The 115,343-nt window shown below is 63.0% G+C and carries 93 protein-coding genes and 1 riboswitch (2 of these 94 running past the window's edge); of the genes, 31 read left to right on the top strand and 62 right to left on the bottom strand.

What is annotated here, in order from left to right; translation table 11 throughout:
• Both P0D80_RS00735 and P0D80_RS00730 read right to left on the bottom strand, forming a co-directional pair.
• Nucleotides 1–477, bottom strand: partial view of an APC family permease gene (locus P0D80_RS00735; protein WP_408280243.1) — the 5' portion only. It extends 882 nt beyond the left edge of the window; only the first 477 of its 1,359 coding nucleotides appear in the window; the start codon lies at nt 475–477; its stop codon lies off the left edge, out of view.
• A gap of 191 nt (nt 478–668) precedes the next feature.
• On the bottom strand, nt 669–1,505 hold the full coding sequence (locus P0D80_RS00730; protein WP_408179321.1) for a carbon-nitrogen hydrolase family protein: 837 nt from the start codon (nt 1,503–1,505) through the stop codon (nt 669–671).
• 186 nt (nt 1,506–1,691) lie between these two features.
• On the opposite strand from P0D80_RS00730, the gene P0D80_RS00725 reads away from it, so the two are divergent.
• Nucleotides 1,692–2,537 (top strand): helix-turn-helix transcriptional regulator, encoded by an 846-nt coding sequence (locus P0D80_RS00725; RefSeq protein ID WP_408179322.1) that lies wholly within the window; start codon nt 1,692–1,694, stop codon nt 2,535–2,537.
• Between the two features lie 44 nt (nt 2,538–2,581).
• On the opposite strand, the gene P0D80_RS00720 is transcribed toward P0D80_RS00725, so the two are convergent.
• The 4 genes from P0D80_RS00720 to P0D80_RS00705 all read right to left on the bottom strand — a co-directional run bounded on the left by P0D80_RS00720 (nt 2,582) and on the right by P0D80_RS00705 (nt 5,785).
• Nucleotides 2,582–3,316, bottom strand: coding sequence for a DUF899 domain-containing protein (locus P0D80_RS00720; RefSeq protein ID WP_408280239.1), 735 nt, complete (start codon nt 3,314–3,316; stop codon nt 2,582–2,584).
• Between the two features lie 47 nt (nt 3,317–3,363).
• Nucleotides 3,364–3,702 (bottom strand): SRPBCC family protein, encoded by a 339-nt coding sequence (locus P0D80_RS00715; RefSeq protein WP_243658172.1) that lies wholly within the window; start codon nt 3,700–3,702, stop codon nt 3,364–3,366.
• Nucleotides 3,699–4,124 (bottom strand): ArsR/SmtB family transcription factor, encoded by a 426-nt coding sequence (locus P0D80_RS00710; RefSeq protein ID WP_132376937.1) that lies wholly within the window; start codon nt 4,122–4,124, stop codon nt 3,699–3,701. The genes P0D80_RS00715 and P0D80_RS00710 overlap by 4 nt, the downstream gene beginning before the upstream one ends.
• A 278-nt stretch (nt 4,125–4,402) precedes the next feature.
• Nucleotides 4,403–5,785 (bottom strand): NCS2 family permease, encoded by a 1,383-nt coding sequence (locus P0D80_RS00705; protein WP_408280233.1) that lies wholly within the window; start codon nt 5,783–5,785, stop codon nt 4,403–4,405.
• Nucleotides 5,786–6,241: 456 nt separating this feature from the next.
• Between P0D80_RS00705 and P0D80_RS00700 the strand changes: the two genes are divergently transcribed.
• Both P0D80_RS00700 and P0D80_RS00695 read left to right on the top strand, forming a co-directional pair.
• Nucleotides 6,242–7,228, top strand: coding sequence for a PRC-barrel domain-containing protein (locus P0D80_RS00700; protein ID WP_408179325.1), 987 nt, complete (start codon nt 6,242–6,244; stop codon nt 7,226–7,228).
• Nucleotides 7,225–8,478: an MFS transporter gene (locus P0D80_RS00695; protein WP_408280230.1), complete on the top strand. Its 1,254-nt coding sequence runs from the start codon at nt 7,225–7,227 to the stop codon at nt 8,476–8,478. The genes P0D80_RS00700 and P0D80_RS00695 overlap by 4 nt, the downstream gene beginning before the upstream one ends.
• 1,001 nt (nt 8,479–9,479) lie before the next feature.
• Here the strand turns inward: P0D80_RS00695 and P0D80_RS00690 are convergent.
• The gene (locus P0D80_RS00690) at nt 9,480–10,841 is read right to left on the bottom strand and encodes an MFS transporter (protein WP_408181490.1); all 1,362 of its coding nucleotides are present in this window, start codon (nt 10,839–10,841) and stop codon (nt 9,480–9,482) included.
• A 68-nt stretch (nt 10,842–10,909) separates the two neighbouring features.
• On the bottom strand, nt 10,910–12,082 hold the full coding sequence (locus tag P0D80_RS00685) for a M20 aminoacylase family protein (RefSeq protein ID WP_408280228.1): 1,173 nt from the start codon (nt 12,080–12,082) through the stop codon (nt 10,910–10,912).
• 118 nt (nt 12,083–12,200) lie between these two features.
• Between P0D80_RS00685 and P0D80_RS00680 the strand changes: the two genes are divergently transcribed.
• A complete protein-coding gene (locus P0D80_RS00680; RefSeq protein ID WP_408280227.1) occupies nt 12,201–13,151 on the top strand; it encodes a LysR family transcriptional regulator in 951 nt (316 codons plus the stop codon).
• 30 nt (nt 13,152–13,181) lie between these two features.
• On the opposite strand, the gene P0D80_RS00675 is transcribed toward P0D80_RS00680, so the two are convergent.
• Entirely contained in the window at nt 13,182–14,618 is a 1,437-nt protein-coding gene (locus P0D80_RS00675) for an aldehyde dehydrogenase family protein (protein ID WP_408280224.1), read from the bottom strand.
• Between the two features lie 214 nt (nt 14,619–14,832).
• Between P0D80_RS00675 and P0D80_RS00670 the strand changes: the two genes are divergently transcribed.
• Nucleotides 14,833–15,204: a cupin domain-containing protein gene (locus P0D80_RS00670; RefSeq protein WP_132375088.1), complete on the top strand. Its 372-nt coding sequence runs from the start codon at nt 14,833–14,835 to the stop codon at nt 15,202–15,204.
• Between the two features lie 127 nt (nt 15,205–15,331).
• Here P0D80_RS00670 and P0D80_RS00665 read toward each other — a convergent pair whose 3' ends face one another.
• From P0D80_RS00665 to P0D80_RS00655, 3 genes are all read right to left on the bottom strand, one after another.
• Entirely contained in the window at nt 15,332–16,723 is a 1,392-nt protein-coding gene (locus tag P0D80_RS00665) for an NAD(P)/FAD-dependent oxidoreductase (protein ID WP_408280223.1), read from the bottom strand.
• Between the two features lie 68 nt (nt 16,724–16,791).
• Nucleotides 16,792–18,396: a purine-cytosine permease family protein gene (locus P0D80_RS00660; protein ID WP_408280220.1), complete on the bottom strand. Its 1,605-nt coding sequence runs from the start codon at nt 18,394–18,396 to the stop codon at nt 16,792–16,794.
• Nucleotides 18,397–18,665: 269 nt separating this feature from the next.
• Complete coding sequence (locus P0D80_RS00655) at nt 18,666–19,646, bottom strand: LysR family transcriptional regulator (protein WP_408280218.1); 981 nt, start codon at nt 19,644–19,646, stop codon at nt 18,666–18,668.
• Nucleotides 19,647–19,872: 226 nt separating this feature from the next.
• Between P0D80_RS00655 and P0D80_RS00650 the strand changes: the two genes are divergently transcribed.
• On the top strand, nt 19,873–21,201 hold the full coding sequence (locus P0D80_RS00650) for an NAD(P)/FAD-dependent oxidoreductase (RefSeq protein WP_408181492.1): 1,329 nt from the start codon (nt 19,873–19,875) through the stop codon (nt 21,199–21,201).
• A 73-nt stretch (nt 21,202–21,274) separates the two neighbouring features.
• Here the strand turns inward: P0D80_RS00650 and P0D80_RS00645 are convergent, their stop codons facing one another.
• Complete coding sequence (locus tag P0D80_RS00645; RefSeq protein WP_408181478.1) at nt 21,275–21,622, bottom strand: DUF4148 domain-containing protein; 348 nt, start codon at nt 21,620–21,622, stop codon at nt 21,275–21,277.
• 244 nt (nt 21,623–21,866) lie between these two features.
• On the opposite strand from P0D80_RS00645, the gene P0D80_RS00640 reads away from it, so the two are divergent.
• From P0D80_RS00640 to P0D80_RS00615, 6 genes are all read left to right on the top strand, one after another.
• Entirely contained in the window at nt 21,867–22,223 is a 357-nt protein-coding gene (locus tag P0D80_RS00640) for a hypothetical protein (RefSeq protein ID WP_408280215.1), read from the top strand.
• Between the two features lie 22 nt (nt 22,224–22,245).
• Nucleotides 22,246–22,929 (top strand): heavy metal response regulator transcription factor IrlR, encoded by a 684-nt coding sequence (irlR, locus tag P0D80_RS00635; RefSeq protein ID WP_132375094.1) that lies wholly within the window; start codon nt 22,246–22,248, stop codon nt 22,927–22,929.
• A gap of 68 nt (nt 22,930–22,997) precedes the next feature.
• Nucleotides 22,998–24,383 (top strand): heavy metal sensor histidine kinase, encoded by a 1,386-nt coding sequence (locus P0D80_RS00630; protein WP_408280650.1) that lies wholly within the window; start codon nt 22,998–23,000, stop codon nt 24,381–24,383.
• Between the two features lie 129 nt (nt 24,384–24,512).
• Nucleotides 24,513–24,800 (top strand): DUF4148 domain-containing protein, encoded by a 288-nt coding sequence (locus P0D80_RS00625; protein ID WP_408280212.1) that lies wholly within the window; start codon nt 24,513–24,515, stop codon nt 24,798–24,800.
• A gap of 66 nt (nt 24,801–24,866) precedes the next feature.
• Complete coding sequence (locus P0D80_RS00620) at nt 24,867–25,451, top strand: carbonic anhydrase (RefSeq protein WP_408280210.1); 585 nt, start codon at nt 24,867–24,869, stop codon at nt 25,449–25,451.
• A gap of 183 nt (nt 25,452–25,634) precedes the next feature.
• Entirely contained in the window at nt 25,635–27,128 is a 1,494-nt protein-coding gene (locus tag P0D80_RS00615) for a SulP family inorganic anion transporter (RefSeq protein ID WP_408280207.1), read from the top strand.
• A 17-nt stretch (nt 27,129–27,145) separates the two neighbouring features.
• Here P0D80_RS00615 and P0D80_RS00610 read toward each other — a convergent pair whose 3' ends face one another.
• The gene (locus P0D80_RS00610) at nt 27,146–28,039 is read right to left on the bottom strand and encodes a LysR family transcriptional regulator ArgP (RefSeq protein WP_408280204.1); all 894 of its coding nucleotides are present in this window, start codon (nt 28,037–28,039) and stop codon (nt 27,146–27,148) included.
• A gap of 97 nt (nt 28,040–28,136) precedes the next feature.
• Here P0D80_RS00610 and P0D80_RS00605 point away from each other — a divergent pair, with 97 nt between their 5' ends.
• Nucleotides 28,137–28,754: a LysE/ArgO family amino acid transporter gene (locus P0D80_RS00605; protein ID WP_132375099.1), complete on the top strand. Its 618-nt coding sequence runs from the start codon at nt 28,137–28,139 to the stop codon at nt 28,752–28,754.
• Nucleotides 28,755–28,856: 102 nt separating this feature from the next.
• Here P0D80_RS00605 and P0D80_RS00600 read toward each other — a convergent pair whose 3' ends face one another.
• Nucleotides 28,857–30,332 (bottom strand): HD domain-containing phosphohydrolase, encoded by a 1,476-nt coding sequence (locus tag P0D80_RS00600; RefSeq protein ID WP_408280200.1) that lies wholly within the window; start codon nt 30,330–30,332, stop codon nt 28,857–28,859.
• 149 nt (nt 30,333–30,481) lie between these two features.
• Here P0D80_RS00600 and P0D80_RS00595 point away from each other — a divergent pair, with 149 nt between their 5' ends.
• Nucleotides 30,482–31,273 (top strand): alpha/beta fold hydrolase, encoded by a 792-nt coding sequence (locus P0D80_RS00595; RefSeq protein ID WP_408280197.1) that lies wholly within the window; start codon nt 30,482–30,484, stop codon nt 31,271–31,273.
• A 230-nt stretch (nt 31,274–31,503) separates the two neighbouring features.
• Here P0D80_RS00595 and P0D80_RS00590 read toward each other — a convergent pair whose 3' ends face one another.
• The 13 genes from P0D80_RS00590 to P0D80_RS00530 form a co-directional block, all read right to left on the bottom strand.
• Nucleotides 31,504–31,722 (bottom strand): DUF6566 family protein, encoded by a 219-nt coding sequence (locus P0D80_RS00590; protein WP_132375102.1) that lies wholly within the window; start codon nt 31,720–31,722, stop codon nt 31,504–31,506.
• Nucleotides 31,722–32,072 carry a hypothetical protein gene (locus P0D80_RS00585; RefSeq protein WP_408280194.1) on the bottom strand — a complete coding sequence of 117 codons (351 nt, stop codon included), beginning with the start codon at nt 32,070–32,072 and terminating at the stop codon, nt 31,722–31,724. The genes P0D80_RS00590 and P0D80_RS00585 overlap by 1 nt, the downstream gene beginning before the upstream one ends.
• Nucleotides 32,073–32,356: 284 nt before the next feature.
• A complete protein-coding gene (gene glmS / locus P0D80_RS00580) occupies nt 32,357–34,174 on the bottom strand; it encodes a glutamine--fructose-6-phosphate transaminase (isomerizing) (protein WP_408181457.1) in 1,818 nt (605 codons plus the stop codon).
• A gap of 63 nt (nt 34,175–34,237) precedes the next feature.
• Nucleotides 34,238–35,260 (bottom strand): UDP-glucose 4-epimerase GalE, encoded by a 1,023-nt coding sequence (galE, locus tag P0D80_RS00575; protein WP_408181455.1) that lies wholly within the window; start codon nt 35,258–35,260, stop codon nt 34,238–34,240.
• A gap of 35 nt (nt 35,261–35,295) precedes the next feature.
• Complete coding sequence (locus tag P0D80_RS00570; protein WP_408280190.1) at nt 35,296–36,231, bottom strand: endo alpha-1,4 polygalactosaminidase; 936 nt, start codon at nt 36,229–36,231, stop codon at nt 35,296–35,298.
• Nucleotides 36,232–36,269: 38 nt separating this feature from the next.
• Complete coding sequence (locus P0D80_RS00565) at nt 36,270–37,463, bottom strand: glycoside hydrolase family 191 protein (protein ID WP_408280188.1); 1,194 nt, start codon at nt 37,461–37,463, stop codon at nt 36,270–36,272.
• 139 nt (nt 37,464–37,602) lie between these two features.
• Entirely contained in the window at nt 37,603–38,976 is a 1,374-nt protein-coding gene (gene pelG, locus P0D80_RS00560) for an exopolysaccharide Pel transporter PelG (protein ID WP_132375106.1), read from the bottom strand.
• Nucleotides 38,976–40,628 carry a GT4 family glycosyltransferase PelF gene (pelF, locus tag P0D80_RS00555; RefSeq protein ID WP_408280185.1) on the bottom strand — a complete coding sequence of 551 codons (1,653 nt, stop codon included), beginning with the start codon at nt 40,626–40,628 and terminating at the stop codon, nt 38,976–38,978. Before pelF ends, pelG begins: the two co-directional genes overlap by 1 nt.
• Entirely contained in the window at nt 40,625–41,635 is a 1,011-nt protein-coding gene (locus tag P0D80_RS00550) for a tetratricopeptide repeat protein (RefSeq protein WP_408181447.1), read from the bottom strand. Before P0D80_RS00550 ends, pelF begins: the two co-directional genes overlap by 4 nt.
• Complete coding sequence (locus P0D80_RS00545) at nt 41,628–43,040, bottom strand: PelD GGDEF domain-containing protein (protein ID WP_408181445.1); 1,413 nt, start codon at nt 43,038–43,040, stop codon at nt 41,628–41,630. Before P0D80_RS00545 ends, P0D80_RS00550 begins: the two co-directional genes overlap by 8 nt.
• Nucleotides 43,041–43,129: 89 nt before the next feature.
• Complete coding sequence (locus P0D80_RS00540) at nt 43,130–43,681, bottom strand: LpoB-related protein (protein ID WP_408181443.1); 552 nt, start codon at nt 43,679–43,681, stop codon at nt 43,130–43,132.
• A gap of 37 nt (nt 43,682–43,718) precedes the next feature.
• Nucleotides 43,719–47,720 (bottom strand): tetratricopeptide repeat protein, encoded by a 4,002-nt coding sequence (locus P0D80_RS00535; RefSeq protein ID WP_408280180.1) that lies wholly within the window; start codon nt 47,718–47,720, stop codon nt 43,719–43,721.
• Nucleotides 47,710–50,415: a polysaccharide deacetylase family protein gene (locus P0D80_RS00530; RefSeq protein ID WP_408280647.1), complete on the bottom strand. Its 2,706-nt coding sequence runs from the start codon at nt 50,413–50,415 to the stop codon at nt 47,710–47,712. The genes P0D80_RS00535 and P0D80_RS00530 overlap by 11 nt, the downstream gene beginning before the upstream one ends.
• A gap of 743 nt (nt 50,416–51,158) precedes the next feature.
• Nucleotides 51,159–51,238: riboswitch (cyclic di-GMP riboswitch) on the top strand.
• A 56-nt stretch (nt 51,239–51,294) separates the two neighbouring features.
• Between P0D80_RS00530 and P0D80_RS00525 the strand changes: the two genes are divergently transcribed.
• Both P0D80_RS00525 and P0D80_RS00520 read left to right on the top strand, forming a co-directional pair.
• Nucleotides 51,295–52,167 (top strand): spherulation-specific family 4 protein, encoded by an 873-nt coding sequence (locus P0D80_RS00525; protein WP_408280177.1) that lies wholly within the window; start codon nt 51,295–51,297, stop codon nt 52,165–52,167.
• Nucleotides 52,168–52,510: 343 nt separating this feature from the next.
• Nucleotides 52,511–52,672, top strand: coding sequence for a DUF1328 domain-containing protein (locus P0D80_RS00520; protein ID WP_007182451.1), 162 nt, complete (start codon nt 52,511–52,513; stop codon nt 52,670–52,672).
• 201 nt (nt 52,673–52,873) lie between these two features.
• Here the strand turns inward: P0D80_RS00520 and P0D80_RS00515 are convergent, their stop codons facing one another.
• Entirely contained in the window at nt 52,874–53,503 is a 630-nt protein-coding gene (locus P0D80_RS00515) for a GNAT family N-acetyltransferase (RefSeq protein ID WP_408181435.1), read from the bottom strand.
• 104 nt (nt 53,504–53,607) lie between these two features.
• Nucleotides 53,608–54,513, bottom strand: a complete 906-nt coding sequence (locus P0D80_RS00510; protein ID WP_408280174.1) for a LysR substrate-binding domain-containing protein — start codon at nt 54,511–54,513, stop codon at nt 53,608–53,610.
• Nucleotides 54,514–54,620: 107 nt separating this feature from the next.
• Between P0D80_RS00510 and P0D80_RS00505 the strand changes: the two genes are divergently transcribed.
• Nucleotides 54,621–55,511 (top strand): EamA family transporter, encoded by an 891-nt coding sequence (locus P0D80_RS00505; RefSeq protein ID WP_408181431.1) that lies wholly within the window; start codon nt 54,621–54,623, stop codon nt 55,509–55,511.
• 51 nt (nt 55,512–55,562) lie between these two features.
• Here the strand turns inward: P0D80_RS00505 and rfbC are convergent, their stop codons facing one another.
• Nucleotides 55,563–56,114: a dTDP-4-dehydrorhamnose 3,5-epimerase gene (gene rfbC / locus P0D80_RS00500; RefSeq protein ID WP_408181430.1), complete on the bottom strand. Its 552-nt coding sequence runs from the start codon at nt 56,112–56,114 to the stop codon at nt 55,563–55,565.
• A 108-nt stretch (nt 56,115–56,222) separates the two neighbouring features.
• Nucleotides 56,223–57,218, bottom strand: coding sequence for a GlxA family transcriptional regulator (locus tag P0D80_RS00495; RefSeq protein ID WP_408280170.1), 996 nt, complete (start codon nt 57,216–57,218; stop codon nt 56,223–56,225).
• Nucleotides 57,219–57,976: 758 nt separating this feature from the next.
• Between P0D80_RS00495 and P0D80_RS00490 the strand changes: the two genes are divergently transcribed.
• The 6 genes from P0D80_RS00490 (at nt 57,977) to P0D80_RS00465 (ending at nt 66,477) form a co-directional block, all read left to right on the top strand.
• Entirely contained in the window at nt 57,977–58,351 is a 375-nt protein-coding gene (locus P0D80_RS00490) for a hypothetical protein (RefSeq protein WP_408181427.1), read from the top strand.
• A gap of 325 nt (nt 58,352–58,676) precedes the next feature.
• Complete coding sequence (locus P0D80_RS00485; RefSeq protein ID WP_408280167.1) at nt 58,677–59,600, top strand: LysR family transcriptional regulator; 924 nt, start codon at nt 58,677–58,679, stop codon at nt 59,598–59,600.
• Between the two features lie 16 nt (nt 59,601–59,616).
• A complete protein-coding gene (locus P0D80_RS00480) occupies nt 59,617–60,291 on the top strand; it encodes a response regulator transcription factor (protein ID WP_132375120.1) in 675 nt (224 codons plus the stop codon).
• 247 nt (nt 60,292–60,538) lie between these two features.
• Complete coding sequence (locus P0D80_RS00475; protein ID WP_408280163.1) at nt 60,539–63,784, top strand: efflux RND transporter permease subunit; 3,246 nt, start codon at nt 60,539–60,541, stop codon at nt 63,782–63,784.
• Nucleotides 63,774–64,988 (top strand): efflux RND transporter periplasmic adaptor subunit, encoded by a 1,215-nt coding sequence (locus tag P0D80_RS00470; protein ID WP_408181423.1) that lies wholly within the window; start codon nt 63,774–63,776, stop codon nt 64,986–64,988. The genes P0D80_RS00475 and P0D80_RS00470 overlap by 11 nt, the downstream gene beginning before the upstream one ends.
• Nucleotides 64,981–66,477, top strand: a complete 1,497-nt coding sequence (locus P0D80_RS00465; protein ID WP_408280161.1) for an efflux transporter outer membrane subunit — start codon at nt 64,981–64,983, stop codon at nt 66,475–66,477. Before P0D80_RS00470 ends, P0D80_RS00465 begins: the two co-directional genes overlap by 8 nt.
• Before the next feature lie 100 nt (nt 66,478–66,577).
• Here P0D80_RS00465 and P0D80_RS00460 read toward each other — a convergent pair whose 3' ends face one another.
• Nucleotides 66,578–67,756, bottom strand: a complete 1,179-nt coding sequence (locus P0D80_RS00460) for a porin (protein ID WP_408181420.1) — start codon at nt 67,754–67,756, stop codon at nt 66,578–66,580.
• Between the two features lie 325 nt (nt 67,757–68,081).
• On the opposite strand from P0D80_RS00460, the gene P0D80_RS00455 reads away from it, so the two are divergent.
• Entirely contained in the window at nt 68,082–68,357 is a 276-nt protein-coding gene (locus P0D80_RS00455) for a DUF4148 domain-containing protein (protein ID WP_408181418.1), read from the top strand.
• Between the two features lie 10 nt (nt 68,358–68,367).
• The gene (locus P0D80_RS00450; protein WP_408280157.1) at nt 68,368–68,622 is read left to right on the top strand and encodes a DUF4148 domain-containing protein; all 255 of its coding nucleotides are present in this window, start codon (nt 68,368–68,370) and stop codon (nt 68,620–68,622) included.
• Nucleotides 68,623–68,866: 244 nt separating this feature from the next.
• Here the strand turns inward: P0D80_RS00450 and P0D80_RS00445 are convergent, their stop codons facing one another.
• The 4 genes from P0D80_RS00445 to P0D80_RS00430 form a co-directional block, all read right to left on the bottom strand.
• Entirely contained in the window at nt 68,867–69,982 is a 1,116-nt protein-coding gene (locus tag P0D80_RS00445; RefSeq protein ID WP_408280154.1) for a porin, read from the bottom strand.
• 505 nt (nt 69,983–70,487) lie between these two features.
• Nucleotides 70,488–71,192: a response regulator transcription factor gene (locus P0D80_RS00440; RefSeq protein WP_408280151.1), complete on the bottom strand. Its 705-nt coding sequence runs from the start codon at nt 71,190–71,192 to the stop codon at nt 70,488–70,490.
• 35 nt (nt 71,193–71,227) lie between these two features.
• Nucleotides 71,228–72,625, bottom strand: coding sequence for a HAMP domain-containing sensor histidine kinase (locus tag P0D80_RS00435; protein ID WP_408280146.1), 1,398 nt, complete (start codon nt 72,623–72,625; stop codon nt 71,228–71,230).
• 13 nt (nt 72,626–72,638) lie between these two features.
• Nucleotides 72,639–73,316: a response regulator transcription factor gene (locus tag P0D80_RS00430; RefSeq protein WP_310812328.1), complete on the bottom strand. Its 678-nt coding sequence runs from the start codon at nt 73,314–73,316 to the stop codon at nt 72,639–72,641.
• A gap of 365 nt (nt 73,317–73,681) precedes the next feature.
• Between P0D80_RS00430 and P0D80_RS00425 the strand changes: the two genes are divergently transcribed.
• Nucleotides 73,682–74,035 (top strand): DUF4148 domain-containing protein, encoded by a 354-nt coding sequence (locus P0D80_RS00425; protein ID WP_408280142.1) that lies wholly within the window; start codon nt 73,682–73,684, stop codon nt 74,033–74,035.
• A 22-nt stretch (nt 74,036–74,057) separates the two neighbouring features.
• Here P0D80_RS00425 and P0D80_RS00420 read toward each other — a convergent pair whose 3' ends face one another.
• The 21 genes from P0D80_RS00420 to P0D80_RS00320 all read right to left on the bottom strand — a co-directional run bounded on the left by P0D80_RS00420 (nt 74,058) and on the right by P0D80_RS00320 (nt 108,142).
• Nucleotides 74,058–77,264, bottom strand: a complete 3,207-nt coding sequence (locus P0D80_RS00420; RefSeq protein ID WP_408280139.1) for a multidrug efflux RND transporter permease subunit — start codon at nt 77,262–77,264, stop codon at nt 74,058–74,060.
• Between the two features lie 13 nt (nt 77,265–77,277).
• A complete protein-coding gene (locus tag P0D80_RS00415; protein WP_408280137.1) occupies nt 77,278–77,826 on the bottom strand; it encodes a GNAT family N-acetyltransferase in 549 nt (182 codons plus the stop codon).
• Nucleotides 77,827–77,830: 4 nt separating this feature from the next.
• Nucleotides 77,831–78,412, bottom strand: coding sequence for a GNAT family N-acetyltransferase (locus P0D80_RS00410; protein ID WP_408280135.1), 582 nt, complete (start codon nt 78,410–78,412; stop codon nt 77,831–77,833).
• A gap of 4 nt (nt 78,413–78,416) precedes the next feature.
• Complete coding sequence (locus P0D80_RS00405; protein ID WP_408280132.1) at nt 78,417–79,778, bottom strand: TldD/PmbA family protein; 1,362 nt, start codon at nt 79,776–79,778, stop codon at nt 78,417–78,419.
• Entirely contained in the window at nt 79,778–81,214 is a 1,437-nt protein-coding gene (locus P0D80_RS00400) for a TldD/PmbA family protein (RefSeq protein WP_408280130.1), read from the bottom strand. The genes P0D80_RS00405 and P0D80_RS00400 overlap by 1 nt, the downstream gene beginning before the upstream one ends.
• On the bottom strand, nt 81,207–82,874 hold the full coding sequence (locus P0D80_RS00395; protein WP_408280127.1) for an ABC transporter ATP-binding protein: 1,668 nt from the start codon (nt 82,872–82,874) through the stop codon (nt 81,207–81,209). Before P0D80_RS00395 ends, P0D80_RS00400 begins: the two co-directional genes overlap by 8 nt.
• Nucleotides 82,871–83,986, bottom strand: coding sequence for an ABC transporter permease (locus P0D80_RS00390; RefSeq protein ID WP_408183155.1), 1,116 nt, complete (start codon nt 83,984–83,986; stop codon nt 82,871–82,873). The genes P0D80_RS00395 and P0D80_RS00390 overlap by 4 nt, the downstream gene beginning before the upstream one ends.
• Nucleotides 83,940–84,992 (bottom strand): microcin C ABC transporter permease YejB, encoded by a 1,053-nt coding sequence (locus tag P0D80_RS00385; RefSeq protein WP_091795321.1) that lies wholly within the window; start codon nt 84,990–84,992, stop codon nt 83,940–83,942. Before P0D80_RS00385 ends, P0D80_RS00390 begins: the two co-directional genes overlap by 47 nt.
• A gap of 8 nt (nt 84,993–85,000) precedes the next feature.
• Complete coding sequence (locus P0D80_RS00380; RefSeq protein ID WP_408280125.1) at nt 85,001–86,890, bottom strand: extracellular solute-binding protein; 1,890 nt, start codon at nt 86,888–86,890, stop codon at nt 85,001–85,003.
• Nucleotides 86,891–87,172: 282 nt separating this feature from the next.
• Nucleotides 87,173–89,914 (bottom strand): TonB-dependent receptor plug domain-containing protein, encoded by a 2,742-nt coding sequence (locus P0D80_RS00375; protein ID WP_408280122.1) that lies wholly within the window; start codon nt 89,912–89,914, stop codon nt 87,173–87,175.
• A 302-nt stretch (nt 89,915–90,216) separates the two neighbouring features.
• On the bottom strand, nt 90,217–90,792 hold the full coding sequence (locus P0D80_RS00370) for a helix-turn-helix domain-containing protein (protein ID WP_132375140.1): 576 nt from the start codon (nt 90,790–90,792) through the stop codon (nt 90,217–90,219).
• Between the two features lie 301 nt (nt 90,793–91,093).
• Nucleotides 91,094–92,278, bottom strand: a complete 1,185-nt coding sequence (locus tag P0D80_RS00365; RefSeq protein ID WP_408280119.1) for a tetratricopeptide repeat protein — start codon at nt 92,276–92,278, stop codon at nt 91,094–91,096.
• Between the two features lie 9 nt (nt 92,279–92,287).
• Nucleotides 92,288–92,716, bottom strand: coding sequence for an ExbD/TolR family protein (locus P0D80_RS00360; protein ID WP_011487696.1), 429 nt, complete (start codon nt 92,714–92,716; stop codon nt 92,288–92,290).
• A 57-nt stretch (nt 92,717–92,773) separates the two neighbouring features.
• Nucleotides 92,774–93,196 (bottom strand): ExbD/TolR family protein, encoded by a 423-nt coding sequence (locus P0D80_RS00355; protein WP_012432473.1) that lies wholly within the window; start codon nt 93,194–93,196, stop codon nt 92,774–92,776.
• A 12-nt stretch (nt 93,197–93,208) separates the two neighbouring features.
• Entirely contained in the window at nt 93,209–94,117 is a 909-nt protein-coding gene (locus tag P0D80_RS00350; RefSeq protein WP_408280116.1) for a MotA/TolQ/ExbB proton channel family protein, read from the bottom strand.
• A 76-nt stretch (nt 94,118–94,193) separates the two neighbouring features.
• Nucleotides 94,194–94,859, bottom strand: a complete 666-nt coding sequence (locus P0D80_RS00345; RefSeq protein ID WP_207915680.1) for an energy transducer TonB — start codon at nt 94,857–94,859, stop codon at nt 94,194–94,196.
• 1,037 nt (nt 94,860–95,896) lie between these two features.
• Nucleotides 95,897–101,782: an excinuclease ABC subunit UvrA gene (gene uvrA / locus P0D80_RS00340; protein ID WP_408280114.1), complete on the bottom strand. Its 5,886-nt coding sequence runs from the start codon at nt 101,780–101,782 to the stop codon at nt 95,897–95,899.
• Nucleotides 101,783–102,072: 290 nt separating this feature from the next.
• Nucleotides 102,073–103,635: a cysteate racemase gene (gene cuyB, locus P0D80_RS00335; protein ID WP_408280112.1), complete on the bottom strand. Its 1,563-nt coding sequence runs from the start codon at nt 103,633–103,635 to the stop codon at nt 102,073–102,075.
• Between the two features lie 155 nt (nt 103,636–103,790).
• A complete protein-coding gene (locus tag P0D80_RS00330) occupies nt 103,791–105,104 on the bottom strand; it encodes an MFS transporter (RefSeq protein WP_408255973.1) in 1,314 nt (437 codons plus the stop codon).
• A gap of 69 nt (nt 105,105–105,173) precedes the next feature.
• The gene (locus P0D80_RS00325; RefSeq protein WP_408280109.1) at nt 105,174–106,379 is read right to left on the bottom strand and encodes a CaiB/BaiF CoA transferase family protein; all 1,206 of its coding nucleotides are present in this window, start codon (nt 106,377–106,379) and stop codon (nt 105,174–105,176) included.
• On the bottom strand, nt 106,379–108,142 hold the full coding sequence (locus P0D80_RS00320) for an acyl-CoA dehydrogenase family protein (RefSeq protein ID WP_408280107.1): 1,764 nt from the start codon (nt 108,140–108,142) through the stop codon (nt 106,379–106,381). The genes P0D80_RS00325 and P0D80_RS00320 overlap by 1 nt, the downstream gene beginning before the upstream one ends.
• Before the next feature lie 132 nt (nt 108,143–108,274).
• On the opposite strand from P0D80_RS00320, the gene P0D80_RS00315 reads away from it, so the two are divergent.
• Nucleotides 108,275–109,201, top strand: coding sequence for a LysR family transcriptional regulator (locus P0D80_RS00315; RefSeq protein ID WP_408280104.1), 927 nt, complete (start codon nt 108,275–108,277; stop codon nt 109,199–109,201).
• Here P0D80_RS00315 and P0D80_RS00310 read toward each other — a convergent pair.
• Together P0D80_RS00310 and P0D80_RS00305 are read right to left on the bottom strand one after the other, a co-directional pair.
• Entirely contained in the window at nt 109,171–109,488 is a 318-nt protein-coding gene (locus tag P0D80_RS00310) for a single-stranded DNA-binding protein (RefSeq protein WP_132375150.1), read from the bottom strand. The genes P0D80_RS00315 and P0D80_RS00310 overlap by 31 nt on opposite strands.
• Nucleotides 109,489–109,615: 127 nt before the next feature.
• Nucleotides 109,616–110,539: a LysR family transcriptional regulator gene (locus tag P0D80_RS00305; protein WP_408280102.1), complete on the bottom strand. Its 924-nt coding sequence runs from the start codon at nt 110,537–110,539 to the stop codon at nt 109,616–109,618.
• 226 nt (nt 110,540–110,765) lie between these two features.
• Here P0D80_RS00305 and P0D80_RS00300 point away from each other — a divergent pair, with 226 nt between their 5' ends.
• Nucleotides 110,766–111,797 carry a glutathione S-transferase family protein gene (locus P0D80_RS00300; RefSeq protein WP_408280099.1) on the top strand — a complete coding sequence of 344 codons (1,032 nt, stop codon included), beginning with the start codon at nt 110,766–110,768 and terminating at the stop codon, nt 111,795–111,797.
• Nucleotides 111,798–111,854: 57 nt separating this feature from the next.
• Here P0D80_RS00300 and P0D80_RS00295 read toward each other — a convergent pair whose 3' ends face one another.
• The gene (locus P0D80_RS00295; protein WP_408182647.1) at nt 111,855–112,766 is read right to left on the bottom strand and encodes a LysR family transcriptional regulator; all 912 of its coding nucleotides are present in this window, start codon (nt 112,764–112,766) and stop codon (nt 111,855–111,857) included.
• A 171-nt stretch (nt 112,767–112,937) separates the two neighbouring features.
• Between P0D80_RS00295 and P0D80_RS00290 the strand changes: the two genes are divergently transcribed.
• The 3 genes from P0D80_RS00290 to P0D80_RS00280 all read left to right on the top strand — a co-directional run bounded on the left by P0D80_RS00290 (nt 112,938) and on the right by P0D80_RS00280 (nt 115,227).
• Nucleotides 112,938–113,681 (top strand): SDR family oxidoreductase, encoded by a 744-nt coding sequence (locus P0D80_RS00290; RefSeq protein ID WP_408280096.1) that lies wholly within the window; start codon nt 112,938–112,940, stop codon nt 113,679–113,681.
• Between the two features lie 71 nt (nt 113,682–113,752).
• Nucleotides 113,753–114,649, top strand: coding sequence for an SDR family oxidoreductase (locus tag P0D80_RS00285; protein WP_408280092.1), 897 nt, complete (start codon nt 113,753–113,755; stop codon nt 114,647–114,649).
• 134 nt (nt 114,650–114,783) lie between these two features.
• Entirely contained in the window at nt 114,784–115,227 is a 444-nt protein-coding gene (locus tag P0D80_RS00280) for a cyclic nucleotide-binding domain-containing protein (RefSeq protein ID WP_408280088.1), read from the top strand.
• Between the two features lie 50 nt (nt 115,228–115,277).
• On the opposite strand, the gene P0D80_RS00275 is transcribed toward P0D80_RS00280, so the two are convergent.
• Nucleotides 115,278–115,343 carry the 3' portion of an aldo/keto reductase gene (locus P0D80_RS00275; protein WP_132375157.1) on the bottom strand. It continues 960 nt past the right edge of the window, so the window shows 66 of its 1,026 coding nt (coding positions 961–1,026); its start codon lies off the right edge, out of view; the stop codon is at nt 115,278–115,280.

The following is a 115,343-nucleotide window of genomic DNA, read 5'->3' as shown; positions in this document are numbered from 1 at the left end:
GAAACGGTTCGCGAGTTCGATGCCGAGAATGTTCAGCGCACTGGTCAGCACGATGAACGCGACGATCCAGATCCAGCTCGGCACATGCGGAAAAGCAGCGCTCAGATACGCCGCGCCGATCAGCCAGATCACCATCGGCAGGAAAAAATAATCGAGCAAGGTGGCCCAGCCGATCATGAAGCCGAGATGCGGGTTGAAGCTCTTGCGCGTGTACGTATAGGCCGAACCTGCCACCGGGAAAAGCCGCGCGAGCTTGCCGTAACTGAGCGCGGTGAACACGATCGCCACCAGCGCAATCAGATAGGCGAGCGCCGCCGTATCGTGGCTGGCGCTCGCCAGCACGCCATACGTCCCGTAGACAATCAGCGGCGCCATGTAGGCGAGGCCGAACAGCAGGACGGAAGGCAGGCCGAGCGTGCGCTTCAGATGCGCGCTGCACGGGGCCGTGGGTTCAGCGGCGGATGATGATGAAGTCATACGGTGTCTCCTCTTGCGAATGGACAGGCGTCGCCCCGGGCGCGGCATGGCACGCGCCCCAGTCGAGCCGGATCGATCGGACTTGCTGGCAGCGCGGGATTCGCGCCGATGTCTTTACTGATTTGCCGGGCTTGTGCATGCCGCCGCCAAAGCGGCACGCGCCCGGTCGTTTATCTGTCTGAGCGTTTGCTTCAGCGCGAGCGAATCACGCGCGCGCGTTGTCCCTGCGCGCCGTCTTCGGTGGCGAGATCGAGTGCGATGCGCGCGTCGTGCAGGTAACGGTAGTGTTCGCGTGCGCCTTCGAGACGCGCGCGATCCAGCGTCGCGCGCAGCACGGTTTCCTGCTGGCCGGCGTCGCACACCACGTCGCCGAACGGATCGATCAGCGCCGATTCGCCGGGAAACGTGAGGTTGTCGTCGCCCGGACCGATACGATTGACGAGCGCCGCAAACATCTGGTTTTCCATGGCGCGCGCCACGATGGCCCGGCGATGCACCGGCCCGAACGGGTCCATGTTGCCATTGGTCACGATCAGCAGATCGGCGTCCAGCGAGGCGACCGCTCGCGCTGTTTCGGGGAATTCGATGTCATAACAGATCAAGAGACCGACGGTCATGCCCTTGAAGCTGCATACTTCATAGCGGTCGCCCGGTTCGAACACGCCGACGTCGGAGGCCCACAAGTGCGTCTTGCGATAGCGCAGCGCGATCTCGCCGCGTTCGTCGACCAGCACCGTGGTGTTGAAAAAGCGGCTGCCGTCGCGCTCGGCGAGGCCTACCGCCACCGCCACGCGTGCTTCACGCGCCGCATGGCGCACGGCGGTGAGCGAAGGACCGTCGATGGTTTCCGCCACTTCGCCGACGTTATGCCGCGTCGGGAAGCCCGACAGCGTCGTCTCAGGAAACACGATCAGATCGGTTCCGGCCGAACGCTGGCCGATGATTTGCAGCACGCGTTGCACGTTCGCGCCGCTGACGCCCACGGCGCCATCCACGACGGGAATCTGTGCCAGTTCGAGTTGAAGCATTGTGTCTCCTGTCGACCCGAGTCAGCGCTGACTCGGGTCCCATGCAATTTAGTTGCCGTCCATGCCGGTTCGCTTCGCGTTGAATAGCGGCCGTTTTAGGCCGCCCCGCGATCAGGTTGGGCCTATTATTACCAGACATATTTTTGTTCGTAATTACCCTGCTGGGTTACCCTCATCGGAGCACGCATGGAACTCGAATGGCGCGATCTGGCCTTTCATCGCGAGATCGGCGCGGTTATCGAAGCCCTCGATAGCGCGCACTTCTGGACCCGCCTCACGCGCGCGCTCGAACGCTATGTGGCCTTCGACAGTTGGGTCGCGTTGCGCTTCACATCCGGCGAAGCGCCGCTCGTGTGCGCCGAATCGCCGACGCCGGACGGCACCGTGGATGCGATGTTTCAGGACTATCTGGCCGCGCTCTATCAACTCGACCCGTTCTATATCGCCGCTACCGAGACGCCCGCGTCGGGCTTCGTCACGCTGGCCGATGTCGCGCCCGACAACTTCTCGATGACCGATTACTACCAGCGGTACTTCAGGAAGAATATCGTCGGCGACGAGGTGCACTTCAACTACATGATCGACACGCGGCACACGCTCGCCTTTTCGCTGGGCGCGACGCATCGCTATGGCGAGCGTGATCTGGCCGTGCTGGCGCTGTGCGCGCCGTGGGTGATTGCGCTGTTGCGACAGCGCTTGCCATACGAGGGATTCGATGCGACGCGGTCGACCCTGACCGAGGCCAGCGCCGAAACGGCAACTGAAACACTAGCACCCACGGACACCCCCGCGTACGCCGCGCGCTTCGAACAGGTCGCATCGTCGGGTGGCCGCGCATCGCTCACGGCACGCGAGGTGGAAGTGGCGATGCTGACCTTGAGCGGATTTTCGACGCGCGCCATCGCGGAGAAACTGACGATCTCGTTCGAGACCGTGCGCGCGCACAAGAAGCACATCTATACGAAGCTGAACGTCAATTCACAGTCGGAACTGTTCGCGCTGTTTTACGAAGCGGGACGCCAAGGTGCATGACGTCCCCGCTTTTCAACGCGAGCCTGAGCGAGCGCCGCGGTCCGTCAACCGCACGCGGCGCAGCCACCTTGCGTCTTCACTTCATAGCGGTCGTGATGTCTGACCCAGTCGGTCAGGCTGCGGTCTTCATTGCGGCCCTTCGGCGTGACGTCCAGATGCGCGTAGGTGTTGATGAAGCGTTCATCGCCGCGCCCATAGCAGGAATACGTGTGATATACGTCGCCCTTCTCGTCCTTGTAGAACACGCTGTGGCCGTGTTGCTCATCGATGCCGACGTCCTGCTCGGTGAAGTTGTAAAACGCTTTCTTGCTCGCCAACTGTTCGGGCGTGAACGACACGTGATAGTCGAAATTGAAGTCGCTGCCGGCCGACGACACCCACGGGAAAGTCCAGCCCATGCGCTTCTTGAAACCCTCGATCTTCGCGAGCGGCGCATGCGACACCGTCACGTACGACACATCGTGATGTTCGAGATGCGTGACGATCCCGGTCATGTGATCCGACAGGAACGAGCAGCCGACGCAGCCCTCTTCCCAATCGGCGCCCAGCATGAAGTGATAAACGATCAACTGGCTGCGTCCGTCGAACAGATCGGCCAGGGTCTTGCGGCCCTGCGGCGTATCGAAGGTATACGTCTTGTCGACCTTCACCCACGGCAGCGCGCGGCGTTTGCGCGCGAGTTCGTCGCCAGCGCGCATGTGCGCCTTTTCTTCGGCTAACAATGCCCTGCTGGCGGCCAGCCATTCCTCTCTCGACCCAGTACGGTGTTGCGGTTCCATATGCGTCTCCTTCTCTGCGTCGTGCAGACTAACGAATACAAACGACATCACGCCACGTAGCGTTCCAGCGAATCGATCCCGTCGGTCCAGCCGCGGCGATGATCCTCGCACTGCGCATCGTCGGCGAGACGTTCGTGCGTGAGCGTGAGCCATGTGGCGTCGCCGTCCGGTTCCAGCAGCAGCGTGACCTGCGACTCATGCTCCGGGCTATAGCGCCACACCCATGTGAAAACAAGCTTGCGGTCGGGCACCACCTCCAGATACCGGCCGCCGACCTCGACCTCGTTGCCGTCCGGCTTGCGATAGACGATCACGTAACGCCCGTCGACCCGCACATCCAGCTCCGCGCGCACCACGTCCGAGCCGCCCGGATGCATCCATGTCATGAATTGCGCCGGTTCCGTCCAGGCGCGGAAGACTTTGGCGGGCGCGGCGTTGAGACGCCGCTGGAGGGTGAGGCTGGGCTGGGTGGACATGGGGCTTGTTCCTCTTCGACGAAAGCGGCAAGACGATCGAGTGATTCGGACCAGAAGCGCTGATAGCGGCCAAGCCACGCCATGGCTTCTTCCATCGGCCCGGCGGACAGGCGGCACGCCACCGTGCGGCCGGTTTTGTTGCGTGTGATGAGACCCGCCTCGCTCAGCACGTCGAGGTGTTTCATCACAGCAGGCAAGGACATCGCAAACGGCTCGGCGAGTTCGCTGACCGACAGATCTTTCGACGATAGGCGCGCGAGCAACGCACGCCGTGTCGGGTCGGACAGCGCGGCAAAGGTGCGATCCAGTAGCGCTTCGTTAAACTTAACCATGAGGTTAAGTATAGAAACGCAGCGAATGATGTCAAGGACAGGTACGCGCTTTCGTAGAGCGCGTGGAAAGTAAAGGGGGAGCGCGGCAAAAAAGATACGCGGCGTGCCGCAGATAGCCTCTGCAACGCGCCGCGTCAAAGGTGGAGAACAACCGACTACAGGCCCGAGCGAAGGGGCCAGAATCGCACCACTCCGCTCTCGCTTTCCAGCACAGATTCAACAGATCGATACTGCAACCCGGCGAGGCCCAGGCAACGCCCGAGCCTATGACGTGACGATCAGATCGCCCAGCCGCCGAGATAGAAACCAACCAGCACGACGGCGATCACAACCGTGCCCACGTTCAGCTTGCGATACTCGCCGCTGACCACGCGGCCGATCACCAGCGTCGCGAAGCCGAGCATGATGCCCGTCACGATGTTGGCGGTCAGCACGATGAACACCGCGCACATCAGACCCGACATCGCGTCGACCATGTCGTCCATATGCAGCTTGCTGACGTTCGAGAGCATCAGCAGACCCACGTACATCAGCGCGGGCGCCGTCGCGTACGAAGGCACGAGGGCCGCGAGCGGCGAGAAGAACATCACCACGAGGAACAGCAATCCGACCACCGCCGCGGCCATGCCGGTCTTCGCGCCTGCCGCCACGCCGACCGTCGATTCGATATACGCCGCTGCCGGTGCGCCACCAAGCAGGCCCGAGAAAATCGAGCTCAGCGAGTCGGCCGTCAGGGCGCGGCCACCGTTGATGATGCGGCCGTTTTCATCGAGTTGGCCCGCTTGTCCGGCGACGGCGCGGATCGTACCGGTGGCGTCGAACACCGCGGTCATCACGAGAGCCAGCACGCTAGGCAGAACCGCCATCGACAAGGCGCCCTTGATGTCCATCGCGCCGATCAGCGACGCGTGACCCGGTGCGCTAAGCGACGGCACCGCAAACACGCCGTGAAACGACATGGTCGGATCGATCACGAAGGCGATCGCCGAAATCGCCACGATCACGATCAGGATCGAGCCCGGCACGCGGCGGCGCACCAGACCGAAGATGGCCGCCAGACCCGCCACCGACATGATGGCCGGCAAGGCTGTGATATTGCCCAGCGCGACCGGCAGACCAGCGCCCGGATTCTTCACGACGAGGCCCACGTCGTTGGCGGCGATCAGCAGCAGGAACAGGCCGATGCCGATGCCCGTGCCGTGCGCGATGCCCGTCGGCAGATTGCGCAGAATCCACGAACGCACGCCCGTCACCGAGATCGCGGTGAACACGACACCCATCAGAAACACCGCGCCGAGGGCGACATTCGGATGCAGGCCTTTGCCGAGCACGAGGCCGAACGCGGTGAACGCCGTCAGCGAAATCGCGCAGCCGATCGCGATCGGCAGGCGCGCCCACACGCCCATCAGCAGCGAGCCGAAAGCCGTGGTCAGACACACGGCGACGAACACCGCGCTGGTGTCGAAGCCCGCTTTGCCGAACATGCCCGGCACGACGAACACGGAATAGACCATCGCGAGGAAGGTCGTGATGCCCGCGACGATCTCCTGACGCTGCGAACTGCCGCGTGAGGAGATTTCAAAGTAGCGGTCGAGAAAGCCCTTTCCGTCGAATGATTCGACGCCGACTTCAGAAATCGGTTGGGTGTGGGGTTCCATCATGATGAGTGCCTCCTTTATCAGCGTGCTGAAACGGCCGTCGATTCGGTCGTCATCAGGTTCGTCTCGTTGCGTTGGTTTAGTGTGGGTTGGGGTCTTATTTGCTGTCTCGAAATGTAGGGCAACACAAATATATCTCCCATCGCATGGATGGCATGCCTGACATGTCGCGATGCTTATATCCTTTAAGGGACGGCAAACCAGCTTCACGGTCCGCGTGTTTACACCTACGGTTTGTCATGAAGATCTGAAAGGGTTTTGAGGGTTTTCACGCGTGAAAATGGACTTCGATGAGCCAGTGAATCGGCGGAGCGCGGCATGAACCGTGCTTGGGCCAACCTGTCAGATCGCCTGCAAAACCGGGGCCGCCCGACGTCGCGGGTTACACTCTGGCCCGTACCTGTTTTAACTGCGGCGGCTCACTGCGCCCGTCCGCACCGGCCCATGGAGTCCTTCTTGATGAGCGGCGGTTTTTCGCGTCCTGCCTGGCGTCTCTTGATTCTTGCTGTGTTCGCGCTGTTCGCGCTGTCCGGTTGCAGCCTGCTGTGGGGCCCGCAGCAGGCGCCGATCGTCGACGCCACGGTGATGCCCGTCGAGCCGGCCAGCGCGCCGGTGGCCGCGTCCGCGCCCGAACCGGTCGAGACCGAAGCGGCCGAACCCGAGCAATCGAGAAAGCCGAAGAAGCCGGTCGTCAAGCCGCACAAGGTTGAGCCCCCGCCGCCTGTTGTCACGGCGCCTCCGCCGCCCCCTCCGCCGCCCCCGCCGCTGATCGTGCTGCGCACCATCGAGCGCAACGAGGCGCGCGCGCTGCTCGATAGCGAAGTGCAGAAGCCCGACGGCAAAGTGGTCGGACGCGCGGTCGATCTGATCGCCGACGCCGGCGGCAAGCCGCGTGAGATGGTCGTGAACCTGCAAGGCTTCCTGGGTGTCGGCGACCGCAAGGTGAACTTCCCGTGGAGCGCGTTCCGCTTCACGCCAACGGCGAAGGCCGCCCCCATCACACTGAATGCTGCCGCGGTCCCGGCGAACGCGGCCAAAGCCGCCTCGGTTGCCGTGCAATTGCCGCTGATCGACGCAACCGTCGAGCGCTCGAACGGCGCCAAGGTCGGCCGCGTGATCGATGTATTGATCGACGCCAACGCGCAGCCGCAGGCGGTCGTGCTCGACGTCAACGGCATGGTCAGCACCGAACGGCGCACAATTGCCGCCAACTGGTCGGCGCTGCGCTTCGTGACGAAGGACAAGGAGCTGCATCCGCTGATGGATTTGAGCGATGCGCAGATCAACGCGACACCGCCATACGCCAGCGACAAACCGATACGCGCGGTGTCGCCGGCGCCACCGCCCGCGCCTGCGCCCGCTCCTGCTTCCGCACCCGCCGCTGTTGCGGCGCCGGCTGCCGCGGCCACGTCCACGGCGGTTTCCAACGCACGGGCGGCCCGATGATAGGCCGCACTCTGGTAACGGCGCGCAGCTTGCGCGCGCTCGATTGGCTGAATTTTTTCGTCGCCAATGTGCAGACGGGTTTTGGACCGTTCATCGCGTCCTATCTCGCCTCGCATAAATGGACGCAGGGCGAGATCGGCATGGCGCTCTCCGTGGGCACCATCAGCGCGATGGTGAGCCAGGTGCCCGGCGGCGCCGCCGTCGATGCCTTGCGCAACAAGAAAGGCGCGGCGGCCTGGGCAATCATCGCGATCATCCTGAGCGCGGTGCTGCTGGCCGTCAGCCCGACGGTGCTGCCGGTGATCGCCGCCGAAGTCTTCCACGGCTTCGCGAGCTGCATGCTGACGCCGGCGCTCGCCGCGATCTCGTTCGCGCTGGTGGGGCGAGCGAATCTCGGCGATCGGTTGGGGCGCAATGCGCGCTGGGCGTCGATCGGCAGCGCGGTCGCGGCCGGTCTGATGGGCGTGTTCGGCGAATACTATTCGCCGCGGGCGGTGTTCTGGCTGACCGCTGCGCTCGCCGTGCCCGCGCTCTTCGCGCTGACAATGATCCAGCGCACCGACACCGTCCAACTACCGAAGTCCGCGCCGACGCCGCAGCAGATCGAGCGGCGCGAGAGTCTGCGCGAATTGCTGCGCGACAAGCGGATGCTGTTGTTCGCGGCGTGTATCGTGCTGTTCCATTTGTCGAACGCGGCGATGCTCAATCTCGCCGCCGGCGAAGTGACGGCCGGCATGGGTGACAACGTGCAGCTCGTGATTGCCGCGTGCATCATCGTGCCGCAGGCGATCGTGGCGATGATGTCGCCGTGGGTCGGACGCTCGGCCGAGCGATGGGGACGTCGGCCGATTCTGCTGCTCGGGTTTTCGGCGTTGCCGATACGGGCGTTGTTGTTTGCCGGGATCAGCAGCCCTTATTTGCTCGTGCCGGTGCAGATGCTCGATGGGTTGAGTGCTGCGGTGTTTGGCGTGATGCTGCCGTTGATTGCCGCCGATGTGGCCGGCGGTAAGGGGCGTTATAACCTTTGTATTGGATTGTTTGGGTTGGCGGCTGGGATTGGGGCTACGTTGAGTACTACCGCTGCTGGATTTGTCGCCGATCATTTTGGCAATGCCGTGAGCTTTTTTGGATTGGCCGCGGCTGGGGCGTTGGCTGTATTGCTGGTGTGGGCGGCGATGCCGGAGACTCGCGATGCGGCGGCTGAGGATGAAGGGCCGGTGGCGGATGGGGGGAAGTCGGCGGTGCGGTGAACGGGCAGGGGTTTGGGCCTGTGCGGTGGTTTTTTTGGCTGTGCTTTTTGGGGTGTTGGCCTTTCCTTGTGTTGTTAGTGGTCTATTAGCGTTGCCCCTGTGCGGGGCGGCACCTACTTCTCTTTGCCGCCGCAAAGAGAAGTAGGCAAGAGAAAGCGGCTCAAACCACCAGCTTCTAAGCGGGTCCCCCCGCACAGCCGCGGTAGTGGTGCATCTGGAATCAGTGCCCTCGCGCATTTCGCGTCAGTGACAAGGCTGTCATTCTTCCGGCAGCGCTGCGCGCGCCGAAGCGGTTGTTCAATGACGCTGGCTGCATCTTTGCGGATGCGGTTCTCGGGGTCTTGAGTATTAGCGCCATCCCGTCGCCGATGCGCCTGTCTTCGCTTAAGCGGCGCGGTTCTTCGCTCACTCATGCTTAGGATAACGTTCTAGCTTATGCCGACGGCCAAGAACTGTTCGTGACAATCCCCATGTGTCATCAGGGCCGAATCGTCATGGGGGTCGCCAATCGCACCACTTCGCGGCTCGCCGATGCCGCATTGAAAGAGCAAATGACGATCGCCATCAACTCCGGAGACGACAGCTGGCGACGAATAGGAATTCTGGTCTCAGAACGAAATAACCGCTTCGCACGCGGCATGAATGCCGCGCGATTCGTTGGCAGAAATCGAGCAGGCGCGCACATACCGCCATATAGAATGAAACCAATAGCCCAGCAACGTGCGACTTGAAGTACCGTGACGGCGCGCGCAGCGCCGCCGGAAGAATGACGGCCTTGTCACTAACGAGGAATGCGCGAGGACACAGATTCCAGATGCACCACTATCGCGACTGCGCGAGGGACCCGCTTATGAGCTAGCGGTTTGAGCCGCTTTCTCTTGCCTACTTCTCTTTGCGGCGGCAAAGAGAAGTAGGTGCCGCCCCGCACAGGGGCAACGCTAATAGACCACTAACAACACAAGGAAAGGCCAACACCCCAAAAAGCACAGCCAAAAAAACCACTACCCAATATCCCGCCCAGCAGTCTCCCGCATAAACGGCAACGGCAACAACGAAACCACCCCACACCCAATCAGATACCAAGCCGGCGCGAGATTACTCCCCGAAATCTGAATCAACCAAGTAGCAAAAAACTGCGCAAACCCACCAAAGATAGAAACCCCGAGACAATAAACAATCGACATGCCGGTAGCACGAATCTCACGAGGAAACATCTCCGGCAGCATGACGATATTAGGCACAGCGGTAAACGCAACGAGCACAGCCAATCCGGCGACCACGGACAACAAAACCGGCACCGTCGGCGAAGCATTGATAATCATGAACGCCGGATACACCGCCACAATCAGCAACACCCGCGAGATCCACAACACGCGCTTACGCCCAACACGATCGGACAACGCCCCGGCAAATGGCGAACAGATCACCGTCACCACCGCGGCGGTCCACGCAGCCCAGAGCGCCGACGACATCGGCAAATGCAAAATCCTGATCGCGTAGGTCGACAGATAAAACAGCACGATGTAGTTCGCCGCCGTGCCACCGATCGTCGTCAACACGCCCGTCGTAATCACGCGCGAATGCTCGCGAAACAGCTTGCGCACCGGCTGCGAGGCAGGCTGCAAACCCGGCTGCGAAACCGCCGCGCCATCTTCCACACCAGGCAACGTCTCATTCAGATGCCGCCGAATATAAATACCAATCGGCCCCATCGCCATGCCGATCACAAACGGCACGCGCCACCCCCAACTCTCCAGCGCCGCAGTCGAAAGCGCCGCCGCCAAAGCGACACCCAGCAACGATCCGCACACGGTGTTCAGCCCTTGACTCACGAACTGCCAACTACCGTAAAACCCGCGCGTCTTGTTGCTCCCATACTCCAGCAACAGCGACGTCGACGCCCCCACCTCACCACCCAGCGCAAAGCCCTGAATCAACCGCGCGAGAATGATCAGCAGCGGCGCGGCAACACCAATCGCCGCATAAGTCGGCGCGAACGCGATGATCGCGGAGCCGAGCGTCATCAGCCACAGCGTGAGGCTCATCGCGGCTTTGCGGCCCGCGCGATCGGCATACGCGCCGAGCACGATGCCGCCCACCGGACGCATGATGAACCCGACGCCGAAGGTGCCGACCGCCAGCATCAGTTGCGCGAGCTGCCCTTCCACCGGGAAATACAGCTTGCCGATGATCGTCGCAAAGAAGCTATAGATCGTGAAGTCGAAAAACTCGAGGCCGTTGCCCAGCGTGATCGCGGCAATCGCCTTGGCGTGGCTCGTGCGTTCGACAGGCTGCGCGGCCGGCGTGCTCTGCATGCTCAACGCGTCGGTGCCTGCGGGTTGCGGTGTGGCGGAATAGTCCATCTGTGTCTCCGTGATGTTCTTCCTGCTAATGCGCGGCGGCTTTGCCCGCTTATGCAAACGCTGTGGCCTCAGGCCAGAAACGTCTGCGCGAGTCTCACCCAGTAGGCGGCACCGGTGGCGAGGCAATCGTCGTTGAAGTCGTAGCCCGGGTTGTGAACCATGCAGCCGCCCTCGCCGTCGCCATTGCCGATGATCAGATAGCTGCCGGGGCAACGCTCGAGCAGGAACGCGAAATCTTCGCTGCCAGTGAGCGGTTGCATGTCGGCGATCAGGCCGCCTTCGCCCAGCCAGTCGAGCGCGACTTGCCGCGCCAGCCCGGTCATCTCCGCATCGTTGACGAGAACCGGATAGCGACGCTGATAGTCCACGTGCGCCTGCGCGCCGAACACGGCCGCCTGGCCGCACGCCACTGCCGTGATGCGCTCCTGCAGATAATCGCGAACCTCGGGCTTCAATGCTCGCACCGAGAGACGCATTTCGGCCGTCTCGGGAATCACATTCGGTGCTTCGCCCGCGTGAATCGCGCCGACGGTGATGATCGCCATATCGAGCGGCGCGATGTTGCGCGATACGATGGACTGCAACGCCAGCACGATCTGCGCGCACACCACTACCGGATCGACCGCCTTATGCGGCACCGCGCCGTGGCCACCGCGGCCGGTTACCTTGATGATCACCGTATCCGACGAGGCCATGAACGAGCCCGGCAGGAAGCCGAACTTGCCCGTCGGATGGCCGGGCATGTTGTGCATCGCGAACACGGCGTCGCATGGAAACTTGTCGAACAGGCCGTCCTCGAGCATTTTTTTCGCGCCGGCCAAGCCCTCTTCGGCGGGCTGGAAAATCAGATTCAACGTACCGTCGAAGCACTTTTCCTGCGCCAGATGTTTGGCGGCGGCGAGCAGCATGGCCGTGTGGCCGTCGTGGCCGCATGCGTGCATCTTGCCGGGCAGCTTGCTCGCATATGGCAGGCCGGTGGTTTCATGAATCGGCAATGCGTCCATGTCGGCGCGCAGCCCGAGCTTGCGCGTACCGTCGCCGACTTTCAATTTCCCGACAACGCCCGTCTCACCGAGCCCGCGATGCACCGTATAGCCCCACTCCTGCAAGCGTTCGGCGACCAGGTCGCCGGTGGCGAACTCTTCGTAAGCCAGCTCGGGATGCGCGTGGATCTGGCGGCGCAGCGCGATCATTTCGTCTTCGAGTTCGGCGATGCCCGCCGGAATGGCCATGGTGTTCACGTCGTGTCTCCGTCATTGAAAGCGTGAACCCAGCATAACGACGCCGATATTCCAGCGGCAGGCGTAAAATCGTTACGGCAGCAACTCGTGGTTGCCACCCTCACGCCTACTCTGTCAGATGAAACTGCATCAACTCAGTACCTTAGCGGCCATCGCCGATACTGGAAGTATCCGGGCCGCCGCGCGTTCGCTCGGCCTCTCGCCCGCCGCCGTGACCAAGGCGATGCGCGAACTGGAAAGCGATCTGCAAGCGCCGCTGGTGGTGCGCAGCGCGAGCGGCGTCGCGTTTACCGAGTTCGGCCGCGCGCTGGTCGTGCATGCGCGCGTGGTGCTGGGGCAACTGCAACGGGCGCAAGCCGAGATCGAAGCATTACGCGGCGCGGCGGCCGGCAAACTGTCGATCGGCGTCACGCCGTGGGTCGCGTTGACGTTTCTGCCGCCCACGGTGCAGCGCTTCCGGCAGCGCATGCCTGAAGTGCAACTGGAGTTTTTCGAAGGATTGCTCGCGGTCGTGCAGCCGCGTTTGCGCGACGGCAGCCTCGATTTTTCGATCGGACGGCCGCCACCCGCGTCGCCGCAATCGGAGTTTCACAACGTGCCGCTGTTTTCCACGCACTCGGCCGTGGTCGCGCGGCGCGATCATCCGAAGGCCGGCTGCCGCACGCTGCTCGAACTGGAAGACGCGGAATGGATATTGAACTGGGACCCGGCGAGTCGCGAGTCGATCTCGGACAATGTGTTTCGCAAGCGTGGCATGCAGGTGCCGCACACCATTCTGCTTGCGCACTCGCTGGCGGTCGTGCTAGGTCTGCTTGCCCACACGGACATGCTCAGCATCTTTCCGTGGCCGCTCGTGGAAGTGACGCTCGCGAAGGAACAGTTGTGGGCATTGCCACTGCGTGAGACGGTCGATGAAACCATCGTCAGCATCACCTCACGCCGCGGCGCACCGACGAGTCCGGCGGCCGCGTGCTTTCTCGAATGCCTGCGTGAAGTGATCGACGAAGGGGCGCGCTCACAAGATCCCGAGCAGCGCCGGCTGTTTCATTCGATCGAGTTGCTGCTTTAGTGTTTTGCTACCTCACGGCGCTGTGCGAATTCAATCCGCGTAACCCACCACGCCCTTGATCTCCAGAAAGTCCTCCAGACCGAATTCGCCGTACTCGCGCCCATTACCCGACTGCTTGAAGCCGCCGAACGGCGCCTCGGGGTTGTAGTCCGCGTAGTTCAGATAGATCGTGCCGGTGCGCAGGCGCTTCGCCACCGCACGCGCGTGCTCGATCGAGCCGGATTGAATGTAGCCCGCGAGACCGTAGGGGCTGTCGTTGGCCATCGCGATCGCTTCGTCTTCGGAGTCGTAGGCGAGGATCGACAGCAACGGCCCGAAGATTTCCTCGCGCGCGATTGTCATGTCCGGCGTGACCTTGCCGAATACCGTCGGACGCACGAAGTAGCCGCCCTTCAATCCTTCGGGGCGGCCCGGGCCGCCGGCCACCAGCGTAGCGCCCTCTTCCATGCCCACGCCGATCAGCCGCTGGATCTTGTCGAACTGCTGTTCGCTGATCACGGGGCCGAGGTCCGTGCCCTTCGCGTCCGCGGGACCGACGTTCAACGCTTCCGCGGCTTCTTTCGCATACGCCAGCGCTTCGGCTTCGCGCCCACGCGGCACGAACATGCGCGTAGGCGCATCGCACGATTGGCCGCTGTTGTCGAAACACGCACGCGCGCCGCGCGTCACGGCTTCCTTCAGATCGGCGTCTTCGAGAATCAGGTTGGCCGATTTACCGCCCAGTTCCTGATGCACGCGCTTGACCGTATCCGCCGCGGCCTTCGCGACCTGCACGCCCGCGCGGGTCGAACCGGTAAACGACATCATGTCGATGTCCGGATGCGACGACATGGCTTCACCCACGGTGCGGCCTTCGCCGTTCACGAGATTGAACACGCCGGCCGGCACGCCCGCTTCGTCGAGGATCTCGGCGAAGATGATGGCGGACAGCGGCGCCAGTTCCGAAGGCTTGAGCACCATCGTGCAGCCGGCCGCGAGCGCGGGCGCGACCTTGGTGGTGATCTGCAAGGCCGGCCAATTCCACGGCGTGATCAGCCCGCACACGCCGACCGCTTCCTTGCGGATCAGAATGCCGCTCTTCACGTACTCGAACTCGAAGGTATCGAGCGTGCGGATCATGGTTTCCAGATGTGCGACGCCGGTCCATGCCTGCGCGTCGTTCGCGTACTGCAGCGGTGCGCCCATCTCGCGGCTGATCGCATGCACCATGTCGTCATAGCGTTTGCGATAGACGTCGAGGATCGCTTGCAGCAGATCGATGCGCTGCGCGATCGTCGTGTCGCTGTAGGCGGGAAATGCGCGCTTCGCGGCCGCGACGGCGCGATCGACATCCGCCGCGCTGCCCAGCGAGATTTGCGCGAACGCGGCGGCGGTGGACGGATCGATCACGTCGAGTGTGGCGGCGTTGGTCTGGTCGACGGGGTCGACCCACTGACCGTCGATATAAAACTGCTTGTCGTGTTGCATGGGGCTTGTCCTCTACATGAAAGTTTCAGGTCAGATGCGGGGCAAATCGCACCCGCGGCGGCATCGCCTGCTTTACATCGACGCCACTCAATCTGAATGTCTTCAAATCGAAATTCATCGCTACGCGGCTTTGGCTCAGACTCCGGCTTCGAATCCATTTTTCGCATCGATTCACACCGATAGCGACCTCGATCCAATCAACCAGGAGAGACACATGAGCAACATCACTTTCACCCGCATCGACGCTAAAGGCCCTGGCGCGTCCGGCCTGAACCCGGCCCTGCACGATCCGGCCGACGTCATTCTCGAAGGCGCCAAGGCACCGCACGCCCTCAATGCTTTCTCCGACGCCACCAACATGTTGTCCGCGGGCGTGTGGCAATGCGATGCGGGCACGCTGAAGCTGGCCGACCTGCCGATTCACGAAGTGTGCGTGCTGATCGAAGGCGAAGTCGTGATTACCAGCGACGACGGCCGCAGCGAACGCTATGCCGCCGGCGACGCCTTCATCCTGCACAAAGGCTTCTCGGGCACGTGGCACATGCCGGTGGCGACCAAGAAGTACAGCATCGTGTACTGCGGTTGATTCTGACTGCATCGCACCGTTGCTTCACCGGAAACCGCACCCACTGAGGTGCGGTTTTTTTATTCTGGCGAAGAAACCAAAAAACGCAAAAAAAAAGCGCCCGCCACGATTGCGCGGACGCCATCAACTACATCGGAAAACCCAGCGCCTTGATCGAATTGATCCACAGACGCCGCCAGCCGCCGCGATCGTCGGCGCCGTCGAACGCGTTGAAGGTGATCTTCGCGGCGATCCAGCGCACGGGTTCCGGCGGAATATACGACGGCCCTTTGCGCGAAATATCGAGCGACGTGATCACCGTCTCGCGATGCCACAGCATGTCGAGGCCCATCTTCGCGCCAAAGCGGCTGCCCGCCACGCCAAAGCCCGTATAACCCGCGACGAACACGCTCTTGCCGCCGTGATAGCGGCGCGCGAACACGGCGCCGCGCGAACAGTAGTCGATCGGGCCGCCCCAGGCATGCGTGAAGCGTACGTCGTCGAGTTGCGGGAAGGTGCGGTAGAACGCTTCCGCTAGCTTGTAATAGGTGCTTTCGTCGCGATCGGCGGCGGGGTTCGGATTGCCGCCGAAGTGATAGCTCACACGGCCGCCGAAGATAATGCGGTTGTCTTTCGTGAGCCGGAAATAATTGAGCTGCGTGCGCGTGTCGTAAATGCCCTGGCGATTCTTCCAGCCGATGCGCGTCATCTGTTCTTCGCTCAACGGCGCCGTCGCGATGATGTGATCGCGCACCTGCATCACACGGCGTTTGATGTCCGTCACACCCACGTCCGCGGTACCGGTGCCGAGCAGCACGCGCGGCGCTTCGATGCGGCCCGATTGCGTGTGCACGACCATCTTCGCGCCGCAATCTTCGAGGCGCGTGATCGGCGAATGTTCATGCAGACGCACGCCGAGTTTCAGCGCGGCGGCCTTCAAACCCCACGCGAGCTTCGCCGGATGAATCGTGCCGCTGCGATTGCGCGACCACATCGCCCCTGCGAAAAGCGGTGAATCGAGTTGCTCGCGCGCGCCCTTGCTGTCGAGCAGCACCACGTCGTGCCCATGTGAGACATGCAACTCGTAATCGCCCTTCAGATGACCGAGGTGGCCCGGATCGACCGCAACAGTCATCTCGCCGTTCCATTCGACGTCCGCCTCGATGCCATAGCGCGTCAACGACTCCTTGAAGCCGTCGAGATTCTCCTGGCCCAGCTTTTCGAGCACGTCGAGGTCTTGCGGAAAGACGCGCGTCGCATTCGGCAGGCCGTGCATTACCGAAGTCGAGATGATGCCGCCCGGACGGCCCGAGGCGCCATAAGCCACCTTGCCCGCCTCGACCAGCACGACGTCGAGCGACGGGTCGGCTTCTTTCGCCTGAATCGCGGCCCATAGACCGGTGAAGCCACCTCCCACCACGACCAGATCCGCAGTGGTCGGACCGATCAATTCCCGTTCGACAGCCGGCGCGCGCGGATTGTCCAGCCAGAACGGAAACAGTTTTACCCCTTCAAACGCGCGCTTTACTGACTCGCTCATCCTGTTTGCCTACTCAATTTAAATACCATTGCTTGTACTGCACGAAGCCGCGCACATCGGCGTGCGCTTCAACCTGCGTCCTGCGTGTCCAGCTCCGCCTCGCGCTCGCGTTCCGCACCCACGGCGCGTTGCGGTTTCGTCCGCCGCTGCGTGGCTGCTTTAAGCTTAGTCGCCGGCACCACGGGATGCACGGTTACATTGCGCTGCGAACCGCCGCGCAGCCAACGGCGGCCTTGCGGTCCATACACGCCATCCGGCTCCGGAAAGCTCTGCAGCAACGCTATATACAGCGCGGCTGCCAGCGTCAGCGAAACCGGCATGCTGATGTCGAGACCACCGGCGAGCTGGCCGAGCGGACCGACGAACTGATCCGGCAGATTCACGAAGCACAGGCTGATCGCCGCGCTCGGAATCCATGCGCCCATCGCGCGCCAGTTCCAGCCGTGCGTGAACCAGTAGTGACCGCCACGGCCGCCGCGATTGAACACCTGCAAGTCGTCGGACAGATAGAAACCGCGCCGCGTGACGAAGCCGATGATCATGATCACCATCCACGGGCAACTGCAGACGTTGATCAGCACCGAGAACGTCGACACGCTTTCGACCAGATTGAAGGCGAAGCGGCCGAGAAAAATGAAGCCGATGGCGAGGCTGCCGATCAGCAACGTGGCGCGCACGCGGTTCAGGAACTTCGGAAACATGCTCGACATGTCGAGGCCGGTGCCATACAGCGCGGTCGTGCCCGTCGACATGCCGCCGATGATCGCAATCAGACACACCGGCAGGAAGAACCAGTTCGGCGAGATCGCCAGCAGACCGCCCACATAGTTATTCGACGCGATGAAATCCGGCGCCTTGCTGGCGATGATCGTCGCCGTGGCGAGGCCGAAGAAGAACGGCACGAACGTGGCCAGTTGCGCAAGCATTACCGCGAGGATCGTGCGCTTTCTCGGCGTGTTCTCCGGAATATAGCGGGCCCAATCGCCGAGCGTGCAGGCGAACGATACGGGATTGCTCATCGCAACCAGCACGGCGCTTACGAAGGCGGGCCAGAAACCCACCGAGCCGAGCGCGACCTTGCCGGCGTAGGCGCCATCGAACGACTTGGTGAACGCGAACAGGCCGACGACGAACAGAATGCTCGCCGCCCACACCGCGATCTTGTTGACCCACAGCATGAAGCGGAAACCATACACGCACACGGTCAGCACCAGCACCGCGAACAGACCATATGCGAAGCTCAGCGTCATCCAGTTGACCGGCAAACCGAGCAGATGATTCGCGCCGCCCACGAGCGCATCGCCCGAACTCCACACCGCCAGCGAGAAAAACGCGACCGCGGTCAGCACCGCCAGAAACGAGCCGACGATCCGCCCATGAATGCCGAAATGCGCGCCCGACGAGACCGGGTCGCTGGTGCCGTTACGCGGACCGAACAGGCTCATCGGCGCAAGAATGCACGAGCCGATCAGCACGCCGAGCACGATCGACCAGACACCCGCCTTGAACGACAAACCGAGCAGCACCGGAAAACTGCCGAGCACGGAGGTCGAAAAGGTATTGCAACCGCCGAACAGCAAGCGGAACAGATCGATCGGCCGCGCATAACGCGAGCGATCCGGAATGCGTTCGAAACCGAATGTTTCGACTTGAGTGATGCTGTTGCTGCTCATTGTCTCCGACTCCTGTAACGGCCAGGTCAATCACAATGGCTCGCCACGGGGATGCGGCGTCCACTTTTCTCAGATGTCTGGACGCCACTGTAAAGACAATCGGCGCGGGCAAAAATATCGTCCGCCCAACCTTTACTTCGATCGCTGGCGATGTAACCCGCAAGCACCGCCCGGCAAGGCTCTGCGGGCATCCAGAAAGGCCGCTTAGGGACTTCCCGCAGGCTTCGCGCAGCGCAAACGTCGAAGCGAATAGCGAGAATCCGCACGCGTTATGTCGCGTCCGCGCCGCCCGCCTGGCGCGTCTGGCGGCGTTTTTTTGCGGCAGCGACAGTCGGCACCGGCACCGGCACCGCGCCCGACATGCCGTGCTCGATCAAAAAATCGCGGAACAGCCCGGCCACATGCGGCAGACGTTTATCCGACACATGCATCACATACCAGTCGCGCTCGATCGGGTTGGCGGGCATCGGCAACAGCGCGAGCAAACCCGCCTGAAACTCCAGCGAACAGGCGTGCAGCGACAGGAACGCGATGCCCAATCCCGCCTCGACCAACTGCTTGATCGCCTCGTTGCTCGACAACTCGGAGCCGATATGAAGCTTGAGGCCCGCGAGCCGAAACAGATTCTCGACCGTCGAACGCGTGCCCGAACCGCGTTCCCGCACGAACAGATTCGCGCTTTGCAGATCGTCGAGCGACAAACGCTTTTTCTTCATCAGCGCATGCGCGGGCGAGGCGACGAACGCCATCGGATGCTTGGCGAACGCGGTCGCCGCCGTGCGCAATTCGCGCGGCGCGCTGCCCATCACCGCGAGATCGATCTCGTGCGTCGCCAGCATGCGGATGATGTCCGCGCGATTGCCGACCTTGAACTGCACCTTCACTTGCGGACGCAATTCGGTGAAACGCACCAGAAACGGCGGGATCAGATACTCGGCCGTGGTGATCGCGCCGATGCGCAGCGTGCCGCCCTGCTCGCCGTGCAACGCGGCCAGATCGTCCGCCGCGCCGTTCCACAGGTCGAGGATTTCCAGCGCATAACGGGCGAGGATCTCACCGGCCGCGGTCAACTGCACACCACGGCCCACGCGCTGCAGGAGCGGCGCACCCGCGGCCTCTTCGAGCAGCCGCACCTGTAGCGACACGGCCGGCTGCGTGAGCCGCAATTCCTCGGCCGCACGCGACACGCTGCCGAGCTTCGCAATCGTATGCAAGGCCTTTAACTGACGAAACGTCGCAGCTTTTAACATAAGTGAAAACCTATATGTTCCGTATAAACATTAAATTGTGCTGCGGTTTTCGCCGATTCTATACTGGCCTGACAGATGAGCCGGGGAATGTCTGGAATCGCGCTCCGCGCGGCGCCAGCACCGGCCCGGCACGAATAACGTCAGGAGGACAGAGATCATGGCCGCAATCGATCAACAGGCAAGCGCAACAACGCAGCGGGCGCACCACGCGCAATCCGCGCAACGCATGGACAATTCGGCGGCGCATCGGGTCGTGATCGTCGGCGGCGGTGTGGGTGGACTCGGGCTCGCCACGCGCCTGTCCGAATCGCTCGGGCGTGCCGGCCTCGCGCAGATAGTGCTGGTCGACCGCTGGCCCACGCACTTCTGGAAGCCCCTGCTGCACGAAGCCGCTTCAGGTCAACTCGATCCCGCGACCCATCAACTGCAATATGCGGTGCAGGCGCAACGGCACGGCTTCGAATTCGAACAGGGTGAACTCACTGCGCTCGATCGCGCCGAGCGGCATATCACGCTGAGCGCGTTACACGATGCAGACGGCCGCGAAATTCTGCCGGCACGGCAAATCGCTTTCGATACGCTGGTGCTGGCCATGGGCAGCGTCACACAGTATTTCGGCGTGCCCGGCGCCGCGGAGCATGCGTTGCCGCTCGAATCGGTCGCACATGCGGAAGCATTCCGCCGCAAGTTGCTCGATGCCTGTCTGCGCGCGAACCATGCGCGCCGGGCGCAGACCGCGCATGCGGATACGCCGGTGTCGATCAACATCATCGGTGCCGGCGCGACGGGTGTCGAACTCGCCGCCGCATTGCGCGACACGGTGCGTTTGCTGAATCGCTACAGTCCGTTTTCACTCGATCCGGTGCGCGACTTCCGCATCCGTTTGATCGAAAGTAGCGGACGTGTGCTGCCTGCTTTGTCCGAAACGATTTCAGCGCGCGCACAGCGGATGCTCGCCAGTCTCGGCGTGGAAGTGTTAAGTGCCACGCGTGTCACCGAAGTGCGCGCCGATGCCGTGCTGACCGACGGCGGCGCCCCGCTCGCCAGCGACATCGCGATCTGGACAGCGGGCATCTCGGGGCCACCGGTATTGCGCACGCTGGACGGCATCGCGGTGAATCGCAACGCGCAGATCCAGGTGAATCGCACGTTGCAATGCACGAACGATCCGAATATCTTCGGCCTTGGCGACTGCGCGGCCTGCCCCGCCGACGACGCCGGCGCGTTCCTCGCCCCGCGCGCGCAGGTCGCGCATCAACAGGCGCTGTTTCTCGCGCGCGCATTGAAGTGCCAGATTGCAGGTGAAGCGTTACCCGAGTTCGTGTACCGCGACGCCGGCACGTTGGTCGGCTTCGGGCGTGAAGGCACCATAGGCAGCCTCAGCAACAGCTTGCTGACGCAGCCGGTATTTGTCGATGGCTGGCTCGCCACTGCGGTCTACAAGCTCATCTATCGGCGGCACGTCATGACGCTGACCGGTTTCGCGCGCATGGCGCTCGATACGGCGAGCCACTGGTTGCGCAGACGCGTGCATCCGGTGATCCGTTTGCACTAGAGAAAAATTTGCTGCTCACGCGCCGATAGATGCGATCGGTTCGGCAAGTGAGCGGCTTGCCACCTACTTCAACCTAGCGCATCTGGAACGCGTCCGCCACGGAACGCGCGCCGTCCGGCAACGGACACGGCTGCGGATACTGGCTGTCCGACACGTCCATGCAACCCGACGCGCGCGCGACGGCCAGTTCACGCTTCACCTCCTCGCGGGTCTTTCCTTGCGGCGCCTGCCGCGCCTTCCGCACCGCACGCTCTTCTCCACCCTGCACCTGTTGCGGCTTTCGCTGCACCTGCTCCTGAGCCTCGTAAGCCACACGCGGCCCCGTGGCTGGGTCAAGCGACGAAACACCGTCGCTCGCCACCGACACACTCATCCACGCAAAGCCCAGCACGACTCCCGCAAACCACTTCGCATTCCGCACGATCTATTCTCCGATTCCGTTTGATTGAGCCCCCATGCTAGATCGAAGCGGCTCCCTGAACATGAGCGTGCCATGACGATCCTGTCATGCGTGCGACGCACCGCAATAAAACATGCACGCAAAATATATGACGGAATTGTCATGTTGCGTTCATGTTCGCATCGATCAGGTATCCGTACGATGGACCCGTTCTATCTTCAAATTGAACCGTATGCGGCACTTTCAACGAATGCGAAGCCTGACGATGCGCATCACCCATTTCAGTGCAAGCGTCCCGGCACGCTGGGAACGGCTCCGCATCGATCATCCGGTCTCTCTGGGAGCCGCGCTGCTCGTCATTGCACTCAGTTCGCTGGCGTTCTGGTGGATTCAGCCTGACGGGCTGTTCGACGGCGGCGAACCAGCCTGCCCCTCCGTATATGCAAAGTCAACTGGCCAGGACGAGGCGTTATTCACGCGAGGCCTGCTCTCGCTCGAGGTGTATTCCGCGATGACTCGCACCATGCCGCGGACTTCCAGTTCGCTGCCTGCAGTCGATCACGGGCTCGATGCAGCCAATGCCTCCACGTCATGCGCGCCCAATGCACGCATCGGCCGCTGACTCGCGGCACTGAGAGAAAATCATGCGTATCCTGATCGTCGAGGACGAAATCAAAACCGGCACGTATCTTCGCAAAGGTTTGACCGAAGCGGGCTTTATCGTCGACTGGGTGGAAGACGGCGTGACCGGCCAGCACCGCGCGTTGACGGAGGACTACGACCTGATCGTCCTCGACGTCATGCTGCCCGGCCAGGACGGCTGGACGGTGCTGAAAAACCTGCGCCGCACCCATTCGACTTCGGTCCTGCTGCTCACCGCGCGCGACGAGGTGGACGACAAAGTGCGCGGCCTCAACATGGGTGGCGACGACTATCTCGTCAAGCCGTTCGACTTCGCCGAACTGCTGGCCCGTGTGCGCTCGATTCTGCGACGTGGGCAAACGCGCGACGCCGCTTCCCTGCAGGTAGCGAATCTGGTGCTCGACCTGACGCGCCGCAAGGCCACGCGCCACGGCGACATGATCCTGCTCACGGCCAAGGAATTCGCGTTGTTATGGCTGCTGATGCGTCGTCAGGGTGAAATTCTGCCGCGTTCGACGATTGCGTCCCAGGTGTGGGACATGAACTTCGACAGCGACACGAACGTGGTCGACGCCGCGATCCGCCGCCTGCGCGCGAAGGTCGACGACAATTACGAGCCCAAGCTGATTCACACCGTGCGCGGCATGGGCTACGTATTGGAAGAGCGCGGCCCATCGCAGTCATGATCCGACGTCTACTCGCGGCGCTGCGCCTGCGCGCGTCAACGCTGCGCTTCAGGCCGCCCGCGCTGCTCATGCCGCGCACCTTGCGTGCGAGGCTGTCGATACTCTTCGCCCTTTCGACTTCGCTGCTACTCATATTCAATGGCGTATTGCTGTATCACGGACTGAAAACGCGCATCGAAGCCGCGTCGGCGCGCGAGATGACCACCACGCTCGCCGCGCTGCAATTGCGCCTGCACACCATGCCCGGCATCCAGGCGGTCAGCGCGGGTCGTGAGACGTGGCACAACCAGCTATACGGACATCAGAACCTGGATATCGCGCTGTTCGATTCGCGCAGCGCACCGCTCATTCGCACCAACGGCTACTGGCCGAATGCGGAGACCATGACCGTGCCCGCTGGCCTCGCACCCGTGCGCGTGTCGATCGAGAAACTGCCGCTGCGCTTTCTGGTGGCAATGGCGCTGCTCGGCGACCCATCCGGCACACAAGTGCGCGTGGTCGTGCAATACGACGCGAGCGGCGAACGTGCGTTACTGCGCGCCTACGCACTCAACGTGCTGGTCGTCATCGTGACGGGGACGCTGGTGAATGCGCTGCTTGCGTGGTCGATCGCCCGTTTCGGACTGCGGCCGCTGGCTCGTTTGACGGCGCGCGCCGAGCAGATCTCCAGCAGCCATCTTGCGGAACCATTGCCCGAGCGCGACATGCCTGGCGAACTGAAGGAGCTGAGCCGTGCCTTCAACCGCATGCTGGCGCGCCTGCATGAATCGTTCACGCGTCTCACGCAATTTTCATCCGACCTTGCGCATGACATGCGGACTCCCCTCACGAATCTGCTGGCTGAAGCGCAAGTGGCACTCTCGCAACCGCGTTCCGCCGACGAGTACCGCGGCGTGATCGAATCGAGCGTGGACGAATTCCAGCGCCTCGCGCGTCTTATCGACAGCATGCTGTTTCTCGCGCGCGCGGACAGCATTCGCCACCGCTTGACGCTGCAATGTGTAGACGGGCGCAGCGAGGCGCTGCGCATTGCCGGCTACTACGAAATCATGGCGGCGGATGCCGGCGTCGAAATCGTCGTATTGGGCAATGCGCGTTTCGAAGGCGATGTGCTGATGGTGCAGCGGGCGCTCAGCAACCTGATTTCGAACGCGTTGACCCACGCGCCGCGCGGCAGCACCGTCGACGTGCAGTGCGCGGAACGCAGGCGCTATGCGCACGTCTCGGTGTCGGACACCGGCGCCGGCATCGCGCGACCGCATCTGGAGCGCATCTTCGACCGTTTTTACCGGGTCGATCCATCGACGCACAACTCGGCAAGCGGCACGGGCCTCGGACTTGCCATCGTCAAGTCGATCATGGACGAACATCACGGCGAATGCAGCGTGGAAAGCGTGCCGCACGTGCGCACCACGTTCAGCTTGCGCTTCCCGAAGCATCCGCCGATCAGTTGAGCGAAGCACACGCCCGCACGATGACAAAACTATCATGCGGCGATCACCACGGTCTCATCCCCTGCTATGCACAATGTCCCTGTCTGATCAACATTGATCAGACATCCCAATCAACTTGCAGAGGACTCGATGAAACACTACGCAACTGCCCTGATTCTGAGCACACTCGCCACCACCGCCGTAGCGAACGACAACAACAGCATTCCCACCTTCACCTCGCAACCGCAAGGCGCCCTCGCGGGCCAGCCGCAACAGATGGGGAAATCCCGCGAACAGGTGCGTCAGGAGTTAATCGAGGCTCAGCGGCAAGGTCTCATTCCCAACACCGAGGCCGACTATCCACCGAGTCAACGGAGCATCGACGCGAATAAAACCCGCCATGCAGCCATGCAACGCTACTGGGCCGAGAACGACTGACACTCGTTCGGCAACAGATACAGATGCAATTCACAACGCGATCGTCGCATCAACGGAAGCTCGTTCATGACATACCCGAAACGCATGCTCGTCGAAAACCTCGCCTGGTCCGACGAAATTAACAACCGTGATCCTGCGTATTTCCGGCGCCTCGCCAGCAATCGGCAACCGAACGTACTGTGGATCGGTTGCTCCGACAGCCGCGTGCCGGAAGCGATTACGCGGGCGATGCCCGGCGAGATCTTCGTGCATCGCAATATCGCGAATCTCGTCGCCGACAACGACGACAACCTCTCGAGCGTGCTCGAATACGCGGTCACCGCACTGCAGGTGGAGCATGTGATCGTCTGCGGCCATCACTGCTGCGGCGGCGTGCAGGCGGCGCTGCGGCCACCCGTGCCCGAACTGCCGAACGTCAATCGGCGCATTGGGGGAATTCGCCGGCTGTGCGCGCTGCACACCACCGAATTGCGCGAGCTACCGAGCTTCGAGGCACGCGTGGATCGGCTCGCCGAACTCAATGTGCTGGCACAGGTTCAGGCGCTGCACGCCATGCCGCTGATTCAGCGCGCGCGGCGTCCCGTGCAGATTCACGGCTGGATTTTCTCGATGCTCGAAGGGCGTCTGAAAACATTGACCGACACGCCCTAGACCGCGAACAGCAACGCTGCCACCGAAGCCGCGATGGGCTGACTGCCGCTGCACCAACCAGTCGCAATACGTGCGAGGAGACCGACTCGTCCCAATCGCCCGCGCTGCTGCAACCGCGCACGCAAACGCCGCCGATAAGCGCGGCTTTTTTTTCGACTCCCCAGCTTCGAGGCAAGGTTTACGATGATTCCATCCACCTCTGAACAACCTGAAGTCAACAGCAGCCCCGCGTCTCGCGCGTATGCATGGCGCAGCGACCTGCTCGCGGGCATCACCGTTTTCCTGATCGCGTTGCCGCTATGCCTGGGCATCGCGCAGGCTTCCGGCGTCGCGCCATTCGCCGGCATTCTGGCCGGCGTGATCGGCGGCCTTGTGGTCGCGTTGCTGAGCGGCTCACGGCTGAGCGTGAGCGGACCCGCTGCCGGGCTCGTCGTGATTGTCGTCAATGCGCTGGCTACGCTCGGCAGCTTCTCCGCGTTTTTGAGCGCACTCGTGATCGCGGGCGCCTTGCAGATCATGCTGGGCTTTCTGCGCGCCGGACGGTTGGCGAGCTATGTGCCGGTGCCGGTGATCAACGGCATGCTCGCCTCGATCGGCATTCTGCTGATTGCCAACCAGTTGCCGCTGGCCGCGGGCATCAGTGGCGACGGCATCTCCGTGGTCACGCCGCTCCTCGCGATCGCGTCGATCGCCATACTCGTGGCGTGGGACACGCCAACGTTGCAGCGCTGGCGCCTCGTACGCGCGGCTCCCGCGCCGCTTGTGGTGGTGTTGATCGGCATCGCGGTCGCGGGATTCGCCGACTCTCTCGCACCGGGCAACGCGATCGCGTCCGTGCAACGTGTGGCGATGCCCGCGCTCGGATCATGGGATGCGTTTCGCGACGCGCTCACGTTTCCCGGCTTCGCGCACTGGCTCGCCCCCGCTGTGTGGCGCGTGGCCGTGGTGATCGCGATCGTCGCGAGTCTGGAAACCTTGCTGAGTCTCGAAGCGCTCGAACAGATCGATCCCGCGCATCACAGAGCGCCGCCCGACCGTGAACTGAAGGCGCAAGGCGTAGGCAACCTGCTCGCCGGTCTGATCGGCGCGCTGCCGCTCACCGCCGTGGTCGTGCGCAGCGCGGCCAACGTGCATGCGGGTGCCCGCAGCCGTGTTTCGTGCATGACACACGGCCTCGTGCTGCTGATCGCCACACTTACGCTGACCGGCGTGATCAATATGATTCCGCTCGCCAGCCTCGCGGCGATTCTGATCCATACCGGCTACAAACTCGCGAAGCCGCAGCTGTTCGTCGCAATGGGCCGCGCCGGACGCAGTCAGTTCGTGCCGTTCATCGGCACCATCGCCGGGGTGCTGTTGACGGATCTGCTGAGCGGTATTGCAATCGGCTTCGCGCTGAGCGTGGTACTTGTTGTCGAACGCAACCTGCATCGCGCGATGAGCTTCACGCGCGACGGCGATCACTACGTGCTGACCTTGCGCAAGAACGCGAGCTTCTTCTGCACGCCGCAACTGAAACGTTATCTCGGGCAGATTCCGCCGGGCGCGACCTTGATTCTCGACGCGACCCAGGCTGATCATATTGACTACGACGTGCGGCGCGTGATCGCCAGTTTCATGGCGGATGCGCGGACCAGCAGTGTGCGGATCGAGTACCGGCACTGGCCAGCTGCCTGATTACGCATTGCGGATGTTCAGTCCAAAAACTCGGTTGCCCGCTTACGTAACACCGCGCCGAAGTCGTCGAGCCAGTCGATCGATAAACGCCAGCTCTGCCAGTAGAGATCGACATCGATATGCTTGCCGGGCGCGATCTCCATCAGTTCGCCGCTGGCCAGATGCGGGGCGATCATGCGTTCCGGACACATGCCCCAGCCAAGGCCCGTGACGCAGGCGCGCAAAAAACCGGCGACGTGCGGAATCCAATGCAACGGCGGATCAATGTCCGCGCGCGTGATGCGGCGCATGAAGCGCTTTTGCAACTGGTCCTTGGGATTGAAGTCGACGCACGGCGTACGCCGCAAACTCTCGCGCGTGACGCCGTCGGCAAAGTGACGTGCGAGAAAGTCCGGTGAACAGACCGCCAGATAACGCATCCGCCCAAGACGCGTGGAGCGGCAACCCTGCACGGGCTCGGCTTGCGTGGTGACCGCGCCTTGCACGCTACCGTCGCGAATCCGCTGCGCAGTGTGGTCCTGATCGTCGATCACCAGATCGAGCAGCATCTCCCGCTCGACGCAAAATTGCGCGACCGCGTCGATAAACCAGGTGCCGACGCTGTCGTCGTTGACGGCCACGCGCAGCGCCGGCCACGGTTCGACCAGCGCGCCGGGCAGCGCCGGCAGGCGGCCGGTCAGCTCCGCTTCGAGCAATTGCACGCGTTCGGTGTGGCGGCACAGCAGCGCGCCCGAGGTGGTCGCGACACAGGGCTGGCCGCGCTTCACCAGCACGCTGCCCACGCGCTCTTCCAGCAGTTTGACCCGTTGCGATACCGCGGACGGTGTCACATTCAGTTCGCTGGCGGCACGGTCGAACGAACCGTGGCGCACCACGGCGGCCAGCGCATCGAGCAACGCATAGTCGAGCATTAGCGTTCCTTAATCGGCATTAAGTGAATTAGCTTCTCTTATGAGCAGCAAACCCGCAGACTAGCCTCGTTCGCTTCTCCCGTCTACTGGATCGATTATGAATTGGCTGTCTTTTTCTCACGGCGCCGCCTTGTGCGCCTCCCTGATCGTGACGATCGGCGCGCAAAACGCCTTCGTGCTGCGTCAGGGCATCATGCGCTCGCATGTCGGCAAGATCGTCGCGCTGTGCGCGTTGTCGGACTGCCTTCTGATCGGCGCGGGCGTCGGCGGCGCATCGGTATTGGTCGAGCGCTATCCTGTGTTCGTTCACGCCATGCTGTATGTCGGGCTTGCCTATCTTGCGTGGTTCGGGATCAGCGCGTTGCGCCGCGCGGTGCGGCCTGGGCATGCGGTACTGGAAGGCGGGGACGTCAGCGCGGCGCCCGTGCAGCGCGCCGTGCCGATCATTCTGATGACGCTCGCCTTCACGTGGCTCAATCCGCACGTCTATCTCGACACGTTCCTATTGATCGGCACGGCCGGCGCACGCGAACCCGAAGGCGCGCGGATCGCTTTTGCGCTGGGCGCGATGGCGGTCAGCGGGATCTGGTTTATCGGATTGGGCTACGGCGCACGGGCGCTCGCGCCGCTCTTCAAGCGGGCGACAGCATGGCGCGTGCTGGATGGGGCGATCGGCAGCATGGTGCTGCTGCTCGCGGTGACGCAGTTTCGGTGAGCGCCGCCAGCGCGGTTGCCGTCAGGTGGTGTTGCCGGAAAACAAAAACTTTAGAAAGTACGGGTGTCCGCGCCACTGCAAACCCGTACGCAGCTCACCCACCTAGATGCACCCGAGCGTGGAGGCCTTCAACGTGGCCGCGGCACGGGTAGAACATTCGAGCTTGCGAAAGACGCTTTCCACATGCGTGCGCACGGTACTGGGGCTCAGTTCAAGAATGCGGGCGACTTCCTTGTTGCTCGCCCCCAGGCTGATGTGTTTTAGCACTTCCGCTTCTCGCGGCGACAGCAACCCTGCTTTCGGATTGCGCGCACGTTCGCCGAATGCGGGACCATCGCCGAGTTCCGAGGAAACGGTTGCCTCGACCGCCTCTGTATCGAAACGCCCCGCCCGCGCCTGCTCGTTGAGCAGCGCCGCGGACTGCTCCGGCGAAAATGCCGGCCTCCAGGGGCGCGCTGAGCGCAGCGCCACCCAGGCGGCAGCAACCGCAAGCACCCGCGCTTCGCGTCCAATTGCATCGCCGGCGCTGCTGCGGAAATAGCCCGAACCATCGAGACGCTCGTACGCGAAAGAAGCGATCTCCGACTCGCGAGCCAGGCCCTCGATCTGTTTGCCCGCACGCGCGGTCCAGTAGGGCACGAGGCGAACCTTTTCCCATGCTGCCGGAGAAAGCTCGCCCGCCGTATTCCAGATGGCGTTGGGGACCGCCATGCGTCCCATGCCATGGAGCAGCCCCGCCGTGTACGTGTAGCGCCGCGCATCGTCGCTCAGGCCTAAATACGCACAGCAGGCGCCCGCCGTCTCCGCTACTCGCCGCGAATAGCCGGTCATCCACGGCAGCTTCAGGTCGATCACGTCGGCGACGACCTCCGGCGCGCTGACCAGTTGCAGCGCTTGCGTGCAGCCCGACTCGTCACGCCGCTGCGCGATCGAATCCCCGAGTTCCTCGAGCCACGCGGCCGCCCGAGCCGAGGCGAGTTGTGCCAATTCCGACGGGTATTGCCGGCCGGCCTTCTGCGCGATCAGCATCTGCGCGCGCTCGATACCGTAGACCCGGCTCAGAATCTCGAGATCCCCCGCCACGGCGACGATGAACACCGCTGCAGGTACATCGCGCCCCGGCCGATGGTCAGGGAAACCTCCGCCGTCCCAACTTTCGAAAATACGTCGAAGCGCCTCCTGAGTCGCATGAGTGAGCCCGAGCATACGAGCCACCTCGCCCGAGACCTCGCAGTGTATCTGGGCGAGCGGCGTGATCGCGGCGCCCACTTGCGCCGGCGACTCGCCGGTCCCGGTCCAGTCCGGCCGCATGGCAAGCATGGCCGCGCGGCCGCCGATGTCGTCGCCGAGCCAGTCAGAAAAACCGGCTGCGTTTGCCGTGCAGCCGGACCACCTCAGAAGGGACACTTCCTTGACGACGTCGCATTGCGCGCCGTCCAGACCGGCCTCGGCGGCGAGTCGCGCCGCCAGCCAGGCGGTGCGCGGCGAATGGTCGGTGGGCTGCCCCATGCTGAGGTCGCCAATGAACGCGAGGGCCTTGACTGCGTCCAGCACCCGGATTGCAGAAACGTCATGCATAGCTTTCGACCTTGTTGTCAGTACTCGCGCGTCCAGCCGGACTGTGTCGGCTCGGTCATTCGACCGATACAGGAAATCGGCCGATCGGCGCATCCTCCAATCCGCAAATTGTTTCTTACCCAACGAAATTGACGAAGAGGATGAACATTATGAATACCTTGCTGAAAAAGTGCCTGGCTGCCACGTTGATGCTGGGAGGCTTGCTGTCGCTGGCCGCTGTCACGCCGGCAAGCGCCGCCGCGCCGAACGGCGATCTGAAAGGCAAAAACGTCGTCCTGGTGCACGGAGCGTTCGCCGACGGCTCGAGCTGGAACAAGGTGATTCCGCTGCTGGAAGCAAAAGGTCTGCACGTGGTGGCGGTGCAAAACTCCCTCAAATCACTCGACGACGATGCAGCGGCGACGCAACGCGTCATTGAACAACAGAACGGGCCCGTCATTCTGGTGGGCCACTCGTGGGCCGGTGCGGTGATCTCTCAGGCAGGCAACGACGACAAGGTCAAGGCCCTCGTCTATGTCGCGGCGTTTGCCCCGGATAGCGGTCAGTCGATCAACGACATCCTCAAAGGCAAGCCCGCGCCTTCATGGGCGACGGAGTTGCAGAAGGATTCCGCCGGCTATCTGACGCTGTCGACAAACGGGATCATCAAAGACTTCGCGCAGGACCTCCCGCCGGCGCAGGCCCGGATCGTGGCGGCCACACAAGGCCCCTGGTTTGCCGGTTGCTCGGACGACAAGGTGGCGAGCGCAGCGTGGCACAGCAAGCCGTCGTGGTACGTGCTGACGGAGAAGGACCGCATGATCCCCGCGCCCTTGCAGGCCGCGATGGCGCAACAGATCGGCGCCACGCTGGTCAAGGTCAATGCGAGCCACGTTGCGATGCTGTCGCAGCCGACTGAAGTTGCCGCGGCTATTATCACGGCCGCTCGTGCGGCGAAGTGAAGACTCCGGCTCACGAGCGGTTCGGGGATCTCAACGCTCATGCAGCCGCTCCACGCCTGCTTAAGCGTCTCTTAATCGAAGCAGTCGCAGCATCTTGACTTGAGGGTGCGTCGTGCGTTTGGGACGTTGTCTCAGTGACCGTCAGACGCAGCCCTCACCTTCTCTCAGGTTCTGGAAGCCTCGGAAAACCAGGACCATTCAAGCCGGCTATCGCCGGCTTTTTTTGCCGGTCACCCGTGGCTATCGATCCAGGCACGCGCCCACTCGAGGCCTGCGCGTTGCGCTTCTTCCTCAGTATCGAAGTGGGCGAGAATGCCCGACGCTTCAATCAGCTTGCCGGCGAGCGTAATAGTCCCGCTAGCGGCGTAGCGCTCGGGCTGCAAGATGTCCTCCTGCTGCAAGATGGCGTGACCCCAGACGGTGTAGCCGTGATAGGTCTGGGACTCCATCAGCGCGTCACCTCAGCCGTCATGCCGCGCGAATCCACCCGCAACACATTGCCCTCGGGCGTGATCTGCCGCGGAATCTCCGACATGTCCGGCGCATGAACAGGCACGTTTTCCCGCCGGTCCGTTTTCGCGACGAGCCTGGCAACTGGCGCCGATGCAGGCCGCGCGCGGGCTTTCACGGCATGAGGAACGATGTGCCGACCACCGGCAGGTCGATGGGCAACGACCGCGCGATGCGGCATGCTTGCTCGTGCTTCCGGCGGGTTCCAGACTTCGACGTAGTGTGCGCCGGCCATGGCCGTCGAAGCCACCGCGAACAGCAGAGCGCCCAAGCCCAAAAATCGAAACATGTCCTCTCCCTATGCGCCATCGATCACGCCGCCACAATCACGCCGGCGCAACGAAATCCCATGCCGGATACTGTACATCCATACAGGTCTTTGCGCAATCCAATGATCGTCGCACCGAACAGCTTGCGCTCGGGTCATGACGCCAAGGAGTAAGGAAGAGGAGAATGCGGTCGCCCTGCGGTTCGTGAACGATGATCAAAGCTCTGAGCAAGCTTTGGCAGGCAACCATTCAACAGCAAAGCCGACGGGGAGCCGCCGCCGCCGACCGCCCCGCCGCTAACCCTTCACTCCACCGTAACCGACTTCGCCAGGTTCCTCGGTTTATCGACATCCGTCCCACGCGCGCACGCCGTGTGGTAAGCGAGCAATTGCAACGGCACCACATGCAAAAGCGGCGACAACGGCCCATAGTGCTCCGGCATTCTGATCACGTGAATCCCCGGCTCACTGCCAATCCGCGTGTCCGCATCCGCAAACACATAAAGCTCGCCGCCGCGCGCCTTCACTTCCTGGAGATTCGACTTCAGCTTCTCGAGCAGCGCATCGTTCGGCGCGATCGTCACGACCGGCATCGCATCGGTGACGAGCGCCAGCGGGCCGTGTTTCAACTCACCGGCGGGATAAGCCTCCGCGTGAATATAGGAAATCTCCTTGAGCTTGAGCGCGCCTTCGAGTGCGATCGGATAGTGCGAACCGCGTCCGAGGAACAGCGCGCTTTCCTTGCCCGAGAACTTCTCCGACCACGCGATGATCTGCGGCTCCAGCGCCAACACGGCGTTCAGCGCGGCCGGCAGATGGCGCAACTGGCGCACATAGTCGGCTTCCTGTTCCGGGCTCACCGTGCCGCGGATTTTGCCCAGCGTCGCGGCAAGCACGAACAGTCCGACCAGTTGCGTGGTGAACGCCTTGGTCGACGCCACGCCGATTTCGCGGCCCGCATGCGTATGAAACGACAGCGACGTCAGCCGCACCATCGCGCTCGTCGCCACGTTGCAGACCGACAGCGTGTGCTGATGCCCGAGCGACTGCGCATGCTTCAACGCAGCAAGCGTGTCGGCCGTTTCGCCGGACTGGGAAATCACGACCACCAGCGCCTTCGGATTCGGCACCGAATCGCGATAGCGGTATTCGCTGGCAATTTCGACCTGAGTGGGAATCTTCGCGATCGATTCGAGCCAGTATTTGGCCGTCAATCCCGAGTAATAGCTGGTGCCGCACGCGAGAATCAACAGACTGTCGATATCCGCAAACACGGCGGCAGCCGCTTCACCGAACAGCGACGCGTCGAGCGACTCGCCTTGCGGCACCGTGTCGGCGATCGCACGCGGCTGCTCGAAGATTTCCTTCTGCATGAAATGCCGGTACGGGCCGAGTTCCACGCCGCCGCCATACGCGGCCACCGTGCGCACGTCGCGCTCTACGTCGGCGCCGTCGCGGCTCACGACCCGCACGCGCTCGAGCGTCAGCTCGCACACATCGCCCTCTTCCAGGAAGATGAAGCGTTCGGTCTCGCCGGCCAACGCCAGCGCATCCGACGCGAGGAAATTCTCGCCCTCGCCGATGCCGACGACGAGCGGCGAACCTTGCCGCGCGCCCACCACCAGATGCGGATGCGCCTTGTGCTCGACCGCGATCGCGTACGCGCCGTCCAGTTGCTTCACGGCTTCGCGAACCGCCTCGAACAGATCGCCGCGGTACAGGCTATGCACGAGATGCGCGACCACTTCGGTGTCGGTTTGCGAAACGAACACGTAGCCCTTTGCGCGCAGCATCTCGCGCAACGGCTCGTAGTTTTCGATGATGCCGTTATGCACCAACGCCAACTCGTCCTTCGAGAAAATCGGATGCGCGTTGTCCGTGACCGGCGCGCCGTGCGTCGCCCAACGCGTGTGCGCGACGCCCGTGCCGCCTTCGAGATGCGTCTCGCGTGCCTGCGCGTCGAGGTCCGCGACGCGCGCCGTGCTGCGCGCGCGGCGCGGGCCGGCTTCGGCCAGCACGGCGACACCGCACGAGTCGTAACCGCGATATTCCAGACGCCGCAGTCCTTCGATCAGAACCGGGACGATGTTACGTTGCGCTACCGCGCCGACAATGCCACACATAAATTTGCTTTCCCACGTGATGTTGTATCGGATGAGGCGAGCCGCCCCGAATCGAGTCGAGCTTCAGGCGTAACCGGCGGGATTGGTCGATTGCCAGCGCCAATGGTCGGCGCACATGCGTTCGATGCCGTATTGCGCGCGCCAGCCGAGCAGCTTGTCCGCCGCGGCCGGATCGGCGAAACAGGACGCGACGTCGCCCGGACGGCGCGCGACGATTTCATAAGGCACCGGCTTGCCCGACGCCTTTTCGAACGAGCGCACCACGTCCAGCACGCTATAGCCCTGCCCCGTGCCGAGATTCACGACGAAGCTCGCATCGCGCTCGACCAGCGCGTCGAGCGCGGCAAGGTGTCCGCGCGCGAGATCCACCACGTGGATGTAGTCACGCACGCCGGTGCCATCCGGCGTGTCGTAGTCGCCACCGAACACGCGCAGCTTCTCCAGCTTGCCGACGGCGACTTGCGCGACATACGGCATCAGGTTGTTCGGCACGCCGCCCGGGTCTTCGCCAATCAGACCGCTCTCGTGCGCGCCGACCGGATTGAAATAACGCAGCGTGGCGATGCGCCAGGACGGATCGGATACTTCCAGATCGCGCAGGATCTGTTCGGCGATCAGCTTCGTTTGTCCATACGGATTGGTGGCGGACAGCGGAAACGATTCGTCGATCGGCGAGGTCTTCGGCACACCGTACACCGTGGCCGACGAACTGAACACCAACTGCTTCACATCGCGCGCGCGCATGACCGAGAGCAGCGTGAGCAGACTGCCGAGATTGTTGTCGTAGTACTCGATCGGCTTCGAGACCGATTCGCCGACCGCTTTGAGCGCCGCGAAGTGAATCGCGCCAGTCACCGCGTGCGTGTCGAAAATGCGTTGCAACGCCGCTTCATCGCGCGAATCCGTTTCGTAGAACGCCACGCGCTTGCCCGTGATCTGCTCGACGCGTTTGAGCGACTCACGGTTGCTGTTCACCAGGTTGTCGACCACGACCACGTCGTAGCCGCCATTCAGCAATTCGACACAGGTATGCGAGCCGATAAAGCCCGCGCCACCGGTTACCAGAATCGTGCCTTTCAAGTCCATGCGAAATTCCCTTTTATAGTTATTCAATTCGAGTGTCACGGCCGCTCATTGCCGGTCCCGGCCGCGCCCACGCCGACGGTCGCGAGTCCGCCGTCGGTGACGTAGGGCACGAAGCCGGCTTGCGTAATCCGTGCCGCGGTGGCGGTTGCGCACGTGTCGTCGGCGGGCGGGCAATAGTCGATGGACAGCACCGGCAGCTTGTATCGATCGCGGATGGTCGCCGCCTGCATCAGCAGCCAGTCGCGATCGGCCTGCGGCACTTCCGTATAACGCTGCTTGCCGGCATCCCAACCGCGGTACAGCGATTCGAACGCCACCATGTAGGCGAGATCATGGATCTGCGGCAATACCTCGAACCCGCGGTTGAAGATCAGCTTCGCCTTCGGATAACGCTTCTTGATCGCGCGGATGACGCGCACCAGTCCAGCTTCCTGCGCGGCTCGCGCGGCATCGGTTTTGGCGATCAGATGGTAGGAGTCGAGCGTGTCGAGGAAAAAGCCCCGATAGCCTTTTTTCCATAACGGCGAGATCACCTTGTCGACGAAAAACGCCGGCCATTCGGCGGCCGTCTGATCGATCACGTGCGAGGCCCACGCTTCGTTGACGCCCGGCAGCCACGCGGACGGCATGGCGCTGTAATACGCGCGATGCGGGTTCACCTCGCCGACGCTCACATACGCGAACCACGCCGGATGCGCCTTCGCGTGAGCGCGCGGATCAAAGTGCGCGTCGGGGTCGACCACCACGACATCGAATGCGGCCAGTTCTTCGACGGGAGGATTCGCGCCGTAATACAGCGCCACCGACGGTCCCGCCGGCGCGTCCGCTGCGCTCTGCGCGTGCGCCACCGAAGCCAGCGCGCCGAGCGCGGCCATGCGCGCGAACCGGCTGACACGACGCAGCAGCGCGCGCAAGGTGAAACGTCGGTCGTGATCGTGCTCGTGCTCGGACAAAGCCGGTTCCTCTTTCATGTTGTTCGGGCAACGTCGCCCGTTTCTGGCTGTCGCTTCTAACTACCCACAGGCAGGAACGACCACCAGCAGATACTATCAAGCGACACAGTCGAGATCGAAGGACTGAAGCCCGTTTGCTGCGCCGCCGTCCACGCGGTTTGCGCGGTCGAAGTCGCCGTGCATGACGACGTATAGTCGAGCGATCCCACGAAGAAAGCGCTGCGACCGAGATTCTGCTCGGTGCTTTGCCATGACTTCAACAACTGCACGACTGACGTGCTCGTCGACGGCAAGAACACCTGTTCCGCGATTACGCCGTCGATCAGCCACGGAAACGATACACCGCCCGTCGTCCCGCCGATGGCCTGCACGGGCGCCGCATTCGGCACCATCGCCAGATCCGGATAGCGGTCGCGCAGTCGCTTGACGAGATCGAGGCCACCTTGCGCGCAGGCTGCATCGCATGGGGCCGTAGACGCATTGGCGCCGTGGCCGACAATTTCGAAGTTATCCAGCATGAATCCGTCGACACCGGTAGCCGCGAGACGCGGCGCGACGTAGTTGACGATCAGGTTCTGATAGTCGGCGTTGACGGGATTCATCCAGTATTCCTGGAAACCCGAATATCTGCTGATTTGCGCCGAGGCATTCGCGCCGCACGACACGAAGCCGGACGGGACCGTGTTCCAGTAAGTGCGCGATTTCTCGCAAGCACCGAAATTCAGGTAGCTGAGCACCTTCGCGCCATTCGCCTTCAACGCGGCGATCTGCGCGGCCGAGAAGGCGGGCGTGCCGTTGCCGGGATCCGCGTCGATCACGATCAGCTTGAACGTGGCCGCCGCGTGGGCGATGTTGATCGCGCTGCCCTGGCCGTAATAGACGGCCCAGACCGGCGACGCCGGCAAGGCGCGCGCCGTCGAGATCGTCGGCGTGGTGCTCGAGCCGGAATTGGTATTCGTCGATGAATTGCCCGAACCGGACGAGTTCGTCGAACCGGTCGAGTTGCCGGAATTACCGGCGTTACTGGAGTTCGTGGCGCTGCCGGTGGCCGAACTCGTCGACGACACCGTTGTGCCATTCGTGCCGCCCGTACCGCTGCCGCCGCCTCCGCAGGCTGCCAGCAGACTGCAGGACGCGACGATCGCGGCCGCACCGATCCAGCGTTGCGCGATGCGGCTGCCGTAATGGACGTCGGCGGCAAGGCGCGCGCGCGCGGGCCGCCGAAGCGGGCCAGGATCATACTGATGCATGGTGGAATCCGAAGTCGAACGGTGTGAGGCCAAGGGTGCCGGCGCGCCGATTCACGCTCGTCAAACGCGCCGGGATGTCGCCACTTTTAGAACGGCAGCACGAACACGATCTTGAGTCGCAAACAGCGACGCTTTGGGTTCAACCCCGCAACATATACGTTTCGTATTCCAAAGACATGAATTTGCGGTCGAGCACCTTTACGGATGCCACCACAACGACCAGCAGCGCCAGCGCAAAACCATAGCCGTAGAAATCCGGCCCGAGCCTGAGCGTGATGCCGGTGAAAAGTCCGTTCAGCACGACGAATGCACCGGTGAGCCGCAGCACCACGCGCCGCCCGTCGAGATAGAAGAACACGTTGAGCAGACCCAGCAGCAACACCTGCAGACTCGCCGACACCACGTCGACGACGAGCAGCGGCATGTACAACGGCGAAATGCCGAGCGAGCCCAGCACGCGCTCGCCGAAGGCGATGATCAGCAGCAGCACGACCGTCTGCACCTTGATGATTTCGTACAGACCGGCACGCACGCTGCCTACCATCATGTCGCGCATTTCGTTGATATGGCGCAGCGTCGCGCCGCTGCGCACCGCGTCGTAGAAGGCGTCGTAGTACTCGACGAAATCCGCTTCGATGCGCACGAGAAACGTTGCCATGCCGGGCATCACGCACACGTAGGCAATAAAAATCGGAATGTCGTAAATCACCGACGCATTCAGCGGTCCGATCACGTGCGTGCCCGTGCCCGGCGCATACCAGAACATGAACTTGTCGAGCCACACGCCGATGTTGAACAAGAGGCCGACCAGCGCGAGGCTCGGGTAGGCAAAGCGCCGCTCGAACACCTCGAACGAAACGAAACGCTCGCTGCGGTAGTTACGGTAGATCAAGCCCGACAGACCGGCGAGCAGCACGATATGCCCCGCCACGAAGCCGCCAAGCAAGCCGACCAGTCCATAGCCGTTCAACGCGAGTGCCAGGCACACCACGCACGCATAGCCCACGGCGAACACAACGAGGATCTGCCGATACTGCTTCACGCTCGACAAAAAAATCACGGCGATCCAGATGTTGCTGACCACGACGAAGCCCGTAATCATCAGCAAGCGGTAGATCAGCGGCTCCTCGCGGAACCCCACCAGCATCGCGATCACCGCGACCACGCTGGCCAGCACCGACGACACCAGCACTACGCCGTTATAGTTCGACAGCACGAGGTCGTCGCGCTTTTCGAATAGCCGGTCTGAGATGAAGCGCGTGAACGACAGCTGTAGCGGCCCGGTCAGAATCAGGCTGAGCGCGATCAGATACGTGACCGACACCTGAAACTGCACGATCGCGAAGGTCGGAATCACCGAGGTGAGACTGATCAGCCCGATGATCAGGATCCCGAAGATCGACAGGATCAGCGGACCGGAACTGATCAGGCCCGCGTAGGCATAGGCGCGCGCCACGCCGGTCAGCGTGTCGCGGCGCATGATCTTGCGTAATTCGAAGCCGATACCCGCCATCAGCGTGTCTCCTGCGATTGAACGGGCTGCGCCGGCTGCACGCGCGGCTCTGCCTTGGATTGGGTGCCGTGGTGCATCGGACAGCGCGCCGCATCGGCGGCCGTGCCGTTACGGTCACGGTCCGGCATGGCGGCGAGGCGCTCATACAGCGCGCGATAGCGGTCGATCATCTGCTTCTTGGTGTAGTAGCGGCGCACGCGCGCGAGTCCGGCCTGCTGCGCGGCCTGCCAGCGCGTTTCGTCAGCGAGCAGCGACAGCACCGCCTGGGCGAATGCCGCCGGGTCCGCGAGCTGCACCACCATGCCCGCCGAGCCGAGCGCGCGATCTTCCTCATCCACGCCTTCGATCAATTGACGGCACGAACCCACGTCCGTCGTGATAGCCGGCACGCCGGCCGCGAAACCTTCCAGCACCACCAGCGGCAGCGCCTCGCTGATCGAGGTCAGCGCGATCACGTCGATTTTCGGCATCATGTCCTCGATACGCTGGAAGCCGAGGAATTTCACGTTGCGGCTCAGCCCGAGACTCTCCACCAGCGCGCGGCATTCGAGCGCGTAAGCGGGATCTTCCTCTTCCGGTCCGATGATCCAGCCTTCGAGATCCGGCATGGTGCGCGACGCAATGAAGATCGCGCGAATGAAGGTCTTGATGTCCTTGATCGGCACCACGCGCCCGATCAGCGCCACCACTTTGTGCGAGCGCGGCTTGCGCTCGGCGACCAGCGGCGCGAGCGCGTCGACGTCGATGCCGTTCGGAATGCATTGCGTGCGCTCAGCGCGCGCGCCGTCCGTGACCTGACGCTGGCGGTTCGCCTCGTACAACGCGACGATCTCGTCCGCCGCGTCGTACGCGAGCTTGCCGATCGCTTCGAAGAAACGCACCCACAGTTCGCGGAAATAGCTGACGCGCGAGATATCGCGCTCGAACACCCCGCGGTTGTCGCGAATCCACTGGCTCTGCAGCAGGTCGATCTTGCGCTCTTTCGTATAGATGCCGTGCTCGGAGATCAGCAGCGGGCGCCCCGTGCGGTAATGCACCAGTGCGCCGAGAAAGCCGCCATATCCCGTCGATACCGTGTGGTAAACCTTCGCCGGCAACAGCTTTTCAGCGACGCGCGCGAGCTGCCACAGCGGCTTGTGCATGATGCGCACGGTCCAGAAGTAATCGGTGAACGAAGGATCGGTACAGTACTTCTGATACTGATCGACGATCGTGTCCCAAGCCGCGCGGCTCGACAGGAATTGTTCCTCGCTCAGCGCGCCGTTGGTCCCGAGCATCGGAATCACGTCGGCCATCAGCGCACTCACGTCCTGGCCGTTGCGCGGATCGCGCAGAGCGTCATGCAATTTCTGCGAGCGGGCAAAGGCCGCGGCGTCGCCATCGACGGCGCGCGGCTGGAAGTCCGCAACGGCCTGCTCGTACAGGTAGTGCGTTTCGATATGCACGACGTTGTCCGGCAGCGCATAAGCAGCACCGTTGTAGTCCTGTTCCCGGCTGCCAATGAAGACAATCGCGAAACGGGTTGCCGGGTACGAGCGGATCATTTCATTGACCCAGCTCGACACGCCGCCTCGCACGAACGGGAACGTGCCTTCGAGCAGCAGGCAGACATCGGCATCGGCGGCACGGCGGATCGGGAGTTCTTTCATCATGACCAGTACTTCACAACCGGTTTGAGTGTGGGCAACGCGGCAGCATTGCCCAGCGATGCGAGAAGCTGCTCGACACGAGCGTAGTCGCCGCGCAGGAAGTCGGCTTCAGCCAGCCACGGCACCAGCCGTTCGCGCGGGAAACCGAGTGCGAGCGCTCGCCCGATGTATTCGTGCGCGGCATTCGGCAAGCCACTCGCCAGCGAGAGACGGCCGCGAATCAGCCACAGCGCGGCGTCGCCCGGATCGGTTTCGAGCGCTGCCTGCGCGTAGCGGTCGGCCTGTTGCAGCGTATGGCGATAGACCGCGCCCTGCACCAGATTCTGGTACACGAGTTCGAAATAGAGCTCGGCGAGCATGCGGTTGAGCGCATGGCGTTCGACGTCGCTGTCGGTCGCTTCCAGCGCTTTGCTGGTCCGGAAGATCTTCTGCATGATTTCGTTTTCGGCGTGATCCAGCGTGCCGTAAGCGATCAGGCGAATGTCTTCGAGCGGGTCGGCAAGCAACTCGCGCAGCAACGTGCCCGTCGTGCGAGTGGGCATGCTCTGGATCGCCACCAGCGCGGACAGCCGGTCGGTGGGCGACACCTGGGTGTTGGCAAGACGCGCCTGCAGCCGAGCGCCGCCGCCGTGCGACACACGCGACACCAGGTACGTGACGAATTCCGGCCGCGGCACATCGGCGAGTTGATCGCTGTCCTTGTCGCCCGGAAAGAGCGCTGCCCAGAGGCAGCTAATCAGCACCACGAGGCCGCCGAACAGCGGCACGAAGGTGCAGGCGAGCCACAGGAACACGAACGACACCACGCGGGGCTCGCGATAATTCGCCGGCAACCACGCGCGGAACGCGACCGCTTCGGCGAGTCCCGCCACCGCTTGCAGCGCGAGAAAGCGCAGCAAAGGATCGATCGTGCCGGCCGGTTGCAGCAGGCTCGCGATCGCCAGATACTGCACGATCACGGCCACCACGGCCGCGAGCGCGCTGACGATGAGTGAAAGGGTCTTAGACATCGAGGCCGCTTCGTTTGAGAAGACGCATCAGCGCCGCGCCCGGCTCGTCGCCCTCGAGGTGAAGCGTGTGAACGCCGACGCGCGCGTGTTCGAGGTCGGTGTTGAACTGGGCCGTCAGGCTGGCTTCGATCCGCGCCAGATAACCGTCGATACCGGTCGTGTCGGTGGCCGGCATCAGATTCACCAGCACCGACTGCTTCGCGGTCTGCACCGGCCACATCACGTCCAGCGAACGACGGCGGCGCATGACGTGCTCGAACAGCGAGTCGCCCTCTTCATCGCGCGGAAACGCCAGTGCGACGAGCGACGACGCCACGCCCGCCTTCTGCTGGAGACGCGTGAGGCGGCTCAGGTCGAGCGCGAATTCGTACGGGCAATTCGGCACGCGGTCGAGAATGCGTTGCACGAACGCGGAATGCTCGACGCCGTCCGCGTAATAGCCGAGCAACACCAGCAACAATTGCAGATTGTCGAAATTGAGCGACAGGAACGGCATGCGCTTGACGACGAGCAGCGCGCGCAATTCACCGTCCGCGGACACCAGCGGCGCGCAGACCAGGTACTGGCTGACCGGCACCACCGTGTTTTCGTTCTTCAGATGCGCGACGCTCAGCGTGTTGAGCGCATGCGTGACGAGTTCGTCGTGCATGGCGAGTTCGAACGCGTCGCCGATCTGCGCGATGGCCTGAGTGCCGAGCTTGCCGTGATGCACCGGATACAGCGCCGCGACTTCGATCTGGCAGGCCTGCGCGACGAATTCGAGCAGACCGCTCGCGCCGCCCAGCGGGTCGCTTTCCTTGCCCGCCGCCGGCACGGCGAGCGCCGTATCGGTGGCGACCGAGAGACGGCGCAATTCGGTAATCGAATCGCGCAACGTGGTCGGGCGGGACAGCAGGTCCTTTTCGAGCCGCTCGTGCGAGAGCCGCATCAGATAGTGACTGTTGGTCAACGCCACGAGACGGTCGTTCAGGTAGTCATTCAACGAGGATGCGCGCCCGGCGCGGCTGCCCCACGTATCGCCGAAATGCCCGGCGAGAATCGTCTGGATCAAACCGCCCGCGAAATATAGCGTGGGGAACGGATCGCCATGCTGATAAAAGAGCGTCCATGCACCGAGCATGAAAGCACCGCTCAGCAGACCGAGCAGGCTGCCATATCTCAACGCCACCAGCAACGGCACCAGCCACAGCCACGGAAAACCGGCGTGCAGCAGCAACGGGTCTTCAGGATGAAGCCAGCGGGCCACGGCCAGCACGACCAGCACGAGCACGACAGTTTCAACGATCGCGAACGGCCGCGCCACCGCGGGCGCCAGCAAGCGGCGCACGCGTCCGAGATTGCCGAACGGATGCGCATGGCGCGGCTTCGAGGCGCCCGGGTTGTTTTCCACGGCTGCGGTATTCACGGCCATTTCCTTTTCACATGTCGGGTTTCAGCTTGCGGCCCGCACTTCGGGCGCAAGCCGCAACCTTGGGGATATGCTTACCGGCGTCCTTATTGGCGCGCTTGCAACGGCGACAGAACCTTGCCGATCAACGAAGTCGCCACGCTCGACAGACCCGAGCGGCTCCAGCCCGTACGCGTACCCGTCGCGCTCCACACCACGGCGCCGTTCGACACGTCGATCAATTCGAAGGTCACGCCGACCACCGGCTCGCCGTCCACGCCCGTCTTGTAGCGCCATTCTTCGACGGCGCCCGACAGCACATAGCGGGCGTTCTGCGAACGCGCCCATTCCAGCGCCTTGTCGCCATCGGCGCGCTGCGTGGTGTCGAACATCGCATTGCGGCTCGAATCGGCCGGCGCGATGCGCACATCGGCGATACCGCCCGCGCGCAGCGTGTTGGCCGCGATCGACTCGGCGCTATGGCCTGCGTCCGGCGTTTCAGTGTAGTTGGCGATCGACACCACCGCCACTTTGTCGCCGCGCGAGAGCGCCGGGCCCGAGGTCTGACGCACCGTGCCGCATGCGCTCACCACCAGAGCCAGCGCGGTTGCCGCGGCACACCAGGCGCTCGTACGAACCAATCGTTTAATGCCGACCATGAAGAATGCTCCTTTGGATATGTATTCGAAATCCGGTTCAATAAAACCAGCTATACCGTGCGCCGATCTGGGTCACGGGCGTGCCGAGATGCGACACGCGCTGATGCGAGAAGTAGATTGCCGCGTGATCGCCGCCGAAGATCGTGCCCGCGAGCCCCAGGCTGATCGCCGGCCCCCAGCCTTGATTCGAGTCGTGCTGTAGGCCCACGTCGAGGAACGGCCGCCACGCGCGCGTGTACTGGTCGATCAGATCGTTGCCGAAACCGAAGAAAAAGCCGTATTGCGAGTATGTCTGCGGGATGAAAGTCGACGCGGTGACCGGCCCGGCGGCTGCCGGGACCAGCCTTGAAATCAGGGCGTCGGCGTTGCCGCTCGCGCCGTAGTCGCCATGCGCGCCGACCAGGCGGAACGTGTAGTCCGGATAGTTCGTGCGGATCCGATAGCCGATCTCGCCCGTCGACAGCACGCCGCTGCCGAGGTAATTGCGTGCCTGGCTATAGAAACGATCCGCTTCGACGCTGCCCGTGGCGTACAGATTCTGCGTCATGCGATACGTGACCGTACCGATTACGTTGTCCTTCATGCCGCCGACCAGCAGTGCCTGCGATTCACGCGCCGTCTGATTGCGGCCTGCCTTGACGGCCACCGACAACGGCGAGTTCCTGCCCCACTCCGCTGCCACCGCCACGCTATAGAAACTGTCGAGCGCTTCGCGGCGGCCGGCTGTCACCATGAAAGCCGTGTCGTACGTTTGACGCCGCGCGAAAAATTCCACGGACCGATCCACCGACGGCACGTTGGTCAGTTGCGACTCGTCCGTCGAGTGCTGGAAGCGCTGCACACCGTTCACGCCGACCATGTAGAAATCAGCAATCTTGATGCTGCCCGCTAACGTCTGCTCGACGTAATCGAGCGGATGTTCGACGAAGCTGTTCACCGTCGCGTCGAGCGATTGCGGCCACGTCAACGCGGTCTGCTCCAGCCGGCTATGCAGTTCCGAATCGTAGGGCGCGCCTTCCAGGCCTTGAAACGCGAGGTTTTCAGCCGCGCCCGGACGATCCACCGCGATCGATGCGTCGATACGGTTGTAGAGCGGCAAACGCGCGCCTTGCTGGTCGAGCAGACGCTCCATCGCGGGCTTGTCGTTTTCAGCAAGCGCGATCGCGATCAACTGCTCCGAAGGCTGCACCAGCACATTGGCGTACTGGCGAGCCAGCCAGCGCTTTGCCAACGGATTCGCTTCATGCGACATCGCCCAGGCGAGCGCCACGTCGCGCGCTACCGACGAAGTCAACTGCGCCTGATCCGGCGACTTCGCAGCCACGTGCGCCTTCACGGGTTGCGCGGGCGGCAGGCCAGCCGCATCGCCGAGCAGCGTGCGGCGTGCTTCGGCGTTGTCGTTGCGGCCTGCGTCGCTGGCGAGCAGATCGATCAGGAAAGCCTTCGACACGTCCGCGTTTTCGAAGATCGACGCGAGCGTGACCTGGCGGCCGAGCATCTGCTCGCGCACTTCGCTGCCCTGTAAAGCGCGCGTGCGCAGCACGATCTGCCCTTGCGCGCTGTTGGCGCGAACTTCGGCCTCTTCCTGCTGCATCTGACGCCAGACGTTGCGACGGATTGACCACGCGAGATCGCTGCGCCCCGCCATTTCCTGCGCTTCGGCGTAGGTGAGTTGCCACAACGGATCGCGCGACATCGACGCCGACTGCAGTCGCAGATATTTCAACGCGGCTTCCGGCCGGTTCAGACGCATCAGCGCGGCGGCCAGCGGCCCCCACAAAGCGGGCGCCTGCGCGGGCGCATCGCGCCATTCGGCGACCGCCTGACGCAATTGCGCTTCGCTGCCGTAGTCCACCAGCGTCCAGAGCAGCGCGGCGCGCAAGTCGAGCGTCGCGCCGGGCAGCGACACCGCGTGCTGCAGATCGTGCAGTGCGTCGAGCGGACGATCGGTCTGGCGATAGTATTCGGCCCGCACGCGCAGGAACGCGGGGTCGGCTTCGCCAGCCGTCAGTTGTTCGGGCGTCAGGCTCTTGAGCAACGCGTCGACGCGGTCGTATTGCTCCGCATCCGTGTAATAGTGAATCGCGCTCTGCAGCGCGCGCTGCGAGTGGTCGCGGCGGAACTGCAACTCGGACGTGCGAGCCGCGTCGACCGGATACGCGTCGTAGAAGTACGTCATCGCGCTCAGATCTTCGGGTGTGGCCTGGCCGCTCGCCAATAGATGCTTGTAGGCGTCGTTCGCTATGTCGTCACGCTGCAACAGACGCGCGAGTTGCGCGGCATTGCGCCAGAACAGCACGTCGTCGTCCTTGGCACCCCGGCGCGCGGCGAGCAGAGTGTCGAGCGCGCCCTTGTAGTCGCCGTGGCGATACAAAAGGCTCGCCGTGCGCAGCGCGTATTGCGTGTTCGAGGGATAGAGCTGATTCAGCTTGCGATAGTAAGTCAGCGCTTCGTCGTCCTGACCGGAGCGCTCGGCGAGCTGACCCAGGCGCGAATCGATTGCTTCAGCCGGCGAATTGCGTTGGCGGCCGCGCAGGAAAGCCAGCGCGTCGTCCGGACGGCCGAGACGCTCGTAAGCCGCAACCACCGAGTCGACCAGCTTGAGATCGCCGGGCGCCGCATTCGATGCCTGGATCAACGCCGCCAGATAGGCATTGTCGTCGTTGAGCATCGGCGCGAGGCGCATGACGTTTTTCCAGCCTTCCGGATCGTGCGTGGTCTGTGCGTAAGCGAGCCACATCTGCAAGGCGAGCGGCGACGCATGGTTCCATTCGGCGACCTGAGCAAGGCGCTTGGTCCAGAGCGGCGAGCCTGGGTTCTTGCTGACCTGCTCGGTAGCGACACGCTGTGCGTTCGGCAAATCGCTCGATTCGAGGAAGGACTGATAGAGGAGGCTCGGGACGTCGCTCGATGCGGCTGCGGAGTTCGATGCGGCAGACGGCGCCGCAGGCGCAGCTGCTGCGGGACTCGACGCCGCGGCGGCAGGCGCAGCGGCCGCCGACGCAGACGCAGCGCTGGACACCGCGACGCGCACGAGATGCACATCGCGCGAGCCGTGCGTGCGAGTGTGCATGGCTACACCGGCCCCGCCTTGCGGACCATCCATATACGCGTACTGCCCGTGCGAGCCGTCTTCACGCGAGCGTTCGCGGATGAAGGCGACGAGACGCAGCGCGCCGTCCTGATCAGGCTGAGCCCGCGCATAGCCGGCCAGCGCCTTCGCGTAACGGTCGACGAGATCCGGACGATGCGCCGCGCGCGCCAGATTCAGCAACACGACGAGCGTTTCGTGATCGTGCGCGAACGCGGCGCCGTGTTCGTTGGCGGCCGCGAGCGCCTCATCTAGCAGATTGCCCGATTGCAAGGCCCGAATACCTTCTAGAAAGCACTGACGCTTTGCATCGAAGGTCGCAGCGCTCGCTTGCAGTCGGAACCAGCCGTTCGCCGCGCCGCGATAGTCGCCCCCATACATGGCGAAGCGCACCACTTCGCGGTTCCAGCGCGTTTGCTGCGCGGGGTCCTGTTCAGCGAGGCGCACATAGAGTTGGCCGGCGAGCTGTTGCGCGTTCACCGAGGCGGCTGCTTCCGCCAGCATCTGCAGATCGGCATTCGACCACGTCAGCGCCGCCGCATTCGTGAGCTGCGTACGCAAACGGGCGAGCGCGGCATCACGGCCCGGATCGTTGGCGGGCAGCGCAAACGTCTCGCGCGTATCGACGGTCAGACGCAGCAACTGCGCCGCGCGGCGCATGTGATCGCTCGGAATCGCTTCCATGCGGGCGGCGATACGGCGCGCGTCCTCGTTGCGGCCCAGACGCACGTACTGCGTGCCGAGCACCGAGAGGATTTCCGTGTTGTCGGGCTGCACGCGCAGCCATGCTTCGAGGTAGGCGATGCTGAGATCGCTCGGCGCGTCGGTCGACGTCATCCGGCTACGCAGGCCGCCGCGCGGATGCACGAGATACAGCGTGATCAGCACGACGCCCGCGAGCAGCAGGACGAGCCACGTGGGCGCGATGCGAGGGCGATTAGCGGCCACAGGCGACCTCGACTGACTGGTAGTTCAGTTTCTGTCCGACGTCAGCCGCTGTATCGAAACGCAGGAACTCGCCGTCGCGACGCGTGGCGACAGCCTGCTTGTTGACGCTGACCTTGCACTGCTGCGCGTTGGCCAGTTTCACGAATGGCTGGTAGTGACCGGCGAATTCGAAACGCACGCCCTGCGCCGTGCGCCGGAAGTTGCGCACGAAACCGTTGGCTTCGCCGATATACGGCGCCGTCTGTGTGGCCGCCGCGCTGCCGATCGCAAAGCGGGCGTTGCCGCCGTCGATATGGATATACGTGCCGTCCGGACCCGCTGCAAAGCCGGTCACGCCCGACGCGTTATCCAGCGACGGTTTGGCCGCTTGCGGCCAGTGCAACTCACGCACCTCGCCGTTGCCGCGCACGATCCAGTCGCTCGCCTGCGGGCCCACCTCTTTCGCCACGGCGAACGTGTGCCAGTCGAGCACCTTGCGGATGTACTCGCTCACGTAGACCGGCATCACCGGCTGCTTGAGCACGGTTGAAAAGATCTGGTCGAGCGCGCGCAACGAGGCGACCTTGGTGCCGCTATACATGTGGTAGTAAATGTCGATCGGCTTGAAGCGCAGTGGCCGGTCGGTCATCGAGAAGGTTTCGAGCACGCGCGTAAAGCCATAGAACGGACCTTGCCAGTCGTTCGTGTAGACGTTCTCGTCCTGATTCGGCGCATACACCTGATACGCGCCCGGTCCCTTGTCCACGCCGATCGGCGCGATATTGGTCCAGCTATTTGCTGACCTGGTGATTACCGTGTCGCCGCCGTTGAAGTTGTAGACGCCGGCCTCGTACACCTTGCGCACGACGAAACCCGGCGGCCGGCAATCGCCGGACCATTGCAGCAGCACGGTCTTCTTTCCGGGCGGCGCGAGTCGCGTGTTAATGTAGTCGATCGAACCGGTGATCTCACGGTCGATATTGAAGTGATAACCTGGAATGTTCAGCGAGAACGCCGCGTCGCCGCCTCCGCGGTCCACCTGCGCGCCGGTCTTGCTGTCCACCTGCTCCCATTGGAACGGATGCGAATACGTGTGCGTGCCGATCTCGACATGCGGCAGCGCGAACATCTTGCGCGCGATCTCTTCGAGACGCGGCGAGATATCCGGATGCAGGCCCTTGGGGCCGACTTCGCCTTCGATCACCGAGAGCGTCATCGGTACCTGATAGCGGGTGAAGATCTGCTGATACAACGCTTCGCCGGAATAATCAGGACCGGGGAATTCGGCGCGCGAGGCGAAACCGTCGCCGTCCACGTGCGACATGAGCAGACGCCGGCCGTTTTCGGTGGTGACGCTCGGTGACGGCATGTCCTGCAGATGCAGCGCCGCTTTCATGAACGCCATCGGCTGAATCGCCCAACGCTCCTGCTCGATGCTGTCGAGCGACGCCACGGTGTACGGGCTGAGCGCATAGCCGCCCCACGGCGTCAGCGCGACCTGATCGAGCAGCACGCCGTTGGCCGAGACGCGCAGCAACGGCTGGCTGCGCGAACCCACGCGCACGCCTTGCAGATCGCGCGGCTCGGGCTTCGGGCTGATTTCGAAGCCGACCATCGGATCGCTCTTGACCACTGTGACCGGCGCGGCCAGGGTTCCCCCCACGGCTTGCAGGTCGAGCGCCGCGCCGGCCGAGCCGGCCGCGTCGAAGCCGAACTGGCCGAGGAACGCGACGGGAACGTGATCCGCCATGCGCGCCGCGACCCAGCGTTGCCACGCTTCGGGATCGGGCACCGCGCCGCGCTGGATCCACGCGACGACGCCCGCGTAGCGATCCGGCGTGATGGCGTCCGGCAGACGCGACGAGAAGTCGGCGTACTCGACGTCGTAGCCCATGTAGTTGAGCGGCGTGGCCAGATCGCGCACACCCGCGCTCAGGTCGAGCGGATCCTGGGTGTCGCGGTCCTGCACGACGAGAATCTTGCGCGGCAGCACTTCGATCTTGCCGATGCCGACCACGTCGCGGGCCTTGCTCGTCACATAAGGCAGCATGCCGGCCGACACGACGCGCGCCGCCGTGTCGCGGGCGCATTGCCGGTCGTTGCGCGCGCAATATTCCACGGACACCACCGGCACGCCGCTTTGCTGCGTGAATGCGCGCGCATCCGCAATGCGTTGCGCGCGCAACGATTCGGGGACGTCGAGAAGCTGGCCGCTGTCGCCGAGTCCACGCACCAGCGAATCGCCGACTACCGCGTAGAGCGACTTCGCAACCGGCAGCGCGTTGCGCATGACGTCGGCGCCGCCCGCCACGAGGCGCGCGTCCGGATGCGCTTCATGAATGCGGCCGGCGGCGGCCACGGCCGCGGGCGTGTCGAGCAGGAAGCCACGATAGCCGCGCTGCCACAGCGGTTCGATCTGGCTGGAGAGGAATGCGTCGGCCGATCCGGCGGACTCGGCACCGGTGGTGCGAGCGATCCAGGTGGTATGCGCCAGCGAATGAGCGGCCGGGTCGAAACCCGTGGCGGGGTCGACGACGACGGCATCGAATGCTTGCAATTCGCCGACAGGCGGATTGGCGGCATAGAAGAAAGCGAGGTTGGGGGCAGACGCGGCAGAGTTGGAGCGGGTCGCCGCGGCAGCGGACTGCAGCGGTGCAGCCTCCGTCTGTGTCACTGCATGAGTCGCAAGCGGTGCAATACCGGCCGCGCCAAGCATTAGCGCTATCAAGGTGCGCGTAAGAAATCGTTCGCCCGCACGTTCGACCATCCCGCAAGAGTCCCCGCCGGCGCATGCCCGGGTCCGCTTCTTCATCGCCAAAATCTTTACCCCGTTCAGTCTGAACGCGAGCGGCGTTCTCCTTGTGGGGAGAATGTTTCCGCTAGCGGATTTTCGAGCCGGCCCGTCGGCATTATTTACATCGCGCAAAACTGACTTTGCGCCGGATGCGATACCGACTTTTTGTCTGATTACTGGTAAGGCGGTGGAAGATAGCACATGACATGTGGCGTCTCAAGCTCGCTTATGTCGTCGGCGGAATCCGGATTGTTAAATAGTGGTAAATGCATCCGCTTGAATTCAAAGGCAAACGATTGCGCACCTGAGCACAACCGATATCAAGTGTTGCGGCTGCTTAAAATCGATTCGTCAAGGAGATCCGCAATGTGTTGGAAAACCGCTGCAGCAGGCAGATCAATCTTGCTGGCTCTTAATCTTCCGATCAATAAATCGCGCGAGAGAGAGGCGTTGCCCTACTCTTTCTCCACTCTTTCAAATATTTTTAAGCCCCGTCAAACAGGCGTATTCGACCAGCGTTCAAGCTCGGCTCACCGCGGCATGCTGCAATAAATACCGAAACGCAAAACAGAAATCGATTTTTTCTTGGTTACTCTCGATCGGATTCGAATCAAACGACAAAAAAATAAATCGGCCCCCTAAAGAAAACTCAAGGGATGCCGTTAGCGCAGTTTGGGCAAACCCGGAGCGATCCGGCGACGCAAAACTACAGGGACTCCCTTGCGGGAGTTTGCCAGTTGCCCGCCGTGTCCACGGCGGGCCAATCGACAGCGGTTTCGAAAGACCGCGTCAGGAGGCTACATGCAAGAAAATCGGGGAATGGGTGCGGTTGCGGGTGTGTGTGTGGTCTTCGCGTTGGAATCGGCGGAAAGAACCCGCCTTGCGGGGCGCACCGGCAGGTGTCTGAAACGCGTCGGACTCATCGCAGGTCTGTTGCTGGGATGCCTCAATGGCACCGCCTTCGCGGCGGGCAGCACGGCCACCAGTCTCGTCGTACCGTCCTACTTCAACGCCACCGGCAGCGTTGCGAACTGGAACAGTCTCGTGACCTCGGCGCGCAAAGTGCCGACCACCGCCATCCTGAATCCAAACAGCGGCCCCGGCGTCAAGGAAGATCCGAACTATGCCGCCGCCGTCGCCAAGCTTCGCGCCGCGGGCGGCAAGGTGCTGGGCTATGTGTCCACCTCGTACGGAAAGCGCTCGCTCTCCGCGGTCGTGGCCGACATCAATACCTACGTGGCGCTGTATAAGGTGGACGGTTTTTTCATCGACGAGATGACGTCCGATAGCCAGATGTCGCACATCCAGTTCTACCAGTCGATCTACAACTACATCAAAGGACTGAACGCCACCTACTCGGTGACGGCCAATCCGGGCACCAATATTCCAGAACTCTACGCAAGCCTGCCGACGGCCGACCAGTTCGTCGTGTTCGAAAGCACTGCGAAGAGTTACGCAAAATATCAGCCGATGGGCTGGCAAACCGCCTATCCGAAGAACCGCTTCGTGCACATGGTGTATGGCGCGACTGCCGCGCAATTGCCGGGCATCGTGCAATACGCGAAGACGCATGGCGCGGGCGGCGTGTATGTCACGTCGCTTGCCGGGGGCAATCCGTATAAGGCATTGCCGCCCTACTGGAACGATGAAGTGACGGACGCCGCCGCGCATTGATGAGCTGACTTATATTGACATGCTGCTTGCTGCGGCCGGTGACACCGGCCGCACACCTCTTATAGCCCACATTCATTCGTGAACGCTCGGGTCTGGAACGCCGGCCGCCGCCGTGTCGAAATCCGCGTTGGCGTGGATACGACAGCCGCCTTCTCGCCGCCGGCTTCAAACGAAATTTCCTTCACGCCGACGCGCCGATCAGACGCACGCCCTCGCACGCCCAGGTCTGGGCACACGTATTGCTCTATTCCGCTCGCCGGCAAATAACCCGTCAAAGCACGCAGTGCCCACAACGAGTCGCCGTTTTCCATTTCAATCCAGCAATCCATCGGTGGGAGGCCCCATGCTTCGATACGCTGCAATCTTCTTCATCATCGCAATCATCGCCGCGGTATTCGGCTTTGGCGGCATCGCCGCAGGCGCGACGGAAATCGCCAAGGTCCTGTTCTTCATCTTCGTGGTGATCTTCCTCGTCACCTTGCTGATGGGCGTGATGCGACGCTGATGAACGCTTCGACCGTTTAGGCGGAAACACACCTGCCCCGGCGCGAGAATCAGCAACCCGTTGCAATACTTGCCGTACCGTATTGCAATTGTTGCTGCCCGCGCCGGGGTTTTCACTTCCGGGCTCGACCTGCATCCATGCGTTCTACACAGCCCATTGCACCGCAGCACTTCTCCGCTCTTCGTTGTCGCTTCCTCGTCTTCACGCCGCGCGCGCAATCGGCGCACGCACGCTCAATCGATGCGACCAGTTAGCGAGCGTACGCGTCGCCACCGGCGGCTTGCTCAAGATCGCGCTGTCGTAACGCTTGCCGTCGAAGCGCACGAAATCGACGATACGAAACCCCTGTCCACGATAAAACGCGATCAGATGCGCTGCCGGTTGCGGCGTGTCGAGCGCAAGCTCGGCATAACCTCGCGTCGCGGCCCAATGATCGGCGAATGCGATCAGCAACGTACCGATACCGCGCGACTGCCACACCGGCTCGACCGCGAACTGGCGCATGCTGGCGATATCGTCGCGACGGTATAGATCGCACGCCGATTCGCGGTCCGTCGCATAGAGCGTCATCGTGCCGACGATGCGCCCGTCGCACACCGCCACGTAACAATCGCCGCGCGTTGCGCGCAAGCGTGTGGTCTCGACAGTCTGATCCACGCACGTGCAATTGAGGCCCATCGCGCCGAGCGGCGTGAAGGCCCGATGCAACAACGCCGTCAACGCGACGAACGAATCGCGTGCCGGATCGAAGCGGCGCAATTCGACACGGCCCATGCCGTGACACACGTAGTCGATACGAACGGATTGTTGCTTCGTTGCACGTCGCTTCACGTTGAGCACCTCGTGGTATCAAGATGCTCGAAGTGTAGATTTCGCGTGGGTGCGTCTCAAGAAAAAATGTCGTAAAAACTCACATGGGACTAGGCGCCGACGCATTAACCCAAAGCCGGCACGAGCTGCGGCCCGCCTTCGCGCAGACCGAGATGCAATTCCTCGCAGAGGAACGTTTGCAAGGTTTGCACGGCGGCCGCCTGCGCGCCGGAAACCTCGCGCATGAAGAGCCCGAAGTCCGCGGTGGGCGCGTCGGGCAAAGCGTCGCTTTGACCGAGCACGCGCATCGATTCCGAACGGATGTTGCCGTCGAGCAGCACCGACACGCCGAGCCCCGCTTCAACCGCGGATTGCACGGCCGGCAGACTAGTGCTGGTGCACACGATGCGCCACGCGATCCCCGCGCGCCGCAGCGCCGTCAACACCTGCTGCTGCCACAGACACGCGCCGCCGAATGCCACCACCGGCAACGCGGCCTGCGCGTCGCGGCTGAAACCGCGCGCGCCGACCCAGAAGAGCGGTTGCGTCCACGTGAGAAGCGGCGTTGCGTCGACCAGCGCGGGATCGCCGACCACCACGTCGAGGCTGCCATCCGCGAGCCGGTTCGACAGCGCCGCACTGCTGTCAACGACGATCTCCAGCGCCACTTGCGGATAAGCGATCGAAAAGCGCCGCAACGCCCGCGGCAAACGACCGACCGCAATGTCCTCCAGCATGCCGAGCCGCACGGTGCCGGACACCTGACCTGCGCTCAACGCGCGGCGCGCATCGGCGCCCGCGCCGAGTATCGTGTGGGCATACGGCAGCAACAAGTGACCTGCTTCGGTAAGCTGCACGCCGCGCGGCGAACGGTCGAGCAGACGCTGGCCGAGTTCTTCCTCGAGCCGGCGCAATTGCATGCTCACCGCGGCCTGGGTCCGCGCGAGGCGCGTCGCCGCCACGCCCACTGCGCCCGTCTCGGCCACGGTGACGAAGGCGCGCAGCAGGCTGCTGTCGAGATCTCGGGTCATAAAGGTTCTTGAAGTCAGCATAAGAAATATCAACTTATCTTAATACCGCCGGCACCGATAAGATAGCGATGACGAACTCCGATCGAGCGCCAAATCACCAGACGACCATGCAGGACACCACCCTCCAAGCCGCGCTGAATCCCGCGCAAACCAGCGTCAAACCCGCCCGCAGCGCGGCCGGGGCGGCGTTGCTGTGCGTACTGTCGATGTCGTGCGTGCAATTCGGCGCCGCGCTTTCCGCGCCGACGATGGCCACCTACGGTTCACTCAGCACCACATGGTTGCGCCTGTGCTGGGCGGCATTGGTGCTCGCCTTGCTGGTGCGTCCGCGCTTGCTGAGTTACTCGCGCGCTCATTGGACTGCCGCCGGCGTGCTCGGCGCGGCGATGGCGGGCATGACGCTGTGCTTTTTCGCGGCGCTCCAGCGCATTCCTTTAGGACTCGCCGTCGCGATCGACTTTCTCGGGCCACTCGCCGTCGCGACCTTCGCGGTCCGTCGCGCGCGAGCCTTGCTGTGGCCCGCGCTGGCGATTGCCGGCGTCATACTGCTTTCGCGCGATCGCGCCGGCTGGATCGGCGAACCGCTCGGCGTGCTGCTCGCCTGCGGCGCGGCGCTCGGGTGGGGCACCTACATCGTGTTGATGAAGAAGACCGGCACCTTGTTCGCTGGACTCGAGGGACTGTCGGTATCGCTAATCGCTGCTGCACTCGTGGCCACGCCATTCGGATTGGCGCAAAGCGGTCTGCATGTCGCGACGGGCCAGATCGCGGCGACGGCGGGCCTCGCGGTACTGGTCCCGCTGTTGCCGTACGCGCTGGAAATGGTGGCGCTGCGGCACATGCCGGCCGCCTCATTCGGAATCCTGATGAGCGTCGAACCGGCGATCGGCGCGTTGGCCGGCTTTGTCGTACTGCATCAGCCGATGGGGGTTTTACAGGTCGCGGGCACGTTGCTAGTGGTGACCGCAAGCGTCGGCGCCGTAGTGGCGACGCGCTGACAGGCGCGGCACGAGACGTGCGCTTCGGCGCGGCAAGACCGCACACTTAAGTCAGGCGATGTTTTCCGCTTCGTAAAGACGCCGGCCTGCGGCATCCTTCGCGCCAAGGGTCGGTTCGAAATCGATTGGCCACTCGATGCCGATGTCGGGATCGCGCCACAGAATGCAGCGCTCCAGTTCGGGAAACCAGTATTCCGTGGTCTTCCACAAACACTCGGCAAAGTTGGACAGCACGACGAAACCGAGCGCGAAGCCCGGTGGCGCCCAGATCTGCCGATAATTGGCCGCGCTCAGATACGCCCCGCACCACTTGCCGAAATTCGGCGAATTGAGCCGAACGTCGACGGCAACCGCAAAGACTTCGCCCACCACGACCCGCATGAGGCGACCCTGAGGACGTTGCACCTGATAGTGCAACCCGCGCAACACGCCATGCACCGCACGCGAATGCCGGTCCTGCACGAACTGGAAAGCTTGCGAGAGGTCGTCGATAAACTCGTCCGCGCTGAAGCTCTCGAAGCAGAAGCCGAATTCGTCGCAAAACACCTCGGGCTCGATGAGTTTCACCTCCGGCAATGCCGTCGCGATCACCTTGTTGCCCATTGCTGCTGTGCTCGTAAGAAGCCTGACCGGCGAAAACGCGGCCGCCACGACGGACGCGCCCAACTGTCGTAAGGCGCCCCACCGCCGGCACGGGCACCTACATGAATATTACGCCTCGCTCGCCACGCGGCTGCGTGCGCGATATTCGGTTGGAGATAGCGCCATGCGCTTGCGGAAAATCTTCGCCAGACGATCGCCGTTGCCCGTGCCGCTGCGCCGCGCAATCTTGTCGACCGGTAGTTCGGTCTCGGTCAGGAAGTTGCAGGCAATGCGCAGTCGGACCTGCAGCAGATAGTCCGACGGCGTGACCTGCATTTCATGCTTGAAGCGCCGCAGGAAATTGCGCTCGCTCATCGCCGCGACCTGCGCGGCGTCGGCGACTGAAACCGGACGATCGCAATTGGCCTCCATCCAGCGCGCCGCGGCACGGATCTTCTCGGCCACGCTGAGCGTGCCGCCTTCCGCCGGCAACGGCACCCAGGTTGCAGCCATGCCAGGCATCACGCGGTCGGCAACGCTGCGAGCAAGCTCAGCACCGAGATCGCGTTTGATGAACATGAGCGCGCTGCGGGCACAATCGTTACGATCGTTGGACGCGTTGAGCGCGGACTCGCCGGTGACATTGTTGAGATAGCGGTTCACCTGCAGTCCGTCGCTATCCGTCGGGCCGGCAGCTTCCAGCACGAGCCGCCCTTCACCGATTGTTTCGATCGCACGCGTGCGCGATTGCACCGAACGCAGCCAGCCCAGCACGCGCTCGTCGCGCGCGGCCACATGCGCGCCGTAGCCGCCCGCGATGAACAGCACGTCGAAACCGCTGGCAAAGCGCGCGTCGATACGGTCAGTCCAGATGCGCGCGGAAGAAGAACTGGCGACGCTGCCGCCGTCCATGGAAAGGAATTGCACTTCGTAAGGTTGTTCTTCACCGGCGCGCGAACCCGAGAGTTCGTTCGCGGTCTGGAACATCTCCACCACGGTGCCTGGGCCGAGCAGCCAGAAGCCGTCGAACAGCAACACGCCGATTCGCCGCGTTGCACTACGCACGTTCAATGTCGGCGTATGTAACCAGGTGATCCTCGCAGTATCAAGGTGCATGTGCGGCATGATATTTCCCCAAACTGTCGTACATTGTGGACCCCGATCGCCGTTAGCAGCCACTATGAGCGAAATGATTTATTGCCGGCAGAATCACGGCAAGGCCACTTAACGGATTAAGCGTGATGTTAGCGGAATGGATCGCTATAGTAAATTTGAAAAACAAATTACTATCGAGAAACAGAATGTATGAAGAAAACCGTAATCTTGCGTTTGATATGAGAACGGCAGGTTGCGCAGCCTCGACAGCAAACCATGCTGGCGCGATTTTCGTCATCTGGCCGGGAAGCCAAGTACAGCCTTGATCTTCAGGCATCGGCGCGCGTGAACCGAGCCTGTCGGCAGGGATTCGATTTGTGACCCGCGTATGGCGGAGCGCCATCCAAAAGTGTTTCAAACTTGAACTCCAAACCTCCCAGATAATGACCGTTCAATAGCGGCTTTATTCGCAAATTGGGAATTTATCGACCACCCGATGCAATCGAACCCGTATTTAACGAATCGATCGCGATTTAGATTTGGAATCGCGATTCTCGAACGCCTAAAAATGTTTCTATATTGAAACATTGGCGGTTTTATACGTATGAACAATGCGAGGTTGCGGCGCACAATTCCGGCAAACATCAGAGGATTGAACGCTGGCCGTGGCGAGTGCGGCAGGCGCGTTCCTTAAACAAAGTTTCATCCGTGGATCGTGCTCTTTAAGGATTCGCCAGACGCGGCAGCGACATAATTTGTGCATCGTGATAGCCGCAAGGAGCCAGCACATGCCGCGCCCCATGAGCATCGAGAGAGTCAACGAATATGGTCAGCACGCGGTTCGCATCGCCATCGCAGACAGCGCCGTGCTGCTCGACGTGGCCGATCTGGACGCCGTGATCGAGCACCTCAGCGTCCTGCGGGCCGGCATGCGCCCGGAAGTGCCCAAGGAGCCGCTGCGCACCCACCAGTACGTGATCGAGATCGACCCGTGCTGGCATGCGGAGAAGCATCCGCTGCACGATGGCGCCGTGCTGTTCCTGCGGCATTCCGGTCTCGGCTGGGCCGGTTTCGCACTGCCCACCGAAAGCCTCGCCAAACTGCACCACGCGCTCACGCAGCAACTGGAAGCGTCGCTGGAAGTACACGGCATGCTCAACTGAAACACCCGCAGGCAGGCTTGTTGCGTTTCACGCAGGACTGCGTTTCAGATCACGCGCGCAACGCGTTACGCAGTCCACCTATACTTCAGTGGCCGCGTAGCTGCGGTTACTTTCATTCAAGTCTCTTTCGCAAGCGCGGCTTTGTCCGCGCTCTTTTTTTGTCCATTGCTTAGTTTTGCTGACAGTTCTCCTGGAACCGGCAAGCCGTTCGCGCGTACAGTTCATGAACATTGCACAAAATTAAAAAAGACTTAATGCACCTAGCAGCGCGGATTTATCCGCCATCGTCGATGATGCACCCATCGCCCTTCTCTACTGTTCCAACATGAACCAGCTACAAGCGATGCGTGTCTTCACACGAGTAGTCGATCTCGCCAGCTTCAATCTCGCGGCGAGACAGTTAGGCATGTCCGCGGCCGCGGTCACGCGCAGCGTCGGCACGCTGGAAGCGCATCTGAACATGCGCCTATTGAACCGCACCACACGCAGTCTTTCGCTGACGGACGTGGGCCGCGAATATCTCGATGGTTGCCGCGCGATCATCGAGAAACTCGACGAGATGGAATCGAATCTGCTGGAGACCACGCGCGACCCACAGGGCACGTTACGGATCGCCACGCCCATGACCTTCGCCACCGCGGGCTTGGGCGCGCTGCTTGCCGCCTACCGCACGCTGCATCCGCGCGTGGACTTCGACGTGACGACGTTCGACACGCAGATCGATCTCGTGGAAGGCGGCTTCGACGTGTGCTTCTCCGACGACCGGCGCCTCGCCAATTCCACGCTGGTGAGCCGCACACTCACCAGCGTCGACGAACTGACGGTTGCGTCGCCCACTTATCTTGCGCGCAACGGCACGCCACGCGACCCCGCTGCTTTGAACCGGCATGGTCTGCTGACAGTGTCCGACGGTTCGCCGCGAGCCTGGGAATTCGCGGACGCCGACGGCATCTACCGCGTCAACACCGGCAGCGCGCTCACCGCGACCAGCAGTGCAATGGTGCGCGTGGCCGCGCTCAACCATATGGGCATCGCCTTGCTGCCCATGCCGATCATCGCCGACGATCTCACGCGCAGTACGCTGGTCCCCGTGCTCGAACAGTTCGAGATCAACGGCGGCCCGCGCCAGGTGTCGATTCTCTACTCCGGCCGCAATTACCTGTCGATGCGAGTACGCAGCTTCATCGACTTCGCGGTCAGCCAGTATCGCGCGCCGGACCGCCCGGTTGCACTGCGCGCGGTCGCCTGAAGCGGGCGCGCGCATCATGCCCAGGATATTGACGATTGAAGATGATGAGTTGATCGCTCACGACATCGTTCGCACACTCAGCGCGAGCGGCTTTTCCGTCGATGTGGCTCACACCGGCCGCGAAGGCATGGCGAAAGTGATGGCGGGCGATTACGACGTCGTCACGCTCGACCGCATGCTGCCCGATCTCGACGGTCTGACGATCGTCGCGACCATGCGCGGTGTCGGCATGGAAACGCCCGTGCTGGTGATGAGCGCGATGTCCGATGTCGATCAGCGCATTCAGGGCCTGCGTGCCGGCGGCGACGACTATCTGACCAAGCCTTTCTCGCCCGATGAAATGTTCGCACGCGTCGAGGTGCTATTGCGGCGGCGTCCACGTCACGCGAAAGCTGAAACGATGCTGCGCAACGGCGCGCTCGAACTCGATCTGGTGCGCCGCAAAGTCACCCACCGTCAGCGCGAACTCGATCTGCAACCCACCGAATTCCGCGTGCTCGAATTCATGATGCGCCACACCGGCCAGGTGCTCACACGCACGATGATTTTCGAAGCCGTGTGGGGTTGTCGCTTCGACCCGGGTACGAATCTGATCGACGTGCACGTGGGGCGTTTGCGCAAGAAAGTCGAGATGCCCGGCGAACGTCCCTTGATTCGCACGATTCGCGGCTCGGGCTATCTGTTCGGCTGACCCAGGCGCATTCGCATTTCTGACGAGCAAGCTTTGGCGCTGCATGCAGCGCCAAAGCCGTTTCAGCACGCCTATCGACGCAAACGCACATCACACGCCGCTTCCTAAAACTAGTTTCATTTGTTTTGTCCGCGCCTGTTAGGGCCCGCTCCCCAGAATGCCGTTACCGGGCCGCGCCATCGACGCGAGTCCCCATTGCCACACGCCCGCGCAGATTCAACCGCGCCTCTGAACGGAGCAGCCTTCGATGTTAAAAATAGTCCGGTTAGCTTTGACCCGGCCCTACACGTTTATCGTGCTCGCGATGCTGATCCTGTTGATCGGCCCGCTTGCCGCATTGCGCACGCCGACGGATATCTTCCCCGACATCCGCATTCCCGTGATCAGCGTGGTGTGGAATTACGCCGGCCTGCAACCGGACGACATGTCCGGGCGCATCGTCACGTACTACGAGCGCACGCTCGGCACCACCGTCAACGACATCGCGCATATCGAGTCGCAGTCGTTTCGCGGCTACGGCATCGTGAAGATCTTCTTCCAGCCGACCGTGGATATCCGCACCGCCACCGCCCAGGTGACTTCGGTTTCGCAGACGGTGCTCAAGCAGATGCCGCCCGGCACCACGCCGCCGCAAATCCTGAACTACAACGCGTCCACGGTGCCGGTCCTGCAACTGGCGCTGACCAGCAATACGCTCGACGAACAGAAGCTCGCCGACTACGCGACCAACTTCATTCGTCCGCAATTGCTGAGCGTGCCGGGCGTGGCGATTCCCACGCCGTACGGCGGAAAGACGCGTGAAGTGCAGATCGATCTCGACCCGCAGGCCTTGCAGGCGAAAAAACTCTCGGCGAACGATGTCGCCACCGCGCTCGCGCAGCAGAACCAGATCATTCCGGCGGGTACCGAGAAGATCGGCCGCTTCGAATACAACATCAAGCTGAACAACAGTCCGCTTGCTCTCGACGAATTGAACGCGCTGCCGATCAAAACCGTGGACGGCGCCACGATCTATATCCGCGACGTGGCGCACGTACGCGACGGTTATCCGCCGCAAGGCAACGTGGTGCGCGTGGACGGGCACCGCGCGGTGCTGATGAGTATTCTGAAGAACGGCTCCGCCTCCACACTCGACATCATCTCCGGCGTAAAGGCACAACTGCCGCGTATCGAAGCGACCTTGCCGCCCGGACTCAAGCTTGTCACGATGGGCGATCAGTCGACCTTCGTGAAAGGTGCCGTCAGCGGCGTGGCGCGCGAGGGCGTGATCGCCGCCGCGCTCACTTCGCTGATGATCCTGCTGTTCCTCGGCAGTTGGCGCTCCACGCTGATCATCGCGGCGTCGATTCCGCTCGCCGTGCTGGCGGCCATTGCCGGGCTCGCGGCAATGGGCGAAACGCTCAACGTGATGACGCTCGGCGGCCTTGCATTGGCGGTCGGGATTCTGGTCGACGACGCCACCGTCACCATCGAGAACATCAACTGGCATCTGGAACAGGGCAAGGACGTAAAGAGCGCGATTCTCGACGGCGCCGCGCAGATCGTCGCGCCCGCGTTCGTGTCGTTGCTGTGCATCTGCATCGTGTTCGTGCCGATGCTGTTGCTCGACGGCATTGCGCGTTTCCTGTTCGTGCCCATGGCCGAGGCCGTGATCTTCGCGATGATCGCCTCCTTCGTCCTCTCGCGCACTTTCGTGCCGATGATGGCGCAATACCTGCTGCGTGCCCATGCATCGGGCGGCCACGCGTCCGGTGAACTGGCCGCGACGATGGACCCGCATGGCGGCCACTCCCACGCCGCGCCTTCGCGCAATCCGCTGGTGCGCTTCCAGCGCGGCTTCGAGCAGCGCTTCGAACGCGTGCGCGGCGTGTACCGGATCGTGCTCGGTCTCGCGCTCACGCATCGCAAACGCTTCGTGACGGGCTTTCTGATCGTGGTGGGGGCGTCGTTCCTGCTCGCGCCGTGGCTCGGCCGCAATTTCTTCCCCGATATCGATTCCGGCGAAATTGCGATCCACGTGCGTGCGCCGATCGGCACACGAATCGAAGATACCGCCGCGCAGTTCGATCTGATCGAGAACGCGGTGCGCCGCGCAATTCCGCCGGACCAGTTGCGCAGCATCATCGACAACATCGGCTTGCCGAATAGCGGGATCAATCTCACGTATAACAATAGCGGCACGGCTGGGCCGCAAGATGGCGACATTCTGATCTCGCTGAACGAAAATCATCGGCCCACCGCGGACTTCGTGCGCACGTTGCGTGAAACCCTGCCGCGTCAATTTCCGGGCACGACGTTCGCCTTCCTGCCGGCCGATATCGTCAGCCAGATTCTGAATTTCGGCGCACCCGCGCCGATCGATCTGCAAGTGGCCGGTCCGAACCAGGCCGCCAATCACCGGTACGCGAATGAAGTCATGCGCCGCATGCGCATGATTCCCGGCATTGCCGATACGCGCATGCAACAGGCGTCGACGTATCCGCAGTTCACCGTTTCCGTGGACCGCTCGCGCGCCGATCAGCTCGGCATTACCGAACAGGATGTCACCAACTCCGTGGTGGCGAGTCTGTCCGGCACGAGCCAGGTGTCGCCGACGTACTGGCTCAACCCTAACAACGGCGTGTCGTATCCGATCGTCGCGCAGACGCCGCAATATCGCATGACGTCCCTGTCGAATCTGAACAACCTGCCCGTGACCGGCAAGAGCGGCCAGGCGCAGATTCTCGGCGGCATTGCGACGATTACACGCGGCGTGGGCAATGCGGTGGTCTCGCACTACGACATCGAACCGCTCTACGACGTGTTCGCGACAACCCAAGGCCAGGATCTCGGCGCGGTGGCGGCGAAGATTCAGAGCATCCTGCACGCGACGGAGAAAGACGTGCCCAAGGGTTCCATCGTCACGTTGCGCGGACAGGTGCAGACGATGAATAGCGCGTTTCTCGGTTTGTCGCTCGGTCTGGTCGGCGCGATTGCACTGATCTATCTGCTGATCGTCGTGAACTTCCATTCGTGGAGCGACGCGTTCGTGATCGTCACCGCATTGCCCGCAGCGTTGGCCGGCATCGTCTGGATGCTGTTCACCACGCGCACGCCGCTCTCGGTGCCGGCGTTGACGGGCGCGATTCTGTGCATGGGCGTGGCGACCGCCAACAGCATTCTGGTGGTGAGCTTCGCGCGTGAACGGCTGGCCGTCACCGGCAACGCCTTGGTCGCCGCGATGGAAGCGGGCTTTACGCGCTTTCGCCCGGTGTTGATGACCGCACTCGCGATGATCATCGGCATGGCGCCGATGGCGCTCGGTCTCGGCGACGGCGGCGAACAGAACGCGCCGCTCGGCCGCGCCGTGATCGGCGGCCTGCTTTGCGCGACGTTCGCCACGCTGCTGTTCGTCCCCGTCGTATTCAGCATCGTGCACCGGCGCGACGCCGCCGCTCACCGCCCTTCGCACGATCACTCTTCTTCCGAACCCGGAGTCCATCATGTCCACTGAGATCGAGATCAATTCGCCGAAACGGCTGCGTCATCTGAAACTCATCGGTATCGTCGCGCTGCTGGCGGCAGCGGGCATCGTGGCGAGCGGCGTTGCCAGCCGCGTGCATGCGAAACAGGAATTGACCACCTGGTCCGCCCAGCAAGCCGTGCCTACCGTAGTGGCTTACACACCTAAGCGGGACCTCGACGCGCAAGCACTGGTGTTGCCCGGCCGTCTGTCCGCCTTCGTCAATGCACCGATCTATGCGCGGGTGTCGGGTTATCTGCATGCGTGGTACGCGGATATAGGCACGCATGTCAAAGCCGGGCAGTTGCTCGGCGAGATCGATACGCCCGACCTCGACCAGCAATTGCAGCAGGCGCGCGCCGATTTGCAAAACTCGGTGGCCAATGAAAAACTCGCGGCGTCCACCGCGCGCCGCTGGACGCAGATGTTGCAGCAGGACTCCGTCTCGCAGCAGGACGCCGATGAAAAGACCAGCGATCTCGTCGCCAAACAGGCCACCGTCGCCGCCAACGAGGCCAACGTGCGGCGCCTCGAAGCGCTCGAATCGTTCAAGCGCATTACCGCGCCGTTCGACGGCATCGTCACGGCGCGCACCACCGACATCGGCGCGCTCATCAATGCGGGCGGCGGCAATGGGCCCGAACTGTTCTCGGTGTCCGACGCGCATCAGCTGCGCGTCTACGTGAGCGTGCCGCAGGATGAAGCGGCCGCGATCCAGCCCGGCATGAGCGCCACGCTCACGGTGCCCGAGCGGCCGGGCGCGAAGTTCAACGCGAAACTCGTCGACACCGACGACGCCATCACGCCGTCTTCCGGCACCTTGCTGGTCCAGCTCGCGGTCGACAATCACGACGGTTTGCTGATTCCCGGCGAGTACACCGAGGTGCATTTCGCGTTGCCGACCAACGCGCACGCGTTGTCGATTCCGGCGAGCTCGCTGATCTTCCGGCAGAACGGTTTGCAGGTCGCCGTGGTCGGCAAGGGCAATCGAGCGGAGCTCAAGCCCGTATCGATCGCGACCGATCTTGGCACGCACGTCGAAATCGCCTCGGGTTTGAACGCCACGGATCGCGTAATCGACAACCCGCCCGACTCGCTCGCATCCGGCGATAAAGTGCGCTTGCAGACCAGCCCGAGCGGCACGAGCGACACCGCCCTGGCCGGCCGACGCACGGTGGAGAGCACTCATGGATAAACGCCGTCTATGCATCGCACTGGCGGCCGCGGCGTTGCTGAACGGCTGCTCGTTCGCGCCGACTTATCACGCGCCGCCTACCAGCATCCCCACCACGTTCAAAGAAAGCGGCCCGTGGCAGCTCGCCCGACCCGCTGACCGCGTGCCACGCGATGCGTGGTGGAGCGTGTATCGCGACCCCGTGCTCGACCATCTGGAAGAACAGGTGGCCGCCGCGAACCCCGACGTCGCCGCGGCGATGGCGCGCCACGACGAAGCCGCGGCCGATCTCTCGCAGACGCGTTCGGGCCTGTTTCCGACCATCGGCGCCGAAGCCTCGGTCGAACGCCAGCGGCAGTCGGATAACCGGCCGCTGCGTGGCGCGGGACAGCCTGCGGTGTACGGCGCCAATACCGTCGACGTCGGCATCGCCTACGACCTCGACCTGTGGGGCAAGGTCCGCAATGAAGTGGCCGCCGGCCGCGCCGCGATGCAGGCCAGCGAGGCCGACCTCGAATCGGTGCGTCTGAGTTTGCAGGCGAATCTCGCGAGCGTCTATTTCAACCTGCGCGGCCTCGATGCCCAGCAGCAACTGCTAAACGATACGATCGACACCTACCAGCGCGCCCTCACGCTCACGCTGAGCCGCCACGCCGGCGGCATCGCATCGGATCTCGATGTATCGCGCGCGCAGACGCAACTCGACACCGCGCGCGCTTCCGCCGACGACATCGCCGCGCAGCGCGCGCTCTTCGAACACGCGATCGCCAGCCTGACCGGTGCGCCCGCGTCCAGTTTCACGCTCGCCGCCGTGACCGACTCTGCCTACTTGCCGTCCATTCCGACCGGCGTGCCGGCGGCGCTGCTGCAACGGCGCCCCGATATCGCCGCGGCCGAACGGCGTGTTGCCGAGGCGAACGCGCAGATCGGCGTCGCCAAGGCAGCGTTCTTTCCGGACATTTCGCTCGGCCTCGACGGCGGCTATCAAAGCGACACGCTCTCGCCGTGGCTGATCGCGCCGAACGAAATGTGGTCGGTCGGGCCGAGCCTCGTATTCACGCTCTTCGACGGCGGCCGCCGCGCGGCGATCACCGATCGGGCCCGCGCCAAGCTCGCGGAAAATGGCGCCAAGTACAAGGCCGCTGTGCTGCTCGCCTTCCAGCAGGTCGAGGACAACCTCGCGCAACTGCATCATCTCGGCGACGAGGCCACGAAACAGAACGAAGCGCTCATCGCTGCGCAACGCACGTTGACGCTGTCGATGTCGCGCTACCGTGACGGCGTGGTCAGCTATCTCGACGTGGTGACGGCGCAGACTACCGAACTCGATACGCAGATCTCGGCGCTGAACCTCAATACGCGGCGTTTGCTGGCTTCCGTGGCGTTGATCGAGGCATTGGGCGGTGGCTGGTCGGCCGACGCCGCCAGGAGCGCCCCTGACGTCCAGGCGGCGCAGGCACAAACGCACGCGAACGCCGCTAAAGCACGCGTTGCCGACGCCGCGGGTTAACGCGTCCCACGGTACATAAAAAAAAAATCGCCGGCTCATCACCGGCGACTTTTGCGTTTGCGCGGGCGCTCGCGTCGAGCGGATAGTCCGCTCGCTTCGCTCAGAACCTGTGCCGCACGCCGACGGCCACCACGGCCTGCCGGTTGTTCGAAGAGGCCGCCAGCGAATAGATCGAGGCATTGCCGAGCACCGCGATGCCGTCCGCACCCGACACGTGCTGGTAAACGCCTTCGAGATACAGATCGGTGCGGCGCGACAAGGCGTAATCCGCTTGCAGCATGAACTGATTCCATTTCGGCGAGACGCTCTTGCCCGCGTCGCTGAAATGTCCGTCGGTAAATGTATAAGAACCGCCGAGTGTGAACGCGGGCGTTAGCGCGTAGCGGGCGTTCAGCTCGTAATTGTTGAAGGTCAGCAGATCGCCATTGAGCGTGGAATAGGCGCCGCCTTGCATGATCTGATGCGGGTCGTCGAGCATCGTACGCGTGAAGACGAGGCCGACCGTCGCCGCGCCGAACGTATAGCGCCCCGCCGCGCCGAGAATGCGTTGACGCGCGCCGGTGAAGGTCGCATCGCCGTCGCTGCTGCTCACCGCGCCACCCGTATTGGCGGGCTGATTGACGCCGCCCGGCTGGTTGATCTGCAGATACGCGACGGCCAGATTGAACGGACCGCCCGCCCACTGGGCGCCGAGGCTATAGGCGTTGTTGTTGCTGAAGCCGCCCGCCGCGTTGCTGAACGCGTAGGCGCCGCCGACCGTGAGACCGTCATAGGTCGCACTGCGGAATTTCAGCGCGTTGTTCATGCGCAGATCGTTGTTGAGGTTGTCGTTATCGAACGGGTGATCGGCGATATTGCCGCCGAAGCCCGAACCGGTCGCCGACAGCGGCGCGACGAAATCCACCAGAAAGTCGTATTGCCGACCCAACGTCACAGTGCCCCACTGCTTGCTCGCGATACCCACCCATGCTTGCCGGCCGAACTCGTCCCCGCCGTTGGAGAATTTGCCGCTGTCGATATTGAAGCCGTTCTCGAGATCGAAGACCGCGCTCAATCCGCCGCCCAGATCTTCGTTGCCGCGCAGGCCCCAGCGATCCGTGCTCACGTTGCCGCTTTCCATCATCCAGTTGCTTTTACCGCCGGTGGCCGTCTTCTGATTGCTGATGTAGTCGAGACCCGTATCGAGCGTGCCGTAGAGCGTCACGCTGCTTTGCGCATGTGCTGCCGCACAGAAGGTGCCGGCCAGCGCGACGAGTGTGGTTGCCAATGCTTTGTTCATGTTTGATTCCGGGTAAGAGAAGGCGCCGGCCCGCGCATTGTCGGACCGATCCCGCACACCGTGCGGGTAGCCGCAATGTAGATAGACGCGGTGACACATCCGTGATCAAAACCAGCCGTTTCATGAAACGTTTTTTATCTTCGTGACATGCATCCGGCGAATGCCTGATTCATCGGCTCACGGACGCTCGAACGGATAAATATCTTTTCATGCACACACCGCCGATCCGCTAAAGCCGGTTGACTATCCTTCTCATCAACCGATCCACGAATGCAGTGAGATTCGCGCATCGGCCCATCCAACTTGATTTGTGAGGATTACGAACATGAAATCTCTGTCGCTCGCCATCGCTTTCATCGGCGCTACCGCAACGGCTTCCGCCTTCGCTCAATCGACCACGACACCGACCCAACAGCCCAGCGCACCGTCGATGCAGGTTGCCGCGAATAGCACCGCAGCGATCAATGCCGCCGGTTCGTGGGTTCCGCCGTATGGCCAGGCCACCGGCGAAAAGACGCGCGCGCAGGTCTATCGGGAACTGGTACACGCAGAGAAGGACGGCCAGCTCGCGTATCTGAACTCGACGATTTACGCGCACTGAGACGCCTGCAATGCTCGATCTCCGACCACGCGCCACTCTCGCGCTGCTGCTCGCCACCGGCCTCGCGGCCGCGGCCGCTTCGGCCGTCGCCGCGCCGCCGGTGGGCGGCACGCTCAGCCGTTCCACGACGCTGTCATCCGCTGGAAAGTGGAGTTCGCCGACCGCCACGAACGATCACGGCAAGACGCGCGCTCGGGTCTACCGCGAATTGATCAAAGCCGAGGGTGACGGTCAGATGAACTATCTCAACCAGCTCTACCGTTAATCGCACCACCCTCTTCCTCACCGACGATATCGATGACTCTTCGCACCGCGATCAAACGCTCCGCGCACTTCGCCGCGGCCGCTGTCGCAGCCGGACTCCTGTTGTCCGGCTGCGCGACGACACCTTCGAGCACTGCCGACAGCTGCGTCGGCCCACCCAGTTACTGCAACATCTACTTTGGCTCCTAAAAGGAAGAGCGCGCTACCCTCGCGGATAGCGCGCTCTTTTAATGACTGCTCCGATTCTAGAACGAGTGCCGCACGCCGACTCGGCCGACCACCTGTTTGCCGTTGGACGACGGATCGAAGCCGGCAATCTGCGCGACTGCGCCGCCGCTTGCTTTCTGCAGCGCGGCGAGTGCATACACGGCGGTACGTTTCGACAGTTCGTATTCCGCGCTCAGATTGAGCTGCTGATACTTCGGCTCCTGATTGGTGGCGTGATCCCGGCCATCCGTGTAGGTGTAGCCTGCTGCGAGATTGAGCTGACTAGTCGCGGCGAACGTGCCGGCAATTTCATAGTTCTGGAATTTGACGTCCTGACCCGCGTCGCCCTGCTGGAAATTGACATTGGTGAAGTTGCCCATGACCTTGAACTTGCCGAGTTGATACGAAGCGCCGGCGGCAAAGATGCCCTGACTACGCGCATTGGCGAGAAAGTTGCCGTACACGGCATTGGTAAATCCCGGGCTGTTCTGATAGCTCTGAATCGACTCCTCCGGATCATTGACACGCAAATAGCCCGCACCAATGGAAAACGGCCCATTCGCATACGCCGCCGCCGCGCTATAAGCCGCATTATTCGAAAACTGCCCTGCCTGACCGCCAAACGAATAGAGCGCTTCGCCGGTAAATCCGCCGATGGTGGGACTCTTGTACTTCACGGCATTGCTGATTGCAAAGCCGTTATCGAGGTTATCCATGTCGTTGGGATGGGAGAAATACCAGCCACCGTAGCTATCGTTGAGCGAGAACGGTTCAATGAGATCGACGACGGGATCCCACTGCCGCCCGAGGGTGACGGTACCGACCGTCTGACTGGCGAGACCCACATAGGCGTTACGCGAGAACGCGAGCCCGCTGCCGAGACTACCGTTAGTCGAATTGAAACCGCTTTCGAGATCAAAAATAGCGGACAGTCCGCTACCGAGATCTTCTTTGCCTCTCAGCCCCCAACGGCTGCCTGCGCTCACGCCGCTGGCCATCTGATAGAGACGGCTGCCGTTGACGTTGCTGGCGAAATCGATACCTGTGTCGAGGAGCCCATAGAGCGTGACGCTGCTTTGCGCATGCGCCGACGACGCGATACCGACGCAAAACAATGCCCCGACCAATTGCGCCAGCTTCATCTTCTGATTCATGAATCACCTTCCATTTAATTGAGGATGCCTGAAAACAGCGACCGCATTGCAATGGATGCAGCCACGAGACGAATATATCGAGATCAGAAAACATCGCCCCTGCAAGACAGACTTTCAATAAATGCGTTGGATTTTCATGCCCCGATCATTGACGGGAGTACATGAACGGGTCGAGGAAGCAGAGGGAACGAGAGAGAAGGAAGAAAAAGCAACGCACGCGTCCGCCAACACGGACGCAGAAAGGAATGGTTTAGAAGAAGTACCGCGACGGCGCGCGCAGCGCCGCCGGAAGAATGACTGCTGTGTCGCGAACGCGGAATGTGCGAGAGCACAGATTCCAGATGCACCACTACCGTGGCTGCGCGGGGGACCCGCTTAAAGGCTGGCGGTGTAAAGCCGCTTTCTTTGCCTACTTTCTTTGCGGCAAGCAAAGAAAGTAGGTGCCGCCCCGCACAGGGGCAACACTAATAGACCACCACGAAAAGAAGAAACCCCAAACAGAAAACTAAACACCAACCGAAACCTGATACCCAAACCGACTAACCGTCTCAATCCGAACCTCAGGCAAATCACCCAAAAGTTTCCTCCTCAACCGAGAAACAACCAGATTGACACTAGAAGGATCGACATCTTCCTTCTCCGGCCAGGCATACCGAATAAGCTGATCCCGCGCCACAGGCGCATTAACCTGCTTGATCAGACACTCGAGCAAAAGAAACTCTCTACGAGTGACCCCGACCCTCCGCCCACCAAAAACAAGCTCCCGAGTAGCGGTATCCAGAGAGGGCTCATCAACCGAGGAAAAAAAAGAAGAAGGACCCGAGCCCCCAACAACTGCTCGCCCCATTCCGATGCGCTGCAAAGCCTGCATCCGCTCATGCATTTCAATAAACGAGTAAGGCTGACAGAAGCAAGCATCCGCGCCGGCGCGCAAAACTTTGGTGCGATCCTGCGCCGTAGCCGCGCCCAGTACAGCTACAATCGCCGCCCCACTCCCAGCCGAAGCAAACTTGACAACAAACTCCAGCAACGCAGAATAAAACCCCACCTCCAACACCATCAAAACGATCGCATCAAACGGTTCCTGAGCCGCGAGAAAGACCCCATCCCGCAGATCATCAGCTCGCTGCAAACTATGTGCGCTCTCCTGAAGCGCCTTGAAAAGCCACGCAGCTTCCGGATGAGAAGGCCCCACGAAGAGAACGCGCATTCACGCCCCCGCAAGAACAAGAAAAGAAATCAGGCTCATGCAAGTGTCCTCGACCAGCATTCAATCGATATTCGAGTACCCGGCTGCGCATTACCGATTTTCATCGTGAAGTCATGCACCCGCATCACCGCGGAGACAATACTCAGCCCCAGCCCTGACCCGGCCAGATGCCGCGTACTCTTACCGCGATAGAATCGCTGCAAAACCGCATCACGCTCATCGGCAGCAATACCGGGCCCGTTATCGACAATATCCACCTGCGGCCCAGCAGCCGTCTGACGCAACTCCATCCGCACCACGCCGCCTTCAGGCGTGAACTTGATCGCGTTATCCACCAGATTGCTCAACGCTTCAAAGAGCAACGCACGATCGCCATAGATCGCATCCACAGGTTGCGCATGAACAGAAAGCTGAATGGAACGGCTCTCAGCGAGCGGCTCGTACAGTTCGCCGACCTCTTCGATCAGCGTCTCCAACTGCATCTCACCGAAGCCGCCGCGCCGCTGCAACGTACCAATCTCGGAGATCCGCAGCATCGCGCGGAACCGATCGAGCAGCGCATCCGTTTCCGTGCGCGCGCGCTCCACCAGATTCGCCAACTCGGCGTCGTCGAGCGTCCCGGTCCGCTCCGCCGCGTGCGCAAGCACCGTCCGCACATGCGCAAGCGGTGTACGCAAATCATGCGCGATGCCATCGCAAGCGCCCTTCACTTCGTTCATCAGACGCTCGACTTCGGCGAGCATATGATTCACGAGATGCGCGAGCATATCCACTTCGTCGCGTCCGCCGATCGGCAAACGCTGCGCGAGATCGCCCTGCGCGATGCGCTGCGTGACGCGCCGGATCGCTCTCAGACGGCGCATCTGCCGCACGCTCAGTGCGAGACCACCGGCCACACCGGCGAGCAGGCAGAAAACACCTCCGCCCACCAGCGCATTGATGATGGTCTCGCGAATCCGCAGAATGTGCGTCAGGTCACGCGCGACCACGAGCGTCGAGCCGTCCTTGCGACGCTCGGCCATGGCGCGCACCACCGGTGCCTGATCGTTACGCCCGAGCGCGAGCGTCAGATCGAGCGTCTTGCCGGTGCGATTGGTGGGCAGCGCGCCCGGATAGGCGAGCACGTCGCCGGCCAGCAGCCGGCCGTCGGCGGCGAACAGGCCGTAGTAATTCGTGTGCATGCGCTCATGCTCGATGCGCCGGTGGATCGCGTCCGCGAGACCCGAATCGGGCAGCGAATCGAAGTAGATCACTTGCCAGTCCATCACCACATCGGTCTCACGCTCCATGTCGCCGGTCACGGCCCAGCCGATGAAGCCCAGCAGCAGCATCACGGAAAACGAAAAGATGACCGCGTAAACGGAGAGCAGGCGAAAGGTGGTGGAATGCCAGCGCCGCCCGAGCGCAGATTGAGCGGGGAAGGTTGTGTCCATCAAAATGTGTCGCTCATGCGAGGATATAACCCGAGCCCCGCACGGTCTGAATCATCGGCGTCACGCCGGGCGGGTCGATTTTCTTACGCAGGCGTCCCATGTGCACGTCGATCAGATTGGTGCCCGGATCGAAGTGATAGCCCCACACGGCCTCGAACAGCATGGTGCGCGTGATGGTCTGCCCCGCGTGGCGCATCATGAATTCGAGCACGCGGTACTCGGTGGGCAGTAGAACGATTTCCTCGCCGTCGCGCTGCACCTTGCGTGAAATCAGATCGAGTTCGAGCGGGCCAACGCGCAAGTGCGTTTCGAGTTGCGCGGCCGGCGTCTGACTGCGGCGCAGCAGCACTTCGAGGCGCGCGGTCATCTCTTCGGGGTCGAACGGCTTGGTCAGATAATCGTCGCCGCCGGCGCGCAGGCCGCGCACCCGCTCATCCACGTCGCCGAGCGCGCTCAACATCAGCACCGGCGTCTGAATGCCGATGCTGCGCATGGTGGTGAGTATCGTCAGGCCGTCCATGCCGGGCAGCATGCGGTCGAGCGTGATCACGTCGTAGTCTTCGCTGATCGCGCGCGCCATGCCGTCGCGGCCGTTGGCCACCCAATCCACGGTGAAGCCGCGGCTTTTCAGTTCACCGACAATTTCATTCGCGGTAATTTCATCATCTTCGATCGTCAGTACTCGCGACATGATCATTGCATGCGCCACAGCCCGCTCTACCGATGCAAGCGGCGGGCGCGACCGGTTATCAGTAGAAGGACATGATGCCATATTCGGCTTGCGCGTTCAGAGCACGGGCGTGCGGTTCGACGAATGTCGGCGCTTTGCCTCGGTGCCTGCATGCAGGCTACGCGGGGGCTGATAGCGGATAGATGTCCGCTTCATGAAGAAAAATTTAAGTTCGCCGCAAAGTCATGAAAACCCGGCAAATCACGCCAGGATAAAACAAGTTTAATGTTGCCGACGCCGCTCCGGCAGGCGAGCTCCACTAGCCTGATGTCAACCCGCAGCCCTCAACGCGGGACGACTCGAACCCTCTCGTGGATGACATGAACATGAAGCTTGCAACGAAAACCCTGCTCAGCGCCCTTCTTCTGATTGGCAGCGCATCGGCCATGGCCGCACCGCATCTCACGCCGCAGCAATGCAACGATTATCCGTTCACACCGTTGAAAGGCGAAGTGACGCACAAGCAGTTGATGCGCGAACTCGGCGAACTCGAAGCGGTCGGCTATCAACCGACCGCCGATGACGACGACTACCCGCGCGATCTGCAACACGCGGAGAATAAGCTGCAGGCCGAGTATCGCGCGGACTGCATGCCGGCCGCGCCGCGCGTGTCGGCAAGCAATGCCCAGATGCCGACTAGCGCGGCGCCCGTGCAAGCCGCGAATCAGCCGGCCGGTTGAGCACGGCAGCGGTGGAGCACGGTCAGGCCGTCGGCGATTCGTCGAATGATCCGCGCTCGAGCGCAACACGGCGCGCCCGGCGCTCCGCACGCTTGCGATGCAGCTCCGCAAGCCGCCGCCGTCCATGCGTGAGCGATGCGACCGCATGGAACGCGACCGGCGCGAACACCAGCCCGAACAGCGTGGCGGCCAGCACGCCGCCGAATACGCCAGTGCCGATCGAGCGGCGGCTTTCGGCGCCCGCGCCGCTCGACACCACGAGCGGCACGACGCCGAGCAGGAACGCCGCCGAGGTCATTACGATCGGCCGAAAGCGTGCGCCCGCGGCTTCGGTCACGGCGCGCGTCAATGGCAGGCCACGCTGGTACAGATCGCGGGCGAACTGCACGATCAGAATCGCGTTCTTCGCTGCGAGGCCGATCACCGTGATCATGCCGACCTTGAAGTACACGTCGTTGGGCATGCCGCGCAACAGCACCGCGGCGACCGCGCCGATCACACCGAGCGGCACGACCATCAGCACCGCAAGCGGAATCGTCCAGCTTTCGTAGAGCGCGGCCAGCGCCATGAACACCGCCAGCAACGAGAGGCCGATCAACAGCGGCGTGAGTTTCGCGGCCGCGGTTTCCTCGCGTGCCGCATCGACCCAGTCACAGCGCACGCCGACCGGCAACGAAGCGGCAAGCCGCTCCATCTCCGCCATCGCCGCACCGGAACTGTAGCCGGGCGCAGCGTGGCCGCTCACGTCGAGCGACGGATAACCGTTGTAGCGCGTCAGCATCACCGGGCCGATCGACCACTGACGCGTCGCGATGGCCGAAAGCGGCACCATGCCGCCCGTCGCGTTGGGCACGGCGAGCGCGAGCAGATCGTCTTCGGTCATGCGCGTGGCGGCGTCGGCGGCGATCATCACGCGGCGCATGCGGCCGCCGGCCGGGAAATCGTCGATATAGGTCGAGCCGAAGGTGCTGCCCAGCACGTCGGCGATGCGATCGAACGACACGCCGAGCGCATACGCCTTCGCGCGGTCGACGATGAGTTCGACGCGCGGCGCGTCAGGCAGATCTTCCGAGTGCACCGAGGCCAGCACCGGACTCGCCTTGGCCTGCGCGAACAGTTGCTCGCGCGCGGCCTTCAGCGCATCGAGCCCCACGCCGCCGCGATCTTCGAGGCGGAACACGAAACCGTCGGAATGTCCGAGTCCCGGCACCGAAGGCGGCAATTGCGCCTCGACGCTGCCGTCCAGAATCTTGTCGAACTTTGCGTTGAGCCGGTCGCGCAGGGCCAGTGCATCGATATCGCGCTTGCCCCAATCCTTGAGTTCGACGAACCCCATCGCCACGTTCTGACCGCTGCCCGAAAAGCTCCAGCCGATCACACTCGTAACGTTCGCGATGGCGGGCTCGGCGTGGAGAATCTCTTCCATGCGTTGCACCACGGCCAACGTGCGTGCCTGGGTGGCGCCCGCGGGCAATTGCACCATCACCTGCAACTGGCCTTCGTCCTCGCTCGGTAGAAAACCGCCGGGCATTTGCCAGTAGAGCACACCGCACGCACCCACCAGCACCGCGTAGACGGCCAGCATCGGGCCGATGCGGCGCAGCGTGCGCGCGGTCAGCCCGCGATACCCACGCGCGGCGCGGTCGAAACCGGAGGTGAAGCGGCTTGCCGCACCTGCCGCGAAACCCAGCAGTCCACGGCGCGCATCGCGTTGACGCACCGATTGGGTGTGCGCCTTCAGCAGATTCGCGCACAACGCGGGCGTCAACGACAAGGCCATGAACGACGACACCAGCATCGACGCGATCATCGCCACCGCGAATTGCCGGTAAATCCCGCCGACGCCGCCGGGAAAAAACGCCATCGGCACGAACACCGCCGTCAACACCGCGGTCACGCCGACGATCGCCCCGCCGATCTGCGACATGGCCTTGCGCGTGGCCTCGCGTGGCGGCAGGCCCTCGTCTTCCATCACGCGGTGCACGCTCTCCACCACCACGATCGCGTCGTCGACGAGAATGCCGATGGCAAGCACGAGGCCGAACATCGTGAACACGTTGATCGACAGACCGCACGCATACATGGCGAGAAACGCGCCCATCAGCGTGACCGGAATCACCACGGTCGGCACCAGCGTATAGCGCAGATCGCGCAGGAACAGCCACATCACGAAGAACACCAGCACCACCGCTTCCGCGAGCGTGACGAGCACCTCGTGAATCGCGATCTGCACGAAGTGCGCATTGTCGAACGGGATTTCGATGGCGACGCCCGAAGGCAATCCTTTCGCCAACTCGGCAAGCCGCGCGCGAATCGCGTTCGACGTTTCCAGCGCGTTGCCGCGTGGCCCGAGTTGAATCCCGACCGTCGCCGCAGCCTTGTCGTTCAGGCGCGAATAGTACGAGTAATTGTCACGCCCGAGTTCGACTCGCGCGACGTCGCGCAGGCGTACAGCCGAACCGTCCGGCCGCGCCTTCAGCACGATCTGGCCGAATTCCGCCGGCGAGATCAACTGGCCCTTCACGCTCACTGAGGCCGTCAGTTGCTGGCCCGGCACGAACGGCGCGTCGCCGAGCGTGCCTGCCGTGACGGTCGCGTTCTGTGCGGCGATCGCGGCGTTCACTTCGGCGGCGCCGAGGCCGTATTCGCGCAGCTTCATCGGATCGAGCCAGATGCGCAGCGCTTCGTCGGCGTCCCAGAGTTGGGCCGAGCCCACGCCCGGCGCGCGCTTCAGCTCGCGCAAAACGTAGCGGCTCAGATAGTCGCTCAATTGCACGGAGTCGCGCGTGCCGTCGGTGGAACTCAGCGCGACCAGCATCAGGAACGTGTTGGCCGCCTTGAACACGCTGATGCCCTGCTGCACCACCTGCTGCGGCAAACGCGGCTCGACCTGCTTGAGCCGGTTCTGGATGTCGACCAGCGCGAGATCCGGATTGGTGCCGGGCGCGAAGGTCGCGTCGATTTCGAGCTCGCCCAGGTTGTCGCTGGTCGTTTGGTAGTACAGCATATTGTCGGCGCCATCGAGACTCTCCTCGATGATGCTGCCGACGCTCTCGTCCACGACTTCAGTCGACGCCCCCGGATACATGGCGGATATCACGATGCGCGGCGGCGCAAGGCGCGGATACTGCGCCACCGGCAGTTGCGGAATAGCCAGCGCGCCCGCCACGACAATGGCGAGCGCGACGATCCATGCGAAGACCGGGCGGTCGATGAAGAAAAATGGCACTCAAAGAATCCGTTCAGATGGTCTGGAGGCGCGGTGCATCGACGAGACGGGCCATATGCAGCACGTCGGCCAACACGCCGTCACGCAGGGCAAAACCGCGCGAGCTGCCTTCTTCGACAAAGCCGAACTTGCGATACAGCGCAATGGCCGGCGTATTGTCGGAAAACACCGTGAGGTCGATGCGGCGCAAACCGAGCGACGCATCCGCGCAATCGATCAAGCCTTGCAAAAGCGCGGCGCCGACACCGCGGCCACGATACGCGTCGTGCACGGCCAGGCCCAAATGCGCGCAGTGCGCGCGGCTCGACCGATGGACCTCGAGGCCGGCATGGCCGACCATGCGTTCGTCGATAATCGCGCACACGTTCACGCCGCCTTTGAGGCGCCGCTCGTACCAGGCCGCGAGTTGCTCAGGACTGCGATAGCCGACCGACAGCGTGCCGCGCCGCACACCGGGCAAGCTCATGATCTCGGCGAACGCATCCATGTCCGACGATTCGAGAGCGCGCACCATAATACATTTGTAATGTGCAGCGTCGTCCGGCAACCTTGTTTGTTTCATGGTCTTATTCCGCTGCGAGATGGGCGGCCGATGGCGGCGACATCCAGGGCGCCGGCTCGCGCAGCCGCGCCATGAAGAAACAATCGATCAGCACGCCGCGGCGCAATACCGCGCCGCGCTGATGCGCTTCGATCTCGAAGCCGAACTTGCGATATAGCGCGAGTGCTGCGTGGTTATCGGTGTAGACATGCAACTCGACGCGCCGCAGACCGAGCCAGTTGTCGGCGAGATTGAGCAGTTCGGCCATCAAGGCATGACCGATGCCGCGCCGCTGCCATGCGTCGTGCACGCCGATGCCAAGCGATGCCGCATGCGCACGGCGCCCCTTGAAAGGCCTGAGGCTCGCCGAACCGACCAGCGTGTCGCCGACCGTCGCCGCGATCGCGATTTCGGGCGCCTCGAGTTTTTCCAGGTACTCGCGGGTGCTCGCAATGGTCCGAAACGGCAGTTGCGGATTGCCGTTCATCGCCGCGGGCAACTGGAGCAGCGCGTGAAACTGTTCTGTGTCGGCCACGCGCAATGCGCGCAGCGTCAGGCCCTCGGGCAAGCTCTCAGGGTTTGATTTTGTTTTTATTTGTCGATCCATGGGCTCATAACGTCAATTCGAATGACCTCACCAGAATGCCAGGCAGTTGCATGCCGCCCGTGGCGCGCTCGCCCCATGTCGAGTCGCTCAATAGCAGTTCGGCTTGCGCGCCGAGTTGTTCGAGTTCGCTGCCGAGCAAACGGTACAGGCTGTCGTCGAAACGCATGGCTTCGAGCGGTGCGACGATTTCTCCGTTCTCGACCCAGAACGTCGCGAAGCGCGTCATGCCGGTGAGGCGGCAATTCATGCGGTCCGAGAAGTTCACGTACCACAGGTTGCCGATGTAGAGCCCGGTGCCGATCTTGGCGAGCACGTCTTCTTCCAGCAGATCGCCCGCTTGCATCGACAGCGCGGCCGGCGACTCGCTGGCCAGCGCACCGTTGGGCGTCAAGCCGTACTCGCGCGCGCTGCGTGCGTTGGTCAGGCGTTCGGCACTGCGGCCGGCCTCGATCAGCGGGACGCTGTCACGCAGGTAGCCGTCGTCGTTGAAGCCTGGCGTGATGCCGAGGCTCAGATCTTCGCTGATGGTTACGCGCGGGTCGACTACGATTTCTCCCACATGCAGCTTGTACAACTCGCTGCGCGAGCTCGCCTGGGCGCGCGCGGAAAAGCCGCTCCATGCGGTGACCCCGAGCAGTTCCGCGAGCGCGGCGGGTGCCAGATAGGAACGGTAGCGTCCCGGAGCCAACGTGCGCGGCGTGCGCGCCAGAACGGCAAGACGTGTCGCGGCCTGTTCGACTTTGCGCGCGAACACGGCATCGCTCCAGTCGTCGCCAGCGTAGCTGGTTTTGATCGCGCGGCCACTCGGGTCGTACAGCGACCAGCTGAAGTTGAAGTTGTCCACTTCGTACCAGCCGCGGCTGCCCTTCGTCGATGCGAAGCCGCGCACAATGGTGCCGCCCGCATAGAAGCCCACGAAGTCGAGCCCGTGCGCACATTCCGCGACGATGCGCGCGAGGCCGTCGGAATTCGCCAGCTTGCCGGAGCGCTGCGTGGTGCGCTGCCATTTCGAGGTGTCGAACAGCAGATGCGGATCGTCCGCCGCATCGCGCAGACCTTCGCGCAAGGTGGCGAGGGCTGCGCTCACTTCGTCGAGATCCTGTTGCAGATCGCCGCATACGGTCAGCGTGGAATAGGCCTGACGTGCGCCGTCGATCAGGCGCAAGGTCAGCTTGCCTTGCGACACGCTGCCGGTCTGCCGCACCTTGCCCGAATTGAAGCGAATGAAGTCGGACTGCTCGCCGGCAAATGAACTGAGGGTGGTTTCGCCGCCTTGTTGCAGGCGCTCGATCGCATCGGCGAGCAAAGTGAAATGCCGCTCCCAATCCACCGACGTAGCCGCGCGCGAAGAGATGAACTGGCTCATCATGCGCCTCCGAACACGTCGACGTCGCTGAACACGCAGGCCGGCGACGCATGGCCGACGCGGATGATCTGCGCGGGTTCGCCCTTGCCGCACATAGATGTGCCATACACTTCACGCGTGGCCGCATTGCCCACCGCACTCAGGCTGCGCCAGAAATTCGCCGAAATACCGCGGTAATTCGGCTGTTTGACGACCTGCGTGAGCTTGCCGTTCTCGATCAACTGGCCGAACTCGCAGCCGAACTGGAATTTGTTGCGATGGTCGTCGATCGACCAGGACGTGTTGGTGCGCATCAGAATGCCGTGTTCGATGTTGCCGATCATCTCCTCCAGCGAACTCTCGCCGGGCTCGATATTCAGATTCGCCATGCGGTCGATCGGCGGCCGGTTCCAGTTCGACGCGCGCGAGTTCGCCACACCCGCCATGCGTGCGCGCTGTTGCGACAGCGCGCCGCCGAGCGGACGTTCCAGCACGCCGTTGCGAATCAGATATTGCTTATGCGCTTCAGTGCCGTCGTCGTCGAAAGCGTAGGCTGCCGCTTCTTCGCGCAGCTCCGGATCGAAGGTGACGTTCAGCAGTTCCGAACCGTAGCGATACGAACCGAACATGTCCTGCTTGACGAAGCTCCAGCCCGCGAAGTTGCGCTCGTCGCCGAGAATGCGATCCAGTTCGAGCGGATGGCCGATCGATTCGTGAATCTGCAGCATCATCTGGTCGGGCATCAGTAATAGATCGCGCTTGCCCGACGGGCAATTCGGCGCGGCCAGCAATTGCAGCGCCTCATTGGCGACGCGCGCGCCCGAGCCTTCGAAACCAAAGCGCGTCAGCACTTCCATGCCGCCCTGTCCAAGCGTGCCGTAGTTGCCGCCCAGCGTGCGTACTTGCGTATCGCCGTGCGCATGCGCGGCGACGCTCAATTGCGGCATCACGAAGCGGAACTGCTGGTCGATCCGCACGCCGTCGCCGGTCATGTAGAGTTGATCGGTGTGCGTGATCTGCACCGCCGCCACACGTTCGACAATCTTTGCATCGAGGTTCGCGCCCGCGCATTCCGCGCCGAGAAGCTCGAGCCATTCGGTGCGGCTCGGTAACGCGCGTTGCGCATTCGGCGACACGTACTGCCCGCTCACAATCGGACGTGCAACTTCGCGATGGTCGATCAGCGAGAAAGCCGCGCTCGCTTCAGCGCGCGCGGTCGCCATATCGAGCGCCGTCTGCAAACCCGCTGCCGACAGATTCGCGGTCGCGGCATAGCCCGCGCCGGCGCCCACCCACGCGATCAGCATCGCACCGCGATCGCGCACCGTGCGCAGCGGCTGCGCGATGTCATTGCGGATCTCGTGGTCGTCGACCTGTTCGTCGACAATGCGCAGCGACCAGAACGCCGCGCGGCTCTTCAGCGTTTGGGCGGCTTGCGCCCAACGTTCGTCAATCATTGGCGTGTCCCGTATGAGTCGCGGCGGCGCCCGGCTCCGGCACGTTGAGCGACGAGGCCAGCAGCGACTGGGTATAAGGATGCGACGGCGCATGCAACACATCGAGTGTGGCGCCCGCTTCGACGATGCGTCCCGACTTCATCACAATCACGCGATGCGCCATGGCTCGCATCACCGCCAGATCGTGCGTAATGAACAAATAGCTTAGCTTGTACTTTTTCTGCAGATTTGTCAGCAGATTCAGCACCTGTTTCTGGATCGAGACGTCGAGCGCGCTGGTCGGCTCGTCGAGCACGATCAATTCCGGCTGGACTGCCAGCGCGCGCGCAATCGCAATGCGTTGACGCTGCCCGCCGGAGAATTCGTGCGGATAACGCAGCATCGCGTCGGCGGGCATGCCGACTTCTTCAAGCAGGCTGCCGACGCGCGCGCGCCGTGCCTTCGCATCCACTTCCGGCCGATGCACGGCCAGGCCCTCGCCGATGATCTGCTCCACCGTCATGCGTGGCGACAGCGAACCGAACGGGTCCTGAAACACGACTTGCATGCGCGAATACAGCGCGCGGCGCGAGCTCGCCGTCTTGAGCGTGGAAAGCGGCAAGCCGTCGATATGGATATGACCGGCGGCCGGCTGCTGCAGGCCGAGCACGGTGGCGGCCAGCGTCGATTTACCCGAACCCGATTCACCGACGATGCCGAGTGTTTCGCCGCGCCGCACGCTCAGATCGACGTCCTGCACCGCGCGAAACGTGGAGCGCCCGAACATGGACCGCCAGCCTTTCGCCGACGTGCGGTAATCGACGGCCAGGCCTTGTACTTCCAGCAGCCGACGCGCGCCCTCCTCGACCGGCTCCACCGCGCGTTGCGGATCGCTGTCGAGCAGCCGCCGCGTGTACGGATGCTGCGGGCTCGTGAACAGCGCCTCGGTCGTATTGGTTTCGACCAGCACGCCCTTTTCCATCACCGCGACGCGCTGCGCAAAACGCTTCACCAGATTCAGGTCGTGCGTGATCAGCAGCACGGCCATGCCGCGTTCGGCCGCTTCCTGTTCCTGCAATGAAATCAACAGGTCGACGATTTGCTGGCGAACGGTGACGTCGAGCGCGGTGGTCGGTTCGTCCGCGAGCAGCAAACGCGGACGGCAGGCGAGCGCCATGGCGATCATCGCGCGCTGCCGCTGGCCGCCGGACAACTGATGCGGAAAGCTGTCAATGCGCCGTTCCGGTTCGGGAATGCCGGTGCGCCTGAGCAACTCGATGCCGCGCTCGCGCGCCGCATTCGGCCGCAAACCTTCGTGCAGACGCAGACTCTCGGCGATCTGTTTGCCGATAGTGAAGAGCGGATTGAGCGCCGTCATCGGTTCCTGGAACACCATCGCGACGTCCGCGCCGCGCAGGCCACGCATCTGTTGCTCGGTTTTCTGCAGCAGGTCTTCACCATCGAGCAGCATGCGGCCGCTCAATTCGGCATGCTCGACGAGCCGCAGAATGGATAACGCGGTCACGCTCTTGCCCGAACCCGATTCGCCGACCAGTGCAACGCGCTCGCCGCGTGCAATGGAAAGACTGAGTTCGTGCACGGCGACCTTGTCGCCGAAACGCACGGAGAAACGGTCGATTTCCAGCAACGGCCGGCCGATCGGCGCCTGAGTGTTGGTCATCGCGGACCTCCGCCGAAAGCCGAACCGCGCGAGCGCGTGTCGAGTGCGTTGCGCAATGCGTCGCCCATGAAGGTCAATAACAGAAGCGTAATCACCAGCGCGGCAAACGCCGACATCGAGATCCACCATGCGTCGAGATTGTTCTTGCCTTCCTGCAGCAGTTCGCCGAGGCTCGGAGTGGGCGGCGGCACGCCGAGGCCGAGAAAGTCGAGGCTGGTCAGCGAGAGAATCGCGGCGCTCATGCGGAATGGCAGGAAGGTAATCACCGGGGTCAGGCTGTTCGGCAAAACGTGGCGCCACATGATCTGCCAGTTGGTCAGGCCCATCGTGCGCGCCGCCTTGACGTAGTCCAGCGAACGGTTGCGCAGAAATTCGGCGCGCACGTAGTCGGACAGTACGAGCCAGCCGAACATCGACAGCAGAATGAAAAGCAGCCACAAGGTAGGCTCGAAGATCGACGCGAAGATGATCAGCAGGTACAGGTCGGGCATCGAACTCCAGATTTCGATCAGGCGCTGGCCGATCAGATCGGTGCGTCCGCCGTAAAAGCCCTGCACCGCGCCGGTCAGCACGCCGACCACGACACCGGACACGGTGAGCGCTAGCGCCATCAGCACCGACAGGCGGAAACCGTACAGCAGCCGCGCCAGCACGTCGCGCCCGAATTGATCCGTGCCGAGCCAGTTACTCGTGGTAGGCGGCGCCGGATACGGATGCGCGGCGAAGTAATCGATCGTGTCGTAGTGGAAATGATTCGGCGGATAGACCGCGAAGTTGCCGTTCGATTCGAGCCGCGAACGGATATACGGATCGAGGTAATTCGCGCGCGCCGGAAAGTCGCCGCCAAACAGCGTCTCCGGATAGTCCTTCACGATGGGAAAGTAGTAGTGCCCGTCGTAACGCACGAGCAACGGACGATCGTTGGACAACACCTCGCCAAGCAGGCTGATGACGAACAGCGAGAGGAAGATCACGAGGCTCCAGTAGCCCAGACGCTGCTGCCTGAAGCGCAGCCACGTACGCCGCCACGGAGAAGGCGACGCCGCGTGCGCCGCGCCGGCCGCCTCAGCGGTCCAGGCGGTTGAATTGGATGCGGGGGTCGACGAGGACATAGCAGACGTCAGCAATGAGTTTGGTTACGAGGGCAATCAGCGTGAACAGAAACAGCGAACCGAGCACGACCGGATAGTCACGGCGAATCACCGAGTCGTACGACAGTTGGCCCATGCCGTCGAGTGAGAACAGCGTTTCGATCAGCAGATTGCCGTTCAGAAACGCGCCGACAAACGCCGCCGGCAAACCGGTGAGAAGCGGAATCGCGGCATTGCGCAACACGTGTTTCCACAGTACGTCGCGCTCCGGCGCGCCCTTGGCGCGCGCGGTCAGCACATACTGCCGGCCGATTTCCTCGAGGAAAGTGTTCTTGGTCAGAATCGTGACGATCGCGAAGTTGCCCACCACCGATGCCGTGACCGGCAGCACGATGTGCCACAGATAGTCGAGCACCTTGCCGAACGCGCTGAGATCGTTGAAGTTATCCGAGGTGAGGCCGCGCATCGGAAACACCTGCCAGAACGTGCCGCCGCCGAACAACATCAGCAGCAACACACCGAGCACGAAACCGGGAATCGCATAGCCGGCCAGTACCAGCACGCTCGTGACAGTATCGAAACGCGAGCCGTTGCGCACCGCTTTCGCGATCCCCAACGGCACGGATATCAGATACGTGAGCAGCACCGTCCATAAGCCGAGCGTGATCGACACCGGCAGCTTCGATTTGATGACGTCCCACACGCTGTCGTGCTGATAGTAAGACTGGCCGAGGTCGAACGTCGCGTAGCGTTTGAGCATCAGCAGATAGCGTTCGAGCGGCGGCTTGTCGAAACCGAACTGCTTCTTGATCTGCTCGATCTGCTGCGGATCGACGCCCTGGCTGCCGTGATAGCCGCCGCCGCCCGCCCCCGCCTCTCCGCCACGGCCAGCGCCGTGGCGGAGTTGCGTCATCACCTGTTCGACCGGCCCACCCGGCACGAACTGCGTGACGACAAACGTCAACGTGACCACGCCGAGCAGGGTCGGCACCATCAACAACAATCGTCTGAGAATGTAGGCAAGCATGCTGTGCCTCAGTGGGCCGTAGCGGCCGTGGCCGCGGTGGAAGATGCGGTCTGGGCGGCCGGCGTTTTCGTGTACCAGTAGTCGATCACCCAGTCTTCGTATTGATACGACATCGGCACCTTGTCCGGATGACCGAGCGTCGACTTGTAGCCGATCCGCGCGCCCGGCGCGTAATACTCCGGCACGAGGTAGAACGAGTAGATCAGCACGCGATCCAGGGCGCGGGTCGCCGCTTCCAGGTCGTCCAGATTGTCGGCGGAAAGCGCTGAGTGAATGAGCGAGTCGACCGCCTTGGAGCGGATGCCCGGATAGTTTTCCGAGCCGACTTCCGAGGCCGCCGCGCTGCCGAAGCGGCGCGTCAACTCCGCGCCGGGAATCGTCACCGGCGGGTAGATGAACGTGGTCATGTCGTACTCGAAGTTGTCGAGCCGCTTCTGGTACAACGCGCTGTCGATCTCGCGCATATGCGCCTGAATGCCGAGCATGCCGAGCGCCTGCATATACGGCAGGATCAGGCGGTCCATGCCCGGCTGATCGTCCATGATCTCGATCGTCATCGGCGTGCCGTTGGCGTCGCGCAATGCGCCGTCGCGATAGTGCCAGCCCGCTTGCGCCAGCAGATCGCGCGCCACGCGCAAGTTGCCGCGCAAGGAATCCGGCGTGATCGTCGTGGGTTGCTTCAGCATGGGACCGAACACTTCCGGCGGCACGCTGGCTCTCAATGGTTCAAGCAAGGCCAGTTCCTTCGGGCCGGGCATGCCGGTCGCACCGAACGGACTCGCGGCGAAATAGCTGCTGGTGCGCCGGTATTGACCGTAGAACATCAGGCGATTCATCCAGTCGTAGTCGAATGCCATCGTCAGTGCGTGGCGCACGCGCGGGTCCTGAAACATCGGCTTGCGCAGGTTCATCAGCATGCCCTGCATCTGCGCGGGGCCGTCGGCGAATTCCCCTCTTTTCAGCAGTCCATTGTCGAAGTTCTTGCCGACGTATTTACGCGCCCATTGCGTTGCGCTGTATTCGACAATCGCGTCGGCGTCGCCGGCCTTAAACGCTTCCAGTTGCGTGTAATGGTCGCGATAGAGTTTGAAGGTGATGCTCGCGAAGCGGAACATGCCGCGCCGCGACGGTAAATTCGCGGCCCAGTAATCGGGGTTGCGGCGATAGGTGATCTGCTTGTCGTTCTTGCGCGACTCGATCAGATACGGACCGCTCGCGACCGGCGGCTCGTTCGCGATCTGGTCGAACGGCAGACGTGTGCCGTCCGCGCGCATGCCCCACTTCGGCGAGAAGATCGGCAAATCGCCCGCGATCAGCGGCGCGTCGCGCTCCGCGTGCCTGAAAACGAAGCGGATCGTGTTTTTATCGACCACGGTCGCGCTTTTGATGACTGAGAACTGCGCATTGAAGAGCGGCGATGCCTTCGGGCTCGTCAATGTGTCGAACGAGTATTTGACGTCGGCCGCGGTGATCGAATCGCCGTTCGAAAAGCGCGCGGCGGGATTGATGTGGAAGGTGGCCGAAGCGAGGTCCGGCGCGACTTCGACATCGTCGGCGATCAGCGGATACTCGGAAGCCAGTTCGTCCCAACTGCGCTGCATCAGCGTATCGAACATCAGATGCAGGATGTCCGGCGCGGGCGCACCGCGTACGAGAAACGGATTCAGCGAATCGTAGCTCTGCAGTTCGTCGAAGTTCTGGAAGCTGAGCTTGCCGTCGCCCGGCGCCGTGGGATCCGCATAGTCGAAGTGCGTGAAGCCGGCGGGATATTTGGGCTCGTCGTATTGCGCAATCGAGGGCCGCGCCTGCGCGCAGACCGCGCTCAATGCCAGACACGCACCGGCGCACAGGGCGATTCGCCCGGAGGTGCGCGGCCAGAGAAACTTCACAAGTCTCATCTTCGGAATGCGTAAGGACGCGCGCCGGCTTCAGGCCGGCGCGCGGTAAATCGAATCGGCGTGAGTGACGGCCCGACGCCGTCGCTCCCGTAGCTTTCCCCGCTGGCGCAGCGCTGCTGATGACTGGCCGCCGTCGCTCGCTGTGAGCTTGAACGGGCAGTGTGCACGGGGAACTCCAAAGCACGTCTCTAACAGAATTGCGCCGCTCCGGTACCGATGAACGGAAGCCGGAGCGGCCGGCCGGCTAGACAGACTGCCGGTGCATCACAAACATCAAGGACTTCAGAAGCGGTACGTCGCACCGACCTGGAAGAAGCGGCCGATGTTGGTGTAAAGCGACTGGTCGTAGCCCGTGATATCCGGGGTAGCCTGCCACTCGACGTCGAACGGCGGCTTGCGATCGAAGATGTTGTTGATGCCGCCGTAGATCGTCCAGTTCTTGAAGCCGCGATACGTGGCCATCAGATTGAACTGGCTGTACGACGCCACCGACAGCGTGCCGCCGTCGCCGAACTCGGCCGCCACCGCGTTGGTGTAGGGGCCAGTGTACTGCCACGTCAGCGTAGTGGTCAGTTTGCGGTAATCCCAGGAGAAGCTGGTATTACCCTTCCAGCGCGGATTGGACGCACCGAACGGCTGCAGCAGCGCGAGGTTGTTGCCGGCGAAGTCCTGCGTCGGCGCACCCGGGCTATTCAGCTTGAAGTGCCACACATAGGCCCAGTCGCCTGCCAGCGTGAACGTGCCGTACTTCGTGCCCACCGACTTGCGGAAGTTCATGTCGAAGCCGTCGGTGTCGAGCGAACCGAGGTTGACGAACTGCTCCTTGATAAAGGCCACCGTGCCGTCCGGATTGCGGATCACGGTCGACGGGTTGTTCGCATCCATCACCGCGTTCGGATCGTCCGTGCCGATCACGCCGTCAATGTGAATCTTGTAGAACGCCGCACCGATATCCGTCGACGAGTCCGGCGAAAGCTGGAAGCCGATGTTGTAGTTCTTGGTGTGCTCAGGCTGCAGCGCCGGATTGCCGTTGACCTGTTCCGTCGTGAAGTGCTTGGTCGGCGTGCCGCTCGGGTCGTTCGGGTCGACCAGGTTCTGGTGAGCCAGATAGGTCGCCTGCGAGTTTTCGACCAGCGTCGGGGCACGGAAGCCGCGGCTATACGATGCAAAAGCCGTCAGAGCCTGCACCGGTTGGAAGCGCAATGCGAAGCTCGGCGAGAACGCACCACCGAAGTCGCTGTAGTGGTCGTAACGGCCCGCCTGCGTGAACGTCAGGTTGCGGATGATCGGGATATCGACCTGATAGTAGACGGCGGCCACATTGCGTTCGCCGTCGACTGTCTGCACGTTGGCCGGCGCGGTCACCCCAAGCGCGCTATACGTGCGCGAGTTGATGATGTTGCTTTCGTGACGGAATTCCGTACCGAAACCGACACCGACCGGACCACCCGGCAGGTTGAACAGGTTGCCCGTCGAGGTCTTCGCCGTGACGCTGTCGAGCTTCGAGATCGCCTGCTCATAGTCGTTCTGGAAGACGCCGTTCAAACCGTTCGGCGTGGCCGACGGGTTCGAGAAGTTGAACACGCCGTTTTGCAGAATGTTCTCGAGGCCTGCAACATTCAGCGCGTTGCCGTAGGTCGTGTCGACCGTGCTCTGCGAATGGCCGTAATCCGCGGACCAATCCCAGTCGCCGAACTTGGCCGTGGTGAACGAGCCCTTCACACCGGTCATCGCACGCCAGAACGTCGACACCGTATCCGCCGACACCGTGTTCGGGAACGTGTAGTTGATCAGCGTAGGCACGCCGAACGGGTTGTACGGGTTGGTGCCCGAGACCGTGCGCGAGATCGGCAACGCCGAACCGGTGGCCGGGTTGAACGCGTTGGTCTGGCTGCTCAGCACCGCCGGACCTTCGTTCTGCACGGTTTCGTTGCGGCTCACCCAAAGGTCGGCGTAAGCCTGCACGTCGTCGTTGACCTTGAAGGTGCCGCGCACTTTCGCGTTCAGGCGCGTGATCGCCGGCACCAGCGAGGTGGTGCTGGCCGGATTCGATTTACACGTGGACGCGCCGTTCGCCGACACGCTGCCCGGAGGACAGGGGTTGAGCGCCATGTTGGTGCCGTCGGCCGTGGTCCAGAACGACTGCTGGTTCGGACCGAGCGGGCCCGCGAGGCCACCCGGGAACTGGCTGAAGTCCTGACCCGCGGTCATGTCGCGATCGCCGAGCGACGACCCGGTGTCGCGGTAGTAGCTCGCTGCGGCCGTCACGTTGAAGCGGTCGCCATTCAGATCGCCGATACCGCCGAGCACGCTGAAGTTGCCCTGTGCGTCGCCCGGATGCTGCGCCTTGCCGAGCTGGCCATCGATCTGCAGGCCCTGGAAGTCCTTCTTCGTGATGATGTTGACGACGCCCGCAATTGCATCCGAACCATACACCGAGACCGCACCGGTCTTCACGATGTCGATGTGGTCGATCATGTTGAGCGGGATCGAATTCACGTCAAAGAACGTGTCGGTGAAGTTCACCGCCTTGCCGTAATTCGCCACCCGTTGCCCGTCCACCAGCACCAGCGTGTACTTCTCGCTCAGACCGCGCAATGCAATGCCGCCGCCGCCTTGCGCGGAGCTATTCATCGTCGTTTGGCCCCAGCTGCTCCCCGAGTTCGCGGACGTGCCGCGCAGGAAGTCGGCCACAGTCGTATAACCGCTTTGCTGGATGTCCTTGGCCGTGATGGTCTGAACTTCCGTATTGCCGACCTTGTCCGACGTGCGGATCAGCGAGCCGGTCACTTCAAATTTCTTGAGTTGCTGAACCCCTTTCCCCGTCGGCGTCGCGGTGTTGCCATCCGCGGACGGTGTGGCAGCAGTGCCCGTTGCCGGGGTGCTTTCCGTCGTCGCGCCTGCCGCAGTGCCGGTGGCGGCCGGCTGGCTTTGTGCAAACGCCGGCACCGCGATTACGGCCGACAATGCCAGTTCAGCCCAGACTATTCTTCTAATGGCCAGCGCCAATGCCCTTTGTTTCATTTTTCCCCTTCTCGCTCGTCAGTAAGGCCACAGCAGTATGTGAAGAGTGGTCTCGTGAACCGCTCTACTCGATATACGGCGATCTTGCGCCGCGTTCCGTTAAAGCAACGTCAAATAAGTCAGTGTCGGACTACTAATTTATTGCAATCGGAATGCGCAGCGCTTTCCAATTGATGCCACTTCTACTGCCAGGCGAACGGATGCCGCTATGCGCCGGCTTATTTTCCCAAATCGCGGGTACACACTTAAGTAATGCTTACAAATATCGAGTGACTGCTTTTTCTAAAGCATGGCCTACGGCACTAAAACAATCTTGGCGTCCCTACCCACACGACCACCGCTTCTTCACGCGCGGTGTTGGACCAGGAGTGCGGCACGGTAGACTCGTAATGCGCGGTGTCGCCCGCCTGCAATACGAACGTTGTGCCTTCCAACGTGAGCGAGATCTGGCCGCTCATCACATACAAGAATTCTTCGCCGGCGTGCGTCGTGACTTCTGATGGGTTCTGTCCCACCGGCATCCTGACGAGGATCACTTCCAGCTTGCCGCCGACCGACAGGTTCGTCAGCCTTCCAAACAGATTGGCGGTTCCGTCAAATCCGAAGTACTTCAACTCGCTTCCTCTACGCACCGACTTGTCTTCGGTCGGCGTGTCGACGAAGTACTGCACCGTGACACCCAGAGCTCGCGCAATACCGACCAGCGATGTGATCGAAGGTGTTGCGTGACCCCGTTCCACTTGCGACAGAAAGGGCTTGGAAATGCCCGCGGTCTTTGCCACTTCATCCAGCGTTCGACTGAGCCGTTGGCGCAGCGCGCGGATTTTGCTTCCTATAGAGACTGCAACGTGTGCCTTGTTATTGAGTGGCAAGACCATAGCAAGACAGAATCCCGTAGTCAAAAATAGTTTGATATATGCAAATTATGTTTCGTCCGGCGCAACGTTCTCCCCAAACGTTGCTGATAGGTCAACTGAAATTACGCCATGGACAACGGGAACAATTGGTTATCCAGAATACTTCCGGATACTGCGAATGCCTTGTGACGATCGCGGCTGCAACCCCAAGCAGGCATCGGAGCCGAGCCACATTTCCTACGACGAGCGCATCCCCCTCGCGCCCGCCATGGAGAGCTCGAGCGCGCCTCGTCCGATGGAACATAACGGGAACGGAGTGCTCTTATTTCGACGCCACCAGCACCCACAGACGCGCGAGATCGGCTGTGCCATCGGTGCCTTTCACCGCACGGAAGGTTTGCACCGCGCGAGCCTTGTCGCCCGCCATGTAGTACGCCTCACCGAGATGCAGCTGCGCCTGGTCCGGGTGATCGAGTCCACCCTTGGCGATCGCGGCATCCATCGCCGCCAGACCCTGCTTCGCCTGCCCCGCGAAAACCTGATTGAAACCCATGTCGACGGGGGCAACGGGGTTTGCCGGATCGGCGGGCGCTTGCGCACGTTTGGCCGCGAGTGCCTGCAGACGTTTCTCGCGATCCGCCTGCGCGTCACGCCCCAGCACGCCCGACGTAAAGCCCTGATCGATGACCTGTTTGCCTTCCGCGGTGATGCCCGCCACGATCGCCAGTTGGGTCATTTCCATGTAGTCGTCGGCGGTCGACAGCGAGCCGGTCGCGCGGCGCAGGCGATACGTGTCGATATCGAGCTTCGACGAATAGCCCGGCTTGTTGCGAATCGCCGAGAACAGATCGTCCCAGTAAGACTGCTTCGGATGATAAGCAACCAGTTTTTCGAGCGTGCTGCGATAGGTCACATCGTCCTTCACGCGCTGCGCACAGGTACCGAGCAATTGCAGTTGCGACTCGTCAGGCGCGTGGCCAGCATGCACCTGCGCATCGATGCCGGGCTTGAGCAAGCTCACCACGCTCGCGCAATCGTTCGACAGGTAGTAAGACTGAACCAGCAGCGTGCGCATGTCGGGATCACCGCCACCCGACTTCAGATAGCGTTGTGCAACCTTCGCCGCCTGCGCATAGTTCTTTTGCTGGAAGTAGATGCCGGCCAATGCCGCTGACGTACGTTGCTCGTCCGCGCCGCTCAACTTGCCGGAACTCAGCAACGTTTCGTAGGCCTGAGCAGCCACGCCGGTGTCACCCGCCGCCGCCGCCGCCGCGCCACGCATCTGCTCGATCATGGTGCTTTCGTACGGCGTCTTGCCGGGCACTGCCGCCGCCTGATCGATCTTCGTCAGCGCGTCCTTGTACTTGTGCGCGCGATACAGATCCTGTGCGGCATTCAGCGGTTTCGCCACATCCGGCCGCAAAGTGTCCGCGGCATGAGAGGCGAGCGGCAGCACGAGAGCGGCCGCGATGACGGCGCGCTTGAACCGTTGATGAATCGTTTGCATTGCCCTTCCCTATTGCATGTACTGCTCGTTTCCGATCAGGCCGATCTTCGTCGCGCCCAATCGTTGCGCCGACGCCATCACCTCCGCGACATCCTTGTACGGCACCAGTTTGTTCGGACGCAGATGGATTTCCGCCTGAACCGGTTCGGCGGCCACTTGCGCGAGCCTGGATTCGAGCGCCGCGCGGTTCGGCACCGGCTGGCCATTCCAGGTCGTGGTGCCGTCGAAGTCGATATCGATCTGCACCACTTCCGGCTGCGTGATCGGCGGCGGCGGATTGCCGACCGGCAGGTTCATCTTGATGGCGTGCGTCTGAATCGGGATCGTGATGATCAGCATGATCAGCAGCACCAGCATCACGTCGATCAGCGGCGTGGTGTTGATGTCGACCATCACATCCGGTTCGCTGCCGCCGCCCGACGATACGTTCATTCCCATCATCGCCTCCTGTCGATCGGACCTGGCGCTTTACGCTTGGTCCGATCCCATGCAAAGTTAGCCGCCGCGCGCGGGCGGCTCAGTGATAAACGAAACCTTCGCGATACCGGCGCGCTCGCACTCGGTAATGACCCGGCCGATGAATTCATAACGCGCGCTCTGGTCGCCGCGAACATGCACTTCCGGTTGCGGCGTCATGACCGACACGGTTTTCAGGCGTGCCAGCAAGGTCGGCGCGTCGACCTGCTTCTCGTTCCAGAAGAAGTCGCCGTCGCGGTTGACCGCGATGACGATACTTTTGGGCGTGGTCTGCAGCGGCTGGATCGTCTCCTTCGGCAATTGCACCGGCACCGTATGCGTCACGACCGGAATCGTGATCAGAAAGATGATCAGCAGAACCAGCATCACGTCGACCAGCGGCGTGGTGTTGATACTGGAGATGACCTCGTCGTTGTCGTCCTGCCCAACGCTCATTGCCATGACGGACTCCGCTTATTGAACCAGCGATGCTTCGCGAACCGCGGCTCGCGCCGGGCGGCGGCTGCCGGCCAGCAGAACGGTATGCAGTTGCGCGCCGAATGCACGCACACGCTCCATCACCGACTTGTTGCGGCGAACCAGGAAGTTGTAGCCGAGCACCGCGGGCACGGCTACCGCGAGACCGATAGCGGTCATGATCAGTGCCTCGCCCACCGGACCCGCGACCTTGTCGATCGAAGCCTGGCCGGCAATGCCGATGGCCGTCAGCGCGTGGTAAATCCCCCACACCGTACCGAACAGGCCGACGAACGGCGCCGTGGAACCGACCGTGCCGAGGAAAGCCAAACCGTCTTGCAGACGATTCGACACGTTGGTGATCGCACGCTCGACCGAGGTATCGATCCACGTGTTGCGGTCCACGGCTTCGAGCAGCGCTTCGTCGTGATGCTCGCCGGCCTCGATAGCCGTTTCAGCGATGAAGCGGAACGGCGAGGCTTCGTCGAGGAGCTTCGCGCCTTCGCCCAGCGACGGCGCGGTCCACAACTGCTCGTCGGCGCTCTTTGCGCGGCGGTTCGCGCGGAACTGTTCGAAGAACTTGGTGATCATGATGTACCAGCTGCCCATCGACATGATCACCAGCAGAATCAGCACGAAACGGGCAACGAAGTCGCCGTTCTTCCAGAGGGCGCTAAGGCCGTACGGGTTGCTGACGGTTTCGGACGTAGCTGGCGCCGGCGGCGGCACCGCTTCGTCGGCGGCCGCGCTCGCGGCTTGCGGCGCGGCGGTGGCCGGTGCGACGGTTGCCGACGCGGTGGCGTCGCTAGCCTGCGCATGGGCCATTTGCGGTGCAACAAAGGTATCCACCGTGGTTACGGCGATCAACATGCTTGCCGCCAGTGCGGCGAGAGTACGCTTCTTCATGCCTGCTCCAAGTTCATTAGTACAACTTCTAAACTAAGACTGATAAATCGCTACCGGTACCGAACAGTCTGTGAATTCAGTTCAGGTTAAACGAGAACGGAACTTGAACACGGACAGCCTGGCCTTGGGAAACGCACGTGAACTGCTTGACTGCGTTGAATGCGGCACGATCCAGTGAGGAGTCGTCCGAGGATTTGGCAACGCGTTCATTCGTAATATGGCCCTGCGGGTCGACAACGAATTCAATGAGAACATCACCCGTCACGTTGTTTTCCTGCGCTTCCTTCGGATAGCGGATCGACGAACGGATCTGATCCGAGTTCGGACACACGACTCCAACTTCGGTGCTCACAGGCTTGCTCGGCGCGGGCGGCGCCGGCGGTGCGGGCGGCGCCACTGCAGGCGCCGACACGACCGGCGCGGCTTGATGCGTAATGGTCGGCTGCGGCGGCGTTTGCACCTGCACCTCCGGCGGCGGCACGAACGGCGGCGGCGGCGGCGCGAACTTAGGCGGCGGCAATTGAACCGTGGGCAACGGCGGCGGAGGCGGCGGCTTCACCGGTTCGATGATTTTCGTCTCGATAGGATGCTGAATGACCTGCACGACCTTGGTGGCGAGGCCATTGATCAGCGCATAAATCAGCACGATGTGCAAAAGCAGAACAACTGCGATACCGCCAAAGCGGCGTACTGGGTTTTGCTGCTTGCGCCCAAACTCACGCGGGCGCCCCGGCCTCTCCATACGGGCCGCTACTGCCGGAAATTGCCCTTCGACTTTCGTACCCACCTTTACTCCTCCGGCGTGAATCGTCCATTTCTGTAACTGCAGTGCGCTTATCTACCGCGAACAACATTCACTTCAACCATCCGAAGATCGGTGGTCTTTGATTCGGAGTCCAAAACGGACGTGACACTACCCGGCTCCGATCCGACGACACAGACGCGTCTCCAGGAGACCGCGGCCGTGCGTCATGCGAGCCGAATAGCCTATCTAAGTAGAACTACTAATAGATTAAATTTGAGCCGCTCACTTCTGCCTTGCATGAACGCTGGGGACCACCCGATCGCTATAAGTCGTAGCGCCTGGAACTTTTTGCGCAAACGTCACACGCGTTTCATCGGTCGCAACGATAGCAGGACAAAAAATGTACGGTCAAACTTTTTTTGATGACAACATACTTAGTTTAGAGAGGTAACTCTAACTCAAGCGAAATTCGCTCCGCTTTAAAAGAATAAGCGTATGTCGAGCAGATAAGCATTCGGGCTTTTTTTGCCCGCCAATTGGGAATTCGCTGCACATTCGTCGTGCATCGATGCACGCGAAACGGTCGGCAGCACGTCTGATCCGGTTCGCGAAAGCCCCCGCTGGGCAGGCGTTTGCGCGCCATCTCAACATGACTCGCGTGGCTCGCGGATAGGACGTTTGTTGTGGTGTTCGGGCGCCGGGGGTGTGACCGCCGCCGAAGGCGAGACGATAGCAGAAGAGTAGAAGCGTTTAAAAAAATTTTAGCGGTATTTACGACACTCTAAATACGCATCTCAATTACGCGTTGAATTGAATTACAAAACAATTCCAATAAATTACATTAAGCCAACAACGCGAATCATGTCGGGCGGGCGATGTCGGCGCGACGTTGGTGGGCATATAGGGCAATTTCGTGAGGGCCGAATTCGCCCGGCCAGAATGACATGAATCATGCGCCGGCAAACTCTTGCGGGTTCAACTCAACAAAGGAGCAAGCGGGAGCGGCGCAACGATGATCGCGCCGCTCTGCTGCATCAACCGTTTGTGCCCTCGCCTGCCACGACAGCGCTGTTGTTACGCGATCGCGCGAGAACCGGCCGCAACGCGGCGCCCGTATGACTCGCCGCAACGCGCGACAATCCTTCGGGATCCGTAGCAGCGACGATCGCCCCGCCGCCCACTCCGCCTTCCGGACCGAGGTCGATGATCCAGTCCGCCTCGGCGATCACATCCAGATCGTGTTCGATGACGACGACACTATGCCCGCCGTCCGCGAGACGATGCAGCACGCGAATCAGCTTGGCGACGTCCGCCATGTGCAGGCCCACGGTCGGTTCGTCCAGCACATACAAGGTATGCGGCGGCTTCTGACCGCGCCGTGTGATGTCGTCACGCACTTTGCTCAATTCAGTGACGAGCTTGATACGCTGCGCCTCGCCGCCCGACAACGTGGGCGACGGCTGACCCAGCGTGAGATAGCCGAGCCCGACGTCTTTCATCAACTGCAATGGATGAGCGATGTTGGAGATGGGCGCGAAGAACTCGACGGCCTCGTCGATTTCCATGGTCAGCACGTCGCCGATATTCTTGCCGCGCCACGTGACCGCCAGCGTCTCGGGATTGAAGCGCTGCCCGTGACACACATCGCAAGGCACCTTCACGTCGGGCAGAAAGCTCATGCCAATGGTGCGCACGCCCTGCCCCTCGCAGGCCGGGCAACGGCCTTCGCCGGTGTTGAACGAGAAACGCGAGGCCGTATAGCCACGCGCGCGCGCTTCGAGCGTACCGGCGAACAACTTGCGGATCGCGTCCCACACGCCGATGTAAGTGGCGGGACACGAACGCGGCGTCTTGCCGATCGGTGTTTGATCGACTTCGAGTACACGGTCGATGGTTTCCCAGCCGGTGATCGAATCGCACCCTTGCCATGCATGCGTCACGTTGAGTGGCGCACGCGGCGCTGTGCGCGCCAGCACGCTGGAACGCCGGTTCGCCGCGGGCTTCTCCTCGGCCGCCGCACGCGCGCGCCGCGTGGCCGGCGACGACAGCACCGAACGTCCGACAGCGTCCAGCAGGTTGGTCATCAGCACGTCGCGTGCAAGTGTCGACTTGCCGGAGCCGCTGACGCCGGTGACCGCCACCAGCCGCGAGAGCGGAATGCCGACCGTGACGTTGCGCAAATTGTGCAGCTTGCCGCCGTGCACAGTCAGCCAATTCTCCGGCACTGCAGCCGTACGTTTGCCCGGCGCGACCACTTCGCGGCGCGGCTGCAACGGATGCACGATGGGCTGCGCGAGAAACTGTCCGGTCAGCGAATCGGGTTGCGCCGACAGGTCGGCCACACTGCCCTGCGCGACCAGGGTGCCGCCGCGTTTGCCCGCGCCCGGCCCGATGTCGATGATGTGATCCGCACGCCGAATCGTGTCCTCGTCATGCTCGACGACCACCAGCGTATTGCCCTTTTCACCGAGCTTGCGCAAAGCGTTCAACAGAATCTGGTTATCGCGCGGATGCAGACCGATGGTCGGTTCGTCGAGCACATAGCACACGCCTTGCAAGTTACTGCCGAGTTGCGCGGCGAGCCGGATGCGCTGCGCTTCGCCGCCGGACAGACTCGGCGCCGCGCGATCGAGACTCAGATAGCCGAGCCCCACTTCCTCGAGGAACTGCAGGCGGCTGCCGATTTCGCTCACCACGTCACGCGCGATTTCCGCGTCGCGACCGGTCATCTCCAGCGAGTCGATCCATGCGCGCGTGTCGGACACGGTCCACTGCGCGACATCGACAATCGCCTGCGCGTCGAACGTGACCGCGCGCGCGGTGGGGTTCAGACGCGTACCCGCACAATCCGGACATGGTTCGTCCACGAGACCTTCGGGTTCCTGCTCTTCCGACGGCAGGCTCTGTTCGCGACCGCGATTGTCGTCGACGACGATCGTGTCGTCGTACACCGCGCGTTGTTCACGCGTGAGCGCGAGGCCCGTGCCGACACACGTGGTACACCAGCCATGCTTGCTGTTGTACGAGAACATGCGCGGATCGAGTTCGGGATAGCTCGTGCCGCACACCGGACACGCGCGCTTGGTGGACAGCACCTTCACCGCGCCGAGTTTCGCGGTGGGATGGCCGCCGCTGATCGCGTCGTGCAAACCGTCGAGCGGCGCCAGCAGATGCATCACGCCCTTGCCGACTTCGAGCGTCTGGTCGAGCGCCTGACGCAGTTCGGCTTCGTTGTCCGGCGACACGACAATGTCGGCCACCGGCAGCTCGATCGTATGCTCGCGGAAGCGGTCGAGCTTCGGCCACGGATCCACCGGCACGAACTCGCCGTCCACACGCAGATGAGTATTGCCGCGCGCTTTCGCCCATTTCGCCAGATCCGTATAAACGCCCTTGCGGTTCACGACCAGCGGCGCGAGCAAGCCAACGTGCTGCCCCTTGTGATCGCGCAGCAACTGCGCCGCGATCGATTCGACGCTTTGCGACGTGACCGGCGTACCGTCGTGAATGCAATGCTGCAAACCGAGCTTCACATACAGCAGACGCAGGAAGTGCCAGACCTCCGACGTGGTCGCCACGGTACTCTTGCGGCCGCCGCGCGAGAGCCGCTGCTCGATCGCGACGGTCGGCGGAATGCCGTACACCGCGTCGACCTCGGGCCGCCCCGCCGGCTGCACGATGGAACGTGCGTAGGCATTCAGCGATTCGAGGTAACGGCGCTGCCCTTCGTGAAACAGAATGTCGAAAGCGAGCGTGGACTTGCCCGAACCGGACACGCCGGTAATCACGTTGAATTTGCCGTGCGGAATGTCCACGTCCAGCGCCTTCAGGTTGTGCTCGCGCGCATTGACGATGCGCACCACGTCCTCGCCTTCGATCGCCCGGCGCGCACGCGCGGCGCTCAGCGCCTTTTGCAGCGGAATGCCTTGCGACGCCGGTTCGGCCGCTGCGCCCATGGCACGGTCATATTGCAGCAGCGCCACGCCGGTATGCGATTCCGGGCAAGCTTTGACGTCTTCCGGCGTGCCGGCGCACAAGACCCGGCCGCCGCCATCGCCACCTTCGGGACCCAGGTCGATCAGCCAGTCGGCCGCGCGGATCACGTCGAGATTGTGCTCGATCACGATCAGCGAATGACCGCTCGCGAGCAGCTTGCCGAACGCCTGCATCAGCTTGGCGATGTCGTCGAAATGCAGGCCCGTGGTGGGTTCGTCGAACATGAACAGACGTTTGGCAACCGGCTGCTTCGCGCTGCGCGCAGTCCGCGCCTGGGCCGATTCCGCGAGGAAACCGGCGAGCTTGAGCCGCTGCGCTTCGCCGCCCGACAGCGTGGGCACCGGCTGGCCGAGCTTCACGTATTCGAGGCCCACGTCGACGATTGGCTGCAGCACGCGCAACACTTCGCCATCTTTTGCAAAATACGCGGTGGCTTCGCTCACCGTCAATTCCAGCACGTCGGCAATGCTCAGCGCGCGCGCCGGTTCGCCGCGCTCGATCTTCACTTCGAGCAGTTCCGCGCGATAACGGCGCCCGTCGCAATCGGGGCAGCGCAGGTACACGTCGCTCAGGAATTGCATTTCGATATGCTCGAAACCCGAGCCGCCGCAGGTCGGGCAACGGCCTTCGCCCGAGTTGAAGCTGAACATGCCCGGACCGTAGCCGCGTTGCTGCGCGAGCGGCGCCTTGGCAAACAGCTTGCGGATCTCGTCGAACGCGCCGACGTAACTCGCCGGATTCGAACGCGCCGTCTTGCCGATCGGCGACTGGTCGACGAACACGACGTCGGTAACCTGATCGGCGCCGCTCAAACTTGTGAATGCGCCCGGCGACTCAGTGGCGAGACCGAAGTGCCGTGCCATGGCCGGATACAACACGTCTTGCAGCAACGTGGATTTGCCGGACCCCGACACCCCCGTCACGCAGACGAGCCGCTGCAATGGAATCTCCACCGTGACATCGCGCAGATTGTGCTCAGTCGCGCCTTCGAGCACGATGCGCGGCGTGGCGGCATCCACCGGACGCTGCGACCAATGCGCCGCGTCGGCCACATGCCGGCGGCCACCCAGGTACTCGCCGGTGAGCGTGCCTGACGAACGGATCGCCTCGGGCACGCCGTCGTAAATGATCGAGCCGCCGCGCTCGCCCGGTCCCGGACCCATGTCGATCAGACGATCCGCCGCGAGCATCACGGAGGGATCGTGTTCGACCACCACCAGCGTATTGCCCGCGTCGCGCAAACGGTGCATGGCTTCGACGATGCGGTTCAGATCGCGCGGATGCAAGCCGATGCTCGGTTCGTCGAGCACGAACAGGGTCTTGGTGAGCGACGTGCCGAGTGCCGTGGTCAGGTTGATCCGCTGCACTTCGCCGCCCGACAGCGTGCGGCTTTGCCGGTCGAGCGTCAGATAACCGAGGCCCACGTCGCACAGGTACTTGAGGCGCGTGCGCACTTCGGCTAGCAGCAGCTTGAGCGCGTCGTCGAGCAAGGCGCTCGGCAAACTGATTTCGTCGAAGAAGCGCCGGATGCGCTCGATCGGCATCAGCATCAGGTCATGCACAGTCAAACCCGTCAACGCTTCGAGCTGCCCGCGCGTCCAGTCGACGCCGCGCGGCAGGAAGCGCTTCTCGGCCGGCAGCACGTCGTCCGCATTGACCTTGCTGCCGAGGCGCCACAACAGCGATTCCGTTTTCAGGCGCGCGCCGCCGCAGGTTTCGCACGGCGTATAGCTGCGGTACTTGGACAGCAGCACACGAATATGCATCTTGTACGCTTTCGATTCCAGATACTCAAAGAAGCGTTTCACGCCGTACCAATGGCTTTGCCACTTGCCGTTCCAATCCGGCGAGCCGTTGATCACCCAGTCGCGCTCGGCGTCCGTCAGCTCGCCCCACGGCGTGCCGCGGCGGATATCGGCTTTCGCCGCGTAGCGCATCAGATCGTCCTGGCATTCCTTCCACGCGGGCGTTTGCATGGGCTTGATCGCGCCGTCGCGCAGCGTCTTGCGCGCGTCCGGGATCACCAGCCCGAGGTCGACGCCGATCACGCGGCCGAAACCGCGGCACACTTCGCACGCGCCGTAGGCCGAGTTGAACGAGAACAGCGCGGGCTGCGGATCGGCGTAGCGCAGATCGCTTTCCGGGCTGTGCAAGCCGGTGGAGAAACGCCAGATTTGCGGTTCGGCTTCCTGACTGTCCGCCCCTTCCGATGACGCCGGCAGCACATAGATATTGACGCGCCCGCCGCCGCGCTTGAGCGAGGCCTCGATCGCCTCGACCACCCGCTGCTTGTCCACCGAGCGCAGCCGGAAGCGGTCGGCCACCACGTCGAGCAGCTTGCGCTTGCCGGTGGGCGAATCGACTTCGCGCTGCGCCTGCACGCGCGTGTAGCCACTGGCCGACAGCCACTGCTCCACTTCCTGCTCCGACGCGGATTCCGGCAACTCGACCGGGAACGTGACGACGAGCCGCGGCTCGTTTTCCGCCGTGCGTTCGAGCAACTCGGCGTAGATCGTTTCCGGCGTGTCGTGGCGCACCTGATGGGCCGTCTTCCGGTCGAATAGTTCGGCCGCGCGCGCGTAGAGCAGCTTCAGGTGATCGTTGAGCTCCGTCATGGTGCCGACGGTGGAACGCGAACTGCGCACCGGGTTGGTCTGGTCGATCGCAATCGCCGGCGGCACGCCGTCGACCCGGTCGACTTGCGGCCGGTCCATGCGGTCGAGAAACTGCCGGGCGTAAGCGCTGAATGTTTCGACGTAGCGCCGCTGCCCTTCCGCGTAAAGCGTGTCGAACACGAGGCTCGACTTGCCGGAGCCGGACGGGCCGGTGACAACCGTCATTTCGCCGGTTCGTACGTCGAGGTCGACGTTCTTGAGGTTGTGCTGGCGTGCGCCGCGAATCTTGATAGTGCCGTTAGATGCCAATTTTTCCGACCGTCTGAATGAGTGGGCCACCTCTCACGGACGCCTCGCGACCGCGCAAGTTCGGTGCCGCCGGGCTGGCGGAAACCCACGCCGAAGCCCGGCTTGCAACGGGATACTATACTGTATATTTATACAGTTTTCCACGACGCGGCCCGGGTGGGCTTTGCAGGCCCGTCAGGCGGTGACCGGCGGCAAAAATGCGCGCCGCTTGGCGCGGCAGCAAGCGTTGTGCCGTTGGGGAGAGAAAGGTTTAAAGCCGCTCGAAGCGGCGTCGGAGACGTGAAGCGGCGCTATCGCGCCAGACTTGCAAGGCGCAACGGTGTGGTAACGGGCGCACATTTCTTAGCCATAGACGCTTTCCGCACTGATCGGCTCCCTGTCGGCACCGCAGCCCCCGGCGCTGCATCCAGCGCCCCGCTGTTACCCAGCGCATACGCCACGCAGCACTTCGCCAGCACCTCGGTCGGATCGACGAGCCGCATCACCCGTCCGCCCGCGCACGCCAGCGTCGCGTCACGCAACAGCAGCGGTAACTCGGTGCAACCCAGCACGATCACCTGGGCGCCTTGCGCGACCAGATCGTCGAGCGCCGCGGCGAGATCATCGCAGCACTCGCCCGACGTGAAGCCCGCCTTCGCACCCTTCGGTCCGTAGATGGCGTTCATCAGCCGCGCCTGCGCCGGTTCGCCCGGCGCAATCTGCACGAAACCGCGCGCTTCGAGCGCCTGCTCATAGACGCGGCTCGCGAGCGTGCCCGAAGTGGCGAGCACGCCGACTTCGCGCACGTCCGGAAAGGTCTCGCGCAGATAATCGGCGGTACAGGTCAGCATATTGACGATCGGAATGCCGAGCGACGGCTGGATCCGCTCGACGAACGCATGCGCCGTATTGCACGGAATCGCGATGAGGTCCGCGCCGCCGTCCTCGAGCGTCTTGCAGCCGGCATACAGCGCGAGCGTCGGATCGTCGCCGTTGCCGAGCAGCGCGGCGGTGCGGTCCGGAATCTGCGGATTCTGCTCGACCATGATCTTGATGTGATCCTGATCACACGCGGCGGGCGTATTGCGCACCAGCTTGGCCATGAAATCGACCGTCGCCGCCGGCCCGACGCCGCCCAGCACGCCCACCTTGAAGCGCCGCTCCGGCTGCGCATATCGGGCCGCCGCGACGTAGCGCGCGTAAACGAGATTGGCGTCGACGAGCGGCACCTCGAGCCGGCCGAGCGCGCGCGCGACCAGCGCGATTTCGACGAGCCCCGGCAGGATGATCTCCGCGCCCTGCGCAATGAGGTCCGCGCACGCGGCGCGCAGCAACTCGACCGGGCGGCCATGGAAGCGGCCGTTTCTGATGCCTTCATCGCTATAGACCGCGCTCGTCACGCAATCGACGCCCGTTTCGTTGCGCGGATGCAGCACGTCGAACCGCGCGGCATCGAAATAACGTTCGAAGAGGCCGTTATGACGGATGGCCTCCGAAGTCAGCACGCCGATCCGGCGCACCGACGGAAACGCTTGCCGCACGTGCGCCGAGAGCGCCGTCATGATGTTGACGACCGGCACGGCCACGTTTGCCGAGAGTTCGTCGATGAAGGTATGGCTGAGGAAGCACGGCAACACGATCGCCTCGACGCCGCGCTTTTCGAACGCGCGCATGGTGTCGAATACGTGAATCTTGAACTGGGCGCTCGCCTCGCTCTGCGAGGCCGGCCCTTGCCAGGACTGCTGCTCGAGAAGGAGATCGAATGGCCGCGCCGCGCCCGGCCGGGTCCAGGCGGCGCTCATCCGGCACAGGACGTCGGCGCTGGCGAGCTGCGCCGCGCCGGTCACGACACCCAGCGAACGATAGCGATTCATGATGGCTTCCCCCCGTCGTTTTTTTGCCGCCCGCCTCGATGGTAGGCGGCTTTTGCGCGGTTGAGGATGACATTATGTAGGCGGACTATGACGTGGGGTCAACCACGAACCACAATTACCCTGTGTTTCCCGGCGTCGAGCGCACCGGCAAACGCCTAGGCCGCTTCGGCGACGCCGTGCGCCGCACCGCGCTTGCGGCGCTCCAGCGTGCCGATGCATACCAGCGATACGCCGGCCAGAACACTATAGAACACGGCCAACGGCCACCAGGCGCCCGGATAACGATGCGCGAGCAACGTCCCGATCAGCGGCGTCAGACCACCGGCCAGCGCGGCGCACACCTGATACGACAGCGAAATCGCCGAATACCTGACGCGCACCGGGAACGCGGTCGACATGAAGCCGGCCATCACGGCGTAGGAACTCGACATGCACATCACAGCCAGCGCAATGCCGATCACGATCGCCACCGGCCGCCCGGTCGAAACGAGCGCGAACATCGGATAAGGCGACAGCATCGCCAACGCTGCCGCGCCCTTCAGGAAGCGTCCCGTGCCGATGCGTTGCGCGAACCATCCGGAACCCAGTTGCGTGAACAACTGGATGAACGCGACCACGAACAGGCAATCGAGAATCAACGAACGGTCGAGGCCGAGCGTTTGCGTCGTGTAATTGAGCATGAAGGTGTTGACGAACCATGCGCCGGCCACGCCGATCACGTTCGCGCCGAGGCATAGCAACAGCGTGCGCCACGCATCGCGCACGACCTCGGCGACCGGCAGCGCGGCCACGCGTCGTTGCGCCTTGAGCGCCTTGAATTCCGGCGATTCGTCGACACCCGCGCGGATCAGCAAGCCGACCACCAGCAGCACGGCACTCGCGAGAAACGGCAGGCGCCATCCCCAGCTAAGGAACGCGTCCTTATCCATCGAGGCCACCGCGCGGAACGCGAGCAGCGACAGGATCAAGCCAGCCGGACTGCCGAGCTGCGCGAACGACGCGAAGAAGGTGCGCCGTCCCTGCGGTGCGTGTTCGCTTGCCATCAGCACCGCGCCGCCCCACTCGCCGCCGATCGCAATGCCCTGCGCGACCCGCAGCAAGACGAGCAGCACGGGCGCCCACACGCCGGCGCTTGCATAGGTCGGCAGGAAGCCGATGCCGACGGTGCCGATGCCCATGATCGCCAGCGTCGCCACGAGTGCTTTCTTGCGGCCGATGCGGTCGCCCAGGTGGCCGAACACCAGCCCACCGAACGGCCGCGCGAAGAAGCCGACCGCAAAGGTGCCGAACGAAGCGAGAGTGGCGAAAAACGGATCGCTGCCAGGAAAGAACAGCTTGCCGAATATCAGCGCGGACGCCGTGGCATAGATATAAAAGTCGTACCACTCGATCGTGGTGCCGACAAAAGCCGCGGCTGCGGCGCGCGTCGGTTGCCGGCTTGCGGCGTGGTCGTCGGACTCGTGATTCATGTCTCTGTCTCCAAGGTCTTTCTTCTGGATGGCGCGGCTTCTGCGTGCCGTCGCCGGGGACTGCGGTGTTTAAGCTTTGAGCACGCCCGCTTCGAGCAGACGCTGCTGGGTGGCGGCGTCGATACCCAATGCGTCGAGCACGTCGCGCGTGTCGGCGCCGAGCGACGGTGGCGCGCTGCGATACGTGGCCGGCGTGCGCGACAGCTTGATCGGCGACGCGGTGCCGCGATACTCACCCATCTCGACCACCATGCCGCGATGCAAGGTATGCGGATGCCGCGCCACGACGTCGACGGTTTGCACCGGGCCGCACGGCACGCCCGCGTTGATCAGCGCATGCGCGAGCGGCTCGCACTCGTGCGTGGCGAGCAGACTTTCGAGCGCCGCCTTCAGCGGCTCGCGATGCGCGCAGCGGCTGCGGTTGTCGACGTAACGCGGATCGTCGGCGAGTTCGGGCGCGCCGAGATGCGCGCACAGTTTCGCGAACTGCCGGTCGTTGCCCACCGCGAGAAAGATCGGCGCGCTCGCTGTGCGATAGCTGTCGTACGGCGTGATGTTGGGATGCGCGTTGCCGCTGCGCTGCGGCGTGCGGCCCGAGCCGAAATAGTTCGGCAGATGCGGATGCAGCAGCGAGACGCCGCAGTCGTACAACGCGATATCGATCGACTGGCCACGGCCGCTCTTCGCGCGTTCGGCAAGTGCGAGCAGAATGCCGGCGAGCGCGTTCAGGCCGGTGACCATGTCGACGACCGGCAAGCCGACGCGCGTGGCGGGACCGTCACGCTCCCCGTTCACGCTCATCAGGCCGGTCATCGCCTGAATCGCGGCGTCGTAGCCGGGCAAGCCGCCGAGTGGACCATCGGGACCGAAACCCGATACGGCGCAATGGATCAGCTTCGGGAAACGCTCGCGCAGATCGCGCTCGTAATCCATGCCCCAGCGCCCGAGCGTGCCGGGTTTGAAGTTTTCGACCAGCACGTCGGCATCTTCCAACAGCTTCCACAGGATCGCGCGGCCTTCGTCACGTGAGAGATCGACTGCGATGCCCTGCTTGTTGCGGTTCACGCCCGCGAAGTACCAGGCGGTGTCGCCGTAGAACGGCGGCCCCCAGCCACGCGTTTCGTCGCCGTCGGGCGGTTCGAGCTTGATCACCTGCGCGCCGTGATCGGCGAGCGCCTGCGTGCAGTACGGGCCGCCGAGCACGCGGCTCAAGTCGATTACCTTGATGCCTTGCAGCGCACCTTGCTTGCCATCGTTCGGAAGCGGTGCGACCATTACGCGCTCCTTTGCGGCAACAGTTGCAGCGCCTGTTCGAGCGTGACGCTGCGGCCGTTAACCAAAGCGTCGATTACATCGCTCTCGTCCGATGCCGAATGCAAGGCCAGCGGATCGAACGGCAACAGCTTGTGCCGCACCACCAGATGCGCAAGCGCGAGACGCCGGTAATCCGGCGCGAGCCGTACGCCCTCGCAGGCCATCAACACTGCGGCGCTTGCGTGATACAGCGCGGCGCCCGCTTGCCGAACCCATTCGTCGCGGCCGGAATCCGCCACGCTCGCCAACGCGTCGCACGCACGCGCGAGCGTCGCGCGCAGCAACGCGAAACTGGCCGCCGGCAATCCCGCCGCGCCGAGCAGATCCTGCAGATACGTGCGCAACGGTTCGAGCGCGCCGTCGCGTTTCGCCGCTCGCGCGATGTCGAGCGCGACGATGTTGCTGGTGCCTTCCCAGATCGAGCCGAGATGCGCGTCGCGTACGAGGCGCGCGTCGCTCCACTCTTCGATATAGCCGGTGCCGCCGCGCACTTCCATCGCGTCGCCGGTCACGCGGCGCGCGTCGCGGCATGCACGAAACTTGATGAGCGGCGTGAGGATGCGCACGCATTTCGCAGCCTGCCGGTCGCCCGCGTCGGCCTGCTCCAGCAGCAGCGCGATGCGCATGAACATCGAGCGCGCCTGTTCGGCGGGCAGCATCATCTTGAGCAACTGACGCTGCATTAACGGCATGTCGATCAGCTTGCGGCCAAAGGCTTCGCGATTGCGCGCGATGTGCAGCGCCTCGGTCAGCGCACGGCGCATCAAACCCGCGGCACGCACGCCGTTCGACAGACGCGACATATTGATCATGTCCGCCATTTGATGAAAACCGCGGCCCACTTCGCCGATCAGATACGCGACCGCGCCTTCCAGCACGATCTCGCCGCTCGCCATCGAACGGCTGCCGAGCTTGTCCTTCAGACGCACGATCCGGTAGCTGTTGCGCGAGCCGTCCGGCAGCGTCTTCGGTAACAGGAACAGTCCGAGTCCGTTGATGCCGGGCGGGGCCGTGTCCGGCCGCGCGAGCACCATCGCGAGATCGGCGTCGGCGTTCGAGCAAAACCATTTGTCGCCATACAGACGCCACGTTTCGTCACCGTTCGCATCCGTTTCGAGCGACGCACGCGTGGCAATGCGCGCGACGTCCGAACCCGCTGCCTGTTCGGTCATGAACATCGCGCCCTGGAATAGCGTGTCGAAATCGCGCGAGGCGAGCATCGGCAGAAAACGCGCGACCAGTTCCGGCGCGCCGAATTTGCGCAGCGTGCGCGTGAGCGAATCGGTCATGCTCACGGGGCAACACAGGCCGAATTCCGCCTGCACGAACAGGAAGGTCAGCGCGTATTTCACGAGCGGCGGCGGCGATTTTTTGCCATCGCGGGTTTCGTGGCTCATCGCGGCCAGTCCCAACTCCGCGTAAGCCACGCGTTCCAGCGCGACGTAATCCGGATGCTTGTCGATACTTTGCAGCGCTTCGCCGCGTCGCGTGCGATGGTGCAATTGCGGTGGATTCTTGTCGGCGGACAGCGCCCACACGTCGAGTTCGTCGGACGCGCGCTGGCCCAGCGAGACGAGCTGAGTTTCGAGTTCGTGAAACAGCGTCTCGTCGAGATGCAGCTTCAACAGACGCTCGAAGTCGGGATCGCTGGTGAAGAAGTTGATGCCCCGGCTATCGGGAATATTGGACGAGCCGTGTGCCGGCTGCGCGGTGATTTCGCTCATACGTGTCTCCTTACTCTGCTATGCACGTCAGTGCTTGTGGGAGGAGCATAGGAGCGGTGTCGATAATCGTCTAATACAACTTATATCCGGTACGATAGACGCAGCTTATCGATCAAGACCAAGGAGACAGCCGTGGACCTGAAGCAGTTGCGCTATTTCGTGGCGGTCGCCGAGGAGCTGCATTTCGGCCGCGCGGCCAAGCGGCTGTTCATTTCGCAGCCTGCCCTCCGTTTCGACATTCGCAAGTTCGAGGAGCAGCTCGGCGTGCAGTTGCTCGCGCGCACCAACAAGACGGTGTCGCTGACCAACGCCGGCCAGGTGCTGCTCGGCGAAGCGCGCCGCCTGTTATTGCAGGCGAACGAGGCGGAACGCATGACGGTGCGCTCGGCGCATGGCCTCGCCGGCCGCTTGCGTATCGGCTTCGTGAATTCGATGCTGTACCGTGGCATGCCGCAGGCGGTGAATCGCTTCGAGGCTGATTACCCCGGCGTCGAAATCGTCCTGAAGGAGATGAACACCAGCGAGCAGGTGCACGCGATCCAGCGCATGCAGATCGATATGGGCTGCGCGCATTGGGGCAATTTTCCGACCGACGTCATTTCCACGCCGATTTTTTCCGAGCCGTTCTTGTGCTGCCTGCCCACCGCTCATCCGCTGGCGCGCAAACGCAAGGTCGATCTGCGGGCATTGGCGCAGGAGCCGTTCATTCTATTTCCGCGTACCGTGTCGCCGCACTATCACGATCTGATCATCGCGCAGTGCGTGGGAGCGGGATTCAGTCCCTTGATCCGCCATGAGGCGCGCTTGTGGCAGACCGTCGTGACGATGGTCGGCTTCGGCATGGGCGTTGCGCTAGTGCCGTACACGTTGCGTCAGGTCCAGGACCCGAAGGTCGCGTTTTTGCCGCTGACGGGCGAGACGCTGATGTCGCAAGTGCTGCTGCTGCGCCGGAGCGGCGACGCGGAACCCGTCGCGGACCGTTTCGTCGAGTATCTCAGGGATGCCGGTGGCGAGCCGCCGCACACGGCTCATTCATCCGCTTCGCGGCGGCCTTCGTAAGCCGTCAGCATCTTGTGGGCGACCATATCCACGGCCGGTTTGACGAGCCCGTTCTTGTCGGTCCAGACCTTGGGCGTCAAGGTGCCGCTCAGTGCGACACTGTCCGCGTCGCTCAACGCTAGCAGCGCGGTTTGCACGTCGTCGTCGAAAGCGATCACGTTGACGAAAATCGTGTCGCCGTCGTTGGTGGCCGCGCGCACCTTACAGGTCACGAAACGCCTGCCGTTCTGCCCCGTGCGAATCTGCGCCTCGCCGTATAACCGCCCGCCCACCAGTCCATCGATCATCGCCTTGCTCCTCCTGTTTCGTACCGTGCAGAAAGCAGAATCGCCCAGCACGGCGCGTATGATCCCACGAGAACCGGCGCGGCCTCTATAAAAAGCGCCGCTGATTCGCGGACCAACGGCGTGAGCATCACGCGCCGATCGTCAAATCCACGCCGCGCACGAGGCGTTTCGCGAGCCGCGGTTGCCGCAACTGTTCGAGCCACCACTGCAATGCGCGCCCTTCATGATCGCCACGCCACGCGACGTACAGCACGTTCGGCTCGCGCGGATCGGAGGTCGCTTTCTCGATCAGCTCGCCCTGCTTCAATAGCGTCGCGACGCGCTGGCGCGGCAACCAGCCCACGCCCAGGCCGTCGCGCTGCGCCAGGATCTTCGCGCGCATGGACGGCACGGCGAGTGACGCCTGTCCGCCGATCAAACCATAAGCACGCCCCGCCGTCGTACGCGATGAATCCGCCACCACCACTGCGCGATGTTCGAGGATCCGTTCGCGGCCGAGCGTCCCCTCGACACCCGCCAGCGGATGGCGCGGCGACACCGCGAACACCCACTCCATCACGCCGAGTTCGAACCAGCGCAGACCGGGAATCGCCGGCGGCTCGTTGGTCGCGCCCACGATCAGATCGGCACGGCCGTCGCGCAGCGCCTCCCAGGTGCCGCTCAATACTTCGTGCGTGAAGAGCAGCTTGACGCCGGAGTCGAGTGCGTCGAAGGCGCGTACCACCGGCATCAGCAGTTCGAATTCGAGAATCTCGTCCGTGACCACCCAAAGGCGGTCTTCCCAGCCGCTCGCGATCTGCTTCACGCGCTGCGTCATGCGCGACATGTCGAGCATGAGACGCGCGGCTTCGTCGGCGAGAAGCTGGCCGGCGGGCGTGAGCTGCAGCCGGTAGCGGCGCCGGTCGAACAGCAGCGCGTCGAAGCGCGTCTCCAGTTGCCGGGCGGCATGCGAGATCGTGGACGGCGCCTTGCCGAGGCGCGCCGCCGCGCGCGACAGGCTGCCGGTCTCGCGTATCGCGTCGAGCAAAGCCAGTTCGTCTTCCGACAACATGTTCTACTCCTTCGAACGAGTTCGACGAAAAGATGGTACGGCAAAGCGCCGCTGCTAGTCCACTATGCGATATGGCGGCAACGTTGGCCGCAAGCACGGTAGGCGCGGGCTTTCGGAAAAGCCGCACGAGCCAGCGACGAACCACTGCAAACGCGGCCGACGCCGCGCCTGGAACATTCATTGCGCGCGGTCGTGGCACGACGGCGTACGCACAAGGAGCGGCGACATGGGACTTTTAGTGGACGGACAATGGCAGGACCGCTGGTACGACACCAAGTCGACCGGCGGCCGTTTCGTGCGCAAGGACGCGGCGTTTCGCAACTGGGTGACGGCCGACGGCTCGCCCGGTCCGAGCGGCAGCGGCGGCTTCGAAGCGCAAGCGGGACGCTACCACCTGTATGTGAGCCTCGCCTGCCCGTGGGCGCATCGCACCTTGATCGTGCGGGCGCTCAAAGGCCTTGAAGCGATGATCGACGTCTCCGTCGTGCACTGGCTGATGCTGGAAAACGGCTGGACCTTCGCGGACGGCCCCGGCGTCGTGGCCGACAGCGTCAATCACGCGAAGCTGCTGCACCAGGTCTATACGGCCGCCGATCCTCACTACAGCGGCCGCGTCACGGTGCCGATCCTGTGGGACAAGCAACGGGCCACGATCGTCAGCAACGAATCGTCGGAAATCATTCGCATGCTGAATTCGGCGTTCGACGGCATCGGCGCCAAGCCCGGCGATTTTTATCCGCCGCCGTTGCGTCCGCAAATCGACGCGATCAACACGCGCGTCTACGACACGCTGAACAATGGTGTTTACAAAGCGGGCTTCGCCACCACGCAGCAGGCCTACGAAGAAGCCGTCACGCCGCTCTTCGAAACGCTCGACTGGCTCGACGCGCAACTCGCGACGCAACGCTATCTGACCGGCGCGCAACTCACCGAAGCCGATATCCGGTTGTTCACGAGGCTGATCCGCTTCGACGCTGTCTACGTCGGCCACTTCAAGTGCAATCTGCGCCGCATCGCCGATTACGTGAATCTGTCCGCCTACACGCGCGATATCTATCAGTTGCCCGGCATTGCGCAGACGGTCGATTTCACGCACATCAAGCGGCATTACTACGAGAGTCACCGGGGCATCAATCCGACCGGCGTCGTGCCGCTTGGTCCGGTTCAGGATTTCTCGGCGCCGCACGATCGGGCACGGCTCGGGGTGCAGGACACCACTGCCGCTATTCGCTCGCGACCGTATGCAGTCAGGGAATAGACATCATGCTGATCAACATCCTCGACGCCCACGGCGCGGCGGCCTAGACGCGCGTATTCACAGCGCGCCGCCGGTGGTCGCCGTTGCAGCTTCGAAAATATCACGCAGCCACTGCGCAAACACCCGCACCCGCGACGACAACTGACGGTTCTGCGGATAGAGCACGGACACCGGCATGGGCGGCGGCGGAAAGTCCGCAAGAATGATTTTCAGCCGCCCGGCCGCCAGTTCGGCCGCCACCCGGTATTGCGGCACCTGCACGATGCCGAGCCCCGCCAGCGCGGAGCCCGTATAGAGTTCGGTGCCGGTCACCGACACCGCAGACGGCAGGACCATCGCCACCTCGCGGCCCGCCACGCTGAATTCGAGCGGCACGGCCTTGCCGGTCGCGCTCGACACGTAATTGACGGCCCGATGCGTCGACAGCGCCGACGGCTCGGCCGGCTCGCCATATGCGGCGAGATACACCGGACTCGCGACCGTCACTTGCGGCAATTGCGCGACGCGCCGCCCCACCATCGACGAATCCTGCAGATTGCCCGCCCGCAGCACGCAGTCGACTCCCTCCCGCACCAGATCGACGAGCCGGTCGTCTTCGCCGATGGTCAGTTCGATATCGGGAAAGCGCGCGAGAAAGGCCGGCAGCGCCGGCACCACGAAGTGCCGCGCCAGCGTGCCCTGCAAGTTCACCCGCAACAAACCCTTCGGCGCGAGGTTCGAAAACGAGCCCTCGGCCTCCTCCATGTCGGCAATCAGACGCACGCAGCGGCGGTAGTACGCCTCGCCGTCGTGCGTGAGACGCACCGTGCGCGTGGTGCGCTCGAGCAGCCGCGCGCCGAGCCGCTGCTCCATGCGCTTCATCAGATTGGTCACAGTGGCGCGCGGAATCTGCAGGTCGTCCGAGGCGCGCGTGAAACTTTGCCGCTCGGCGATCCGTATGAAAACCCGCATTTCCTCGAAACGATCCATGGTCGATGCCTGTGGGTGGCTGTGGGTGGCTGTTTGTGACGCCTGTAGGGCGGTCCTTGCGTCAATTGTTAAAGCAAATGGAATGATGATGCCAAGTCTAACCCGATTATCTATGCGCGGAAAGCGTCCATGATTCACCTCACCCACCCAACAGACACAAGGAAACGAATCATGAACACGCCTAAAAACGCCCAGGTCGCTATCGTCACCGGCGCGTCCCGCGGCATCGGCGCAGCGGTCGCGCAACGTCTGGCCAAGGACGGCTTCGCGGTCGCGGTCAACTACGCATCCAGTTCGGCCGAAGCCGATGCGCTCGTCGCGGAACTCACGGCAGCCGGCGCCAAAGCCGTCGCGGTTAAGGCGGACGTGTCGAACGCCGACGACGTGCGCCGCATGTTCGAGATCACCGAACAGCAGCTCGGCAAGGTGGACGTGCTGGTCAACAACGCGGGCGTGCTCAAGACCGTGCCGCTCGCCGATACCAGCGACGCGCTCTACGACCAGACTTTCGACATCAACGTGCGCGGCACCTTCAACACCTTGCGCGAAGCCGCTGCGCGCATGAACGACGGCGGGCGCATCGTCAACTTTTCGAGCACCACACTGGCGCTGAACATGCCGGGCTATGCGATCTACAACGCGACCAAGGCGGCCGTCGAATCCTTCACACATGTATTCGCCAAGGAACTGCGCGGCCGCAACATCACCGTCAACGCCGTGGCGCCAGGTCCGATCGCGACGTCGCTATTCCTCGACGGCAAGACCGAAGAACAGATCCAGACCTTCGCGAAGATGCCGCCGCTGCAACGCCTCGGCCAACCGGACGATATTGCGTCGGTGGTGGCGTTCCTCGCCGGTCCGGACGCGGGTTGGGTCAACGGGCAGGTTCTGCGTGCGAACGGCGGTATTGCTTGACGCGCTCGGTGCACATCGCTGCGGGCAGGCTCTGACGAGCCGCCTCACTTTCATCGAATCGGAGAAGAAAAATGCAGAAGAAGATCATCCTCGTGACGGGCGCCGGTACGGGTATCGGCAAACTCAGCGCACAGTCGCTCGCCGAAGCGGGTCACATTGTCTACGCGACAATGCGCGACGTCGAAGGACGCAATAAGTCACGCGCCGATGAAATGCGCGCGCTTGCGAAAGCGAAGGACATCCAGTTGCATCCGCTTGAACTCGACGTGTTGTCGCAAGCATCGGCTGATGCCGCCGCCGCGACGGTCGTGCGCGAACAGGGACGGCTCGACGTGGTGATGCAAAACGCCGGCCATCTGGTGGTCGGCCCGAGCGAAGCCTTCACGCCCGAGGAATTGGTGAAGGTGTTCGACACCAACCTGTTCGGCGCGCAGCGCGTGAACCGCGCCGTGCTGCCCTATCTGCGCCAGCAGGAAGCCGGCTTGATGCTGTGGGTCAGCAGTTCGACGACCAAGGGCGGCTACCCTCCTTTCCTCGGTCCATACGGCGCCGCGAAGGCCGCAATGGATTCGCTGGCGGTTTCGCTCGCATATGAGATCGCGCGCTTCGGCATCGAGACCTCGATCGTGGTGCCGGGCGCGTTCACGCGCGGCACCGCTCACTTTCCGAGCGCGGGCAAGCCGGCCGATACCGAACGCGCCGCGGCCTACGCACGCTACGACGGCGTGATGGATCAGATCGGCCAGCGCCTGTCCGAACTGACGCCCGACGACGCCGATCCGCAAGCCGTGGCCGATGAAATCGTGCGGATCGTCGGCCTGCCTTCAGGCGGGCGGCCGATGCGTTCGGTGATCGACTTCGTCGGCGACGGCGCGCGCGAGGTGCTCGAAGTGTCGGAGCGTGTGCGCATCGAGTTCGCCAAGCGAATCGGTATGGGCGATTTGCTGGAAGCGCGGGTTCAACGTTGAACGTGACGTCAAGGCATACCGCCGTGAAAGCAATTTCGCTGATCGCATGCGCCGTTGTGCTGCCGGTTCTCATCGGCGCATGCGATGCCCAACCTCAACCGGCCGCCACTTCCATCACGACGAGGAGCACGACCATGAAACCCTCGGTTACGTACCTTCATTTGCTGAAGCACACGCCGTTCTTTACGGGCCTGACGACCGACCAACTGCGATGGGTGATCGCCCACTCGCATGAATGGGAAGCGCAGGCCGGTACGGTCGTCGCGCAATGCAACGACAGCGCGGCAACTGCCGAGGATCAGGCCATGTGGATTCTGCTGGACGGCGGCTGGCAAGTCGAAGTGAGTCCGCACGCTTTCCCGGCGGACCATGCTGGCGCGGGCAAGTGGTTCAGCGCGGCGGCGGCGTCCGGCACCGCGTGCCGCCTCGTCACCACCGAACACAGCTACGTGATGAAAATCGAACGAGCCGACTTCGATGCCATGCTCGCGCAAGGCTTTGCCTTCGGCACGCATCTCGACGCCGGCCGCCGCTACTACGGCCAACTGTTCGCCGCTCCAGCCGAACTCGCGAAATGAGTCCGAACCGGAGCACGTGACACGCAGCGCGCCTTGAGGCGAAAGCGCGCTTACACCGCCTTCGGATTGCGTTCCTCGAATCCTTCCTGATGCCAGTACGGATAAGCGGGACGCAC

Origin of the sequence: Paraburkholderia sp. RL17-373-BIF-A, from assembly GCF_046030175.1 — a bacterium.
In the GTDB taxonomy this organism is placed as follows: domain Bacteria; phylum Pseudomonadota; class Gammaproteobacteria; order Burkholderiales; family Burkholderiaceae; genus Paraburkholderia.
The sequence above is the reverse complement of the archived record's forward strand: the minus strand, read 5'-3'. Positions and strand labels throughout refer to the sequence as shown.

Excerpts from the sequence above, each read along its gene's own strand:
- P0D80_RS00730 (WP_408179321.1), bottom strand. The coding sequence starts at position 1,505 with ATGCTTCAACTCGAACTGGCACAGATTCCCGTCGTGGATGGCGCCGTG.
- P0D80_RS00725 (WP_408179322.1), top strand. The coding sequence starts at position 1,692 with ATGGAACTCGAATGGCGCGATCTGGCCTTTCATCGCGAGATCGGCGCG.
- P0D80_RS00720 (WP_408280239.1), bottom strand. The coding sequence starts at position 3,316 with ATGGAACCGCAACACCGTACTGGGTCGAGAGAGGAATGGCTGGCCGCC.
- P0D80_RS00715 (WP_243658172.1), bottom strand. The coding sequence starts at position 3,702 with ATGACATGGATGCATCCGGGCGGCTCGGACGTGGTGCGCGCGGAGCTG.
- P0D80_RS00710 (WP_132376937.1), bottom strand. The coding sequence starts at position 4,124 with ATGGTTAAGTTTAACGAAGCGCTACTGGATCGCACCTTTGCCGCGCTG.
- P0D80_RS00705 (WP_408280233.1), bottom strand. The coding sequence starts at position 5,785 with ATGATGGAACCCCACACCCAACCGATTTCTGAAGTCGGCGTCGAATCA.
- P0D80_RS00700 (WP_408179325.1), top strand. The coding sequence starts at position 6,242 with ATGAGCGGCGGTTTTTCGCGTCCTGCCTGGCGTCTCTTGATTCTTGCT.
- P0D80_RS00695 (WP_408280230.1), top strand. The coding sequence starts at position 7,225 with ATGATAGGCCGCACTCTGGTAACGGCGCGCAGCTTGCGCGCGCTCGAT.
- P0D80_RS00690 (WP_408181490.1), bottom strand. The coding sequence starts at position 10,841 with ATGGACTATTCCGCCACACCGCAACCCGCAGGCACCGACGCGTTGAGC.
- P0D80_RS00680 (WP_408280227.1), top strand. The coding sequence starts at position 12,201 with ATGAAACTGCATCAACTCAGTACCTTAGCGGCCATCGCCGATACTGGA.
- P0D80_RS00675 (WP_408280224.1), bottom strand. The coding sequence starts at position 14,618 with ATGCAACACGACAAGCAGTTTTATATCGACGGTCAGTGGGTCGACCCC.
- P0D80_RS00670 (WP_132375088.1), top strand. The coding sequence starts at position 14,833 with ATGAGCAACATCACTTTCACCCGCATCGACGCTAAAGGCCCTGGCGCG.
- P0D80_RS00665 (WP_408280223.1), bottom strand. The coding sequence starts at position 16,723 with ATGAGCGAGTCAGTAAAGCGCGCGTTTGAAGGGGTAAAACTGTTTCCG.
- P0D80_RS00660 (WP_408280220.1), bottom strand. The coding sequence starts at position 18,396 with ATGAGCAGCAACAGCATCACTCAAGTCGAAACATTCGGTTTCGAACGC.
- P0D80_RS00655 (WP_408280218.1), bottom strand. The coding sequence starts at position 19,646 with ATGTTAAAAGCTGCGACGTTTCGTCAGTTAAAGGCCTTGCATACGATT.
- P0D80_RS00650 (WP_408181492.1), top strand. The coding sequence starts at position 19,873 with ATGGACAATTCGGCGGCGCATCGGGTCGTGATCGTCGGCGGCGGTGTG.
- P0D80_RS00640 (WP_408280215.1), top strand. The coding sequence starts at position 21,867 with ATGCGCATCACCCATTTCAGTGCAAGCGTCCCGGCACGCTGGGAACGG.
- irlR (WP_132375094.1), top strand. The coding sequence starts at position 22,246 with ATGCGTATCCTGATCGTCGAGGACGAAATCAAAACCGGCACGTATCTT.
- P0D80_RS00630 (WP_408280650.1), top strand. The coding sequence starts at position 22,998 with ATGCCGCGCACCTTGCGTGCGAGGCTGTCGATACTCTTCGCCCTTTCG.
- P0D80_RS00625 (WP_408280212.1), top strand. The coding sequence starts at position 24,513 with ATGAAACACTACGCAACTGCCCTGATTCTGAGCACACTCGCCACCACC.
- P0D80_RS00620 (WP_408280210.1), top strand. The coding sequence starts at position 24,867 with ATGACATACCCGAAACGCATGCTCGTCGAAAACCTCGCCTGGTCCGAC.
- P0D80_RS00615 (WP_408280207.1), top strand. The coding sequence starts at position 25,635 with ATGATTCCATCCACCTCTGAACAACCTGAAGTCAACAGCAGCCCCGCG.
- P0D80_RS00610 (WP_408280204.1), bottom strand. The coding sequence starts at position 28,039 with ATGCTCGACTATGCGTTGCTCGATGCGCTGGCCGCCGTGGTGCGCCAC.
- P0D80_RS00605 (WP_132375099.1), top strand. The coding sequence starts at position 28,137 with ATGAATTGGCTGTCTTTTTCTCACGGCGCCGCCTTGTGCGCCTCCCTG.
- P0D80_RS00600 (WP_408280200.1), bottom strand. The coding sequence starts at position 30,332 with ATGCATGACGTTTCTGCAATCCGGGTGCTGGACGCAGTCAAGGCCCTC.
- P0D80_RS00595 (WP_408280197.1), top strand. The coding sequence starts at position 30,482 with ATGAATACCTTGCTGAAAAAGTGCCTGGCTGCCACGTTGATGCTGGGA.
- P0D80_RS00590 (WP_132375102.1), bottom strand. The coding sequence starts at position 31,722 with ATGGAGTCCCAGACCTATCACGGCTACACCGTCTGGGGTCACGCCATC.
- P0D80_RS00585 (WP_408280194.1), bottom strand. The coding sequence starts at position 32,072 with ATGTTTCGATTTTTGGGCTTGGGCGCTCTGCTGTTCGCGGTGGCTTCG.
- glmS (WP_408181457.1), bottom strand. The coding sequence starts at position 34,174 with ATGTGTGGCATTGTCGGCGCGGTAGCGCAACGTAACATCGTCCCGGTT.
- galE (WP_408181455.1), bottom strand. The coding sequence starts at position 35,260 with ATGGACTTGAAAGGCACGATTCTGGTAACCGGTGGCGCGGGCTTTATC.
- P0D80_RS00570 (WP_408280190.1), bottom strand. The coding sequence starts at position 36,231 with ATGAAAGAGGAACCGGCTTTGTCCGAGCACGAGCACGATCACGACCGA.
- P0D80_RS00565 (WP_408280188.1), bottom strand. The coding sequence starts at position 37,463 with ATGCATCAGTATGATCCTGGCCCGCTTCGGCGGCCCGCGCGCGCGCGC.
- pelG (WP_132375106.1), bottom strand. The coding sequence starts at position 38,976 with ATGGCGGGTATCGGCTTCGAATTACGCAAGATCATGCGCCGCGACACG.
- pelF (WP_408280185.1), bottom strand. The coding sequence starts at position 40,628 with ATGATGAAAGAACTCCCGATCCGCCGTGCCGCCGATGCCGATGTCTGC.
- P0D80_RS00550 (WP_408181447.1), bottom strand. The coding sequence starts at position 41,635 with ATGTCTAAGACCCTTTCACTCATCGTCAGCGCGCTCGCGGCCGTGGTG.
- P0D80_RS00540 (WP_408181443.1), bottom strand. The coding sequence starts at position 43,681 with ATGGTCGGCATTAAACGATTGGTTCGTACGAGCGCCTGGTGTGCCGCG.
- P0D80_RS00530 (WP_408280647.1), bottom strand. The coding sequence starts at position 50,415 with ATGCTTGGCGCGGCCGGTATTGCACCGCTTGCGACTCATGCAGTGACA.
- P0D80_RS00525 (WP_408280177.1), top strand. The coding sequence starts at position 51,295 with ATGCAAGAAAATCGGGGAATGGGTGCGGTTGCGGGTGTGTGTGTGGTC.
- P0D80_RS00520 (WP_007182451.1), top strand. The coding sequence starts at position 52,511 with ATGCTTCGATACGCTGCAATCTTCTTCATCATCGCAATCATCGCCGCG.
- P0D80_RS00510 (WP_408280174.1), bottom strand. The coding sequence starts at position 54,513 with ATGACCCGAGATCTCGACAGCAGCCTGCTGCGCGCCTTCGTCACCGTG.
- P0D80_RS00505 (WP_408181431.1), top strand. The coding sequence starts at position 54,621 with ATGCAGGACACCACCCTCCAAGCCGCGCTGAATCCCGCGCAAACCAGC.
- rfbC (WP_408181430.1), bottom strand. The coding sequence starts at position 56,114 with ATGGGCAACAAGGTGATCGCGACGGCATTGCCGGAGGTGAAACTCATC.
- P0D80_RS00495 (WP_408280170.1), bottom strand. The coding sequence starts at position 57,218 with ATGCCGCACATGCACCTTGATACTGCGAGGATCACCTGGTTACATACG.
- P0D80_RS00490 (WP_408181427.1), top strand. The coding sequence starts at position 57,977 with ATGCCGCGCCCCATGAGCATCGAGAGAGTCAACGAATATGGTCAGCAC.
- P0D80_RS00485 (WP_408280167.1), top strand. The coding sequence starts at position 58,677 with ATGAACCAGCTACAAGCGATGCGTGTCTTCACACGAGTAGTCGATCTC.
- P0D80_RS00480 (WP_132375120.1), top strand. The coding sequence starts at position 59,617 with ATGCCCAGGATATTGACGATTGAAGATGATGAGTTGATCGCTCACGAC.
- P0D80_RS00475 (WP_408280163.1), top strand. The coding sequence starts at position 60,539 with ATGTTAAAAATAGTCCGGTTAGCTTTGACCCGGCCCTACACGTTTATC.
- P0D80_RS00470 (WP_408181423.1), top strand. The coding sequence starts at position 63,774 with ATGTCCACTGAGATCGAGATCAATTCGCCGAAACGGCTGCGTCATCTG.
- P0D80_RS00465 (WP_408280161.1), top strand. The coding sequence starts at position 64,981 with ATGGATAAACGCCGTCTATGCATCGCACTGGCGGCCGCGGCGTTGCTG.
- P0D80_RS00460 (WP_408181420.1), bottom strand. The coding sequence starts at position 67,756 with ATGAACAAAGCATTGGCAACCACACTCGTCGCGCTGGCCGGCACCTTC.
- P0D80_RS00455 (WP_408181418.1), top strand. The coding sequence starts at position 68,082 with ATGAAATCTCTGTCGCTCGCCATCGCTTTCATCGGCGCTACCGCAACG.
- P0D80_RS00450 (WP_408280157.1), top strand. The coding sequence starts at position 68,368 with ATGCTCGATCTCCGACCACGCGCCACTCTCGCGCTGCTGCTCGCCACC.
- P0D80_RS00445 (WP_408280154.1), bottom strand. The coding sequence starts at position 69,982 with ATGAATCAGAAGATGAAGCTGGCGCAATTGGTCGGGGCATTGTTTTGC.
- P0D80_RS00440 (WP_408280151.1), bottom strand. The coding sequence starts at position 71,192 with ATGCGCGTTCTCTTCGTGGGGCCTTCTCATCCGGAAGCTGCGTGGCTT.
- P0D80_RS00435 (WP_408280146.1), bottom strand. The coding sequence starts at position 72,625 with ATGGACACAACCTTCCCCGCTCAATCTGCGCTCGGGCGGCGCTGGCAT.
- P0D80_RS00430 (WP_310812328.1), bottom strand. The coding sequence starts at position 73,316 with ATGTCGCGAGTACTGACGATCGAAGATGATGAAATTACCGCGAATGAA.
- P0D80_RS00425 (WP_408280142.1), top strand. The coding sequence starts at position 73,682 with ATGAAGCTTGCAACGAAAACCCTGCTCAGCGCCCTTCTTCTGATTGGC.
- P0D80_RS00415 (WP_408280137.1), bottom strand. The coding sequence starts at position 77,826 with ATGAAACAAACAAGGTTGCCGGACGACGCTGCACATTACAAATGTATT.
- P0D80_RS00410 (WP_408280135.1), bottom strand. The coding sequence starts at position 78,412 with ATGGATCGACAAATAAAAACAAAATCAAACCCTGAGAGCTTGCCCGAG.
- P0D80_RS00405 (WP_408280132.1), bottom strand. The coding sequence starts at position 79,778 with ATGAGCCAGTTCATCTCTTCGCGCGCGGCTACGTCGGTGGATTGGGAG.
- P0D80_RS00400 (WP_408280130.1), bottom strand. The coding sequence starts at position 81,214 with ATGATTGACGAACGTTGGGCGCAAGCCGCCCAAACGCTGAAGAGCCGC.
- P0D80_RS00395 (WP_408280127.1), bottom strand. The coding sequence starts at position 82,874 with ATGACCAACACTCAGGCGCCGATCGGCCGGCCGTTGCTGGAAATCGAC.
- P0D80_RS00390 (WP_408183155.1), bottom strand. The coding sequence starts at position 83,986 with ATGTCCTCGTCGACCCCCGCATCCAATTCAACCGCCTGGACCGCTGAG.
- P0D80_RS00385 (WP_091795321.1), bottom strand. The coding sequence starts at position 84,992 with ATGCTTGCCTACATTCTCAGACGATTGTTGTTGATGGTGCCGACCCTG.
- P0D80_RS00380 (WP_408280125.1), bottom strand. The coding sequence starts at position 86,890 with ATGAGACTTGTGAAGTTTCTCTGGCCGCGCACCTCCGGGCGAATCGCC.
- P0D80_RS00375 (WP_408280122.1), bottom strand. The coding sequence starts at position 89,914 with ATGAAACAAAGGGCATTGGCGCTGGCCATTAGAAGAATAGTCTGGGCT.
- P0D80_RS00370 (WP_132375140.1), bottom strand. The coding sequence starts at position 90,792 with ATGGTCTTGCCACTCAATAACAAGGCACACGTTGCAGTCTCTATAGGA.
- P0D80_RS00365 (WP_408280119.1), bottom strand. The coding sequence starts at position 92,278 with ATGCAAACGATTCATCAACGGTTCAAGCGCGCCGTCATCGCGGCCGCT.
- P0D80_RS00360 (WP_011487696.1), bottom strand. The coding sequence starts at position 92,716 with ATGGGAATGAACGTATCGTCGGGCGGCGGCAGCGAACCGGATGTGATG.
- P0D80_RS00355 (WP_012432473.1), bottom strand. The coding sequence starts at position 93,196 with ATGGCAATGAGCGTTGGGCAGGACGACAACGACGAGGTCATCTCCAGT.
- P0D80_RS00350 (WP_408280116.1), bottom strand. The coding sequence starts at position 94,117 with ATGAAGAAGCGTACTCTCGCCGCACTGGCGGCAAGCATGTTGATCGCC.
- P0D80_RS00345 (WP_207915680.1), bottom strand. The coding sequence starts at position 94,859 with ATGGAGAGGCCGGGGCGCCCGCGTGAGTTTGGGCGCAAGCAGCAAAAC.
- cuyB (WP_408280112.1), bottom strand. The coding sequence starts at position 103,635 with ATGAATCGCTATCGTTCGCTGGGTGTCGTGACCGGCGCGGCGCAGCTC.
- P0D80_RS00330 (WP_408255973.1), bottom strand. The coding sequence starts at position 105,104 with ATGAATCACGAGTCCGACGACCACGCCGCAAGCCGGCAACCGACGCGC.
- P0D80_RS00325 (WP_408280109.1), bottom strand. The coding sequence starts at position 106,379 with ATGGTCGCACCGCTTCCGAACGATGGCAAGCAAGGTGCGCTGCAAGGC.
- P0D80_RS00320 (WP_408280107.1), bottom strand. The coding sequence starts at position 108,142 with ATGAGCGAAATCACCGCGCAGCCGGCACACGGCTCGTCCAATATTCCC.
- P0D80_RS00310 (WP_132375150.1), bottom strand. The coding sequence starts at position 109,488 with ATGATCGATGGACTGGTGGGCGGGCGGTTATACGGCGAGGCGCAGATT.
- P0D80_RS00305 (WP_408280102.1), bottom strand. The coding sequence starts at position 110,539 with ATGTTGTCGGAAGACGAACTGGCTTTGCTCGACGCGATACGCGAGACC.
- P0D80_RS00300 (WP_408280099.1), top strand. The coding sequence starts at position 110,766 with ATGGGACTTTTAGTGGACGGACAATGGCAGGACCGCTGGTACGACACC.
- P0D80_RS00295 (WP_408182647.1), bottom strand. The coding sequence starts at position 112,766 with ATGGATCGTTTCGAGGAAATGCGGGTTTTCATACGGATCGCCGAGCGG.
- P0D80_RS00290 (WP_408280096.1), top strand. The coding sequence starts at position 112,938 with ATGAACACGCCTAAAAACGCCCAGGTCGCTATCGTCACCGGCGCGTCC.
- P0D80_RS00285 (WP_408280092.1), top strand. The coding sequence starts at position 113,753 with ATGCAGAAGAAGATCATCCTCGTGACGGGCGCCGGTACGGGTATCGGC.
- P0D80_RS00280 (WP_408280088.1), top strand. The coding sequence starts at position 114,784 with ATGAAACCCTCGGTTACGTACCTTCATTTGCTGAAGCACACGCCGTTC.